The 110842-nt window shown below is 67.0% G+C and carries 120 protein-coding genes and 3 tRNA genes (2 of these 123 only partly in view); 58 read left to right on the top strand and 65 right to left on the bottom strand.

The features are described from left to right. Nucleotides 1-817, bottom strand: the 5' portion of a protein-coding gene (locus EG799_RS11315) for an ABC transporter permease (RefSeq protein WP_234029195.1). The gene continues 29 nt to the left of window position 1, outside the view; only the first 817 of its 846 coding nucleotides appear in the window; the start codon lies at nucleotides 815-817; its stop codon lies off the left edge, out of view. Between the two features lie 136 nt (nucleotides 818-953). Between EG799_RS11315 and EG799_RS11310 the strand changes: the two genes are divergently transcribed. Beyond that, complete coding sequence (locus EG799_RS11310; RefSeq protein ID WP_123881261.1) at nucleotides 954-1661, top strand: GcrA family cell cycle regulator; 708 nt, start codon at nucleotides 954-956, stop codon at nucleotides 1659-1661. Nucleotides 1662-1843: 182 nt separating this feature from the next. Continuing rightward, the gene (locus tag EG799_RS11305) at nucleotides 1844-2362 is read left to right on the top strand and encodes a DUF1993 domain-containing protein (protein ID WP_123881258.1); all 519 of its coding nucleotides are present in this window, start codon (nucleotides 1844-1846) and stop codon (nucleotides 2360-2362) included. Between the two features lie 12 nt (nucleotides 2363-2374). Here the strand turns inward: EG799_RS11305 and EG799_RS11300 are convergent, their stop codons facing one another. Further along, nucleotides 2375-3055, bottom strand: a complete 681-nt coding sequence (locus EG799_RS11300; protein ID WP_123881256.1) for a polyamine aminopropyltransferase — start codon at nucleotides 3053-3055, stop codon at nucleotides 2375-2377. 107 nt (nucleotides 3056-3162) lie between these two features. On the opposite strand from EG799_RS11300, the gene EG799_RS11295 reads away from it, so the two are divergent. After that, nucleotides 3163-4278 (top strand): NAD(P)-dependent alcohol dehydrogenase, encoded by a 1116-nt coding sequence (locus tag EG799_RS11295; RefSeq protein WP_123881255.1) that lies wholly within the window; start codon nucleotides 3163-3165, stop codon nucleotides 4276-4278. 96 nt (nucleotides 4279-4374) lie between these two features. On the opposite strand, the gene pnp is transcribed toward EG799_RS11295, so the two are convergent. The 4 genes from pnp to EG799_RS11275 all read right to left on the bottom strand — a co-directional run bounded on the left by pnp (nucleotide 4375) and on the right by EG799_RS11275 (nucleotide 8842). Continuing rightward, complete coding sequence (gene pnp / locus EG799_RS11290) at nucleotides 4375-6693, bottom strand: polyribonucleotide nucleotidyltransferase (protein WP_123881253.1); 2319 nt, start codon at nucleotides 6691-6693, stop codon at nucleotides 4375-4377. Nucleotides 6694-6876: 183 nt separating this feature from the next. Further along, nucleotides 6877-7146, bottom strand: a complete 270-nt coding sequence (gene rpsO, locus EG799_RS11285) for a 30S ribosomal protein S15 (protein WP_123881251.1) — start codon at nucleotides 7144-7146, stop codon at nucleotides 6877-6879. Nucleotides 7147-7172: 26 nt separating this feature from the next. Beyond that, on the bottom strand, nucleotides 7173-8159 hold the full coding sequence (truB, locus tag EG799_RS11280; protein ID WP_123881249.1) for a tRNA pseudouridine(55) synthase TruB: 987 nt from the start codon (nucleotides 8157-8159) through the stop codon (nucleotides 7173-7175). Further along, complete coding sequence (locus EG799_RS11275; protein WP_123881247.1) at nucleotides 8156-8842, bottom strand: site-2 protease family protein; 687 nt, start codon at nucleotides 8840-8842, stop codon at nucleotides 8156-8158. Before EG799_RS11275 ends, truB begins: the two co-directional genes overlap by 4 nt. A 91-nt stretch (nucleotides 8843-8933) precedes the next feature. On the opposite strand from EG799_RS11275, the gene EG799_RS11270 reads away from it, so the two are divergent. From EG799_RS11270 to EG799_RS11260, 3 genes are all read left to right on the top strand, one after another. Continuing rightward, nucleotides 8934-10556 carry an AbgT family transporter gene (locus EG799_RS11270; protein ID WP_123881245.1) on the top strand — a complete coding sequence of 541 codons (1623 nt, stop codon included), beginning with the start codon at nucleotides 8934-8936 and terminating at the stop codon, nucleotides 10554-10556. Between the two features lie 192 nt (nucleotides 10557-10748). Next, nucleotides 10749-11255: a flavodoxin family protein gene (locus EG799_RS11265; protein ID WP_123881243.1), complete on the top strand. Its 507-nt coding sequence runs from the start codon at nucleotides 10749-10751 to the stop codon at nucleotides 11253-11255. Between the two features lie 384 nt (nucleotides 11256-11639). Then, nucleotides 11640-12032, top strand: coding sequence for a hypothetical protein (locus EG799_RS11260; protein ID WP_123881241.1), 393 nt, complete (start codon nucleotides 11640-11642; stop codon nucleotides 12030-12032). Between the two features lie 168 nt (nucleotides 12033-12200). Here the strand turns inward: EG799_RS11260 and EG799_RS11255 are convergent, their stop codons facing one another. From EG799_RS11255 to pspF, 9 genes are all read right to left on the bottom strand, one after another. Continuing rightward, entirely contained in the window at nucleotides 12201-12782 is a 582-nt protein-coding gene (locus EG799_RS11255; RefSeq protein WP_123881239.1) for a thymidine kinase, read from the bottom strand. A 51-nt stretch (nucleotides 12783-12833) separates the two neighbouring features. Further along, nucleotides 12834-13226: a 30S ribosome-binding factor RbfA gene (gene rbfA / locus EG799_RS11250; RefSeq protein ID WP_123881237.1), complete on the bottom strand. Its 393-nt coding sequence runs from the start codon at nucleotides 13224-13226 to the stop codon at nucleotides 12834-12836. Then, nucleotides 13226-13765 carry a DUF1697 domain-containing protein gene (locus EG799_RS11245; RefSeq protein WP_123881235.1) on the bottom strand — a complete coding sequence of 180 codons (540 nt, stop codon included), beginning with the start codon at nucleotides 13763-13765 and terminating at the stop codon, nucleotides 13226-13228. Before EG799_RS11245 ends, rbfA begins: the two co-directional genes overlap by 1 nt. After that, nucleotides 13762-14202, bottom strand: coding sequence for a PaaI family thioesterase (locus tag EG799_RS11240; RefSeq protein WP_234029136.1), 441 nt, complete (start codon nucleotides 14200-14202; stop codon nucleotides 13762-13764). Before EG799_RS11240 ends, EG799_RS11245 begins: the two co-directional genes overlap by 4 nt. A gap of 38 nt (nucleotides 14203-14240) precedes the next feature. Next, on the bottom strand, nucleotides 14241-16808 hold the full coding sequence (infB, locus tag EG799_RS11235) for a translation initiation factor IF-2 (RefSeq protein WP_123881233.1): 2568 nt from the start codon (nucleotides 16806-16808) through the stop codon (nucleotides 14241-14243). Nucleotides 16809-16866: 58 nt separating this feature from the next. Next, the gene (locus EG799_RS11230) at nucleotides 16867-17601 is read right to left on the bottom strand and encodes a DUF448 domain-containing protein (RefSeq protein WP_123881231.1); all 735 of its coding nucleotides are present in this window, start codon (nucleotides 17599-17601) and stop codon (nucleotides 16867-16869) included. Then, the gene (gene nusA, locus EG799_RS11225) at nucleotides 17582-19255 is read right to left on the bottom strand and encodes a transcription termination factor NusA (protein ID WP_123881229.1); all 1674 of its coding nucleotides are present in this window, start codon (nucleotides 19253-19255) and stop codon (nucleotides 17582-17584) included. The genes EG799_RS11230 and nusA overlap by 20 nt, the downstream gene beginning before the upstream one ends. After that, on the bottom strand, nucleotides 19255-19815 hold the full coding sequence (gene rimP / locus EG799_RS11220; RefSeq protein WP_123881226.1) for a ribosome maturation protein RimP: 561 nt from the start codon (nucleotides 19813-19815) through the stop codon (nucleotides 19255-19257). Before rimP ends, nusA begins: the two co-directional genes overlap by 1 nt. 163 nt (nucleotides 19816-19978) lie before the next feature. Then, complete coding sequence (gene pspF / locus EG799_RS11215; protein ID WP_123881225.1) at nucleotides 19979-21010, bottom strand: phage shock protein operon transcriptional activator; 1032 nt, start codon at nucleotides 21008-21010, stop codon at nucleotides 19979-19981. A 146-nt stretch (nucleotides 21011-21156) separates the two neighbouring features. On the opposite strand from pspF, the gene EG799_RS14030 reads away from it, so the two are divergent. From EG799_RS14030 to EG799_RS11170, 10 genes are all read left to right on the top strand, one after another. Then, the gene (locus tag EG799_RS14030) at nucleotides 21157-21309 is read left to right on the top strand and encodes a hypothetical protein (protein ID WP_158611066.1); all 153 of its coding nucleotides are present in this window, start codon (nucleotides 21157-21159) and stop codon (nucleotides 21307-21309) included. Then, the gene (pspA, locus tag EG799_RS11210; protein ID WP_234029135.1) at nucleotides 21306-22139 is read left to right on the top strand and encodes a phage shock protein PspA; all 834 of its coding nucleotides are present in this window, start codon (nucleotides 21306-21308) and stop codon (nucleotides 22137-22139) included. The genes EG799_RS14030 and pspA overlap by 4 nt, the downstream gene beginning before the upstream one ends. 3 nt (nucleotides 22140-22142) lie before the next feature. Continuing rightward, complete coding sequence (gene pspB, locus EG799_RS11205; protein ID WP_123881223.1) at nucleotides 22143-22436, top strand: envelope stress response membrane protein PspB; 294 nt, start codon at nucleotides 22143-22145, stop codon at nucleotides 22434-22436. After that, nucleotides 22433-22810, top strand: coding sequence for an envelope stress response membrane protein PspC (gene pspC, locus EG799_RS11200; RefSeq protein WP_123881221.1), 378 nt, complete (start codon nucleotides 22433-22435; stop codon nucleotides 22808-22810). Before pspB ends, pspC begins: the two co-directional genes overlap by 4 nt. A gap of 23 nt (nucleotides 22811-22833) precedes the next feature. Then, nucleotides 22834-23142 (top strand): hypothetical protein, encoded by a 309-nt coding sequence (locus tag EG799_RS11195; RefSeq protein ID WP_123881219.1) that lies wholly within the window; start codon nucleotides 22834-22836, stop codon nucleotides 23140-23142. Continuing rightward, a complete protein-coding gene (locus EG799_RS11190; protein ID WP_234029134.1) occupies nucleotides 23142-23438 on the top strand; it encodes a hypothetical protein in 297 nt (98 codons plus the stop codon). The genes EG799_RS11195 and EG799_RS11190 overlap by 1 nt, the downstream gene beginning before the upstream one ends. Further along, nucleotides 23435-23707, top strand: a complete 273-nt coding sequence (locus EG799_RS11185) for a hypothetical protein (RefSeq protein WP_123881217.1) — start codon at nucleotides 23435-23437, stop codon at nucleotides 23705-23707. The genes EG799_RS11190 and EG799_RS11185 overlap by 4 nt, the downstream gene beginning before the upstream one ends. Then, complete coding sequence (locus EG799_RS11180) at nucleotides 23704-23946, top strand: hypothetical protein (RefSeq protein ID WP_407641227.1); 243 nt, start codon at nucleotides 23704-23706, stop codon at nucleotides 23944-23946. The genes EG799_RS11185 and EG799_RS11180 overlap by 4 nt, the downstream gene beginning before the upstream one ends. Nucleotides 23947-23969: 23 nt before the next feature. Next, nucleotides 23970-24392, top strand: a complete 423-nt coding sequence (locus tag EG799_RS11175; RefSeq protein ID WP_123883069.1) for a SufE family protein — start codon at nucleotides 23970-23972, stop codon at nucleotides 24390-24392. Between the two features lie 84 nt (nucleotides 24393-24476). Continuing rightward, complete coding sequence (locus EG799_RS11170; protein ID WP_234029133.1) at nucleotides 24477-24674, top strand: helix-turn-helix domain-containing protein; 198 nt, start codon at nucleotides 24477-24479, stop codon at nucleotides 24672-24674. A 51-nt stretch (nucleotides 24675-24725) separates the two neighbouring features. Here the strand turns inward: EG799_RS11170 and EG799_RS11165 are convergent, their stop codons facing one another. From EG799_RS11165 to EG799_RS11155, 3 genes are read right to left on the bottom strand one after another with little or no spacing between them, the layout of a single operon-like run. Further along, nucleotides 24726-25121, bottom strand: coding sequence for a hypothetical protein (locus EG799_RS11165; RefSeq protein WP_123881211.1), 396 nt, complete (start codon nucleotides 25119-25121; stop codon nucleotides 24726-24728). Between the two features lie 22 nt (nucleotides 25122-25143). Then, nucleotides 25144-25662, bottom strand: a complete 519-nt coding sequence (locus tag EG799_RS11160) for a sterol desaturase family protein (RefSeq protein ID WP_123881209.1) — start codon at nucleotides 25660-25662, stop codon at nucleotides 25144-25146. A 59-nt stretch (nucleotides 25663-25721) separates the two neighbouring features. Beyond that, nucleotides 25722-26132, bottom strand: coding sequence for an acyl-CoA thioesterase (locus EG799_RS11155; protein ID WP_123881207.1), 411 nt, complete (start codon nucleotides 26130-26132; stop codon nucleotides 25722-25724). A 99-nt stretch (nucleotides 26133-26231) separates the two neighbouring features. On the opposite strand from EG799_RS11155, the gene leuC reads away from it, so the two are divergent. The 11 genes from leuC to EG799_RS11100 all read left to right on the top strand — a co-directional run bounded on the left by leuC (nucleotide 26232) and on the right by EG799_RS11100 (nucleotide 33553). Further along, complete coding sequence (leuC, locus tag EG799_RS11150) at nucleotides 26232-27665, top strand: 3-isopropylmalate dehydratase large subunit (RefSeq protein ID WP_123881205.1); 1434 nt, start codon at nucleotides 26232-26234, stop codon at nucleotides 27663-27665. After that, entirely contained in the window at nucleotides 27655-28476 is an 822-nt protein-coding gene (locus EG799_RS11145) for an N-acyl homoserine lactonase family protein (protein ID WP_123881203.1), read from the top strand. The genes leuC and EG799_RS11145 overlap by 11 nt, the downstream gene beginning before the upstream one ends. Continuing rightward, the gene (locus tag EG799_RS11140; protein WP_123881201.1) at nucleotides 28473-28967 is read left to right on the top strand and encodes a DNA-deoxyinosine glycosylase; all 495 of its coding nucleotides are present in this window, start codon (nucleotides 28473-28475) and stop codon (nucleotides 28965-28967) included. Before EG799_RS11145 ends, EG799_RS11140 begins: the two co-directional genes overlap by 4 nt. A gap of 42 nt (nucleotides 28968-29009) precedes the next feature. Then, complete coding sequence (locus tag EG799_RS11135) at nucleotides 29010-29171, top strand: isopropylmalate isomerase (protein ID WP_123881198.1); 162 nt, start codon at nucleotides 29010-29012, stop codon at nucleotides 29169-29171. Further along, nucleotides 29172-29777: a 3-isopropylmalate dehydratase small subunit gene (gene leuD, locus EG799_RS11130; protein WP_123881196.1), complete on the top strand. Its 606-nt coding sequence runs from the start codon at nucleotides 29172-29174 to the stop codon at nucleotides 29775-29777. 53 nt (nucleotides 29778-29830) lie between these two features. Further along, nucleotides 29831-30154 carry a DUF1476 domain-containing protein gene (locus EG799_RS11125; RefSeq protein ID WP_123881194.1) on the top strand — a complete coding sequence of 108 codons (324 nt, stop codon included), beginning with the start codon at nucleotides 29831-29833 and terminating at the stop codon, nucleotides 30152-30154. A gap of 4 nt (nucleotides 30155-30158) precedes the next feature. Then, entirely contained in the window at nucleotides 30159-30392 is a 234-nt protein-coding gene (locus tag EG799_RS11120; RefSeq protein WP_123881192.1) for a BolA/IbaG family iron-sulfur metabolism protein, read from the top strand. Nucleotides 30393-30426: 34 nt separating this feature from the next. Continuing rightward, complete coding sequence (gene grxD / locus EG799_RS11115; RefSeq protein WP_123881190.1) at nucleotides 30427-30762, top strand: Grx4 family monothiol glutaredoxin; 336 nt, start codon at nucleotides 30427-30429, stop codon at nucleotides 30760-30762. Between the two features lie 92 nt (nucleotides 30763-30854). Continuing rightward, nucleotides 30855-31745: a hypothetical protein gene (locus tag EG799_RS11110; protein WP_123881188.1), complete on the top strand. Its 891-nt coding sequence runs from the start codon at nucleotides 30855-30857 to the stop codon at nucleotides 31743-31745. Between the two features lie 12 nt (nucleotides 31746-31757). Continuing rightward, nucleotides 31758-32375, top strand: coding sequence for an SOS response-associated peptidase (locus tag EG799_RS11105; protein WP_123881186.1), 618 nt, complete (start codon nucleotides 31758-31760; stop codon nucleotides 32373-32375). A 236-nt stretch (nucleotides 32376-32611) separates the two neighbouring features. Next, nucleotides 32612-33553, top strand: coding sequence for a cation diffusion facilitator family transporter (locus EG799_RS11100; RefSeq protein WP_123881184.1), 942 nt, complete (start codon nucleotides 32612-32614; stop codon nucleotides 33551-33553). On the opposite strand, the gene EG799_RS11095 is transcribed toward EG799_RS11100, so the two are convergent. From EG799_RS11095 to EG799_RS14285, 4 genes are all read right to left on the bottom strand, one after another. Continuing rightward, nucleotides 33554-33630, bottom strand: a tRNA-Arg gene (locus EG799_RS11095). It lies immediately after the preceding gene. Between the two features lie 82 nt (nucleotides 33631-33712). Continuing rightward, nucleotides 33713-33922: a PspC domain-containing protein gene (locus EG799_RS11090; protein ID WP_123881182.1), complete on the bottom strand. Its 210-nt coding sequence runs from the start codon at nucleotides 33920-33922 to the stop codon at nucleotides 33713-33715. Then, nucleotides 33919-34047 (bottom strand): hypothetical protein, encoded by a 129-nt coding sequence (locus EG799_RS14290; RefSeq protein ID WP_267900636.1) that lies wholly within the window; start codon nucleotides 34045-34047, stop codon nucleotides 33919-33921. Before EG799_RS14290 ends, EG799_RS11090 begins: the two co-directional genes overlap by 4 nt. A 38-nt stretch (nucleotides 34048-34085) precedes the next feature. Continuing rightward, nucleotides 34086-34214 (bottom strand): hypothetical protein, encoded by a 129-nt coding sequence (locus EG799_RS14285; RefSeq protein WP_267900635.1) that lies wholly within the window; start codon nucleotides 34212-34214, stop codon nucleotides 34086-34088. Between the two features lie 226 nt (nucleotides 34215-34440). Between EG799_RS14285 and recF the strand changes: the two genes are divergently transcribed. After that, entirely contained in the window at nucleotides 34441-35526 is a 1086-nt protein-coding gene (recF, locus tag EG799_RS11085; RefSeq protein ID WP_123881179.1) for a DNA replication/repair protein RecF, read from the top strand. 4 nt (nucleotides 35527-35530) lie between these two features. Here the strand turns inward: recF and EG799_RS11080 are convergent, their stop codons facing one another. Then, nucleotides 35531-36247, bottom strand: coding sequence for an arylesterase (locus EG799_RS11080; RefSeq protein WP_123881177.1), 717 nt, complete (start codon nucleotides 36245-36247; stop codon nucleotides 35531-35533). Nucleotides 36248-36274: 27 nt separating this feature from the next. On the opposite strand from EG799_RS11080, the gene EG799_RS11075 reads away from it, so the two are divergent. Both EG799_RS11075 and EG799_RS11070 read left to right on the top strand, forming a co-directional pair. Further along, entirely contained in the window at nucleotides 36275-36967 is a 693-nt protein-coding gene (locus tag EG799_RS11075; protein ID WP_123881175.1) for an ABC transporter ATP-binding protein, read from the top strand. Continuing rightward, nucleotides 36964-39474, top strand: a complete 2511-nt coding sequence (locus EG799_RS11070) for an ABC transporter permease (protein WP_123881173.1) — start codon at nucleotides 36964-36966, stop codon at nucleotides 39472-39474. The genes EG799_RS11075 and EG799_RS11070 overlap by 4 nt, the downstream gene beginning before the upstream one ends. Here EG799_RS11070 and EG799_RS11065 read toward each other — a convergent pair. The 3 genes from EG799_RS11065 to EG799_RS11055 all read right to left on the bottom strand — a co-directional run bounded on the left by EG799_RS11065 (nucleotide 39471) and on the right by EG799_RS11055 (nucleotide 43264). After that, entirely contained in the window at nucleotides 39471-39962 is a 492-nt protein-coding gene (locus EG799_RS11065) for a DUF805 domain-containing protein (RefSeq protein ID WP_123881171.1), read from the bottom strand. The genes EG799_RS11070 and EG799_RS11065 overlap by 4 nt on opposite strands. Nucleotides 39963-39975: 13 nt before the next feature. Further along, the gene (locus EG799_RS11060) at nucleotides 39976-40425 is read right to left on the bottom strand and encodes a DUF805 domain-containing protein (protein WP_123881169.1); all 450 of its coding nucleotides are present in this window, start codon (nucleotides 40423-40425) and stop codon (nucleotides 39976-39978) included. A 118-nt stretch (nucleotides 40426-40543) separates the two neighbouring features. Next, nucleotides 40544-43264, bottom strand: coding sequence for a TonB-dependent receptor (locus tag EG799_RS11055; RefSeq protein ID WP_123881167.1), 2721 nt, complete (start codon nucleotides 43262-43264; stop codon nucleotides 40544-40546). A 346-nt stretch (nucleotides 43265-43610) separates the two neighbouring features. On the opposite strand from EG799_RS11055, the gene typA reads away from it, so the two are divergent. Beyond that, entirely contained in the window at nucleotides 43611-45452 is a 1842-nt protein-coding gene (gene typA / locus EG799_RS11050) for a translational GTPase TypA (RefSeq protein WP_123881165.1), read from the top strand. Nucleotides 45453-45483: 31 nt separating this feature from the next. Here the strand turns inward: typA and EG799_RS11045 are convergent, their stop codons facing one another. Further along, nucleotides 45484-46239: a hypothetical protein gene (locus tag EG799_RS11045; RefSeq protein WP_123881163.1), complete on the bottom strand. Its 756-nt coding sequence runs from the start codon at nucleotides 46237-46239 to the stop codon at nucleotides 45484-45486. A gap of 157 nt (nucleotides 46240-46396) precedes the next feature. Between EG799_RS11045 and EG799_RS11040 the strand changes: the two genes are divergently transcribed. After that, nucleotides 46397-47578, top strand: a complete 1182-nt coding sequence (locus EG799_RS11040) for a glycosyltransferase family 4 protein (RefSeq protein ID WP_123881161.1) — start codon at nucleotides 46397-46399, stop codon at nucleotides 47576-47578. 6 nt (nucleotides 47579-47584) lie between these two features. Here the strand turns inward: EG799_RS11040 and EG799_RS11035 are convergent, their stop codons facing one another. Continuing rightward, a complete protein-coding gene (locus EG799_RS11035; protein WP_123881159.1) occupies nucleotides 47585-48046 on the bottom strand; it encodes a hypothetical protein in 462 nt (153 codons plus the stop codon). 84 nt (nucleotides 48047-48130) lie between these two features. Here EG799_RS11035 and EG799_RS11030 point away from each other — a divergent pair, with 84 nt between their 5' ends. The 4 genes from EG799_RS11030 (at nucleotide 48131) to EG799_RS11015 (ending at nucleotide 51118) form a co-directional block, all read left to right on the top strand. Further along, nucleotides 48131-49447, top strand: coding sequence for a replication-associated recombination protein A (locus EG799_RS11030; RefSeq protein WP_123881157.1), 1317 nt, complete (start codon nucleotides 48131-48133; stop codon nucleotides 49445-49447). Further along, nucleotides 49444-50325, top strand: coding sequence for a hypothetical protein (locus tag EG799_RS11025; protein WP_123881155.1), 882 nt, complete (start codon nucleotides 49444-49446; stop codon nucleotides 50323-50325). Before EG799_RS11030 ends, EG799_RS11025 begins: the two co-directional genes overlap by 4 nt. A gap of 124 nt (nucleotides 50326-50449) precedes the next feature. Beyond that, the gene (locus EG799_RS11020) at nucleotides 50450-50980 is read left to right on the top strand and encodes a DUF4142 domain-containing protein (protein ID WP_123881153.1); all 531 of its coding nucleotides are present in this window, start codon (nucleotides 50450-50452) and stop codon (nucleotides 50978-50980) included. A gap of 62 nt (nucleotides 50981-51042) precedes the next feature. Further along, nucleotides 51043-51118 (top strand) — tRNA-Thr (locus EG799_RS11015). A gap of 21 nt (nucleotides 51119-51139) precedes the next feature. On the opposite strand, the gene EG799_RS11010 is transcribed toward EG799_RS11015, so the two are convergent. Then, nucleotides 51140-52444, bottom strand: a complete 1305-nt coding sequence (locus tag EG799_RS11010) for a UDP-glucose dehydrogenase family protein (protein ID WP_123881151.1) — start codon at nucleotides 52442-52444, stop codon at nucleotides 51140-51142. Between the two features lie 129 nt (nucleotides 52445-52573). Further along, the gene (gene queF, locus EG799_RS11005) at nucleotides 52574-53038 is read right to left on the bottom strand and encodes a preQ(1) synthase (protein ID WP_123881149.1); all 465 of its coding nucleotides are present in this window, start codon (nucleotides 53036-53038) and stop codon (nucleotides 52574-52576) included. 82 nt (nucleotides 53039-53120) lie between these two features. On the opposite strand from queF, the gene EG799_RS11000 reads away from it, so the two are divergent. From EG799_RS11000 to EG799_RS10960, 9 genes are all read left to right on the top strand, one after another. Continuing rightward, a complete protein-coding gene (locus EG799_RS11000) occupies nucleotides 53121-53645 on the top strand; it encodes a hypothetical protein (protein ID WP_123881147.1) in 525 nt (174 codons plus the stop codon). Between the two features lie 47 nt (nucleotides 53646-53692). Continuing rightward, a complete protein-coding gene (locus EG799_RS10995) occupies nucleotides 53693-54562 on the top strand; it encodes a sulfurtransferase (RefSeq protein WP_123881145.1) in 870 nt (289 codons plus the stop codon). Then, nucleotides 54514-55773 carry a cystathionine beta-lyase gene (metC, locus tag EG799_RS10990; protein ID WP_123881143.1) on the top strand — a complete coding sequence of 420 codons (1260 nt, stop codon included), beginning with the start codon at nucleotides 54514-54516 and terminating at the stop codon, nucleotides 55771-55773. Before EG799_RS10995 ends, metC begins: the two co-directional genes overlap by 49 nt. Further along, a complete protein-coding gene (locus EG799_RS10985; protein WP_123881141.1) occupies nucleotides 55770-56927 on the top strand; it encodes a mechanosensitive ion channel family protein in 1158 nt (385 codons plus the stop codon). Before metC ends, EG799_RS10985 begins: the two co-directional genes overlap by 4 nt. A 69-nt stretch (nucleotides 56928-56996) precedes the next feature. After that, a complete protein-coding gene (gene cobA / locus EG799_RS10980) occupies nucleotides 56997-57755 on the top strand; it encodes a uroporphyrinogen-III C-methyltransferase (RefSeq protein WP_123881139.1) in 759 nt (252 codons plus the stop codon). Beyond that, a complete protein-coding gene (locus EG799_RS10975) occupies nucleotides 57752-58048 on the top strand; it encodes a DUF2849 domain-containing protein (RefSeq protein ID WP_123881137.1) in 297 nt (98 codons plus the stop codon). Before cobA ends, EG799_RS10975 begins: the two co-directional genes overlap by 4 nt. After that, nucleotides 58048-59712, top strand: coding sequence for a nitrite/sulfite reductase (locus EG799_RS10970; protein WP_123881135.1), 1665 nt, complete (start codon nucleotides 58048-58050; stop codon nucleotides 59710-59712). The genes EG799_RS10975 and EG799_RS10970 overlap by 1 nt, the downstream gene beginning before the upstream one ends. Beyond that, entirely contained in the window at nucleotides 59705-60196 is a 492-nt protein-coding gene (locus EG799_RS10965; protein ID WP_123881133.1) for a DUF934 domain-containing protein, read from the top strand. Before EG799_RS10970 ends, EG799_RS10965 begins: the two co-directional genes overlap by 8 nt. Next, nucleotides 60189-60995 (top strand): phosphoadenylyl-sulfate reductase, encoded by an 807-nt coding sequence (locus EG799_RS10960; RefSeq protein ID WP_123881131.1) that lies wholly within the window; start codon nucleotides 60189-60191, stop codon nucleotides 60993-60995. Before EG799_RS10965 ends, EG799_RS10960 begins: the two co-directional genes overlap by 8 nt. A gap of 1 nt (nucleotide 60996) precedes the next feature. On the opposite strand, the gene EG799_RS10955 is transcribed toward EG799_RS10960, so the two are convergent. From EG799_RS10955 to EG799_RS10820, 28 genes are all read right to left on the bottom strand, one after another. Continuing rightward, nucleotides 60997-61905, bottom strand: coding sequence for an NAD-dependent epimerase/dehydratase family protein (locus tag EG799_RS10955; RefSeq protein WP_123881129.1), 909 nt, complete (start codon nucleotides 61903-61905; stop codon nucleotides 60997-60999). Then, the gene (gene proB, locus EG799_RS10950; protein WP_123881127.1) at nucleotides 61902-63047 is read right to left on the bottom strand and encodes a glutamate 5-kinase; all 1146 of its coding nucleotides are present in this window, start codon (nucleotides 63045-63047) and stop codon (nucleotides 61902-61904) included. The genes EG799_RS10955 and proB overlap by 4 nt, the downstream gene beginning before the upstream one ends. 18 nt (nucleotides 63048-63065) lie before the next feature. After that, nucleotides 63066-64133, bottom strand: a complete 1068-nt coding sequence (obgE, locus tag EG799_RS10945) for a GTPase ObgE (RefSeq protein WP_123881125.1) — start codon at nucleotides 64131-64133, stop codon at nucleotides 63066-63068. A 237-nt stretch (nucleotides 64134-64370) separates the two neighbouring features. Beyond that, nucleotides 64371-64446: transfer RNA gene (locus tag EG799_RS10940), tRNA-Ala, on the bottom strand. A 141-nt stretch (nucleotides 64447-64587) separates the two neighbouring features. Continuing rightward, nucleotides 64588-65526 (bottom strand): hypothetical protein, encoded by a 939-nt coding sequence (locus tag EG799_RS10935; protein WP_123881123.1) that lies wholly within the window; start codon nucleotides 65524-65526, stop codon nucleotides 64588-64590. A 162-nt stretch (nucleotides 65527-65688) separates the two neighbouring features. Next, nucleotides 65689-66462, bottom strand: a complete 774-nt coding sequence (locus EG799_RS10930) for a Bax inhibitor-1/YccA family protein (RefSeq protein WP_123881121.1) — start codon at nucleotides 66460-66462, stop codon at nucleotides 65689-65691. A 144-nt stretch (nucleotides 66463-66606) separates the two neighbouring features. After that, entirely contained in the window at nucleotides 66607-67110 is a 504-nt protein-coding gene (locus EG799_RS10925) for a type III secretion system chaperone family protein (protein ID WP_123881119.1), read from the bottom strand. A gap of 163 nt (nucleotides 67111-67273) precedes the next feature. Further along, nucleotides 67274-69100 carry a tetratricopeptide repeat protein gene (locus EG799_RS10920; RefSeq protein ID WP_158611065.1) on the bottom strand — a complete coding sequence of 609 codons (1827 nt, stop codon included), beginning with the start codon at nucleotides 69098-69100 and terminating at the stop codon, nucleotides 67274-67276. A 115-nt stretch (nucleotides 69101-69215) separates the two neighbouring features. After that, the gene (gene ftsZ / locus EG799_RS10915) at nucleotides 69216-70922 is read right to left on the bottom strand and encodes a cell division protein FtsZ (protein ID WP_123881115.1); all 1707 of its coding nucleotides are present in this window, start codon (nucleotides 70920-70922) and stop codon (nucleotides 69216-69218) included. 119 nt (nucleotides 70923-71041) lie between these two features. Beyond that, a complete protein-coding gene (ftsA, locus tag EG799_RS10910; RefSeq protein WP_123881113.1) occupies nucleotides 71042-72349 on the bottom strand; it encodes a cell division protein FtsA in 1308 nt (435 codons plus the stop codon). Nucleotides 72350-72353: 4 nt separating this feature from the next. Then, complete coding sequence (locus tag EG799_RS10905; protein ID WP_123881111.1) at nucleotides 72354-73265, bottom strand: cell division protein FtsQ/DivIB; 912 nt, start codon at nucleotides 73263-73265, stop codon at nucleotides 72354-72356. Then, nucleotides 73265-74224, bottom strand: coding sequence for a D-alanine--D-alanine ligase (locus EG799_RS10900; protein ID WP_123881109.1), 960 nt, complete (start codon nucleotides 74222-74224; stop codon nucleotides 73265-73267). The genes EG799_RS10905 and EG799_RS10900 overlap by 1 nt, the downstream gene beginning before the upstream one ends. Then, nucleotides 74221-75177 (bottom strand): UDP-N-acetylmuramate dehydrogenase, encoded by a 957-nt coding sequence (gene murB / locus EG799_RS10895; RefSeq protein ID WP_234029129.1) that lies wholly within the window; start codon nucleotides 75175-75177, stop codon nucleotides 74221-74223. Before murB ends, EG799_RS10900 begins: the two co-directional genes overlap by 4 nt. After that, nucleotides 75174-76613, bottom strand: a complete 1440-nt coding sequence (gene murC, locus EG799_RS10890) for a UDP-N-acetylmuramate--L-alanine ligase (protein ID WP_123881107.1) — start codon at nucleotides 76611-76613, stop codon at nucleotides 75174-75176. The genes murB and murC overlap by 4 nt, the downstream gene beginning before the upstream one ends. Further along, a complete protein-coding gene (gene murG, locus EG799_RS10885; RefSeq protein ID WP_123881105.1) occupies nucleotides 76610-77803 on the bottom strand; it encodes an undecaprenyldiphospho-muramoylpentapeptide beta-N-acetylglucosaminyltransferase in 1194 nt (397 codons plus the stop codon). Before murG ends, murC begins: the two co-directional genes overlap by 4 nt. Further along, nucleotides 77800-79047 carry an FtsW/RodA/SpoVE family cell cycle protein gene (locus EG799_RS10880; RefSeq protein WP_123881103.1) on the bottom strand — a complete coding sequence of 416 codons (1248 nt, stop codon included), beginning with the start codon at nucleotides 79045-79047 and terminating at the stop codon, nucleotides 77800-77802. The genes murG and EG799_RS10880 overlap by 4 nt, the downstream gene beginning before the upstream one ends. After that, entirely contained in the window at nucleotides 79044-80420 is a 1377-nt protein-coding gene (murD, locus tag EG799_RS10875; RefSeq protein WP_123881101.1) for a UDP-N-acetylmuramoyl-L-alanine--D-glutamate ligase, read from the bottom strand. The genes EG799_RS10880 and murD overlap by 4 nt, the downstream gene beginning before the upstream one ends. Beyond that, the gene (mraY, locus tag EG799_RS10870) at nucleotides 80417-81487 is read right to left on the bottom strand and encodes a phospho-N-acetylmuramoyl-pentapeptide-transferase (protein ID WP_123881099.1); all 1071 of its coding nucleotides are present in this window, start codon (nucleotides 81485-81487) and stop codon (nucleotides 80417-80419) included. The genes murD and mraY overlap by 4 nt, the downstream gene beginning before the upstream one ends. A 13-nt stretch (nucleotides 81488-81500) precedes the next feature. Then, nucleotides 81501-82970, bottom strand: a complete 1470-nt coding sequence (locus EG799_RS10865) for a UDP-N-acetylmuramoyl-tripeptide--D-alanyl-D-alanine ligase (RefSeq protein WP_123881097.1) — start codon at nucleotides 82968-82970, stop codon at nucleotides 81501-81503. Continuing rightward, entirely contained in the window at nucleotides 82967-84451 is a 1485-nt protein-coding gene (locus EG799_RS10860; protein WP_123881095.1) for a UDP-N-acetylmuramoyl-L-alanyl-D-glutamate--2,6-diaminopimelate ligase, read from the bottom strand. The genes EG799_RS10865 and EG799_RS10860 overlap by 4 nt, the downstream gene beginning before the upstream one ends. Next, nucleotides 84451-86178, bottom strand: a complete 1728-nt coding sequence (locus tag EG799_RS10855; protein WP_123881093.1) for a peptidoglycan D,D-transpeptidase FtsI family protein — start codon at nucleotides 86176-86178, stop codon at nucleotides 84451-84453. Before EG799_RS10855 ends, EG799_RS10860 begins: the two co-directional genes overlap by 1 nt. Beyond that, a complete protein-coding gene (locus EG799_RS10850; RefSeq protein ID WP_123881091.1) occupies nucleotides 86175-86714 on the bottom strand; it encodes a hypothetical protein in 540 nt (179 codons plus the stop codon). Before EG799_RS10850 ends, EG799_RS10855 begins: the two co-directional genes overlap by 4 nt. Beyond that, nucleotides 86711-87664 (bottom strand): 16S rRNA (cytosine(1402)-N(4))-methyltransferase RsmH, encoded by a 954-nt coding sequence (gene rsmH / locus EG799_RS10845; RefSeq protein ID WP_234029128.1) that lies wholly within the window; start codon nucleotides 87662-87664, stop codon nucleotides 86711-86713. Before rsmH ends, EG799_RS10850 begins: the two co-directional genes overlap by 4 nt. Continuing rightward, on the bottom strand, nucleotides 87661-88167 hold the full coding sequence (locus tag EG799_RS10840; RefSeq protein WP_234029127.1) for a division/cell wall cluster transcriptional repressor MraZ: 507 nt from the start codon (nucleotides 88165-88167) through the stop codon (nucleotides 87661-87663). The genes rsmH and EG799_RS10840 overlap by 4 nt, the downstream gene beginning before the upstream one ends. 209 nt (nucleotides 88168-88376) lie before the next feature. Next, nucleotides 88377-89276, bottom strand: a complete 900-nt coding sequence (locus EG799_RS10835) for a Gldg family protein (RefSeq protein ID WP_123881085.1) — start codon at nucleotides 89274-89276, stop codon at nucleotides 88377-88379. Continuing rightward, the gene (locus EG799_RS10830; protein ID WP_123881082.1) at nucleotides 89227-89625 is read right to left on the bottom strand and encodes a hypothetical protein; all 399 of its coding nucleotides are present in this window, start codon (nucleotides 89623-89625) and stop codon (nucleotides 89227-89229) included. Before EG799_RS10830 ends, EG799_RS10835 begins: the two co-directional genes overlap by 50 nt. 19 nt (nucleotides 89626-89644) lie before the next feature. Next, nucleotides 89645-90658 (bottom strand): cysteine synthase A, encoded by a 1014-nt coding sequence (locus EG799_RS10825; protein ID WP_123881080.1) that lies wholly within the window; start codon nucleotides 90656-90658, stop codon nucleotides 89645-89647. Nucleotides 90659-90695: 37 nt separating this feature from the next. Continuing rightward, the gene (locus EG799_RS10820; protein ID WP_123881078.1) at nucleotides 90696-91013 is read right to left on the bottom strand and encodes a 2Fe-2S iron-sulfur cluster-binding protein; all 318 of its coding nucleotides are present in this window, start codon (nucleotides 91011-91013) and stop codon (nucleotides 90696-90698) included. Nucleotides 91014-91092: 79 nt separating this feature from the next. Between EG799_RS10820 and EG799_RS10815 the strand changes: the two genes are divergently transcribed. The 3 genes from EG799_RS10815 (at nucleotide 91093) to EG799_RS10805 (ending at nucleotide 94606) form a co-directional block, all read left to right on the top strand. Beyond that, nucleotides 91093-91710 carry a DNA-3-methyladenine glycosylase family protein gene (locus EG799_RS10815; RefSeq protein WP_123883065.1) on the top strand — a complete coding sequence of 206 codons (618 nt, stop codon included), beginning with the start codon at nucleotides 91093-91095 and terminating at the stop codon, nucleotides 91708-91710. A 102-nt stretch (nucleotides 91711-91812) separates the two neighbouring features. Continuing rightward, complete coding sequence (locus EG799_RS10810) at nucleotides 91813-93777, top strand: S9 family peptidase (protein WP_123881076.1); 1965 nt, start codon at nucleotides 91813-91815, stop codon at nucleotides 93775-93777. A gap of 28 nt (nucleotides 93778-93805) precedes the next feature. Continuing rightward, a complete protein-coding gene (locus tag EG799_RS10805) occupies nucleotides 93806-94606 on the top strand; it encodes an SDR family oxidoreductase (protein ID WP_123881074.1) in 801 nt (266 codons plus the stop codon). Nucleotides 94607-94609: 3 nt separating this feature from the next. Here EG799_RS10805 and EG799_RS10800 read toward each other — a convergent pair whose 3' ends face one another. Next, nucleotides 94610-94900, bottom strand: coding sequence for a 4a-hydroxytetrahydrobiopterin dehydratase (locus EG799_RS10800; RefSeq protein ID WP_123881072.1), 291 nt, complete (start codon nucleotides 94898-94900; stop codon nucleotides 94610-94612). 53 nt (nucleotides 94901-94953) lie between these two features. Between EG799_RS10800 and ccmA the strand changes: the two genes are divergently transcribed. Further along, a complete protein-coding gene (ccmA, locus tag EG799_RS10795; protein ID WP_123881070.1) occupies nucleotides 94954-95535 on the top strand; it encodes a heme ABC exporter ATP-binding protein CcmA in 582 nt (193 codons plus the stop codon). Then, nucleotides 95532-96191, top strand: coding sequence for a heme exporter protein CcmB (locus EG799_RS10790; RefSeq protein ID WP_123881068.1), 660 nt, complete (start codon nucleotides 95532-95534; stop codon nucleotides 96189-96191). Before ccmA ends, EG799_RS10790 begins: the two co-directional genes overlap by 4 nt. A gap of 25 nt (nucleotides 96192-96216) precedes the next feature. On the opposite strand, the gene map is transcribed toward EG799_RS10790, so the two are convergent. Next, complete coding sequence (map, locus tag EG799_RS10785; RefSeq protein ID WP_123881066.1) at nucleotides 96217-97044, bottom strand: type I methionyl aminopeptidase; 828 nt, start codon at nucleotides 97042-97044, stop codon at nucleotides 96217-96219. 25 nt (nucleotides 97045-97069) lie between these two features. Further along, a complete protein-coding gene (locus EG799_RS10780; protein ID WP_234029193.1) occupies nucleotides 97070-97912 on the bottom strand; it encodes a DUF4163 domain-containing protein in 843 nt (280 codons plus the stop codon). A 50-nt stretch (nucleotides 97913-97962) separates the two neighbouring features. On the opposite strand from EG799_RS10780, the gene EG799_RS10775 reads away from it, so the two are divergent. The 5 genes from EG799_RS10775 (at nucleotide 97963) to glnA (ending at nucleotide 102805) form a co-directional block, all read left to right on the top strand. After that, a complete protein-coding gene (locus EG799_RS10775; RefSeq protein WP_123881063.1) occupies nucleotides 97963-99345 on the top strand; it encodes a leucyl aminopeptidase family protein in 1383 nt (460 codons plus the stop codon). Nucleotides 99346-99430: 85 nt separating this feature from the next. Beyond that, complete coding sequence (locus EG799_RS10770; protein ID WP_234029126.1) at nucleotides 99431-99799, top strand: SH3 domain-containing protein; 369 nt, start codon at nucleotides 99431-99433, stop codon at nucleotides 99797-99799. After that, complete coding sequence (gene argC, locus EG799_RS10765) at nucleotides 99799-100725, top strand: N-acetyl-gamma-glutamyl-phosphate reductase (protein ID WP_123881061.1); 927 nt, start codon at nucleotides 99799-99801, stop codon at nucleotides 100723-100725. The genes EG799_RS10770 and argC overlap by 1 nt, the downstream gene beginning before the upstream one ends. Nucleotides 100726-100971: 246 nt before the next feature. After that, the gene (locus EG799_RS10760; protein ID WP_123881059.1) at nucleotides 100972-101310 is read left to right on the top strand and encodes a P-II family nitrogen regulator; all 339 of its coding nucleotides are present in this window, start codon (nucleotides 100972-100974) and stop codon (nucleotides 101308-101310) included. 82 nt (nucleotides 101311-101392) lie between these two features. Next, nucleotides 101393-102805, top strand: coding sequence for a type I glutamate--ammonia ligase (gene glnA, locus EG799_RS10755; protein WP_123881057.1), 1413 nt, complete (start codon nucleotides 101393-101395; stop codon nucleotides 102803-102805). 75 nt (nucleotides 102806-102880) lie between these two features. On the opposite strand, the gene EG799_RS10750 is transcribed toward glnA, so the two are convergent. Together EG799_RS10750 and EG799_RS10745 are read right to left on the bottom strand one after the other, a co-directional pair. Then, nucleotides 102881-103549: a hypothetical protein gene (locus EG799_RS10750; RefSeq protein ID WP_123881055.1), complete on the bottom strand. Its 669-nt coding sequence runs from the start codon at nucleotides 103547-103549 to the stop codon at nucleotides 102881-102883. Then, nucleotides 103549-103758: a helix-turn-helix transcriptional regulator gene (locus tag EG799_RS10745; protein ID WP_123881053.1), complete on the bottom strand. Its 210-nt coding sequence runs from the start codon at nucleotides 103756-103758 to the stop codon at nucleotides 103549-103551. The genes EG799_RS10750 and EG799_RS10745 overlap by 1 nt, the downstream gene beginning before the upstream one ends. A gap of 146 nt (nucleotides 103759-103904) precedes the next feature. Here EG799_RS10745 and EG799_RS10740 point away from each other — a divergent pair, with 146 nt between their 5' ends. From EG799_RS10740 to EG799_RS10730, 3 genes are all read left to right on the top strand, one after another. Then, the gene (locus EG799_RS10740; protein ID WP_123881052.1) at nucleotides 103905-104546 is read left to right on the top strand and encodes a lysozyme; all 642 of its coding nucleotides are present in this window, start codon (nucleotides 103905-103907) and stop codon (nucleotides 104544-104546) included. A gap of 77 nt (nucleotides 104547-104623) precedes the next feature. Beyond that, the gene (locus EG799_RS10735; protein WP_123881050.1) at nucleotides 104624-105742 is read left to right on the top strand and encodes a hypothetical protein; all 1119 of its coding nucleotides are present in this window, start codon (nucleotides 104624-104626) and stop codon (nucleotides 105740-105742) included. Nucleotides 105743-105759: 17 nt separating this feature from the next. Next, complete coding sequence (locus EG799_RS10730) at nucleotides 105760-106329, top strand: fasciclin domain-containing protein (RefSeq protein WP_158611064.1); 570 nt, start codon at nucleotides 105760-105762, stop codon at nucleotides 106327-106329. A 75-nt stretch (nucleotides 106330-106404) separates the two neighbouring features. Here EG799_RS10730 and EG799_RS10725 read toward each other — a convergent pair whose 3' ends face one another. Together EG799_RS10725 and EG799_RS10720 are read right to left on the bottom strand one after the other, a co-directional pair. Next, nucleotides 106405-110643 (bottom strand): translocation/assembly module TamB domain-containing protein, encoded by a 4239-nt coding sequence (locus EG799_RS10725; RefSeq protein ID WP_123881046.1) that lies wholly within the window; start codon nucleotides 110641-110643, stop codon nucleotides 106405-106407. After that, nucleotides 110643-110842: the 3' end of an autotransporter assembly complex protein TamA gene (locus EG799_RS10720; protein ID WP_234029125.1), read on the bottom strand. The gene runs 2038 nt beyond the window's last position; only the last 200 of its 2238 coding nucleotides appear in the window; its start codon lies off the right edge, out of view; it ends in the stop codon at nucleotides 110643-110645. Before EG799_RS10720 ends, EG799_RS10725 begins: the two co-directional genes overlap by 1 nt.

Below are 110842 nucleotides of genomic sequence, written 5' to 3'. Positions count from 1 at the left end.
GCACGCGGTAAGTGACATATCCCAATACCAGGTTGAGCACGCCCACACCGATCGCGGCGCCGACGACGTGCGCGTTGTCGTTGCCGATGTCGCTCACCCCGAGGAAGCCGTAGCGGAAGCCTGAAATCATGTAGAAGAACGGGTTGGCCCGGCTTATCGTCTGGAACAACGGAGCGAGATTGCTGATAACGTAGAACGTCCCGGACAACAGCGAGAGCGGCGCGACGATGAAGTTGGTGATGGCGGCGTTGTGATCGAACTTCTCCGCCCAGATACTGGCCAGCAAGCCGAATATCGACAGCATCGCCGCACCCATCAGGCCGAACCAGACGATAGCCCAGGGGTGCGCGGCATGGAGGTGGACGTCAGGATAGAGCCACATCGCAAAGGCTACCGCTGCGCCTACCATGACCGCGCGGGTCATCGCGGCACCGACGATGGCGATCATCAACTCGGCTTCCGACAAAGGCGGCATCAGCAGGTCGATGATCGTCCCCTGCAACTTGCCGGCGAGTAGCGAGAAGCTGGAATTGGCGAAGGCGTTCTGCATCATGCCCATCATGATGAGGCCCGGCGCGACGAAGGTGCCGAAATCGTAACCCAGCACCTCGCGCCCCGAACGGCCCAGCGCGACGGTAAAGATGACCAGGAACAGCAACGTCGTCACCGCTGGCGCCCAGACCGTCTGCGTCTGGACCTTGAGAAACCGGCGTATCTCCTTAATATAGAGGCTCCACAGCCCGATCCGGTTGAAGCCGGTAATCTGCGGCTCCCCCTTGGGCGCGAAGCGGCGTCCGGCGTTCGCGCCGTGCCCCATCAGGTCCATGGCGTGGGAATCGGCGTTCGCGCCGGATCCGCGCTGGTCAGTCGGGCTTTGCTCGGGCATGGGGCCGCGACTATCCGCCGACAGGCGGGCTGGCAAGCGAAGACACGACAACTGGACTGAGACATTTATGAGCTGGACCGAAGAACGCATCGCGACGCTGACCAAGATGTGGGAAGGCGGATCGACCGCCAGTCAGATTGCCGACGAACTGGGCGGCGTGTCGCGCAATGCGGTGATCGGCAAGGCGCACCGCCTCGGCCTCAAGGCGCGGCCGAGCCCCGTGAAGGCCAACGAGAAGAAGGCTGACGGCAAGAAGAAGAGCGCGGCCCCCGCGCCCTCGCCCAAGCCCGCCGCTCCCAAGGCGAAGCCGCGCGGTGCCGCGGCGGCCCCTGCGTCGCAACAGGCCGCGGACACGTCCGAGGGCACCGCGGCCAAGCCGGCTGCCGCGAAAACGCAGGACGGCAATGTTCAGCCCAATCCAGAAAAGCGGCCTGACCTGCCCAAGATCGTATCCTACGGCCCCGGCGGTTTCCTGCGACAGGGACCGGGCGATCAGCAGCCGCCGATTCCGCCCGCCCCGCCGCGGCGGCTCGTCCCGGCCAAGCCCAGCCCGGAGATCGCCGACAAGACCAGCCTTCTCGATCTCAACGACCGCGTCTGTCGCTGGCCGATGGGGCACCCGGGTGAACCGGACTTCCATTTCTGCGGGGACAAGGTGAATCCCGGCTTCCCCTATTGCGTCGAACATTGCGGGCGGGCCTACCAGGCGCAGCTGCCCCGCGGCGCGCGCCGTCCCCCTCCGCCCCTGCCCTTTGGCGGGCCGCGCGTGCGCTAGACCTGCGCGATCACGAGGCAATGAAGGTCCGCCCCTTTTCGCAAGGGGCGGGCCTTTTGTGTCGAAACCGGCTGGCCGTGGTCATCCCGACCGGCGCTTGCGCCCGGCCCGCGCAGGTGGCAATTGCGGAACGCAAGGGAGCGCAGGGCGCCCCTGCAACTGACAAGAGGAACCCACTTCCCATGACCTTCTCGCTCTACCAGGCCACCATTCCCTCGATGATCCAGATGCTCGCTGCCGGACAGGGCTGGATCGAGAAGGCGAAGGCCTGCGACCTGTCGGAGGAGGAGATCGCCCAGGCCCGACTGGCGGACGACATGTTGCCATTCGCCTACCAGATCAAGAGCATGGTGGTGCATTCCGTCGGGGCGATCGAGGGTGTCCGCAAGGGCGAATTTCAGCCTGACATGGAAGAGCCTCCGCAGGAGCTGGAAACCATGCGTCTGAAACTTGGTGCGGCAGAGAATACGCTGAAAGCGCTATCGCAGGGAGAAATCGAAAGCTTCATCGGTCAGGAGATGCATTTCAGGATGCCGAGCAAGGGCGTCGACCTTCCCTTCACCGCCGATAACTTTCTGCTCAGTTTCTCTCAGCCGAACCTGTATTTCCACGCCACCGCCGCCTACGCGCTGCTGCGCCATCTGGGACTCAAGATCGGGAAGCAGGACTTTCTCGGCCCGATGCGCGTTCATCGCGGCTGAAACGGACAAGGTTCAGGGCCGGCGCGCAAACCAGATGGTATGGCGCGGCCCCTTGTTGTTCGGGCGGGCGCGCACGATGCGCTCTTCCACTGCGAACCCCGCCTTTTCCAGCCGCCTGGCAAACCGCGGGTCGGGCGCGGCAGACCAGATTGCCATTATGCCTTCCGGCTTCAGGGCAGCCTTGGCCGATCGCAGCCCGGGAAAGGCGTAGAGCCGCGTATTTTCCGGTCGGACGATGGCATCGGGGCCATTATCGACGTCGAGCAGGATCGCATCGTATGGCGCGGCGGTGCCATCCGCCGCATCGTCAATCAATGCGGCAACGTCGCCCAGCTTCACCGTCAAGCGCCTGTCACTAAGGCTATCGCCCGTCAGATGCGCCATCGGCCCTCTCGCCCAGTCGAGGATGTCGGGCACGATCTCCGCGACCACGACCTGCCCCCCATCGCCGAGGCGGGCAAGCGCCGCGCGCAGGGTGAAGCCCATGCCGTAACCGCCAATCAGCACGCGCGCGTTCTCTCGCCCCAATCGGTCCAGCGTCAGGTCGGCCAGTTGTTCTTCGGAATACTGCATCCGGCTGCTCATCAGTTCGTTGCGGCCGAGCATGATGATGAAGTCGCGCCCGTGGCTGACGAGTTCCAGCGTCTCTCCGCCTTCGACGATAGCAGTTGCAAGGGGAACGCGGGGAAGCATCGCTTCTCCCTACGCCATTACCACCCGGCCCCGCCAGCGCCAATCGACGCGGAACCGCCGTGCCGGTTCATCCCTTGTCTAAGCAAGAAAGACAGGAGAATTCCCCCATGCAAGTCATCGGTTTCGGCGCGAAGAAGGCCGGCAAGGATCTGGTCCCCATGATTTTCGACCGCCAGAATCCGCGCGCCGGCGAGGTTGCCATCGACATAACCCACTGCGGTGTATGCCATTCGGATCTGCACCAGGTGAACGACGACTGGGGTAATACGGTCTGGCCATGCATCCCCGGTCACGAGATCGTCGGCACCGTGACGCATGTCGGAGAAGGGGTGTCGAAGTTCTCCGTCGGCGATACCGTAGGTGTCGGCTGCATGGTCAATTCGTGTCAGGAATGCGAGCAGTGCAGAATGGGCGAAGAACAATACTGCACCGGTCCGCGCAGCGTCACGCTGACCTATAACGGTCCGAAGAAGCCCGATGGGACCAATACCTATGGCGGCTATTCCACCGCGATCATCGTGCGCGAGGAATTCGTGCTGGCCATCCCCGACAAGATCGATCCGCGCGACGCGGCCCCGATCCTGTGCGCGGGCATCACCACTTACCAGCCGATGAAATATTTCGGCCTGAAGGAAGGGCAGGTGCTTGGCGTTGCCGGGATCGGCGGCCTGGGACATATGGCGATCCAGATCGGCAAGGCGATGGGGGCAAAGGTCATCGCGCTCACCACCAGCAAGGGCAAGAAGCCCGCCGCTGAGGTGCTCGGCGCCGACGAGGTGATCGTGATGAAGGACAAGGACGCGCTGGAAAAGCACGCCAAGTCCATGGACCTCATCGTCAACACCATACCCTACAAGCACGACCTCAACCCCTATATCGCGCTGGTGAAGGAGAAGGGCACGATCGCGGTGGTCGGCAATTTCCTCGGCTTCGACGATCTCGACACCGCCACGATGGTGTTCAACCACGTTGGCGTCGCCGGATCGCTGATCGGCGGGATCGCCGATACGCGCGAGGTTCTGGAGATGTGCGCCGAACACGATATCCGCCCCGTCACCGAGCTGATCGAGATGCGCGATATCCAGAAGGCGTTCAAGCGCATGAAGAAGGAAGACGTGAAGTTCCGGCACGTCATCGACATGGCAACGCTCAAGAACGACCTGAAGGCGGAGAAGGAAGCGATCAAGGTGGACGATCCGGTGCGCGGCGTCGTCACCGGCTGAGAACCGCAATCGAACACGAAAGGGCCGCGGCTGGCACATGCCGGCCGCGGCCCTTTTCGTGCGAGGCGGGACCGGCGAACCGGCCCCTGCCTGGTCTCAATCGTCCTTCAGGAAGGCGGGCATGTGGTCGTCACCGCCGCCGTCTCCGCCACGGTCGTTGCCGCCATCGCGGTCCCGGCCACGGCCACCGCCGCGTCCGCCGCGATCACCGCCACGACCGCCGCCGCCACGCGGCCCGCGACGATCGCCGCCACCCCGGCCGCCGCGATCACCGCGCGGTTCGCGCGGAGGACGGGTGTCCTCCAGTTCCTCGCCGGTTTCCTGATCGACGACCCGCATCGACAGGCGAACCTTGCCGCGATTGTCGATCTCGAGCACCTTGACCTTCACTTCCTGGCCTTCGGAAACAACGTCGGTCGGCTTCTCGACCCGCTCGTTCTTCATTTCGGAGACGTGGACCAGACCGTCCTTGCCGCCCATGAAGTTCACGAACGCACCGAAATCGACGATGTTGACGACCTTGCCGGTATAGATCTTGCCGACCTCGGCCTCCTCGACGATGCCCTCGATCCACTTCTTCGCGGCCTCGATTTCGTCGGCGTTGGAGGACGAGATCTTGATGACGCCCTCGTCGTCGATGTCGACCTTGGCACCGGTTTCGGCAACGATCTCGCGGATGACCTTGCCGCCGGTGCCGATGACGTCGCGGATCTTCGACTTGTCGATCTGCATGGTCTCAATGCGCGGAGCGTGCTTGGACACCTCGCCGCGCGCCGAACCCAGCGCCTTCTGCATCTCGCCGAGGATGTGCGCACGGCCGGCCTTTGCCTGCTCCAGCGCGGTCTGCATGATCTCCTTGGTGATGCCGGCAACCTTGATGTCCATCTGCAGGCTGGTGATGCCCTGTTCGGAGCCGGCCACCTTGAAGTCCATGTCGCCCAGGTGATCCTCGTCACCCAGGATGTCGGACAGCACGGTGAAGTCGTCACCTTCCAGGATCAGGCCCATCGCGATGCCGCTGACGGGACGGGCCACGGGCACGCCGGCATCCATCATCGACAGGCACCCGCCGCACACCGTCGCCATCGAGGACGAGCCGTTGCTCTCCGTGATGTCGGACAGGATACGGATGGTATAGGGGAAGTCCTCATGGCTCGGCAGCACCGGGTGCAGCGCGCGCCAGGCCAGCTTGCCGTGGCCCGTTTCGCGGCGGCTGGTGAAGCCGAAGCGGCCAACCTCGCCCACCGAGTATGGCGGGAAGTTGTAGTGCAGCATGAAGTGGTTGTAGGACAGGCCTTCCAGCCCGTCGATCATCTGCTCGGCGTCCTTGGTGCCGAGCGTCGTGGTGCAGATCGCCTGCGTCTCGCCGCGGGTGAACAGCGCGGAACCGTGCGTGCGGGGCAGCAGGCCGACCATCGCCTCGATCGGGCGAACCTCGTCGGTCTTGCGACCGTCGATGCGCTGACCGTCCTTCAGGATGGCCTTGCGCACGATGTCGCTCTCCAGCTTCTTCACCAGCTTCAGGCGGCCCATGTACTCGGCCGTATCGCTCTGCTCCAGTTCGGCGTAGTGTTCGCGCGCCCTGGTGCGCGCGGCATTGACCGCATCCTGCCGCTCACCCTTGTCGGTGATCTTGTAGGCGGCGGCGAGGTCGTCGCCGATGACGCCGCGCAGTTCCTCGAGCTTGGCGGACTTGTCCTCCACCTTGTCGAGTTCCCACGGTTCCTTGGCGGCCTGCTCGGCGAGGTCGATGATCGCACCGATGACCTTGCGGCTTTCCTCGTGCGCGAACATCACTGCGCCGAGCATTTCTTCCTCGGTCAGTTCCTTCGCCTCGGACTCCACCATCATCACCGCGTCCTGCGTGGCGGCGACGACCAGGTCGAGGCGGCCTTCCTCATCGAGCGCGCTGGAAAGCGAGGGGTTGAGTTCGTATTCGCCGCCCCGGAAACCGACGCGCGCGGCGCCAATCGGACCCATGAACGGCACGCCGGAAATGGTCAGCGCGGCGGAGGCGGCGATCATCGCGACGATATCGGGCTCGGTCTCGCCGTCATAGGACAGCACCTGCGCGATCACGTTGATCTCGTTGTAGAACCCTTCCGGGAAAAGCGGCCGCACCGGGCGGTCGATCAGGCGGGAGGTCAGCGTTTCCTTCTCCGTGGCGCGGCCTTCGCGCTTGAAGAAGCCGCCCGGGATACGGCCCGCGGCGGAGAATTTTTCCTGGTAATGGACGGTGAGCGGGAAGAAGTCCTGGCCTTCCTTCACACTGCGCGCGGCGGTCACGGCGCACAGCACCACGGTTTCGCCATAGGTTGCCAGCACGGCACCGTCAGCCTGACGGGCGATGCGGCCGGTTTCGAGGGTGAGGGTCTTTCCGCCCCACTCTATCGATACGGTTTTTGTGTCGAACATTGATTTTCCTTCTGAACCCGCGGGGCCACATTGCCGCGCGGGGCCTCTTTGTGCCGGGTAGTCCGTCCCGGTCCGGTGCGGGGCGTTTGCGTATGCCCCAAAGGCCGGCAGCCGGATGCCACCGCGCCCCAGATGCGAGAAAGGCGACCCTTTCGAGAAAGAGCCGCCTTCCTGCGAAACTCGTTATTTGCGAAGACCCAGCTTCTGGATCAGCGCGTTGTAGCGCTGCAGGTCCGTCTTCTTGAGATAGGCCAGCAGGCTGCGACGCTTGTTGACCATCTTGAGCAGGCCACGACGCGAATGGTTGTCCTTGTGGTGGTCCTTGAAATGCTCGGTCAGGTTGCGGATACGCTCGGTCAGGATGGCGACCTGCACCTCGGGGGAGCCGGTATCGCCCTTCGCGGTGGCGTTATCCTTGATGATTTCCTGTTTCTTCTCGGCGGTAACCGACATGCGCATTCACCTTTCGCGGTATCCTTTCAGACGTTGAAGCCCCTGACGATCTTCGTCGCGCCGCCGGTCAGCTGGATGAGCGCCACCGGAACATCGCGTTCCGACGTCGCGAACCAGAGCCCGTCGGCATGGGGCAATCCGGAAACGACACGGCCCTGGCGGACCGCCTGCTCGCTCTCCGGGTCGAGGGTGAGGGCCGGGATACCGTCCAGCCCCGCCTCCAGCGGCAGGATGATGTCTCGAAGTGGCGCGCCCTTGCCGATTTCATTCAGCAAGTCCAGCGAAATCGCCCGTTGCTCGTCGAACGGGCCGGCCTTCGTGCGTCTGAGGTAGGTGACATGGCCCACCGTTCCAAGAGCGTGCGCGATGTCCCGTGCCAGCGATCGGATATAGGTGCCCTTGCTGACGCGGGCGACAAACGTTGCAGTCTCGGCCAGTTCGAGCGGAGCCTGGGGGTCATACGGGTCCGGTCGCCCCAGCGTCGTGGCGAAGGTGGAGGAAACGCGCTCGTCCGCCCCGCCGCCAAGCAGATCGAGCGAATGGACGGTGATCGCCCGCTTTTCCAGATCCACCTCCTCTCCCGACCGGGCAAGGTCGTAGGCGCGCCTGCCATCCACCTTCAGCGCGGAATATCGGGGCGGCACCTGCTCTATCTTGCCGGTGAAATGCTCGCAGACTGCGGCAATGGCGGCGCGCGGCGGGCGATTGTCAGAGCGGGCGACGACTTCACCTTCGGCGTCCAGAGTGTCGGTCTCCTCCCCAAATTGCACGCTGAATTCATATGTCTTGTCGCTGTCCAGCATCCGGCCCGACAGCTTAGTCGCCTCTCCCAGTGCGATCGGCAGCACCCCTTCGGCCAGCGGATCGAGCGTGCCGCCGTGGCCCACCTTGACCTTCGGATAGCCGCCTTCGCGCAGATTGCGCTTCACCGCGCCGACCGCTTGCGTCGAGCCGAGGCCCGGCGGCTTGTCGAGGATCAGCCAGCCGTGGGGTTTGGCGCGATCATCGCTCATCCCGCCACCAGCTGCGCGACCGCGTCGGCGTAGGTGAAATAGAGGTTCTGCATCCACAGGACCGGGGGAAGCACGACGCTCTCCACCACGCCGCTGCCGGGAAAGGCCCAGGTCAACGCGATCAGCACGAAAATGAGCGCCATGCCCATCGCCTGCGCCCGCTGCCAGTGGCGGGCGTAGCGCCGGGGAAGCAGTCCGCCGACGATGTGCGAGCCGTCGAAAGGCGGGATCGGGAGCAGGTTGAACAGCGCCAGGAAGACGTTGATGAGCACGAAATAGCCCATGGCCGTCATCACGATCGCGGGCGGCTCGCCAGGAAAGGCAAACCCGGCGACGAGCCCCGCCAGCGTCGCTCCGGCAAGCGCCAGCGCGAGATTGGTCGCAGGGCCGGCGGCGGCGACCGCCATCATGCCGAAGCGCGGGTTGTCGAGCCGGTCCTGTCGCACCGGTACCGGCTTGGCCCAGCCGAAGATCGGGCCGCCGAACAGCGCCAGCGCGCCCGGCACCACCAGCGTGCCGACCGGATCGACGTGGCGCACCGGGTTCAGTGACAGGCGGCGCTTCTCCTTCGCGGTGGGATCGCCCAGTGCCAGCGCGGCCCAGCCGTGGGCAACCTCGTGAAAGACGATGGCCACCACCAGGCAGGGGACCAGGATCAGGGCGAGCAGCAGCGTTTCGGTCATGGCCGCCCTAGATGGGGTGCGCGCGGGCACTGGTAAAGAGCGATGCTTGCGGCCATGCTGCGGCCTGCGGACAGGCAGCGAGGGGATCGGCATGGCGGCACAAGCAGGGGCGACATCGGCGGCTGGCGGCGTTCCGGAACAGACCGGCTTTCTCGGCTGGGTGGAGCGGACCGGCAACCGCCTGCCCGACCCTGTCTTCCTGTTCCTCTGGTTCATCCTCGCCCTCGTCCTGATCAGCGTGATCGCCGCGGCGAGCGGCTGGTCCGCAGCGCATCCGGTGGAGATCGACCCCGCAACCGGCGCCCACCGGGTGATCGCGGTGGAAAGCCTGCTAAGCGCCGCGAACATCCGCCGCCTGCTGACCGAGGTGCCCGAGACCTTCACCCATTTCCCGCCGCTGGGCTACGTCCTTACCGTGATGCTCGGCGCGGGCGTGGCGGAGCGTTCCGGCCTGTTCGCCACCGCCATGCAGGCGAGCATGGCGCGCGTGCCCCGCCCGCTGCTGACGCCGGCGGTGGCGCTCGTCTCGATGCTGGGCAATCACGCCGCCGATGCCGCCTTCGTGGTGCTGATCCCGCTGGCGGGAATCATCTACCACGCCGCCGGGCGCCATCCGCTGACAGGTATCGTGGCGAGCTTCGCCGGCGTGTCGGGCGGCTTTTCCGCCAACCTCCTGCCCGGGCAGCTCGACGCGCTGCTGCTGGGCATCACCGAGGCGAGCGTCAGGACCGTGTTCGCCGGCTGGACCGCCAACATCGCCGGAAACTGGTATTTCATCGCCGCGATGACCGTCTGCTACATGCCGGTGATCTGGTACGTGACCGACCGCATCGTGGAGCCGAAGCTGGGCCCATACTCGCCCGCCGCCGCGCCCGCCGACGCCGCCGATGCCCTCACCGACGATACGGCGCCCGAACCGCCGGCGGACCGCCAGCGCCGGGGGCTGCGCCGCGCCGGCCTGGCCGTGCTGGCGCTCGTGGCGGTGTGGGCCGCGCTGACCCTGCTCCCCGGTGCGCCGCTGATCGATGCCGCGGCCCCGCCGGAGGGGCGGCTGACCCCCTTCTACCGGAGCCTGCTGCCGTTCTTCCTGCTCGTCTTCCTGCTGCCCGGATGGGCCTACGGCAAGGCGGCGGGCACCATCGCCGATCACCGCGACCTGGTGGAGATGATGGCGGGAGCGATGAAGGACATGGCCTATTACATGGTACTGGTCTTCGTCGCCGCGCATTTCGTGGTGATGTTCGGCTGGTCCAACATGGGGATCGTGCTGGCGGTGGACGGGGCGGACGCGCTGCGCGCCAGCGGCCTGCCCGCCTGGGCGATGCTGGCAGCCGTGCTCATATTCGGCGCGTTGCTCAACATCGTCATCGGTTCGGCGAGCGCCAAGTGGGCGGTGCTGGGGCCGGTCGTGGTGCCGATGCTGATGCTGCTGGGCATCTCGCCGGAAATGACCACCGCGGCCTATCGCGTGGGCGACAGCGCGACCAACATCGTCACGCCGCTCCTGCCCTATTTCCCGCTGGTGCTGGTGTTCTGCCAGCGCTGGGTCAAGGATTACGGCCTCGGCAGCCTGACCGCGACCATGCTGCCGTACTGCGCCGGCATCCTGGTGGCCGGCATGGCGCTGACCGTGGGCTGGGTGGTGCTCGACCTGCTGCCGGGACCGGGCGCGAGCGTGTTCGCAGAGGTTCCCGCCGCAGCGAACGGCGGGTGACGAAGTTGACACCGTGTCAGCCTGGCCGATCGGGCGCATCGCCTTGTTCGGCAAGCATTATTGCGGGCAATCGCGAAGTTGACACCTGCGCGATGGGAAAAATCGGACGGGGGACTGACGGTTTGAAAGAGCCGCCGCGACCATGAGGCGCGCCGACCTTGTAGGAAAGGGCGCAACGCCTAGACTGCGGACATGAGCCCCGCCCTCCTCATCGTCTGGTATTCGCGCACCGGCGGCAGTCGCCAGCTGGCCGAGGCGGCGCGCGCGGCGGCGGCGAAGGCGGCGCAGGACGCCGGCGACCTCGCCATTCGCTGCCTGCCGGCGCAGGAGGCGCGGGCCGAAGACCTGCTGAGGGCGGACGGATACATCTTCGCCTGTCCCGAGAACCTTGCCGCCATAGCGGGCGTGATGAAAGCGTTTTTCGATCGCACCTATTACGAGGTGCTGGGGCAGATCGAGGGCCGCCCCTACGCCGCGATGATCTGCGCCGGATCGGACGGCGCGAACGCGAAGCAGCAACTCGAACGCATCTGCACCGGCTGGCGCCTGAAGCGGGTGGCGGACACGATCATCGTCAACGTCGCGGCGCAGACGAGGGAAGAGATACTGGCGGACAAGACGATTGCGGAAGCGGAACTGTCGCGGGCGCGAGAGATCGGCGCGACGCTGGCGGCGGGACTGGCGATGGGGGTGTTTTGAGGGATGGCGGGACGTCAGGTTCTGGAGACTGGCAATACTGGATCGGACGTCCGGAAACGGGGTGGAAAACGGACTGTCTGCTATGCAGCGACGAAAGCCAATTGCGGACGATCACAACCGATGTAAGCTGGTTCTGTGACTGAACGAGAGATGCTGACTCAAATCGATGGACCGCTTCTCGCTGAGGCATTTCCATCGAGACACCGTCCCAATTCCGTCCGAGGCAGTGAGGCAGCAGCACATCTTCTTACTGCACGTCAATGGACGGAACGGTTTGCAGTGAGGGTTGAGGACCAATCTGTCTTAATCCCCGCGCGCTTGCACTTCGCCTCCGAACTTCCACCACTAGATCGAACAAACGACGCGTGGAGATTTGCGCGGGCTTTGCAAACCCGCAGTAACGATGGGTTCCAGCGCCAGCGCGCTGCCCGTGACCTACTCAATGACTTAGAACCTTGGGGCGCACCCTTCATAGTCGCTCTCATTGGAGAGTATATCGTCCAAATTCTCGATGACATCGCGGCAGCATTAACGCCCGAGAATGCTCAAACGCTGGGGAGTTATATAGCTCAGAATTCAGGCTATTGGCAGACGACGAAGCGCCGCGTGACGAGCTACTGGAATGTCTATTACCGCTCAGAACTAGCTTCTGGTTCGCGCCCAAAATGGGCTCGGGATTTTCGTCCTCTCTTCAAAAAAAACGAATATGTCGGTTTTAGACTTATCGAGCGTCTGGAGGCTGCGGCTTTTGGGCGCGGACAAACCGCTGGCGCATGACCGCAATTAGGGTCGTCAGCGGAACGTCAGGTATCCAGCCCTCTGTCCCAGCAAATCATCTCCGCATTCCGAGCCTCTCGCCGAAATGCGACTGCCGTAAACAAGGGCAATCCTTCGACAAGTTCAGGATGAGCGGGTCGGGGAGAGGCAGAAGGTCGCCTTCACCCATCACCCCCACATCCCCAGCGCCTCGCTGAAATGGCGGCGGCATAGCGCGACGTAGCGTTCGTTGCCGCCGATCTCGGTCTGGGCGCCTTCGCCGACCGCCTTGCCGCTGGCGTCGACGCGCAGGTTCATCGTGGCCTTGCGCCCGCAGTGGCATACCGCCTTCAGCTCGATCAGTGCGTCCGCGATGCCCAGCAGGACGGCGGAGCCGGGGAAGAGGTCGCCGCGAAAATCGGTCCTGAGGCCGTAGCACAGCACGGGAATGTCGGCCTCGTCCGCCAGCCGCGCGCATTGCCAGACCTGCGTGGCGGTGAGGAACTGCGCCTCGTCCACCAGCACGCAGGCGAGCGACTGCGCGCCGTGACGATCCATCACCTGCCGCCACAGGTTCGTACCCGGCGTGTAGCGGTTGGCCTCCGCCTCAAGCCCGATGCGGCTGGCGATGGGCGCTTCGGCGCGCGTGTCGATGGCGGCGGTCCACAGCATCGTTGCCATGCCGCGCTCGCGGTAGTTGAAATCGGCCTGCAGCAGCGTGGTCGATTTGCCCGCATTCATGCTGGCATAGTAGAAATAGAGCTTGGCCATCGGCCCCCACCCTAGCCGCATTCGTCGCGGCGGCAATTTCACGGGCGGCGGTTATTCCCCGTCGAGATCGCGCCGCACCTTCGGATCGTCCAGCAATTGCTCGATCCGGCTCGCCTCGTCGAAGCTCTCGTCGGCGCGGAATTGCAGTTTCGGCGCGTATTTCAGGCCCAGGCGCTGGGCGACCTCGCGCTGGAAGAAGGCGGTGTTGGTCCTGAGCGCCTTCAGCACCGGCCCCTCGTCCTCGCCCAGCAGCGGTTTGACGTAGACTTTGGCGTTCCTGAGGTCGGGCGACATGCGCACCTCGGTCACGGCGATGGTATGCGCGCGCAGCACCTCGTCATGCGCCTCCCCGCGCGCAAGCAGTTCGGAGAGGATATGGCGCACGCGCTCCCCCACCTTCAGCAGGCGGACGGACTGGTCTTCGGGCTGCGAATGGCGGGGCATCAGCGTTCCATGGCCTCCATGATGCGGCGGATCGAGCGGACGTTGCGCGCCGTGCCCCGGCAGCCGAGGCGGCGCTCGATGAAATCCCTGGTGAGTTTCGAACCGGCGACGCCATCCACGTAGTCCATATGCAGCGCGCGGTCGCCGGGGGCGAGCCTTTCCGGGCCGCGGCCGGCGTGGTCGGCCGCCAGCCTTGCGAAAGCGGCGGCGTCGGGCTGGGCTTCGAGGAACATGACATGCACCATGTTGTCCGCCCCGCCGGCGGCGAAGGGACTGTCCGATAGGGCGCGGGCCAGCTCCTCGCGCGTGCGGACGGCGGCGAAGGTGTCGATGCCGGTGTTGTCCTTCACCAGATCGGCGATCCGGCTCGCGAGGGCGGCGTCCGGCTCCTCCCCCGCCTCGAACACGACGTTGCCGCTTGCCGCGACGGTGGCGATGCCGGCGAAGCCGTCAGCGGCGAAGGCGGCCTTCAGATCGGCCATCGCGACGCGGTTGCCGCCGACATTGATGGACCCGAGCAGGGCGACGCGGCGGGTCATGCGCCCCGCCCCTTGTCCCCGGCTCCACCCTGGCTCTCGCCCGGCCACCCCGTCACCAGCGTGGTCGCGGTCGCGCGGGCGGACAGCTTGCCCTCGTGATCGAACAGTTCGGCTTCCACGAACGTCACCTTGCGCCCCGACCGGACCGCGCGCGCCTTCACCGTGAACCGTTCCATCGCGACGGGCCGCAGGAGCGAGAGATTGATGTCGAGGGTCAGTTGCAGCTTGCCCCCGGTGGCGAGGTAGACGGCGGCGCCCATCGCCTCGTCCATCGGACCGGCCAGCAGCCCGCCCTGCACGCTGCCGCGCATGTTGGCGAAGCCGTCTGGCGGGGTGAAGGCCATTTCCACCGTCCCGCTCGCCTCGTCGTGGGAGACGAACTGCGCGCCCATCGTCCGCGCGCTGGGCCAGGATGGCGAGAGGTGCTGTCCGGCCACGCCTCACGCCCCTCCCGCAGGCGGAAGGGGCGCGCTCGTCACAGCGTGCGTTCCTGCTCTGTCACCTCGAACACCTCCAGCTGGTCGCCGGCGCGAATGTCGTTGGTGTCCTCCAGCACGACGCCGCATTCCAGCCCCGCGCGGACCTCGTCCACGTCGTCCTTGAAGCGCCTGAGCGACTGGATGACGGTCGCCGAGACGATGACGTCCTCGCGCGTGAGACGGGCGTGCAGGCCCTTGCGGATGACGCCTTCCTCCACCAGCAGACCGGCGGCCTTGTCGCGCTTGCCGGCGGGGAACACCTGCTTGACCTCGGCGCGGCCGACGACGTTCTCGACCTTGAGCGGGCCGAGTTCGCCGAGCAGTTCCTTCGTGATCTCGTCCGTCAGGTGATAGATCACGTCGTGATACATCATGCGCACGTTGTCGCGCTTCACCAGGTCGCGCGCCTTGGCGTTCGGGCGCACGTTGAAGCCGATGATCGGCGCGTTCGAGGCGGCGGCGAGCTGCACGTCGGTTTCCGTTATGGCGCCGACGCCCGCATGCAGGATGCGCACCTTGATGTCGTCGTTGGAAAGGTTGTGCAGCGCCGAGTTGATCGCCTCGACCGAGCCTTGCACGTCGGCCTTCACCACCACCGGCCATTCGATGACGTTCGACTTGTTGAACATCGTGTCGAAGCTGCTGGGGGCGAGCGCGGTGCGCTTCTCGGTCGCCTTTTCCTGCCGGTATTCGGCCACCTCGCGGGCGCGCTGCTCGTTCTCCACGACGGTCAGCATGTCGCCGGCGGACGGCACGCCGCCAAGGCCGAGCACCTCGACCGGCATGGACGGGCCGGCTTCCTTGATCTGCTTGCCCTGGTCGTCGACGATGGCGCGCACCTTGCCGCTCTCGGTACCCACGACGAAGGTGTCGCCGCGCCGGAGCGTGCCGCGATTGATCAGCACCGTCGCCACCGGGCCGCGGCCCTTGTCGAGCTGCGCTTCCACCACCGTCGCCTCGGCATCGCGGTCGGGCCGCGCCTTGAGTTCGAGCAGTTCGGCCTGGAGCGCGATCTTCTCGATCAGCTCGTCGAGACCGGTGCCCTTGGTCGCGGATACCTCAACGTCGAGCACGTCGCCCGACATTTCCTCCACGATCACCTCGTGCTCCAGCAGGCGCTCGCGCACCTTCTGGGCGTTGGCTTCGGGCCGGTCGATCTTGTTGATCGCCACGATCAGCGGCACCTGCGCCGCCTTGGCGTGGTTGATGGCCTCGATCGTCTGCGGCATGATCCCGTCGTCGGCGGCCACCACGAGCACCACGATATCGGTGACGTTGGCGCCGCGCGCCCGCATCTCGGTAAAGGCGGCGTGGCCGGGCGTGTCGAGGAAGGTGATCTTCGACTTGTCCTTCGTCGTCACCTGATAGGCGCCGATATGCTGGGTGATGCCGCCCGCCTCGCCGCGCGTCACGTTGGTCTTGCGCAGCGCGTCGAGCAGGCTGGTCTTGCCGTGATCGACATGGCCCATGACCGCCACCACCGGCGGCCGCGGCCGCAGCGTGTCCTCGGGATCCTCGTCCTCGGTCGTGTCGATGTCGACATCGGCCTCCGACACCTTCTGGATGTTGTGGCCGAACTGTTCGACGAGCAGTTCCGCGGTATCCTGGTCGATCGTCTGGTTGACGGTCACCATCATGTCGAGATTGAACAGCTCCTTCACCAGGTCGGCGCCCTTCTCGCCCATGCGCTTGGCCAGTTCGCCCACGGTGATGGCCTCGGGCACCACGACGTCGCGCACCTGCTTCTCGCGCGGCTGGTTCGATCCGCCGCCCTGCGCCCGCCGCTCCTTCTCGCGCGCCCGCTTCAGCGCCGCGAGACTGCGGGCACGGCGGCCCTCGTCCTCGTTCAGTGCGCGGTTGACCGTGAGCTTGCCCGAACGGCGCTTGTCGCCGCGATCGGGCGTGGTGGACGCACCCCCGCGCTTGGGCTTTTCTTCCTTCGCCTTGGGCGGACGCTTGGGCTCGGGCCGGGCGACCGGGGTGAACTTGCGTGGCGAGGGCGCGGCAGGCTGGCCGCCCTCGTCGCCGCCTTCCTCGGCCGGGGTGGCCGGTTCCACGCCGCCTTCCGCCTCCAGTTCCGCGGCAGCCTCTTCCTCGGCCCTGCGCTGCTTCTCGGCTTCCTCGTCGGCCTTGCGATTGGCCTCGATCCGGCGCTTCTCTTCCTCGGCGTCCTGCTTGGCCTGCTCCTCCTCGCGCTTGCGAGCCTCCTCGGCCAGCCGCAGCCGCTCTTCCTCGGCCTCGCGCTGAAGCCGCTTCACGCGCTCCTGCGGCGTCTCGTCCGAGGGAGCGGGCGCCTTCCTGGGCGCAGGCTTCTTCGCCGCCGGGGCCGGGGCGGGGGCGGGAGCGGGCGCAGGCGCGGGAGCGGGAGCCGCCTCCGGCTCGGGTGCGGGAGTGGGCGCGGGTTCCTCGCCCGGCTTCACGAGCTTGCGGCGACGCTTGACCTCGACCGCCACCTTGTTGGTGCGGCCGTGGCTGAAGGTCTGCTTGACCTCGCCGGCATCGACAGCGCGCTTCAGGCCCAGGGGCTTGCGGGTGCGCTTCGGTGTCTCGTTGTTATCGCTCATACGCTTCGTTCGGTCCTTCAAATTTCACTTCGTCGCGAAAGCAGCCGGGTCGCGGCCCTTACGCCACCCGGTCTTCGCTCGTATCGGCCGGGGGTCCGGCCGCCAGAAAGGTCTGCAGACGCCCCAGCGGTATCTCGACCCGCTGCGCCGATCTGGTGTCGGCAAGCGCCAGATGGACGACATTGTCGCGGCCCAATGCCACAGACAGGGCGTCCCGGTCCAGTGGCAGCCGCGTTCCGCGCAATCCGCTGCCTTCCGCGTCGCTGCCCATGCGCCAGGCCTGATCCAGCTTGCGCGCCCCGTCCTCGCTCGCATCGGCGGCATGGTAGAGCGCGGCAACCTTGCCCATGCGGGCCTCTTTCGCAATCCGGTCGGAGCCCAAGATAAGACGCCCGGTGCGCATTTCGAGTCCCAGCCGATCCAAAAATGCGCGGGTCAGCGCGGCTTCGATCCGCGCGGGCAGGTCGTCGGGAATGGCCAGCCTGCCGGTCCGGAACGCGCGCGCCAGCGCGCCCCGCAGCCGGCCGTCCGCCATCGCCCTTTCCAGCGCCGGGCGATCGACCCCGATCCATGCGCCCCGCCCCGGCGCCCTGGCGTGGGCATCGGGCAGGATATGGACAGCGCCGTCCGCGTCGGGCGGGGAGCCGGCCAGCCGGATCAGCGCGTCGCGCGCGGCATGGCTGCCGGTCAGCACGCAGCGCCGTTCGCTCCCGCCCCCGTCATCCTGGCCGGGGCGGGCGCTGGCGTCCTGTGGTGCGGGAGAACCTAGCGGATCATTGCGAGGATTCCGCATCGGCGGCCTCCTCTGCTGCGGGCGCGGCTACGGTCGCCTCAGCGGCCTCTTCCTCGTCCTCGAACCAGTGTGCGCGGGCGGCCATGATGATCTCGTTGCCCTGTTCCTCGGTCAGCCCGAACGCGCCCAGCACGCCGCCCTTGTCCTGCTCGCGCTGCGGACGCCGGACGGGCGGGCCGTCGGCGCCGGCGGGCGGCTGGCGGCGGCGCGGCGCCTCGCGCTTCCTGGCGATCAGTTCGTCGGTGGCGAGATCGGCCAGATCGTCGAGATCCTTGATCCCCGCCCTACCGAGCACGACCAGCATTTCCTCGGTCAGGTGCGGCAGGTCGGCAAGGTCGTCCTCCACGCCCAGCTCGCGGCGCGCCTCGCGGTGCGCGGCCTCCTGGCGTTCGAGCGCTTCCTTGGCGCGGCTCTGCAGTTCCTCGGCCAGTTCCTCGTCGAAACCCTCGATCGCGGCGAGCTCGTCCAGCTCGACATAGGCGACCTCCTCCAGCTCCACGAAGCCTTCGGCCACCAGCAGCTGCGACAGCGTCTCGTCGACGTCCAGTTCCTCCTCGAACATGTTGGAACGCTCGGCGAATTCCTTGCTGCGCTTCTCCGAGGCTTCCTCCTCGGTCATGATGTCGATCTGGCTGTCGGTCAGCTGGCTGGCGAGGCGCACGTTCTGGCCGCGCCGGCCGATGGCGAGCGAAAGCTGATCGTCGGGCACGACCACCTCGATGCGGCTTTCCTCCTCGTCCAGCACCACGCGGCTGACGGTGGCGGGCTGGAGAGCGTTGACGACGAAGGTGGCGGTATCTTCCGACCACGGGATGATGTCGATCTTCTCGCCCTGCAATTCCTGCACCACCGCCTGCACGCGGCTGCCCTTCATGCCGACGCAGGCGCCGACCGGATCGATGGAGGAATCGTGGCTGATGACGCCGATCTTGGCCCGGCTGCCCGGATCGCGGGCCGCGGCCTTGATCTCGATGATGCCGTCGTAGATCTCGGGCACTTCCTGCGCGAACAGCTTGCGCATGAAATCGGGCGCGGCGCGGCTCAGGAAGATCTGCGGGCCGCGATTGTTGCGCTCGACCTTGCTGATGAGCGCGCGCACCCGCTCGCCCACGCGGGCAGCCTCGCGCGGGATCTGCTGGTCGCGGCGGATGACGCCCTCGGCCCGGCCGAGATTGACGATGACGTGGCCGAACTCGACCGACTTGATGACGCCGGTGATGATCTCTCCGGCGCGGTCCTTGAATTCCTCGAACTGGCGCTCGCGCTCCGCATCGCGGACCTTCTGGAAGATGACCTGCTTGGCGCTCTGCGCGTCGATGCGGCCGAGATCGTCCATCGCGGGCAGCGGATCGACGATGAAGTCGCCGACCTTGGCGCCCTCTTCCAGCTTCTGCGCCTGGGCCACGTCGACCTGCTTGAAGTAGTCCTCGACCTCCTCGACCACCTCGACCACGCGCCACAGGCGCAGGTCGCCGGTCTGCGGATCGAGCTTGGCGCGGATGTCGTTCTCCTGCCCGAAACGCGCGCGCGCGGCCTTCTGGATCGCCTCTTCCATCGCCTCGACGACGATGTCCTTGTCGATCATCTTCTCCGACGCGACGGCGTTGGCGATCGCGAGCAGCTCTGCCTTGTTGGCGGAAATGGGACTGGCCATCAGTCTTGTGCCTCTTCTTCCTCAGATGTCTCTTCGATGTCTTCCACACCGGAGATGTCCAGCGGGCGGGTGGCGGCGATCAGCTTGTCGGTCAGGATCAGCTGGCCGGAATGAATTGCCCCCAGCGGCACGGCAATCGTGCCGGCGCGGTTATCCTCTATCGTGACGGTATCGCCCTCGATCCCCGCCAGCTGTCCCGTCAGCGTGCGGTGGCCGTGGACCTTCTCGGACAGCGACAGCCTGGCCTCATGGCCGGCCCAGTCGGCGTAGTCCTTCGCCCGGGTGAGCGGACGATCGATGCCGGGGCTGCTGACCTCGAGATTGTAGGCGCCCTCGACCAGCACGGTGCCTTCGGCCTCCAGCGCGTCCAGCTTCTCCGACACGCGGCGGGAAAGGGCGGCGCATTGCTCGACGACGAGCTGGCCGGTTTCCGGATCCTCCGCCATGATCTGCAAGGTGCGCTCGCCCTGCGAACCGGTCATCTTCACACGCACGAGTTCGAAGCCGAGCGCCTCGGCTTCGGGTTCGATCATGTCTTCGAGGCGCGCGATATCGGCCATCGGGTCTCCGTCAGGGATGACAAGGGCGGACAAGGCGGTTCGTGCCGGCCCCTTCCGGCGCCAGCCCCACTTCGTCTGCGACAATGTCGGGATGAAGAGCCATGTAGGCCGCCCGGCCGGCAAAAGCAACACGCGAGTTTTCACAGGGCCGGGAAATTCGGCGCTAGTCCTTGTCTTCCATCAGGCCGTGCTTCTTGATGCAGTGCCGGAGCTGGTCGTAGGTCACGCCAAGCGCCTTGGCCGTCTGCCGCTGGTTCCAGCGGTTCGCGCCGAGCGCGTGCTCGACGATGGCGCGCTCGTGACCGTCCACCGCGGCGCGCAGATCGTCCACCTGGTCGTAGCGCGGGCCGGACGGGGCGGATTGCGGCGCTGGACCGGCGTCGTCGGACCGGCGGCCGCCGCCGCGCTCCTCGATCGGCGTCCACGGCGATTCGAACGGGTCGAACACCACCTCTGCGATGGGCTGCGACCAGTCGCCCCAGCGATAGACGGCGCGCTCCACCACGTTGCGCAGTTCGCGCACGTTGCCGGGCCACGGATGGTTCTCCAGCGCGTCGGACACGTGATCGGCGAAGCCGGGCCATTCCTCCCATCCCAGTTCCGCCGCCATGCGCCGGGCGAAATGCGCGGCCAGCACCTCGATATCGCCCTCGCGCACGCGCAGGGGCGGCAGGGTGATGACCTCGAAGCTCAACCGGTCGAGCAGGTCGGGACGGAAGGTGCCGTCGTGCGCGCGGGCGGGCAGATCCTCGTTGGTGGCGGCGACGATGCGGACATCGACCCGCACCGGGCGCGAGGATCCGATGCGCGTAACCTCGCCGTATTCGACCGCGCGCAGCAGCCGTTCCTGCGCCCCCATGCTGAGCGTGCCCAGCTCGTCGAGAAACAGCGTGCCCTTGTCCGCCTCCTCGAACCGCCCTTCCCTGGCCCTGGTGGCGCCGGTGAACGCGCCCTGTTCGTGCCCGAACAGTTCCGCCTCGATCAGCGTTTCGGGGAGCGCCGCGCAATTCATGGTGACGAGCGGTTCCCCCCAGCGGTTGGACAGGCGGTGAAGTCGTTCGGCGATCAGTTCTTTACCGGTCCCGCGTTCCCCGATTACCAGCACGGGCCTGGACAGCGTCGCCGCACGGCTGGCCCGCTCGACCGCATCGAGAAAGGCACCGGACTGGCCGATGAACTGGGTTTCACGCTCCATTCCCCGGATATTAGCGAGATTTCCCAAGTCTTGGCAACTGGAACCAATTGCCATTCGCGGAAGTGGCGGAAAATGCGCGTCTTTCTCCCGATATTCGCAACTGGCACGCAGTTTGCAACGCTTCGGACAGAAAGGAAAATCCGACAATGTTCGACAGCCGCTTCTTCTCCTCTCCGCTGGGCCATGCCGCCCTGGTGAGCATCGCCGCAATGGTGACCTTCGCCGTGTTTGCCGGTATCCAGCCGGATCAGGCCGGCACGACGGTGCTCGCCGGCGTCGAGATGGTGGAGCTGGCATGACCAACGAACCGCGCAATCCGCTGATGCCGATCGGCGGCGGCAAGGCCAGCGACGGCGCGCGCATCGATCGCGAGATCGAACGGCTGCGCACCAGCCCCACCCCGACCGCCTCTTCCGGCCGCGCGTTCAACCAAGGAGCCCCATTGATGGGAATATTCAACCGCGCCCGCGACATCTTCGCGGCCAATTTCAACGAACTGCTCGATCAGGCCGACGATCCGGCCAAGATGATCCGCATGATCATCATGGAAATGGAGGAAACGCTGGTCGAGGTACGCGCCAGTGCCGCGCGCACGATCGCCGACCAGAAGGAAATGCACCGCCACACGGTGAAGCTCGACCGGCTCCAGGCCGACTGGGGCGAGAAGGCGCAGCTGGCCCTGTCCAAGGATCGCGAAGACCTCGCCCGCGCGGCGCTGGTCGAGAAGCGCAAGGCCGGCGACATGGCCGACCAGCTCAAGCAGGAGATCGAGGTGCTCGACGACGCGCTGCGCGCCTACGAACAGGACATCGCCAAGCTGCAGCACCGCCTGCACGAGGCCCGCAGCCGCCAGAGCCAGATCGCCGCACGGCTGGAAAGCGCAGAAAATCGCGTGAAGCTGCGCAGCCTGATGACCAACGAGCGCGTGGACGAGGCGCTGACCCGCTTCGACCAGCTCGAACGCCGCGTCGATTACGCGGAAGGGCGCGCCGATGCCCTGGGGATGGAATCGAACCGGCAGACCCTGGCCGACGAATTCGCGGCGCTGGAAGGCAACGACAAGGTCGAGGACGAGCTCGAGGAAATGAAGCGCGCGCTCGGCAAGGGCGACGGCGAGAAGGGAGAATAGACGATGGAAGAATTCCTGTTAGCCGCGTGCTTCATCGCCATTCCCTGGATCATCTTCCACTACATCACGAAGTGGAAGACCTCTGCCAGCATCACGACCGACGACGAGGCGTTGCTGGAGGAACTCTACAACCTCGCCAAGCGCCTCGACGAGCGCATGGATACGGTCGAGCGGCTGGTCGGGCAGGACAATCCCGATTTCCGCCCGGCGCGCATCCAGCACGACAAGGCCATCGACAATGCACCGCTGCGCGAGCTCGAGGAACTGCTCGCCGAGAAGAAGGACGCCCGCAAATGAACACGCCCCGCACCACTCTCTATCGCGACAAGCAGAATGCGAAGCTGATGGGCGTGTGCTCGGGCATCGCCGACTATTCCGGCATCAACGCCTTCTGGATACGCATCGCCTTCGTCGTCCTCCTGTTCGCCGGGATGGGCATGGTCCTGCCGGTCTACTTCGTCGCCGGACTGTTGCTGAACAAGAAGCCGCCGCACCTCTACCGCGACGACGACGAGCAGCAGTACTGGCAGGGCGTGCGGCAGAACCCGAAGCGCACCGCCCGCGAGATCCGCGCCCGGATGAAGGACGTCGATCGCCGCCTGGCGGATGTCGAGAACTACTACGTCAGCAGCAATCCGCGCCTGACCGCCGAAATCGAACGGCTGCGCTGAAACCTTAACCGAGGAGAACGACCATGGGGGAAATCGGCGTATTCATACCGATCATCGCCTTGATGATACCGATCGTGGCGATCTGGACGAAGCATCAGCAGAAGCTGGCGGAAATGCATCTGCACTCCACCGCCGAGAACAGCGCCGAGAAGGCCGCGCAATATGCCAGTCGCGTGCAGCAGCTGGAGGACCGGGTGCAGGTGCTCGAACGCATCGTCACCGATCGCGGTTACGACGTCGCCACCCAGATCGAGGCGTTGCGCGACAGCCGCAGGGTCGAGGACGCAGACAGCGGCGTGCCGATGGACTTCGGCAGGAAGGAACGCGCCTGATGGGCCCCGATCCCGACCTGATGCTGATCTTCGGCTTCATCATCGCCATCCTGATGATCGCGCTGCCCTTCGCCTACATCGTGAGCAGGCGGCAGAACGAGCACGAGGAGCGCAAGCTGGAACTGGAAGCGCGGCGGGCCGAGGCGGAGCGCGGCACCGATCCCGCCGGTCGCAAGCTGGAGGAGCGGGTTCGCGTGCTCGAACGCATCGTCACCGATCGCGGACAGGATCTTGCCCGGCAGATAGAGGATCTGCGCAGGATCGAGGGCGCGGTGGACAAGGAGCGCGCGCGATGAGCTTCTGGCCGGCCATCGTGCTCATCGTCCTGATCGCCTCCATCTTCGGCTACCTGAAGGAGCGGAACAAGTTTTCCGGACCCGGCGACAACCGGCTGGCGCAGGAAAACGAGGCGTTGCTGGAGGAACGCCGGCGCGACCGCGAGGAGATCGACGAGCTGCGCGACCGCGTCGCGGTGCTGGAACGCATCGCCACCGACCCGGCCCGCCGCACCGCCGACGAGATCGAGAAACTGCGTGACGACAGTCAATCCGAAAGGAACCGATGATGACGCAAGTGGACCTGTTGATCGCTGCCAGCGGCCTCGTCGCGCTGGTCATCCTGGCGGGCGCGGCCCTGTATGGCTGGACCCAGTGGCTGGCGCTCAAGCGCCGCGAGCTGGACCTGCGCCGCCCCCTCCCCGAATTCGAGAACGGATCGCGCGAGGGCATGGCGAGGATCGAGATAGCCGACCTCAAGGAACGCATCCGCAAGCTGGAGGCCATCGCCAGCGGGGTGGACCTGTAGCGCCGAGCCGCTAGATGGCGGGGATGCGATCACTTGGCGACATTCATGAAGAATACGATTTTCTCGAGGGCGACGAACGCTACCGCCTGCTGATCGAGCTGGGGCGGGAACTGGAACCCATGCCGCCCGAACTCAAGACCGATGCCACGCTGGTGCGCGGCTGTTCCGCACAGGTCTGGGTCTATCCGACCGGAGAGGCCGAGCGGCTGCACTTCCTGGCCGACAGCAATGCCGCGATAACCAAGGGCATAGTCGCGCTGGTGATCGCCGCCGTGCAGGACAGGCCGGCGGGCGAGGTGGCGAAGATGGACGTGGCGGAACGGCTCGAACCCTTCGACCTCAAGAACCAGCTCAGTTCCAACCGCACGCAGGGTGTTCCCAACATGATCGCGCTCGTGCGCGAACACGCGGCCCGGATCGCGGGCGGGCCGGCCGACGACCCCTGAGTAATCCACGCGGACGGCAGTAAATACCAGATGTCACGGTGCGTTGCGGCGGATGACACTGGTGGACGAGGCGATTCTGCGGCAATGGGTGATCAACCCGCGAATGCGACCGGACTGACGCCGGTTCACGTCAACCGGGTGATACAGAACCTGCGCGCCGACGGATTGATCGAACTGAAATCGCGGTCGCTGTTCATTCCGGACGTGGAGGCACTGGCCCATGCCGGCGGGTTCGACGACAGCTACCACTTGCGCAAGGGGGAAGAACGCAGGGGCGAGTAGGCCGGGCCGCAAGCCTTACCGACCATCCTTTCCGGTTTTCCACGGTCCGCACTAGGCCTCGACGCTTGCCTGCCAGGTTTCGCCGGTGGCGGCGCGGCGGCGGCGGGTCATCTCGAACAGGCCGTTCATGTCGCAAAGGCTCCACACGCCCGTAACGGTATCGCCGTCCGGCGAAAGCTGGCCGACGTAATCGACCGGGTTCTCGTAACCCATCGCCGCACGGCGATAGGTCTTGGTGAAATCCACGCTGCCGCCCGAAACCACTCCCACCACCGTCGCCACCGCGCTCCGACCGCGCGCGTACAGGTCCGGTTCGGCGATTTCGCCCGTGAAGCTGCCGCCGCGCTGGACGAGTTCGGCGCGAAAGGGGGTGTCGGGCAGACGCTTTCCCGGATAGGTGAATACCCCGTCCCAGATGCCGGTCAGATCTTCGGGCATGGCCGCCATGCGTAGTGCCCGGCGCGGCCCCTCAGGCGCCCGCGCTGTCCCGCACCACGGCCACGCCCGCCTGCCGCTGACGCCGCAATTCGGCCTTCAGCTTCGCCGGGTCGGCTGCGAACACGAAACCGAAGCTGACGCCGCCCTCCTTGCCCACCGTGGCGTGATGCAGCTTGTGCGCCTGCACCAGCCGCTTGGCGTAGCCGGAACGCGGCACCCAGCGGAAATAGCGCTGGTGCACCAGCCCATCGTGGATCAGCGTGTAGATGATGCCGTAGCACAGCACGCCGACGCCGATCCAGGTCGCCGGCCACCACGCCGCCTCCCCCAGCACCAGCGGACTGCCGAGCGCGAACATGGATATGCTCAGCGCGGCTCCGACCACGGCGTACAGGTCGTTCCTCTCCAGCAGGTTGTCATGCGGTTCGTGATGGTCGCGGTGCCAGGCCCAGCCGAACCCGTGCATGATGTATTTGTGGCTCGCCCAGGCGACCCATTCCATCGCCAGCACGGTGGCGATCACGATCAGGATGGGCGCGAGGACGGTCATGACAGAAAACAATATAGGCCCGCCCGCCGCATCACGCAAAGCCGGACATGCCGCCCGGCTCAGCCGGCCTTGCCGGGAAGCCCGAAATGCCGCTCCGCCACGTCGCGGTCGATGCGCGCGGGGCGGTGCGTCTCGCTGTCGATGCAGCACCACATGGATTGCACCTCGGCCAGCACCTCCTCCCCGCGGCGAATCACCGTGTTGTAGAAGCTGCGCGCCCCCTTGATCTTTTCCAGGACCGTTTCGGCGATCACGTCGTCGTCGAGAAAGGCCGGTCGGCGGTAGGTGATCTCGTGCTTGATCGCGACCCACGCCTTGCTCGCCACCTCTTCCGCCGGGGCGAGCTTGCGCCAGTGTTCGAGCACCACGTCCTGCACCCAGCCCAGATAGCGGGCGTTGTTCACATGGCCCATGAAATCGATATCCGCGGGCACGATGCGGATGGGCATGGCGAAGGCTCTCGTTGACATGGGTGTAAATTAGCGCCGAGCCGTGAACTTTCAATTACAATCGCCCCCCTTGCCCCCGATTGCTTGGCGAGTGTGACATGGCGCGCTATTCGAGGCCGCATGACGGCGCGCACATTGTACGAGAAGATCTGGGCCGAACACGTGATCGAGCGGCGGGAGGATGGCACCTGCCTGGTCTTCATCGACCGCCACCTGGTCCACGAAGTCACCAGCCCGCAGGCGTTCGAGGCGCTGCGGATCGCCGGGCGGGAGGTCCGCCGACCCGAACTCACGCTGGCCGTGCCCGATCACAACGTGCCCACCACGGCGCGGGTCGACGGCGACGGCGTGCGCCTGCCCATCGCCGATCCGCAAAGCGCCCTTCAACTTGCCGCGCTGGAGCGCAACGTCGCCGATTTCGGCATCCGCTATTTCGAGGCGACCGCGCGCGAGCAGGGGATCGTCCATGTCGTCGGTCCCGAACAGGGCTTCTCGCTGCCGGGCACCACCATCGTCTGCGGCGATTCGCATACCGCCGCGCATGGCGGGGTCGGCGCGCTCGCCTTCGGCATCGGGACGAGCGAGGTCGAGCATGTGCTGGCGACGCAGACACTGCTGCTCAAGCCATCGAAGATGATGGAGATACGGGTCGCGGGAGAACTCGGCCCCGGCGTAACCGCCAAGGACCTGATCCTGCACATCATCGGCCGGATCGGCACGGCGGGCGGGACCGGCCACGTCATCGAATATCGCGGCCCCGTGTTCGAGGCGATGAGCGTCGAAGCGCGCCTGACCGTGTGCAACATGAGCATAGAGGCCGGGGCGCGCGCCGGCCTGATCGCGCCCGACGAGACGACCTTCGCCTATCTGAAGGGCCGCCCCTTCGCGCCCGGCGGGGCCGGGTGGGACGCGGCGGTGGATTACTGGCGCACGCTGCACACCGACGAGGGCGCCCGGTTCGACAGGTCGGTCACGATCGATGCCGCCGACGTGGAACCGACCGTAACCTGGGGCACCAGTCCCGAAGATACCGTCGCCATCGGCGGCACCGTCCCCTCTCCCGAAAGCTTCGCCGATCCTGCGAGGCAGGAGGCGGCCCGCGCCAGCCTCGAATACATGGGCCTCGCCCCCGGCACCCCCATGTGCGAGGTGGCGGTCGAGAACGTCTTCATCGGGTCGTGCACCAACAGCCGGATCGAGGATCTGCGCGCTGCGGCCGGCGTGCTGCGCGGGCGGCACAAGGCGGACAGCGTGAAATGGGCGATCGTCGTGCCCGGCTCCGGCCTGGTGAAGGCGCAGGCCGAGGCCGAGGGGCTGGACCGCGTGTTCACGCAGGCGGGTCTCGAATGGCGCGAACCGGGCTGTTCGGCGTGCCTCGGCATGAACCCCGACAAGGTACCGCCGGGCGAACGCTGCGCGTCCACCAGCAACCGCAATTTCGTTGGTCGCCAGGGACCGGGAAGTCGCACCCACCTTGTCAGCCCGGCAATGGCGGCGGCAGCGGCGGTTACGGGACGGCTGACCGATGTGCGCGAGCTGGGCGATGTATCCTAGAATCCTGCCGGCGATAATGTTCGCGGCGCTGTCGCAGCCCGCGATCGCCCAGATGCAGTCGGCCGAGGTCACGCTGACCCGGATCGATTGCGGACGGGCGAGCGAACCGATGCCGCTTGCCGCTTTCGACGATACCGGCGCGTCCGACGCCATGGCACGCGCGCTCGTGGTCAGCTGCTATCTCGTGCGACATGGCGACGATCTGCTGATCTGGGATACCGGCATCGACCCGGCCACAAGCGGAGATCCCGATGGCGGCTTCACCATGACCGCCACGCTGGTGGACGAACTCGCCGCACTCGGCATCGCGCCGGCCGATGTCGATTACGTGGGCATCAGCCACTATCACTACGACCATACCGGGCAGGCGCGCGATTTCCCGCAGGTGACCCTGCTGATCGGCGCGCAGGACTGGGAGGTCATCGAGAACGGCGCACCCTTCATCGACCGGTCGCTGTTCGCCCCGTGGCTGGACGGTGGCGGGTCGGTCCGCAAGATATCCGGCGATCTGGACCTGTTCGGAGATGGAACGGTGCGCCTGCTCGCGATGCCCGGACATACCAATGGCCACCATGCGTTGCTGGTGCGGCTGGCCGGAACGGGGCCGGTCATGCTGACGGGCGACCTGGCGCACTATACCGAGAATTACGAGAAGGAGGGCGTTCCCACCTTCAACGATGACCGCGCCGATACGCTCGCATCCTTCGACAGGTTCAAGCGCATGGCCGCCAATTATCACGCGACGGTGGTGATCCAGCACGAACCTGCCGATGTCGGCCTGCTTCCCGCCTTCCCGGAGGCCGCGCGCTGACCTCCCCGCGCCATTCGTCCTTCCCGCCCGTCATCGGGCCCGATACGCGGGTGCTCATCCTCGGCAGCCTGCCGGGTGCGAAGTCGCTCGAGCGGGGGCGGTACTACGCGCATCCGCAAAACCGGTTCTGGCAGCTGGTCGGGCGCGTCATCGACGAAGACCTGCCGGCAATGGCGTACGAAACCCGGCTCGAAACGCTGCTCGGCCACCGCGTCGGACTGTGGGACACGATCGCCTCGGCCATGCGCGAAGGCTCGCTCGACGCGGCGATCCGCAAGGCCGAACACAACCCGCTCGCGGACCTTGTGGCGACCCTGCCGGACCTGACATGCGTGGCCTTCAACGGCGCGGCAGCGGCGCGGATCGGAGGGAGGTTGCTGGACGCGAGCGACCCGAAGCTGATCGCCCTGCCCTCCTCCAGCCCGGCCTACGCCGCCATGCCGTTGTCCGAGAAACAGGACCGCTGGATGGCGCTGCGCGATTACCTGTGAGTTTTCTTGAAACATGGGCGGGTCCGACGCATTGGACCGGGTATGACACAGCGAATTCCCAGTTCGAAAGCCGCCATCGCGACCGCCGCCATCGGCTCGGCCGTCGCCGCGGCGATGCTCTACACCACGCGGCAGCGCCGGGGTAAGGACCGATCCGCGCAGATCAACCGCGTCCCCAACGGAGAGAACCCGGAGACAGACTGAATGGACGCCATCGCCCGCGTGGAGGGACGCGCCATTCCCTTCGGTCGCAAGAACGTCGATACCGATCTGATCATTCCCGCCCGCTGGCTCAAGACGGTCAGCCGCGAAGGGCTTGGCGAAGGCGCGTTCGAAGCGGTGCGGGCGAAGGATGCCGACAATGTCTTCGACCGCCCCGAATTCGCGGGCGCGCCGATCCTGATCGCGGGCGACAATTTCGGTTGCGGGTCGAGCCGGGAACACGCCGCCTGGGCGCTTCTCGACATGGGCGTACGCGCCGTCATCGCGCCAGGCTTCTCCGACATCTTTGCCGGCAATGCGTTCAAGAACGGCATACTGACGGTGGAACTGCCGCAGGAGCAGGTCGACCGGCTGCTGGAAGTCGCGGCGACCGATCCGCTGACCGTCGATCTGGAAAACCAGACGGTGACGACCCCGTTCCAGGATCGCTTTCGCTTCGCCATCGATGCGTTTCGCAAGCAATGCCTGCTGGAGGGGCTGGACGAGGTCGGCCTGACGCTTTCGCGCGCAGTGGCCATCGCCGATTACGAAGGCCGGCTCGCCGCGGACAGGCCCTGGCTCGCGCGCGGAACGGGGATTGCGGCCTGACCGCCATGTGCCTATTCGCCGTGGGGACGATTTCGCTGGGAGCTGCACGAGACATGACCGACTTCACCGACCGCCGGAAGGGCGAGGAAGCCAAGTACGCGATGGACGAGGATACCGCCTTTCGCGTCGCGGCCCGGCGCAACCGGTTGCTGGGCGAATGGGCGGCGGGGTTGATGAACCTCACGCCCGAGGAAACCGAAGCCTACAAGAAGGCGGTCGTGCAGGCCGATTTCGAGGAGGCGGGTGACGAGGACGTGATCCGCAAGCTGCTGGGCGATCTGACCCAGGCCGATTGCGACGTGGACGAGGCGACCGTGCGTGCCCAGCTTGCCGAAAAGTCCGTCGAGGCGCGCCGGCAACTGATGAGCGAGTCCTGATACGATGCCCATGGCCGCCGCCCGGATCGAAGCGCTCATCAAGGAGGCTTTGCCCGATGCCACCGTCGAGATGGAACCGCTGGTCGACGACAACGATCACTGGCTCGCCCGCGTGACCTCCGCGCAGTTCGCCGGCAAGAGCCGGGTGCAGCAGCACAAGATGGTGTTTGCCGCACTGGGAGAGAGAATGGGCGGCGAACTGCACGCCTTGCAACTCCACACCGCCGTTCCCAACTGACCTGCCAACATAATTCGCAATTCAGGTGGGACCGATGTCCGAGACGAACGAACGCATTTCCAAGATCGTGAACGACGCCGACGTGGTATTGTTCATGAAGGGCACGCCGCTGTTTCCGCAATGCGGCTTTTCCAATCGCGCGGTGTCGATCCTCGACCATTGCGGGGTCGCCTTCGACAGCGTCGACGTGCTTCAGGACATGGAAATCCGCCAGGGGATCAAGGCCTATTCCGACTGGCCGACGATCCCCCAGCTTTACGTCAAGGGCGAATTCGTGGGTGGCAGCGACATCATGATGGAAATGTTCGAGGCCGGCGAATTGCAGACGCTCATGAACGAGAAGCAGGTCGCCAAGGCCGAAAGCGAATAGGTCGGCTTCCACCGCGGCTCGCCTCGGTGGGTCCGTATTCGTTCAGGCTCGTCATGCCAGGGCGCTTGCGTTCAGTCAGTTCAGGATCGCCGATGTCCCGTTCTCTCGCTTGTGCCGCCCTTATCCTTTCCGCCGTGCTGACCGCCCCGTCCGTCGCCACCGCGCAGGAGCCGGCCGTGCAAGGCGACATGGCGGCCCGCACGGCAGGCGCGCGCCATTCCGAAGACATCGGCCGGCAGATGACGGCGGTGCAGGCCGCGACGGCCTCTGCCCTGACCCAGTATCTCGGCATGACGGGGGCGGGCGACGAGGGGTTGATGGGCGCGGTCGCCCTGCCTTCCGATACGCCCGAGGTCTGGACGGTCCATGTCATCGCGGAGCGAGCGGGCGAAATCGTCTCGCTCGCCGATTACGAGACGTCTCACGGCGAAATCCTTGCCGAGACGATCCACCGGGACAACCCGCCGCCGCTGACGGGGCCGGCGCACCAGATGGCTCTCGCGCAGGCGATGGCGGCGCGCAAGGTGTTCGATTCCGATCCGGAAAGCTTTTGCGTCGGTGGGGAGAATGACGCTGGCGATACCGCCGCCCCCTCCATCGCGCTCACGACCATCGTCCTGCCGCCCGATGCGCAAGGGGTGGCAATGGCCTATGTCCTCAACGGACCGTTCGAGGAAGGCAGCATCCCGCTCGGCCAGCACTTCCGCGTTCCCTTCTACGCCGAGGGGGTTTCGGGCGAGGTGGAGCGCATGACGAGCGGCTGCGAAGTAGTGACGTGGAACGCCGCCGATCCCGATCTGGCCATGAGCGTCTATGTCACCGACTATCCCGGGGGCGCATGGCCGAACGAGGTCCACGCCTTCCTTTCCGGCCAGTTGCCCATGAGCCTCGGCGTGGTGACGGGCGAGATAATCTGGCCGATGGCGGGCGGCGCGATCGCCCCGCCCGTCCCCGCCGCCGAAGCCGGTTACGGATCGCAGTAGCAGGCCCCGTCGATGTGCAACCTCTACCGCATGAGCAAGTCGCAGGACGAGGTCGCGCATTTTTTCGATGCCATCGCGCAGGACATGGCCGTTGCCCCCCAGGGCAACGCTCCGGCGGAAATCTATCCCGGATACCCGGGACTGGTGCTTGCCGATGGCAGGCTGGCGCAGATGACCTGGGGCTTCCCGCTGCAACGCAAGGGTGCGAAGGGCCAGCCCCTGAAACCCAAACCGGTCAACAACGCCCGTGCCGACAAGCTTTCCAGCCCGTTCTGGTCGTCCAGCTATCGCGAACGTCGCTGTCTCATTCCGGTAAGTGCCTTCGCCGAGGCAGAGGGACCAAGGGGCGGCAAGACGCGAACCTGGTTCGCCATGTCCGGCGAAGCGCTGTTCGCCGTTGCCGGGCTGTGGCGCGACAGCGCCGAGTGGGGGCCAGCCTATACGATGGTGATGACCGAGGCGTGCCGGCACGTCCGGGGCGTTCACGACCGGATGCCTGTCATCCTGGCGCAGGCCGACTGGGTCGACTGGCTGGACGGCGCGCCCGACGCCGCGAGCCTGCTGTGCCGGCCGTGGCCCGGCGACATGCAGGTGACGCGCACCGACGAACCCTGGGCGGGCGGTCGTTGAATGTCTGTCTGCCGGGAGCAAGTCTTCGGGGAGGCGGAGCCGGGAGACCGGTTAGGGGACCGTTTGGCAGCCCCGCCTCGTTCGAAGAACTTCAGGTACATCCGGAACATTGCAACCGCCATGCCAGTTTGGTCCACGATCGCATTTCCGCGCAACACGATGGTTAGCGAAAGATTGATGAGACAGGGCAGTGTAAACTTTCCCGACAGAACCGCCGCGTGAGCAAGCCCTTTTCGATGTCCTGGCTGACGGAGAACGTCGTCCTGATCGGCGCGCTCACCGCCAATCTGGGCATCGCCATCGCCAAGTTCGTCGCCGCCGGGATCACCGGCTCCTCCTCCATGCTGTCGGAAGGGTTTCACTCGGTCGTCGACAGCATGAACCAGGTGCTCATGCTGCTGGGCGAACACCGCGCCACGCGGCCACCCGACAAGCGCCGCCCGTTCGGTTACGGGCGCGAACTGTATTTCTGGGCGTTTCTCGTCGCGATCCTGATATTCTCGCTCGGCTCGGGCCTCAGCCTCTACGAAGGCTACATCCACATCACCAATCCGGAGGAACTGGGCGATCCGACCATCGCCTACATCGTGCTCGGCGTAGCCATGCTGCTGGAAGGGACATCGTGGACCATCGCCATGCGCGAATTTTCCCGGCAGCGGGGGGACCGCGGCTTCTGGGAAGCCATCCGCCATTCGAAGGATCCTTCCGTATTCATCGTCCTGTTCGAGGACTCAGCAGCGCTTTCCGGCCTCGTCGTCGCGGCGCTCGGCATCTGGTCGAGCCGCTATTTCAACGAACCGCGCCTCGACGGGGCGGCGTCCCTCGTCATCGGCGCGATCCTGGCAACGGTGGCGATATTCCTGGCGCGCGAGACCAAGGGGCTGCTGATCGGCGAGCCTGCCAGCCCCGAACTCATCGCCAGGATCCGCGAAACCGTGGGTAAGCGCGACTGGGTAACGGGGGTCAACCACATCCGCACCATCCATACCTCGCCCTCGCAGGTGTTCACCGCGATCAGCGCGGACTTCGCCGACGATCTGTCGATGGGAGATGCGGAAAGCCTGGTCGAGGATCTGGAGCGGGAACTGAAGGAGGCGCTGCCGGAGATCACCTCGATCTACATCCGTCCGGAAAAGGCGGCGGATGCCAAGACGCTGCCGGAACAGAAAAACGAATGATGGCGCGCCCAGCAGGAGTCGAACCTGCGGCCTCAGGATTAGAAGTCCCGTGCTCTATCCAGCTGAGCTATGGGCGCGTGGGCGTTGCCATAGCGGGGATTGCGCGCGGCGCAAATCGGGTCTGGAGCGTTGGGGTGAAACGATCGGCGGCTGGCGGTATCAGTTCGCCAGCAGCCAGATCGCCAGATAGATGAGCACGAAGCTGCCAAAGCCCAGCAGGGCGCCAAGCACGAAGACGACGCGCACGATCGTAATATCGAAGCCGAAATAATTGGCGAGACCGGCGCAGACCCCGGCGATCTTGCCGTCCTGTTTGTCGAGACGGAATTTCGCCGGGGATTTGCCGGGCTTCCTGTCGAGCTGGCTCATGCCAGAATCCCCACGACGGTGGTCGCATGCGGATTGGCAAAGCTACTGACGATCAGCGTCAGCGTCATGGTGACGGCACCCAGGCCGGCTAGGATGCGGGTGGAAACGGCGTTGAAGTTGGTCATCTTGAAAGTCCTTTCGGTGTTCGGTTGCGGTTCCGGCCTCAGGCCAGGATGGTGGTGAAGACGCTGGCCTGCGGCGTGGAGAAGCTCGCGGCGAACAGGCTGGCGGTCATGGCGACGGCGGCGAGGGCGGCCATCAGGCGGGCGGAGAAGTTCGAAGTGGTGGTCATGATCTGTATCTTTCCCTCAGAATGCGAACCGTGATTGGTTCGTATCCCATGCTTTGCAGGCCCTGTGCCAAACTTGCAGAACCGCGCATTTCTGCGATTCTCGTTCACCAGGCAGTCATGTCGGGCCGAAGGGGAACCCGCCATGTGGGAAAATTTCCCAACCTTTGGCAAGCGCCGTTTCGGCTAGCGCGCAAAGCGTGTGTCGCATAGGCCGGTTGCCACTCGCATGGCGCTCGATCGCATCACCCTCTCGACCTTTCGCAACCATGCCGGCACGCGGCTGGACGACACCCGCGCGCTCAATCTGCTGGTAGGCGAGAACGGCGCCGGCAAGACCAACGTGCTCGAGGCGCTGTCGCTGTTCGCACCGGGGCGCGGCCTCAGGCGCGCGGCGCTCGCCGACATGGGATCGCAGTCGGGCGATGGCGGCTTCGCGGTCAGCGCAAGCCTGCTGACGCGCGACGCGGGAGAGCCGGTACGACTAGGCACCGGGGTGCAGGCGGTGCGACCCGGGCGGCGCATCGTGCAGGTGAACGGCGCGGAAGCGACCGCGATCGGCCTTGGCGAATGGCTTTCGGTCAACTGGCTGACCCCGGCGATGGACCGCCTGTTCGCCGACAGCGCCGGGGCGCGGCGGCGCTATGTCGACCGGCTCGCCGTCGCGCTCGATCCGCTCCACGCGCGCTACGCCTCGCGCTACGAGGCAGCCCTGCGCGAGCGCAACAGGTTGCTGTCCGACGATACGGCACCCGATCCCGCCTGGCTCGAGTCGATAGAGGCGCAGATGGCGGCGGTGGGCGCGGGGCTGGCGCAGGGCCGCGCGCGGCTGGTTGGCGCGCTGGCGGCAGAGCTGGAAGCGGTGCCGGACGAGCCCTTCGCCCGCCCCGCCCTGTCCTACCAGCCGGGCGGCGACCTGACGGAGGACGCGCTGGCGGCCTCGTTCAGGCAATCGCGCCCCCGCGAACGGGCCGCCGGGCGGACCCTCGTCGGTCCGCATCGCGACGAACTGGGCGTCCGGATGGCGGGAAAGGACATGCCGGCGGCGGACTGTTCCACCGGCGAGCAGAAGGCGATGCTGATTGCCATCACCCTCGCCCATGCGGCGCTCGCCGCGCGCGGGCGGCCCGGCCTGTTGCTGCTCGACGAAGTCGCCGCGCATCTCGATCCCGTGCGGCGCGAGGCGCTGTTCGACCGCCTGCGTGGCAGCGGAACGCAGGTCTGGCTGACCGGGACGGAACGCGCGCCCTTCGCGGGGATCATGGCGGAGGCCGCGGTCTGGCAGGTGGCTGGCGGCGCCGTGAGGCGCGACTAGGCGGTCAGGAAGCGGGTTCGCCATCCGGCAGCGCGTCCACCACCTCGCCGAGCGAGTTCCGTACCAGTTCCTCCACCCCTTCGGCAGTGGGATGAACGCGGTCCTGCTGGATCAGCCGGGCGTCGTTCGCCATCGGTTCCATGAAGAACGGCACAAGCCCGGTATCGTACTGGCGCGCGAGTTCGGTGTAGAGGCCATCGAAGTCCTGCTGATACTGTGCGCCGAGGTTCGGCGGCGCGCGCATGCCCATGAGGACCACGGGAATCTCGCGTTGCTGCAATTGCTGGAGGATGCCCTCGAGATTGGCCCGCGTCCGGGCCGGGTCGATGCCGCGCAGCAGGTCGTTGCCGCCCAGTTCGACGAGCGCGAGGTCGGGGCGCGCAGGTGCGTTGTCGAGCACGAAGCCGATGCGCTGGCGTCCGGCCGCGGTGGTGTCTCCCGACACGCCCGCATCGATCACCCTTGCATTGATGCCGCGCGCCCGAAGGGTTCGCTCCAGCACCTCGGGATAGCCTTCCTCCTCGCCGAGATTGTAGCCGGCGAAAAGGCTGTCGCCGAAGGCGAGAATGGTGACAGGGTCGCCCATGACCGGCATCGGCTCCGCCGGCGCGGTCGGCGCAGCGGTTCCGGCGGCTTGCGTAGCCGCCGGGGCATCGCCGTCGCAACCGGTCAGAATGGCGACAGGCAGCAGCGCCACGGCGAGTTTCGCAACCTTGCTCATGCGGTATAGCTATGCCATCGCACGGGCGTGACAAGTCCCCACATCGCAGAACCCGTCATCGCCGCCCGCGACCTTCGCCTGACGCTGGGCGACGGCGCCGCTGCGGTCGAAATCCTGAAGGGCATCGACCTGACCGTGACGGGCGGCGAGACGCTGGCGCTGCTCGGCCCGTCGGGAAGCGGCAAGAGCTCGCTGATGGCGGTGCTCGCGGGACTGGAACGTGCAACGTCGGGATCGCTGAGTGTCGCGGGCAAGGACTTCGCCGCCCTGGGGGAGGACGCGCTGGCCCTTGCGCGCCGGGGCCGCATCGGCATCGTGTTGCAGGCATTTCATCTGCTGCCCACCATGACGGCGCAGGAAAACGTCGCCACCCCGCTCGAACTGGCGGGCGCGGCGGATGCCTGGGATCGCGCGGCGGCGGAACTGGAGGCGGTGGGCCTCGGCCACCGGCTGGCGCACTACCCGGCGCAGCTTTCGGGCGGGGAACAGCAGCGCGTCGCCATCGCCCGCGCCATCGCGCCCGCCCCGCCGCTGATCTTCGCCGACGAACCGACGGGCAACCTCGATGCAGCCACCGGGGAAAGCGTCATCGACGTGCTGTTCCGCAGACGCGAGGAGATGGGCGCAACGCTCGTCATCATCACGCATGACGCAGCGCTCGCGCGGCGTTGCGACCGGGTGGTGACGCTGGCCGACGGACGGGTGGCCGAGGACCGGTGAGCCTGCGCACGGCATGGATCATCGCCAGGCGCGATCTGGCCAGCGGGTTTCGCGGCCTGCGTCTCCTGCTGGTCTGCCTGTTCCTGGGTGTCGGCGCGCTGGCTGCGATCGGAAGCCTGACCTCGGCTATCCGGGGCGAACTCGATACGCAGGGCCGGGTGCTGCTGGGCGGGGATGTCGAGGTCGAGGTGTGGCAGCGCCCGCTGGACACGAAGGAACAGGCATTTCTCTCGCGATACGGCACCCTGTCGCGCGGCTTCCGTTTGCAGGCGATGGCGAGCGACGGCGAGGTCGCCGTGCCAGTCGAACTGAAGGCGGTCGATGACAACTACCCGCTCTACGGCACGTTGAGGCTGGAGGGCGGCCGGGTGGCGCGCGCGCCTGCGGGACATACCGCCTATCTCGCCCCCGGCGCGGCGGAGCGGCTGGGCGTCGAGGTCGGTGACAGCTTCACCGTGGGCACCGCCAGTCTGCGCGTGGGCGGGATCATCGCGGACGAACCCGATCGCCTGTCCGAAGGCTTCGCGCTCGGCCAGACCGTCATCGTGCCGCTCGACTTTCCAGAAAGCGCCGGGCTCATGGCGCCGGGGTCCATGTTCCAGAGCAAGACGCGCCTCGCCTTTGCCGGTCCGCGCGATGCGGGAAAGGTGGCGGAGGCGATCGAGGACGCCTTCCCCGGCGCCGGCTTCGACATCCGCACCCGCGAGCGCGCCTCCCCCGGCGCGGATCGCTTCGTCAGCCGGATGGGCGAGTTCCTGACGCTGGTGGGCCTGGCCACGCTGGTGATCGCCGGGATCGGTATCGGCGGCGGGGTCAACTCCTATCTGGAGACGCGGCGCAACGCCATCGCCACGCTGAAGATCCTCGGGGCGACGTCGCGGGACATCGCCCGCATCTACGCGCTGGAGATCGGCGCGGCGGCGCTTGCCGGATCGCTCGCCGGGCTGCTGGCGGGCTTTCTTGTGACGCCCCTGCTGGCGAACGCCCTTGGCTCGCTCCTGCCGGTCGAGACGGGCCTGGTGTTCGATCCGCTGGCGCTGTTCCGGGCGCTGGCCTTCGGGCTGCTGGTCGCGCTGGTATTCGCCGCGCCGCCGCTTGCCCGCGCGCGCGACTTTCCGGCGATGGCGCTGATGCGGGCGCGGGTTTCGCCGCTGGCGCGGGGCTGGCGCGGCGCCGTCCGGCCCGTGGCGCTTGGCCTGCTGGGCATCGCCGCTCTTGCGATCGCCGGGTCGCCCCATCCGGGCCTGTCGGCGATGTTCCTGGCGGGAGCGGCGGCGATCCTGGGCCTGCTGGCGCTGATCGGCCGGGCAATCCGCACCGGTTCCGCTCGCCTGCCGCGCCCCGCCAATCCGATCACGCGTGCCGCGCTGGCGAACCTGAACCGGCCCGGCGCCGCGACCGGATCGCTGGTGACGGCGCTCGGCTTCGGGCTGTCCGCCTTCGTCCTTCTGGCGGCGGTGCAGACGAGCCTGGACGGCAACATCCGGCGATCCGTTCCCGAACGCGCGCCCGACTATTTCGTGCTGGACCTGCCGCAGGACGGCGTGGCCCGTTTCCGCTCCATCGCGCGGGGCATCAGCCCGCAAGCGCAGATCGAGACGGTGCCGACATTGCGCGGTGCGGTCATCTCCTACGGTCCCCGGAACGATCAGACGGTGGTGGCCGATCTGGACGAACTTCCCGAAGGCGCGTGGGCGCTGCGCGGCGAACGCGGACTGACCTATGCCGATACGGTGCCGGAGGGCAACGTCCTGACGCAGGGCCAATGGTGGCCGGCGAGGTATGATGGCGAACCGCTCGTCTCGGTGGACGAGGATCTGGCACAAGCTGCGAACATCGCCGTCGGCGACTACCTGACGGTCGAACTGCTGGGCGTGCAGCGCACGGCACGGGTCGCGTCGCTGCGACGGATCGACTGGGACAGCCTTGGCTTCAACAACGTCCTCGTCTTTTCGCCCAACGCCCTTCGCGACGCGCCGCACAATCTCGCGGCGACGATCAGCCTGCCGCCCGGCACCGACACCGGCGGACTGCTGCGGCAGCTGGTGCAGGCCTTCCCCTCCGCCAGCGTGATCGAGGTCGGCCCGTTGCTGACCGAGGCGCGCGCCATTCTCGATCAGGTGTCCGTAGCCATTCTCGCCGCCGCGTCGGTCGCGGTGCTGGCGGGCATCGCGGTCCTGCTTGGCGCCATTGCCACGGCGCGGGCGGCGCGGATCTACGACACCGTGATCCTGCGGGTGCTGGGCGCGAGCCGGCGGCAGTTGCTGGCGCTGCAATTTGCCGAGTTCGGCCTGCTGGCCGCGGTGCTGGCCGGGGTGGCTCTCATGCTGGGAACGGGCCTCGCCTGGCTGATCGTCACGCAGATGTTCGAATTCGACTGGCTGCCCGACTGGCCACGCATCCTTGCCGTGCTGGCGGCGGGGCTGGCGATGGTGCTGGGCTTCGCGCTCGCCGCCTCGCTGCCGCTGCTGCGGGCACGCCCGGCGCGCACACTCCGTTCGCTCTAGGCGAAGACCTCGACCTGGTGCGGATCCTTCGGATCCGGGCCATGGCGGTTCGGACCGGCCGTTCCCGGCAGGGCACATACCACGATCAGGGCGAGGAAGCCGAGCCAGGCGACCATGTTCACGAACGGAACGAAGCTGGCGATCAGCAGGCCGCCATACCACCATCCCGACATCTCGCGGTCGTGCAGCCGGCGCACCGTCACCGCCAGGTAGGGCACGAACATGGCGATGTAGAACAGGGCGTAGAGCACGCCGCCGGTTCCCATCAGCCAGAAATTCATGTCCAGCCCCATCGGGGCGAGCGATTGGGGATCGCGGCTGGCGCCAAGCATTTCAACCCAGGGAAAACCGGCGAAGATGATCGCGAAGAGCACCGCGCTCACGCCGTAATAGAACAGCATGAACCACCAGAATTCGGCTCGTTGCGCCCGGCCGCGAAACTGGCCGTAGCGCTTCAGGGGCTGGAGCATCCAGTCGAAGGGGGACATCGGATCGACGCTTTCAGGTAAACGCCTCGACCTGCGAGGGATCCTTCGGATCGGGGCCGTACCTGTTCGGTCCGTCGGTTCCCGGCAGGGCGAAGATCACCAGCATCGCGATACTGGCGATGAAACCGACGAACGGCACGAGACTGAGAACCACGAAGCCGAGATACCACCAGCCCGACATGTTCCGGTCGTGCAGACGGCGAACCGAGACAGCTATGCTGGGAATGAGTATGGCGAGGAAATACAGGCCCAGCAGCAGGCCGACACCGCCGGTGAAGAACCCCAACACCGAAGTCGGATCGCCGTTCGCGACGGTGTTTATGCCCGTTCCCACGATACCGGCAATGAAGCTGAGGACGACGACGACGATGACGTTCAACAGCACGAACATCCAGTATTCCTTGCGCCGCGAGCGCCCGGTGAATTCGGCATACCGCTTGAGCGGCAGAATCATCCAGTTCATGTGGAAACTCCCCTGTTTCGCTCCCTGATCGAAGGGTGAACACAATCGCACGGAAGGCGCAAACGAAAAAGGGGGCCGCGAAGCCCCCTTTTGCGTAGCATGGCGGACCCGGCCGCAATCAGAAGCGGTAACGCGCCGTGATGCCGTAGGTGCGCGGATCGTTCGGGTAGCCCGATACGCTGCGCGGTTGCGCGGGGGTGTCGAACACCGTGCCGAGGTAACGATCGTCGAGCAGGTTGCGGCCCCACAGCGAGATCGCGTAGCCGGCATCGCTTTCGTAGGTGATGGACGCCGTCAGGTCGTTCACCTCCCGGCTGAACGGCGCGGCGGCGTCGAGCGCAGGCTGTGCGTCGACGAAGGAGCCGTCAGGGCCGCGCACGGCAAAGGCGGGCAGACCCTCGACCAGCTGGGTGTCCGATGACCACAGGTAATTGACCCGCGGGATCAGCAAGGCGCCGCCCAGATCGAACTCGTACTGGCCGCCCACGATCACGGTCCACTCGGGAATGCCCGCGGGCCGCGTGCCCGAAATATCACCCTGCGCCGACTGCACGAAGCTGTCGTAGAGCGGATCGAGATAGGTGACCGCGGCATTCAGAGTCAGGTCGGAAGTCGGGAAGACGGTGCTTTCGAACTCGACACCGAACGTGCTCTGGCGCCCGGCATTGGCGAGGACGAAGCCCGACCCGTTGAAGATGTTGGACTGGAACCCGTCGATGGTCTGGTCGAACACGGTCAGCGCCGCCGAGACATAGTCGAAATTGGCTTTCACGCCCGCTTCGAGAACCTCAGAATCCTCCGGCCCGGCGAAACGCGAGCCGTAGGTCTGGTTGGGCTGCGCCAGCCCGGCGGCGATGATCGCCTGCCGGTCCGCCAGTGAGGGGCGCGCATCGCGCGACAGGTTCACGCTGCTCGCCTTGAAGCCGGTGGCGTAGCTTGCGTAGACGTTCACGTCGGGCGTCACGTCATAGGCGAGCCGGATCGTGTAGCTGAAATTGTCGTCGCTGATCTTGCCGTCTTCCACCGCGTTCGGAACATTGAGGAAGGGCGGCAGGAATTGCAGCGCGCGCAGCGGATTGAGCGGGTTGGCCAGCGGATTGTTGACGTTCGCCGCGGCGAATTGCTGCGCCCCTGCCAGGATCGTCGGGAACGCGGCGGCACCCGCGGCGCCCGCCGGGCTCATCCCGGTGGCGAAGGCCTGCACCTCGGCCGCCGTCGCCGGGCGGCCGAGCCCGAGTTGCGCCCCCACCGTCTGCGCGAGAGCGCCCTGCGTGAGCACCTGCCCCCGGAACGGAGCGAGCTGCGCGCTGTCGAAATCGATCGCGGAGAACACGTCGGTCGAATTGGCGTTCTGGGTGAACTGCTTGCTGTCGTCGGTATAGTTGCCGCCAAGCGTCAGCACGAGGCCGGGGACGATCTCGAAATCGACCTGGCCGAAGATCGAGTAGGCTTCCGAATCGAGCGTGTAGGCTTCCGTGAAGCCCTGCCCGTCCTGGAAGAACTGGTTGGTGAAGTCCTGGCCGTAGGCAGCGCTGAACACCTGTTCCAGCGCGGGCACGGTGAACGCCCCGCCCGACGCCTGCGTGACCAGCAGGTTGGCGTAGTTGCGGAAGTCCGAACCGTAGAGAAGCTGGTTCGCCTGCTCCACGTTCTCGTTGATGTAGAACACGCCCAGCAGCGCATCGAGGCCGGGAAACAGCTCTCCGGTCACGCGGAATTCCTGCGTGAAGGTGCCGATGCCCAGATCCTGCGAATTGGGATAGATGAGATCCGCGCTGGAGAAGTCGGAATCCTGCACCGTTACCGCCTCGGTATCGCGATAGGCGGTGATCGAGGTCAGCGTGAACGCGCCGACATCCCAGTCGGCCTGCGCCGACAGGCCCCAGTTGTCGATCTCATTGGTGGAGGGGAAGTTGTTGTAGATGACATCCGCGAACGGATCGTTCGGGTCCGTCACCTGCCCGCCCAGCGCCAGGATGGCGGCGGTCGAGGGGCCGGACTGGACGTTCACGACACCGCAGCACCGCTCGTCGATGGAATCGTAGTCGGCGATGAAACGGACCGAGAGGTTGTCGAAATTGTCGAGCAGGAACTGCCCGCGCGCGAACCAGCGGTTGCGGTTGTTGCTGTCTTCTCCGGTTCCGAGATCCTCGAAGAAGCCGTCGCGCCGGTTGTAGCCGGCGGCCAGGCTCGCGGCCATGTTCTCGCCGAGCGGTCCGGTGATGTAGCCCTTGGTCACGAACTGGTCGTGATTGCCGTAGGTCGCTTCGGCCGATCCGCCGAGATCGAATTGCGGCTCCTGCGTGGTGACCGAGATCACGCCCGCCGACGCGTTCTTGCCGAACAGCGTCGATTGCGGTCCCCGCAGGATCTCGATCCGCTGGACGTTGGGCAGATCGAACAGCTGGCTGGCGGTGCGGCTGCGATAGACGCCATCGACGAAGACGCCGACCGAAGGCTCGATCCCGGCATTGTTCGCACCGTTGCCGAAGCCCCGGATGAAGAAACCGGTATTCGCGCTCGACTGTCGTTGACCGACCGAGAGCGAGGGCACGACGGTCTGCAAGTCCTTCAGATCACGGATCTGGTCGCGTTCCAGCGTCTCGGCCGTGGTCACGGAGACGGCAACCGGTACTTCCTGAAGCGTCTGCTCGCGCTTGGTGGCGGTCACGACGATGGCATTGCCGATCGCCTCTTCCTCTTCCGGCGGATAGATGTCCTGACCGGTTTCCGCCTCGTCCTGGGCGAAGGCGGCGGCGGGCGTCATCAGGGCGAGCGCGGCGACGCCGCACAGGAACTTGCGCGAAAAGCCGGCGCTGCCGGCAGCAAAGCTGGTCATTGAAATCTCCATCTCTCTCCCTCGGACATCATCGCGCCGCCGTTTTCCCGGTCCATGCACAAGGGGCCCGAGCGACCCGAAAAGTCCGCGACCTGATAAGGCGCGGCCCGCCGTGGCACAATCGGCGCGGATTCCCGCGTCGTGAAAGCGGTTTCCGGTGTAACATTCACGCCACAGTCAGCCTCTTCACCTATACGTCACAGGCAGAATGCGGCGGTCCGGCGTCCGATCATGCGATGACGCAGCTTGCTCCTAGCGCGCATTGCAGCTAGGGGCGCGCGCATTCGCAGGTGCAGCATCACCCCCGCCGCATCGCCTAGCGACCCGAGAAACCAGGAAAACCCGCATGTCCTCCGCGCCCCTACGCAACGTGGCGATCATCGCCCACGTCGATCACGGCAAGACCACGCTCGTCGATCAGCTTTTCCGTCAGTCCGGCACGTTCCGCGAGAACGAGCGGGTGGAAGAACGCGCGATGGATTCCAACGAGCTGGAAAAGGAACGCGGGATCACGATTCTCGCCAAGCCGACCAGTATCGAGTGGAAGCCCGAGGGCGGCCAGCAATCCTATCGCATCAACATCGTCGATACGCCGGGCCACGCCGATTTCGGGGCGGAAGTGGAACGCATCCTGTCCATGGTCGACGGCGTCATCCTGCTCGTCGACGCCGCCGAAGGGCCGATGCCGCAGACCAAGTTCGTGACCGGCAAGGCGCTGGGTCTCGGCCTCAGGCCCATCGTCGTCGTCAACAAGATCGACCGCTCGGATGCGCGCGCGAGCGAGGTGCTGGACGAGGTATTCGACCTGTTCGTCAATCTCGATGCCAATGACGAACAGCTCGACTTTCCGGTCCTGTACGCCAGCGGCCGCTCCGGCTATGCCAGCGAGGATCCCGAAGCGCGCGAAGGCGACCTTGCTGCCCTGTTCGAGCTGATCGTGAACCACGTTCCCGCGCCCGATCTCGATCCCGACGGCGATTTCGCCATGCTGGCGACGCTGCTGGACCGCGACGCCTTCCTGGGCCGTATCCTGACCGGCCGGATAGAGAGCGGCAGGCTGGAAACCGGCATGCCGATCCGCGCGCTCGACGTGAACGGCAATGTCGTCGAAACCGGCCGCGCCACCAAGGTCTTCGCCTATAACGGGCTCGAGCGCGAGCCGGTGCTGCATGCCAAGGCGGGCGATATCGTCGCCATCGCCGGCCTGACCGACGCGACCGTGTCCAACACGCTCGCCGCGCCGCACGTCACCGCGCCGATCCATGCCCAGCCGATCGACCCGCCCACGCTGTCCATGACCTTTGCCGTCAACGACAGCCCCTATGCCGGACGCGAGGGCGACAAGGTGCAGAGCCGTGTCATCCGCGAGCGGCTGGAGCGCGAGGCCGAGGGCAACGTCGCCATCCGCATCACCGAAGCCGCGGGCAAGGACGCCTTCGAGGTTGCCGGCCGCGGAGAATTGCAGCTCGGCGTGCTGATCGAGACGATGCGGCGCGAGGGCTTCGAACTGTCGATCAGCCGTCCGCGCGTTCTCTATCGCGAGGAAGACGGGCAGCGCATGGAACCCTACGAAACCGTGGTGGTCGACGTGGACGAGGAGTTTTCCGGCACGGTCGTCGAGAAGATGGCGCAGCGCAAGGCGGAGATGACCGACATGCGCCCGAGCGGCGGCGGCAAGACGCGCCTGACCTTCCTGGCGCCCAGCCGCGGCCTTATCGGCTATCACGGCGAATTCCTGTCCGACACGCGCGGCACGGGGATCATGAACCGACTGTTCGACAGCTACGGCCCCTACAAGGGCAAGATCGAGGGGCGGCAGAACGGCGTGCTGATCTCCATGGAAATGGGTGAGGCGCAGGCCTACGCGCTCAACGCGCTGGAAGATCGCGGCGAGCTGTTCGTGAAGCCGGGGGAGAAGCTCTACGAGGGCATGATCATCGGCGAGAACGCGAAGCCCGACGATCTGGAGGTCAATCCCCTCAAGTCCAAGCAGCTCACCAATTTCCGCGCCAGCGGGAAGGACGAGGGCATTCGCCTGACCCCGCCGCGCCGGATGACGCTGGAACAGGCCATCGCCTATATCGGCGACGACGAGATCGTGGAGGTGACGCCGCAGAACATCCGTCTGCGCAAGCTGCATCTCGATCCGCACGAGCGCAAGCGCGCCAAGCGCAAGGCCGACGCCTGATCGGCCGCCCGAAGAAGTTGGGGGGGGGTGGCTACACCAGATGCCGCTCCGCCAGCACCAGCCCGGCATAGATCACGAGTCCGAGCGCGAAGGGGCGGAAGTAGCTTTCCCGCTCCTCGGGCAGTTCCTCCTTCAGCACGGTCAGCACGATGCTGCCCGCCAGCAGCGCGAACAGGCAGCCGATCAGGACGCCCGACAGCTGCGTCGCAAGGCCCAGCCCCCAGCCGGCGATCACGGCGGCGGCGATGACCCAGCGGCCGATCCTGTCGTAAGCCGCGCTGTGATCGTTGCGCATGCCGAAATCGGCGGTGACGAAGTGCAGCGCGAGGGCGACGAAATACAGCGCCAGCGCACCCGCACCGCCCTCCTCCCGGTGGACCAGCAGATATCCCACGAGCATGTTGAACGCGCCGTATGTGGCAAGGTGCAGGTAGAGCACGCGGCGTTCCAGCCGGTCGCCCGCCCCCTTTGCGCGCGAGCGTGCCCGGCTGACCTTTACCGCCCTCTCCAGCCCGTAAAAGACAGCGAGCCCGGCGAGCGCGAGCGAATAGACCGTGCTTTCCGCCACCAGCGCCGGCACACCCATTTCGGCAGCGAAGGTACGCTGGTGCGCGCCGATCTCGGGCAGGACGTGCAGGAAGACGTAGGAAACCGCCACGCCGCCGGCGAATGACAGCCACTTGCTTCGCGGAGTCGAATCGAGGAAGCGCAAGCGCTTCGTGAACAGGTGGATGGCCGCGAAAACCAGCACCATCGCTCCGGTAACGAGCGTTTCTGCGGTCGACATTGTCCCCCCTCGCGATGGCGAAGCGCGCGCCTAGCAGAGCCGGCCGGCGGTGTCTTCACCCGCGGGCGGTCGCAAATCCGTCACACGGCCGCGAATTGCCGGCACAGGCTCCCGCTGCCCCTCGCCAAGCCATCCGCGCTTCCCTAGAGACAAGGAAATGACACCGGCCGATCTTCGCGTCGCGCTGTTCAGCGGCAACTACAACTATGTCCGCGATGGCGCGAACCAGGCGCTCAACCGCCTGGTCGACTACCTGCTGCGACAGGGCGCGACGGTCCGCGTCTATTCGCCCAAGGTCGACAACCCCGCCTTCGAGCCGGCGGGCGATCTCGTGGGACTGCCCAACATGCCCATCCCCGGTCGCAGCGAATACCGCATGTCGCTCGCCCTGGGTGCGGCGGCGAAACGCGACCTGGAAGGTTTTGCGCCCAACGTCCTGCATGTTTCCAGCCCGGACATCGCCGGTCACCGCGCGGTCGGCTGGGCGCGAGAGCGCAACATTCCGGTGCTAGGATCGGTCCATACCCGGTTCGAAACCTATCCGCGCTATTACAGGATGGGTTTTCTCGAACCGCTGATGGTGCGGATGCTGCGCCGCTTCTACCGTCGGTGCGACGCGCTGGTCGTTCCGTCCGAGAGCATGGCAGCGGTGCTGCGCGAGCAGGGCATGAACGACGACATCGCCATCTGGGCGCGCGGGGTGGATCGCGACATCTTCTCGCCCGCAAGCCGTGACGAAGACTGGCGCCGCCGGCACAACATCGACGGAGACGACGTCGCCGTCGGCTTCCTCGGTCGGCTGGTTCTGGAGAAGGGACTGGACGTCTTCGCCGAAACGGTCGGCCTGCTGAAGCAGCGCGGCGTACCGCACAAGGTGCTCGTGGTCGGGGAAGGGCCGGCGCGCGATTTCTTCGCGCAGGCCGTACCCGATGCGATCTTTACCGGCTTCAAGGGCGGAGCGGACCTGGGCCGTGCGGTGGCGAGCATGGACATGCTGCTCAACCCGTCGGTTACCGAGACCTTCGGCAACGTCACTCTGGAGGCGATGGCCTGCGGCATTCCCGTTGTCGCGGCCCGCGCAACGGGCAGCACCAGCCTGGTAGAGGACCGCGTCACCGGGCGCCTGGTCGAACCCGGCGACACCGAAGCCTTCGCCGATGCCGTTGCCGCCTACATCCGCGATCCCGCCACGCGGGAGGCGCATGGCGCAGCGGGAGAGCGGCGTGCGCGCGACTTTTCGTGGGACGCCATCAACAAGGCGGTGGCCGACGCCTATCTGCGCCTCGTCTCCCGGCACGCGCCTCGCTCGGTCGACGAATCAGCGCGGATATCGGCCTAGCCCAGCCTAGCGCAGCACGCCGCGATCGCGCATCCTCCTTGCATACCAGATCAGCGCGATCTGGCTGATGAAGATGACGATCGTGATGACGAGACCGGCCCCGTCCATGACGCCCGGGGGTGCCGGATTGGTAAGGTGATAGACGCTGGCGCCAATCAGTCCGACGACTCCCAGCACGAAGGCCGTCAGGGCAAAGCGACTGCGCGCCAGTAACAGCACTGCGCCGGCGGTCGCGCTCCAGACCCCGAGCGCCCAGAACGCGATCATCCAGGCGGGAAAGCCGTAGAAATAGTCGAGCTGCGCGGGGGTAAACGCCGCCATGTAGCTGGCGTTCTGCGTCTGCGTCATCAGATAGTCGTAAGCGGAAAAGCCATTCCAGATCAGCGCCAGCACGCCGACGACCCACAGGTGCCAGGGTGCCCGCGAAAAGCGTCCGCGCGTGACGCGATCGGCGAAACGAGTAGCCATCGTTCCCTCTCCTCTCGATGAAAGATATGCCCCGCCCCCGCGCGATTGGCAAATCCGGCTTGCTCTACCTATCTCGCGCACAGCATGGCCGACCTGTTTTCCGACGATCCCCCCACCCCTCTCGCTCCGCACGGACCGGCGGAGGATGCGCCGCTAGCCGACCGGCTACGGCCCCGCTCGCTGGACGAGGTGATCGGGCAGGAGCACATCACCGGCCCGGAAGGGGCGATCGGAAGGATGGTGTCCGCGGGCAAATTGTCGAGCACGATCCTGTGGGGTCCGCCCGGCACGGGCAAGACCAGCATCGCCCGCCTGCTCGCCGCCGCCGTGGGGATGCGCTACGAGGCGGTAAGCGCGGTGTTTTCGGGGGTCGCGGATCTCAAGAAGGCCTTTGCCGCCGCCGAACAGGCGAAGAAGGCGGGTCAGCGCACACTGTTGTTCGTGGACGAGATCCATCGCTTCAACCGCGCCCAGCAGGACGGTTTTCTTCCGTTCGTGGAGCGGGGCGTGGTGACGCTGGTCGGCGCCACGACCGAAAATCCCAGCTTCGAACTAAACGCCGCGCTTCTCAGCCGCGCACAGGTGCTGATCCTGCATCGGCTGGACGCGGCGGCGCTCGGCAGGTTGCTATGCCGTGCAGAAGAGCTCGAAGGCGCCTTGCCCCTGACCGATGCCGCGCGCGATGCCCTGATCGCCAGTGCCGACGGCGACGGGCGTTTCCTCCTCAACCAGGCGGAAACGCTGTATAATGCGGGGATCGACGAGGCGTTGGGACCGGGGGAACTCGGTGCCTTCCTGCAACGCCGCGTTGCCGTTTACGACAAGGACCGGGAGGGGCATTACAATCTCATTTCCGCCCTTCACAAATCGGTGCGCGGGTCCGATCCGCAGGCCTCTCTCTATTATCTGGCGCGAATGCTGACGGCGGGGGAAGAGCCGCTCTATCTGGCACGGCGGCTGGTGCGCATGGCGGTCGAGGATATCGGACTGGCCGATCCGCAGGCGTTGCAGCAATGCCTGGCGGCGAAGGATGCCTACCAGTTCCTCGGCAGCCCGGAAGGCGAGCTGGCGCTGGCGCAGGCGTGCCTCTACCTCGCTACCGCGCCCAAGTCGAACGCCGCCTACAAGGCGCAGAAGGCCGCCTGGCGCAGCGCCAGGGAAACCGGCAGCCTGATGCCGCCGATGAACATCGTCAACGCGCCGACCAAGCTCATGAAGGATGCCGGCTACGGCAAGGGCTACACCTACGACCACGATGCCGTTGAGGGCTTTTCGGGGGACAGCTGCTGGCCCGAAGAGATGGAGCCGCAGACCTACTACACTCCGGTCGAGCGTGGTTTCGAGCGCAAGATCGCCGAGCGCCTCGCCTATTGGGACAAGCTGCGTCGCGAACGCGGGTGAGCCGATTTTCCCACTTCATCGCCATCGACTGGTCGGGTGCGGCCGGCGAGCGGCACACCGGGATCGCTGTCGCCTGCGCCGATGCGGACGGCGGCGCGCCCGCCTTGCTGCACAGCGAGGGGGGATGGTCGCGGGTCAGTGTCCTCGCGCTGCTGCGCGATGATCTGCCGGACGATACGCTCGTTGGTCTCGACCTTGGTATCGCCCTGCCATTTGCCGATTGCGGCGCGTATTTCCCCGGTCATCCGGACTCGCCGCCCGACGCCCGGGCGCTGTGGGCGATGGTCGACCGGCTGTGCGCCGACGATCCCCATCTGGGCGCACGCGGTTTCGTCGATCATCCCGATCTCGCACCCTATTTCCGCCGCCACGGCGGACGCGAGGGCGCCCTGTTCCGCTGCGACGACGCAGCCCACGGGCGCGGTCGCTTCAGGGTGACGGAGCGCGCGCAGGAGCGTGAAGGGTGCCGCCCCACGTCGAACTTCAACCTCGTCGGCGCAGCGCAGGTGGGCAAGTCCAGCCTGACCGGAATGCGGATGCTGAACCGCCTGGCCGGCAGGCTGCCGGTCTGGCCCGTCGACCCGTTGCCCCCGCGCGGATCGGTTGTGGTCGAGATCTACACCACGCTTGCCGCGATTGCCGCTGGCAGGCGGGCGGGGCGCAGCAAGATCCGCACCCGGGAAGGCCTGGACAATGCGCTGCGGGCGCTCGCAAGTCCGCCGATCGGGGGCGCGGGACCGATAGACGATCACGCGACCGACGCCCTCGTATCCGCCGCCTGGCTGCGCCGCGTTGCGGATCGCCGCGAGCTCTGGACGCCGGGCTCCATGACGCGGGAAATCGCCCGAACCGAGGGCTGGACCTTCGGTGTCATGTAAAAAATGTTAGATATCAGGGGATTGATCGGAGGTCATTCGATGAATCGAGGCAGGTTTGCGACATTGCGGGGCAATTCGCCGGGTTTCGCGTGTTGAGAAGGTAACACCCGACAGGAGACACCTCATGAGCACCGAGAACGAAAGTGATTTCAAGCACGCCGTCGACAAGACCATGGATGCCGCGGGTGGAATGGTCGGCAAGGCGAGCGCGTCGATGACCAGCAGCGCCGACAGTTTCGTCGAAAGCGCCGCGATCAGCGATCAGTACGAGATCGAGGCCGGCCGTATCGCCCAGCAGCGCGCGACCTCGCCCCAGGTCAAGGAAGTCGCCGCCAAGATGGTGGAAGATCATACGGACAGCACCACCAAGCTGAAGCGTGCGGTCGAACAGTCCGGCAAGGTGTCCGCGGACGATATGCCTTCGAAGATGGACAGCCGCCGGCAGAAGATGATCGAACATCTGCGCGACGCACCGGCGGACAAGTTCGACGAGACCTATCTCGACCAGCAGGTTTCCGCGCACGAGGAAGCGGTCAAGCTGATGCACCACTTCCGGGACGAGGGCGATTGTCCGCAGCTGCGCAGTTTCGCAAGCGAGGTCAGCCCGATCATCGAAGGCCATCTCGAACGGATGAAGACCCTCTCTCGAACGTGAACCGACAGTTCAATTCACCACTGGACCTTTCTCACCGCCTGCCGCAATAGCGCGCAGGCGGTGCCGGTTTAGCTCAGCTGGTAGAGCAGCGGTTTTGTAAACCGAAGGTCGCGGGTTCGATTCCTGCAACCGGCACCATTTCCCGCGGAGAAAAGGGCGTCAGCGACCGACGCCGATATAGGTGAAGCCCTGCCGCTCCACATCGCTGCGACTGTAAAGATTGCGCAGATCGACCAGCAGGGGCTGTTTGAGAAGCGATTTCGCCCGCGTCAGGTCCAGCGCGCGGAAAGCGTCCCATTCGGTCACGATGACTGCCGCGTCGGCGCCCTCGAGCGTTTCGTAGGGACCGGTGCAATAATCGACGTTGTCGAGAACCTTCTTCGCCTGATCCATGCCTTCGGGATCGTAGGCGCGCACGGCAATGCCGGCATCCTGCAAGGTCTGAATGACCGCGATCGCCGGACTGTCGCGCATGTCGTCGGTATTGGCCTTGAAGGTAAGGCCCAGCACCGCCACTGTCTTGCCGTGCTGGTCCCCGCCGCCCAGCGCGTTCACCACCTTGCGACCCATGGCGCGCTTGCGCGTGTCGTTGCTGGCGACGACCGATTCGACGATCCGCAGGGGCGCCTCGTAATCCTGCCCGGTCTTGAGCAGGGCCAGCGTATCCTTCGGAAAGCACGATCCGCCATAGCCGGGGCCGGGCTGGAGGAAACGATTGCCGATGCGCGAATCGAGCCCGATGCCCTTCGCCACGTCGCGCACGTCGGCGCCGACCTTCTCGCACAGATTCGCGATCTCGTTGATGAAACTGATCTTCGTCGCCAGGAAGGCGTTGGCAGCGTATTTCGTCAGTTCCGCGCCGCGACGGCTCATGATCAGCAGCGGGGAATCGTTGCGGGTCAGCGGGCGATAAATCTCCTGCAGCACCTGCTCCGCATGATCGTCATTGACGCCGACCACGACGCGATCGGGATGCTTGAAATCGTCGATCGCCGCGCCCTCGCGCAGGAATTCCGGGTTGGAGGCGACGGAGAAATCGAGATCCGGACATGCCTCGGCAATGATGCGCTGGACCTCGTCGCCGGTACCGACCGGCACCGTCGACTTGGTGACGACCACCGCGCCGTCGCGCAGCATCGGCGCCATCTCGCGCGCGGCGCCATAAACGTAGGACAGGTCCGCATGCCCATCGCCCCGCCGCGACGGCGTTCCCACGGCGATGAACACCGCGTCCGCGTCGGGCAGCACCTCTGCAATGTCGAGGGTAAAGGACAAGCGCCCGTTGGCGACGTTCTTGGCGACGAGCTCGTCCAGCCCCGGCTCGAAGATCGGGATCTTGCCGTCGAGCAAGGCCTTCACCTTGCCTTCGTCCTTGTCGACGCAGGTGACGGTATGGCCGAAATCGGAAAAGCAGGCTCCGGAAACAAGCCCGACATAGCCGGTGCCGATCATCACGATACGCATTTGCGACAGATCCTCATGCAGCGGCGGCGTCGCGCGTTTCGCGTCCGCCCACCGTGGTCTTGCTGGCGCGCTCCTAGTCGAAGCGTGTCGCCGATGGCAAGCTGGGGACCGATCCCGTCCCGCCCCGGGTCAGCCACGCCCGCGGTAGGACGCGACGCCCTGATCGGGCAGCCACAGCCCGGCGGGCGGTTCCCCGCTCTGCCAGAACACGTCGATGGGAATGCCGCCCCGCGGATACCAGTAGCCGCCGATCCTGAGCCAGCGCGGGCGCATTTCCGCAAACAGCCGCTGGCCGATGCCCACGGTCACGTCCTCGTGAAATCCGCAATGGTTGCGAAACGAGCCCAGAAACAGCTTCAGGCTTTTCGATTCGACGATCTTTCCGCCGGGCGCGTAATCGATCACGAGATGGGCGAAATCGGGCTGACCGGTCACCGGACACAGGCTGGTGAACTCGGGTGCGGCGAAGCGGATGCAGTAGAGCGTCCCCTCGCGCGGGTTGGGCACGTAATCGAGTGTCGCTTCTTCCGGAGAAGAAGGCAGGGCACTTTGCCGTCCGAGATGTTTCGGGGCGCCGGGATCGCTGTCGCTCATGGGCGCCCAGATGGCCCACCGATACGCGGGATACAAGCCGCGCTTCCCCCGCACCCGCCTTTGGCCTAATCCGGCAGGCGCGATGCCGACCGAAGCCCCCGCCCGCCGTTCCTACGATGCGCCCGCCGGGGTGCTCGATCTGACGCTCGAACCCGAACGGCTGAGCGTGGGCATGGTCAACGCCATCTGCAACTGGCGACTATTGCTGCGCAATGCGGGAGACACGCATGTCGTAGGGCTGCGCGTGGCCAGCGATCTTGCCGCGGCCCACGCTACGCTGGGTGAACGCGAACAGCTGGGCGGCCCCGGGGCGGGCGCGCGCATCGATACGGTTTCGCTGCTGGCGCCGGGCCAGGAAGTCTCGCTCAAGGGAGAATGGACGCTGCCGCTGTCGGAAGCGCGGGTGGTATTCGTGGCCGAACGCGCCACCATCCTTCCCCTCGCCCGGTTGCGCATCGTCGGGGCGGGCATCGCGCCGCAGCGCATCGCCATCCTGATCGGCGTGCCGGCGGAGGAAGGCGGGCGCGTCCATCCCATCGACCTCGAATCGACCCGCACCGTGTTCCGCAAACTCGCCGCTCGCCGGATCGAGCGCGCGCTCGACTGAAACCGAGGCGTTTACGCGGGGCCACGCGCGGTCTAACCTTAGGCTCCATGTCCGAACAGCAGCAAACCTTGATCCCTCCCCTTGTCGATGCGCAGTGGCTGGCCGAGCGCCTGGGAACGCCCGATATCGCAATTCTCGACGCCTCGGCCCACCTGCCCGACGCCAACCGCGATGCGCGCGCCGAGTTCGAGGCGGCGCATATCCCCGGTGCCCGCTACCTCGATCTCAAGACACTCGTCGACGAAAGCAGTGCGGTCCCGTCCGCCTTTCCCACACGGATCCAGTTCGACAGGCGCATGGGTCTGCTGGGCGTAGGCGGCGATGCCGCCATCGTGCTCTACGACGACAGCGATCTGCGCTCGGCGGCGCGGGCCTGGGCCATCTGCCGGTTCTACGGACTCGAGAACGTCGCCATTCTGGATGGCGGGCTGGCCGGATGGAGGGCGGCGGGCCATGCAACCCAAAGCGGTGGGGCCGCGATCGAGCCGACCGCCTTCGCATCCGCAGGCGGCGCGGGCGCGGTCCGCGACAAGCAGGAAATGCTCGCGAACATCGATAGCGGGCGCGAACAGGTTCTCGACGCCCGCGACGCACCGCGCTTTCGCGGCGAGGCGCCCGACATTCGCCCGGGCGTACCCGCGGGCCACATACCCCGCTCCCGAAACCTGTTCTTCCGCAAGGTGCTCAATGACGATGGCACTTTCCGGGATCCGGAGGCCATCAGGGGCGAACTCGCGGCCGCCGGCGTCGAGGATGACCGGCCCGTAGTCACCACATGCGGCAGCGGGATGACCGCATCGGTACTGCTGTTCGCACTACACCTGACAGGACGCGACGATACCGCTCTCTACGATGGCAGCTGGGCGGAATGGGGCGCCGACCCGGACACGCCCAAGGCGATCGGCGCGCCCTCTTGAACAGAAGCGATCGCAGGCCCGCCACCCGGCTCGTCGAACTCGGTCGTCGGCGCGAGTGGACGGGCGTTCCGGGGCAGCCAGGCGGGGTCGTCAGCCCGCCCGTCTGGCGTGCAAGCACCCATCTCTACGACGATTGTGCCGATCTTGCGGGCGGCCGCCCGAACGAGGACGGACATTTCTATTACGGGCGCCGCGGCGGCCCGACGCAGTGGGCACTTGCCGATGCGCTCACCTCCCTCTCGCCCGCCGCCGAGGGGACCGAACTGTTTCCCAGCGGGGTTGCCGCCCTCGCCTGCACGATGCTCGCCCTGCTGCGCCCGGGGGACGAGGTGCTGGTCACGGACAACGCCTACGAACCCACGCGCAACATCGCGATGGGGATGCTGGCGCGAATGGACATCGCCGCGCGACCCTTCGACCCGCTCGACCCCGCCGGCTTCGCCGCGATGATCGGCGAAAACACGAAGCTGGCGATGCTCGAGAGTCCGGGCAGTTTGACGATGGAGGTGTGCGACGTCCCCGCGCTCGCCGCCGAGGCACGCAAACGGGGCGTCGTCACCGTCATCGACAATACCTGGGCCAGTCCGCTGGGCTTTCCCGCGCTCGAGCATGGCTGCGACATTGACCTCATGAGTCTGACCAAGCATGTCGGCGGCCATTCGGACGTGATGATGGGGAGCGTCACCGCCGCCCGGCCCCTGATCGACCGTATTCGCCGGCAGGCTCAGTTCATGGGTCAGGTCGTCTCGCCCGACGACGCGGCGCTCGCCCTCAGGGGCTTGCGAACGATGGGCGTGCGACTGGAACGCAGTACGGCGACCGCGCTCGAACTGGCGCGCTGGCTTGACGAGCGTCCCGAGGTCGCCGCAACGCTGTCTCCGATGCTTCCGGGGGCGCCCGGTCACGATCTGTGGCAGCGCGACTTCACGGGCGGCTGCGGGCTGTTCAGCATCGTGCTGAAACACGCCGACGTGGCCGCCCGCGCGCGGTTGATCGATGCGCTCGACCTGTTCGGTATCGGTTTTTCCTGGGGCGGCTTCGAAAGTCTCGCCATCCCGTTCGACCCCGCCCCCGTCCACACGCTGCGCGCCTGGCCACCGGGAATCGATACCGGCAGCGGCCTCGGCATCCGTTTTTCGACCGGGTTGGAAGATGCCGGCGATTTGATAGAAGACCTCGCCCGCGGGTTCGCCGCGATGGGGGATCCATGAGCTTTACCGATCCGCTTGCCGGTACCGAAAGCACCGCCGCGCCCGAACCCGCGGGAGTCGCCGATGCGGGGCAGGCGGCGGCGGGCGGCATCGCGCGCGTCGCGGGCGATACGCGCGACGCGGTGGGGCAGGTGGTCGACATCTCCAGCAGCAGCGCGGCGCCTCCACCCGAAATCGGGGGCGACACGGTCGGCGGCGCCGATGCGCTGAAGGACGCGGTCGCCGACGCAACCCCGGGCTTCGCCGACTTCGTGGAGAAGCTCGACAGGATCGGCTTCTCCATCGCCGACACCCGGTTCTCGTTGTGGACGGTGCTGGTCGTCATCATGGTGGTGCTCGGCGTCATCCTCATCGCCCGCATCGGCACCGCCCTCGCCCGCCGGGCGCTGCGCAAGTTCACCAAGCTCAATTCGACCCAGCGCCTGCTGGGCGAGAAGCTCGTCACCATCCTGATCTGGGCGGCGGCGATCCTCCTGGGTCTCGATCTGCTGGAGATCGACCTTACCGCGTTGACGGTGTTTTCCGGGGCCTTCGGCCTCGCCATCGGCTTCGGCCTGCAAAAGACCTTCGGCAACCTGATCGCCGGGATAATCTTGCTGATGGACCGCTCCATCAAGCCGGGCGACGTCATCAACATCGCCGACCAGGCGGGGAACGAGACCTTCGGGCAGATCCGCAAGATCGGCATTCGCGCCGTCTCCATCACCACGCGGGACGAGCGCGAATATCTGATCCCGAACGAGAACCTGATGGTCAATCAGGTGGAGAACTGGTCCTATTCGTCCAAGAAGGTGCGGATGCAGGTCAATGTCGGCGTCTCCTACGGGTGCGACATGAAGATCGCGCAGGAACTCATGCTCAAGGCCGCCGCCGACTGCGACCGCGTCCTGAAGAACCCGCCGCCGACGGTGTGGATGTCCGAATACGGCGATTCCTCGGTCAATTTCACCATCCATTGCTGGATCGACGATCCGGAAATGGGCGTCGGCAACGTCCGCTCCGCCGTGCTGAACCGGCTGTGGAATCTGTTCCAGGAAAGCGATATCGAGATTCCCTTCCCGCAGCGCGACCTGAACCTGCGCGACAATGCGCAATTCCAGCAGCTTGTCGCCGCGATCTCGCAACGGGTCGAGGCCAAGCGGGACGACGGGTAAAGCTTACCTAAGGCCGGCCCAACCCATTCTCGCTGGCATGTCGCCGCCGATCACCGCACCTTCGTTGTCATGGAAAACGGTACGATCTATCTGGTGGGCGCCGGTCCGGGCGACCCGGACCTGCTCACGTTGCGCGCCGCGCGGCTTATCGAACGGGCGGAGCTGATCGTCCATGACGGGCTGGTCGACCGCGCAATTCTCGCCACGGCCCGCCCCGAAGCGCGGCTGGTCTCGGTCGCCAAGAGCCGCTCGAAGCACACCTTGCCGCAGGATGACATCAATGCCCTGCTGGTACGCGAGGCGCGCCGCGGCGTCGACGTGGTGCGTCTGAAGGGCGGCGATCCGTTCGTGTTCGGTCGCGGCGGCGAAGAAGCCGAGGCAGCCCGCGCCGCCGGGATCCGCGTGGAGATCGTGCCCGGCATTTCCGCCGCCAACGGGGCCGCCGCGGCCGCGCAGATCGCCCTCACCCACCGCGATGATGCCAGCATCGTCAGCTTCGTCGCTGGCCAGTGCAAGGGCCTGTCGGAACAGGACTGGGCCGGGCTCGCCGGCAGGGGCCGAACGCTGGTGATTTACATGGGCGTCAAGACCGCGCCGCAGATCGCCGAAAAGCTGATGGCCGACGGTCTTGCCCCGGACATGCCGATCGCCGTCATCGAGAATGCCTGCCGCCCCGCGATGCGCGTATTGCGCGGTCCGCTGGCCGGCCTGCCCGATCTCATCGCGGACGAGGCGGTTCGCAGCCCCGCACTCATCATCATCGGCGATGTCACCGCGCGTGAGGACGCCGCCCTTGCCACCCTGCTGGAAGAGGCCCGCGCGTCATGAAGATCCTCACCGGAAACGACCTCAAATCAGGCGCAGTCGTCTGGTGGGATGGCGAAGGCTGGTCGGTCCATCTCGCCGACGCGGTGGACGCGGGCGACGAGGGTGAAGCGATCATGGCCCGCGAGGAAGCCGCGCGCCGCGTGAATGTACCCTACGCCATCGCCGCCGAGTTGACCGCGGACGGCCCCCGGCCGGCCCATATCAAGGACCGCGTCCGTGCGCTCGGGCCGACCGTAAGGCCCGACCTTACGCTGAAACCGAAAGACCCCGCGGCGCTGGATTGGGTGATCTGATGTATAGATACGACCAGTACGACCAGGCGATGGTGGACGCGCGCGTGGAGGAGTTCCGCGATCAATGCGCGCGCCGTCTCGACGGCAGCCTGAGCGAGGACCAGTTCAAGCCGCTGCGGCTGATGAACGGCCTCTACCTGCAGCTGCATGCCTACATGCTGCGGGTGGCGATCCCCTATGGCACGCTTTCGGGCGCCCAGATGCACGCGCTGGCCGATATCGCCGACAGGTACGATCGCGGATACGGGCATTTCACGACGCGGCAGAACATCCAGTACAACTGGATCCGGCTGGAGGATGCGGGGGACATCCTGGCGGACCTCGCGAAGGTCGAGATGCACGCGATCCAGACCAGCGGGAACTGCATCCGCAACATCAGTTCCGACCACTTCGCCGGCGCCGCCGCCGACGAGGTGACCGATCCGCGACCCTACGCCGAATTGCTGCGGCAGTGGTCGAGCTTCCATCCGGAATTCATGTACCTGCCGCGCAAGTTCAAGATCGCCGTGATCGCTTCCCCGAAGGACCGCGCGGCCATGCGGCTGCACGATATCGGCATCTCTATCATCCGCGACGAGTCCGGTGAGCTCGGCGCGGCGTTCTACGTCGGCGGCGGCATGGGCCGCACCCCGATGATTGCCCCGTGCATTCGGGACTTCGTGCCGCTCGATCAGCTCGTTACCTATGCCGAGGCGTGCCTGCGGGTGTACAACCGCCACGGTCGCCGCGACAACAAGTACAAGGCGCGCATCAAGATCCTCGTTCACGAACTGGGCGCGGAAGAATACGCGCGGCAGGTAGAGGAGGAATTCGCTCACCTTCTCGAACAGGGCATCGAACCGCCGTTCGCCGAACTCGAACGCATCCGCGGCTTCTTCGCCGATCCCGCTTTCGTCGACAACGATGGCGAAACGCCCGACGCGCAAGACCTGTCGGGCGCGATCGAGGCGAGCGGGGATGATGGCTTCGCCCGCTGGGTTCGTCGCAACACCCACCCGCACAAGGCGCGCGGCTACGTTTCGGCGGTCATCAGCCTGAAGCCCGTGGGCGGCATTCCCGGCGACGCCAGCGCCGCCCAGATGCGCCTGATGGGCGATCTCGCAAGCGAATACAGTTTCGACGAATGCCGCGTGATGCACACGCAGAATATCGTTCTGCCGCATGTGGAGATCGCGCGCCTGCACGCGCTTTACGCGACGCTTGCAGAGGCCGGCCTGGGCACACCCAATCTCGATCAGGTGGACGACATCATCGCCTGCCCCGGGCTCGATTATTGCAGCCTCGCCAATGCGCGATCCATCCCGGTGGCGCAGAAGCTGTCCGAACGCTTCGCCGCCACTGGCAAGGGCGATGCGCTGGGCGAACTGAAGCTGAAGATCTCGGGCTGCATCAACGCCTGCGGGCATCACCACGCCGGCCATATCGGTATCCTCGGCGTCGATCGCAAAGGTACAGAGAACTACCAGCTTCTGCTCGGCGGCAGCGAGGCGGAGGACGTATCGCTCGGCAAGATCACCGGCCCCGGCTTCGACGAGGCGGGCATCGTCGACGCCGTCGAGACCGTGGCCGACCTCTATCTCGACCGGCGCGAGGAGGGCGAGCGTTTCCTCGACACCTATCGCCGTCTCGGCATGGAACCGTTCAAGGAGGCGCTTTATGGCTGAGCCCACCCAGTCGCCTGCGGGCGGCGGCCTTGGCACGGGCCGCGACGAGGTGCAGTTCCGGTTTCGCGAAGACGATATGGTCGACCACGCCGCGGTGACGGTCGATTCCTTCCTCGCCCAGTCCAATGCCAGCGCGGTTCGCATCGAGCCGGGCGACGACGTTCAGGACCTTGTCCCCCATCTGGACCGCATCCAGCTGGTCGAGGTCAACTTTCCCGGCTTCGGCGACGGGCGCGGCTATTCCGCCGCCCGGACACTGCGAGAGAATGGCTACGCCGGCGAATTGCGCGCGGTGGGCGACGTTCTGGTCGATCAGTTGCCCAACATGCGTCGCTGCGGCTTCGATTCCTTCGCACCCGATCGCGCGCTGGACGAGGGTGACGCACGGGCCGCTTTCGAGCGCTGGCCGCATGTCTACCAGCCCGCTGCCGACGCCCGTACGCCGATCTGGTCGCTGCGCCACGGGGGCAGGCGCGATGGGTGAGCTCGCCCGCCGCATCGACCGGATCGACACCGCTCCTGCCTTCGCGCAGGTGGACGCCGACAGGCTGAACGCGCGGTTCGCTGGCGTCGACGCAGGACGGATGCTGCGGACGCTGTTTGCCGAGGGAACGCCCGGGCGCGTCGCCGTCGTCTCCAGCTTCGGCACCGAAAGCGCCGTCCTGCTGCATCTGGTAGCCGAGGCAGACCGGGACGTTCCGGTCATCTTCGTCGATACGCTCAAGATGTTCGACGAGACGCTGGCCTATCGCGACACGCTGATCGAAACGCTCGGCATCCGCCACGCGGAGGTCGTTCGGCCCGATCCGGTCGCGCTCGCGCAGAAGGACGAAAGCGGGCTTCGCTGGTCCTACGATCCCGACGGTTGCTGCGCCATTCGAAAGGTCGAGCCGCTGGCGCGGGCCAAGCGGGGGCTCGACAGCTGGATTTCGGGACGCAAGGCGTTCCAGTCCGTCACCCGGCAGGACATTCCGCGCTTCGAGGTCGAGGATGGACGGCTCAAGATCAACCCGCTCGGCGACTGGACGAAAGCCGACCTGGAAACCTATTTCGCGGCCCACGACCTGCCGCGGCACCCGCTGGAGGCGCAAGGCTATCTCTCGGTAGGCTGTGCGCCGTGCACCAGCAAGGTCGCGCCGGGAGAGGATCCGCGCGCCGGGCGCTGGCGCGGCTGGGACAAGACCGAATGCGGTATCCATTCGCCGAGCAATCCGCAGGCCGACCAGACCGACCAGGCCGAGCGGGACGGCGATCTGCCGGCTGGATACGAACCTTTTCTGTAGGCTAGAGCCAGCCTTTCTCGCGATACCAGGCAACCGTCGCGGCGAGGCCTGCCGGTGTCCCGATGGCGGGTTGCCAGACATCGCCGGGCACGCGCCTGTCCGGATCGCTCACCCAGTCGGGATGACACATATAGCCGGCACGGTCGGGGGTGAGTTTCGCGTCCTCGCCGCGAAGCCGCCTGTCGATCCGCGCCGCCGCCATCAGCCATGATGCTGGCATGTTCGGCGACCAGACCGTTCTCCCCACCGCGTGGCCAATTGCGCGGGCAAGCTCGCGGTGTGACCAGCCCCCTGCGCGGCCATCGTCGGGTTCGAAAATCCGCTCCGCCGCCAGATCGCCGGCGCGGACGAGGTCGAGCAGAAGGCGGGCCAGATCCTCGGAATGCAGCATGGAAGCGCGCCCGGGCGGGGGCATCGGCACCACCCGCCAGCGCGCCGCGCGGTAAAGGTCGAGCATCTCGGTGTCGCGCGGGCCGTAGATCGCCGGGGGGCGCACGATCGTCCAGTCGAGACCGCTGACCTGCACGACCTCCTCCGCGAGCCGCTTCGAATGGCCGTATTCGGACAGGCCCGGTTCGCGCGCGGCGAGGCTCGAGACATGGACGAAGCGGCTGACGCCGGCTTCGCGCGCGGCCTGCACGATGGCCTGCGTACCCTCGACATTGCCGGTGTGGAAGCCCACCCGATCGGGCGCATTGACCACTCCGGCGATATGAAGGACGGCGGTTGACCCTCGCGCCAGCCGGACCAGCGCGTCGGCATCGGCCAGATCGCCGCGGATCCAGGTGACACCTTCACGCAAAGGCTGATCCCGCCGGGTCAGGGCGCGCACGGAAACGCCGCGTCGCGCCGCTTCATCGAGCACTGCCTGGCCCACAAAGCCCGTTCCTCCCGTGACCGCTACGCTCACAACAGCACCAGATGATCGCGGTGGATGACGGCGGAACGCGGCGCGTGGCCGAGCAGCGCAGCATGGTCCTCGTTCCGCCGCCCCATGATCGCGCGCACCTGCCCGGACGAATATTCCGTCAGACCTTGGCCCAGGATACGCCCGCGCGTGTCCGCCACGGCGACCGGCGCTCCGCGTTCGAAGGCTCCCTCGAGGCCGACGATACCTGTCGCCAGCAGGCTGCCCCTGTCTTTCAGGGCCACCACACAGCCATCGTCGACCGTCAGCGTGCCCATCATGCGCTGGCGTCCTCCGAGCCAGACCTTGCGCGCCCGGTCGTGCCGGCGGGGCAGGAACAGCGTGCCGATTTCCTGCCCGATGGCGCGGGTCAGCGCCCGGTCATGCGTCCCGTTGACGATGGCGAGCGCGATTCCGGCTCGTTCGGCGATCTCGGCCGCCTGCAACTTGCTCGCCATTCCGCCCGACCCCATGCCCGAACCAGATGCGCCGCTGGCCATCGCACGCACAGTGTCGCTGACGCCGTCCACCAGTGGTAGCAATACCGCGTCCGGATCGCGCGGATCGCGGTCGTAAAGCCCGTCCACGTCGGACAGCAGCAGCACCGCGTCGGCTCCGGCGGCCTGCGCGACGCGTGCCGCCAGCCGGTCGTTGTCGCCGAACCGGATTTCCTCGGTGGCGACCGAATCGTTCTCGTTGATGACAGGCACCGCGCCGGCACCGAGCAATTCGCCGATCGTGGCGGCGGCGTTCAGGTAGCGGCGGCGATCATCGAGATCGTCCAGCGTCAGCAGCAACTGCGCCGCCGCGATCCCGGCCTGGCCGAGCAGTTCCGCCCACAGTCCGCCGAGCGCGATCTGCCCGACGGCGGCGGCGGCCTGCGCCTGCGCGAGGGTGGCGCGCCCGCCTCTGGCGAAGCCCAGTCGACGTGCGCCGAGCGCGATCGCGCCCGAACTGACGACGACCACACGCTGCCCCCGCCCGCGCGCCTCGGCGATTTCAGCGACGAATCCGGTCAGCCATTCGCGTCGCGGCGCACCGTCGCCTTCCACCAGAAGGGCCGAGCCGACCTTCAGTACGACCAGCGGCGCCAGCGCCGGATCGGCGAGGTCGGACAGTCCGGTTATCGAACCTGTTGCGGTCATCGCGACCCGACTAGCGCGTCAATCGAGCGGCGACCACGGCTTCTCGACCATTTCGGGCGATCCGGCCTCTTCCGGGGTTGCCGGCTGTTCGGTCGCGGTGCGTTCGGGCAGGTAGGCGAGAACGGCGTCCAGCAAGTCCTCGATCCCCTGCCCGGTCGCTCCGGAAATGGGGAAGACCCGCTCGGCCCCTGCGTCGATCAATTCGGCGCCGAAACCCTCGGCCAGTTCGGCATCCGCCAGATCGACCTTGTTCAGCGCCACCAGACGCGGCTTTTGCGACAGGTCGACTTCGTAGGCGGCGAGCTCCGTCTCGATCACGCGCATCGCCTCGACCGGATCCTCGCCGTTGATGTCGATGAGATGGATCAGCACCCGGCAGCGTTCGATATGGCCCAGGAACCGGTCGCCGATACCGGCCCCTTCCGCCGCGCCCTCGATCAGGCCGGGTATGTCGGCAAGCACGAATTCGCGGCCCTTGTGGTGAACGACCCCGAGTTTCGGGATGAGCGTGGTGAAGGCGTAGTCGCCGACCTTGGCCCGTGCGTTCGAGACGGCGTTGATGAAGGTCGACTTGCCGGCATTGGGCAGGCCGACCAGTCCGGCATCGGCGAGCAGCTTCAACCGCAACCATACCCACATCTCCTGCCCCGGTTCGCCCGGCTGATGCTGCCGCGGGGCGCGGTTGGTGCTGGTCTTGTAGCTGGCGTTGCCGCGTCCGCCCATGCCGCCTTCGAGCAGCACCAGCCGCTGCCCCTCGGTCGTGAAGTCAGCGAGCACGGTTTCCCGGTCCTCGTCCAGCACCTGCGTACCGACCGGCACTTCGATGACGAGATCGTCCGCGCTGGCGCCGGTGCGGTCCTTGCCCATGCCGTGCCCGCCGCGCTTGGCCTTGAAATGCTGCGCGTAGCGAAAGTCGATCAGCGTGTTGAGACCGGGCACCGCCTCGAGCACGACATCACCGCCCCGCCCGCCATTGCCGCCGTCCGGGCCGCCGAACTCGATATATTTCTCACGCCGGAAACTGACCGCACCCGGTCCGCCCGCGCCGGACTTGAGGAATATCTTGGCCTGATCGAGGAAATGCATGGAAAGAGTCCCTAGAGGATTTGGGGGCGCAGGGGTGATTTTTGTTTTGCCGCGAGCGCCGCGTCATCCCGGTCGCCGAGCGGTTCGGCACGAACTGTCCAGGATAGGACGTGTCGGCGCGCGCCGGCCGCACTGCCAACGCAGGCGGGATCCCTCGGCGATCCGGGCAGAGCGGCCACGGGAAAGGCTAAGGGGGCGGTCGGCTGGCCGGCACCCGGGGAAACACGGAAAGACAACTGGTGGAGCCGAGCGGGATCGAACCGCTGACCTCGTCATTGCGAACGACGCGCTCTCCCAACTGAGCTACGGCCCCGTTCCAGTTTCATCCCCGCGAAGAAGCGCCAGAACCGGCAATCCCCGCGAGAGGCGGGGGCTTTAGCGGGCAATGCACGCGCTTGCAAAGGGGAATTTTACCGCCCCCTCGCAAGGCAAGGACTTTTCGGCTCCGGGCGGCCTATTCCCCCGATGCCGCCTCGTCGCCCTCCCCGCTCGGGACAGGCTGGACGACCGGCTGGCTGCTGGCGTCCTCGCGCACCGGGACGACGGGGATGGCCGCGCCCGTATCGGGATCGCGAACCTCGCCGACCATCTCCGGCTCCGGCGCGGCGAGCATACCGGCGGCGATCTTCTGCGCCTCCGTGCCGTAAAGCGCCACCCAGCCGGGTTGCGACGCGCCGTAACGGGCGCCGTATTGCCGATCCCAGGCGTCCGAGGCGGTCTTGTACTCCTCGTATCTGGACCAGAACTGGTCGAACGCCATCTCGTAGCGCTGAAGTCCGGCCATCGCGAAGGTGCCGAAATCCTCCGGCGGCGTTGCAAGGTAATCGTTCGCGACAGCCAGGGCAGCCTCGCAGAACGCGGTGCGCGCGCCGGGGGTGGCGAAATAGTTGTACATCTCCGTCGAATGAGCCTCGCGCAGACGGATCGCGGCACGCCGCGCCTCGTTCGCGCTGCGCGCCAGGCCAGCCTCGCGCCGGTCCTCTTCCGCCTGGCTGCGGAAACGCGCTTCGAGCGCGCTGTTCGCCTCGCTCAGCCGGCTGGCATGGTCCTGCAGCATCTGGCCGTAGGCGTCGAGGATCGGTTGGTCCTGCGGACGGGTGCAGTTGAGGGCGGCCACGTTCCAGCCCGAGCGGAAATGCCACACCGCCTCGTCGGTTTCGAGCGCGGTGTTGATGGTCGTCCGGTTGCCGAGCGCGTCCTTGGCGGGCAGCGCCATGTCATAGGCCGCCTGGGGCGGCGGCAGCGGACGATAGGGAACAGCCTCCACCACCGGCGCGGGCGGCGGGGGCGGCGGGGGCGGCGGGGGCGGCGGTTCGGGGGTCGCGCAGGCGGCCAGCGCGGCACAGACGCCGACAGTGGCGATCGTGCGTATGGTAAGCGGGGCACGGGTCATGTCGGGCAGGCTTCCTCTCTTCCGGACAACAGGGCGCGATGCGCGTCGAATTGCGCGTAACCGATTGTTACGCGGCGCTTCCTACATGCCACGTGAACATAAGAAAATGCCCGGGATGCGAAATCCGCGTCCCGGGCATCTTTTCTCGAATCCGTCGTGCGATCAGTCGCGGGCGACGCCCATGAACCGCAGCAGGAACAGGAACATGTTGATGAAATCGAGGTAGAGCGACAGCGCGCCCATCACGACCATCTTGCCGGCAGGATAGGCCGCGGCGACGGAGGGGTTGGTCATCCGCGCCTGCTGGACGGCGAGATATTCCTGCTTCAGTCGCTGCGTATCGTAGGCGGTGAGGCCCGCGAAGATCAGCACGCCGATGAAGCTGACCACCAGATCGAGTGTCTGCGAGCCGATGAACATGTTGACAACCATCGCCACCAGAAGGCCGATGACGCCCATGATGAGGAAGCTTCCCCAGGCCGAGATATCCTTCTTGGTCGTGTAACCCCAAAGGCTGAGGCCGGCAAAGGCGCCCGCGGTGGCGAAGAACGTCGCCGCGATCGATCCACCGGTGTAGACGAGGAAGAGCGTCGACAGCGACAGCCCCATCAGGACGGCGAAGCCCCAGAACATCGCCTGCAAAGTCGTGGTTGAAAACTTGTTGCGACCGAAGCTCATCGCGAACACGATGGCGAGCGGCGAAAGCGCGACGATCCACATCAGCGGACCCTGCGCGAACTGCACCGCCAGCCCCGACCGCGCAGTCAGCAGCGCGACGATACCGGTCAGCAGCACGCCCGATGCCATGTAATTGTAGATGGAGAGCATATGCTCCCTCAGGCCCGCATCGAATGTCGTGCGGCCAGCGACATCACCCGTCTGGCTCGGCGACACGCCGAAACCCTGGCGGGCGCGGTTGTCGTTCCAGTTTGCCATCGTAATCCAAACTCCTATGTCCGGCCTCACTCGCGGGCCGGGTCAGCCAGCAATATCGCCATTCCGCCTGCGTTTTTCAAGGAAAACCGGGCCTGCGCGACAGCTTGCGACATTAACCTTCGAACCCCGCCAGCATGGCCGATGTCACGCTTCTCCGGCGGCATCCACGAGTGCTGCGTCCAGTGCGCTGCGCGGGGATTTGTCGCCCCACAGGACGAACTGGAAGGCGGGATAGAACCGGTCGCATTCGGCCACGGCGCTTTCGATCGCCAGCTGTGCCATGTCCACCGACAGCAGCCCCTCGTCTCCCAGCATGAGGCCGTGGCGATAGAGCAGCATGCCGCCCTGCGACCAGATATCGAAATGGCCGAGCCACAACTGTTCGTTGACCAGGGCCAGCAATTCCACCGCGTCGCGGCGTTTGCCGTCGGGCACGCGGGTATCGGGCATGCACAGAATTTGCAGCACATTGTCCTCGGTGCGCCAGATCGCGCGCACCTGATAGGTCGTCCAGCTGCCGGGAATTTCGCCGGAGATCTCGTCCTCGCCGACCTGTTCGTGCGCCCATCCGCGCGCGGCGAAGAGGGCGGACAGCATCTCGACCGGGGCGGCATCCTCGACCACCTCCTCGATTCGTTCGCGTTCCATGGTCATGCGTCTGCTACCCGTCGTCCTGTCATGCGATGCTTAATGCGTCGGCAGGCATGATACGCGCAATCGCGGGCCGGCATTGTGTCGGGCAAAACTTGTTTCGGCTGTTGGAGACTTGTGAACAAGCTTCCGGGGATAACGCGCGGCGCCCTCTAACCGCCTAATCCAGCGGCGATATTTCCTCACCCGCCGAGCTTGAAAAGCGGAACGCGTCGACACCCGCCTCACCCAGTTCGCGCACGAAGGCATTTGCGTCGGCGGCGCTGGCGAAGGGACCGGTGAGCAGCCGATTGGTCTGCCCCCAGGGCGCGGTGAAGGCGTCGTAATTGTCGAGCAGGCCGTCGCTGGCGCGCACGATACGCCGCCAATCGAAACGGAAAGCGTCGACGTCCTGCCCGGTTGCGACCTGCACCCAGTGCCGCGCCGGGCTGACCGGCGGAGCGGGAGCGGCTGCGGAAGGCGGCGCCTCGCGGCGCGGCTGGATCGCGGTGATATCGACCGCCCCCGCTCGCGCCGAGGAGGATGCGGGCGAGGCCGCCAGATCGAAATCGGCGAACGCACTGGCGAGATCGACGCGTTCGGCTTCTTCGGCGGAGTCTTCGCCGCGTTCGGAAATCGAGAAGGACGGACGTGCATCGCGACGCTCGTTCCGCGTGGCCGGTTCGTCAGCGAGGCTCGCGACGACCGTAGCTTCGCGGCTTGCCGCAGACGGGTCGATCGCCGGCAATTCGCCGCTGGAATCGACTGCCGTAGCCGGGTCAGAGGCGGAAAGAGCCGGGCTGGGAGCGGGAGACGCCGATGGCGTCGGAAGCGCCAGTCCGGCTGGGGCGGGGTCTTCTTCGGCCGGCTGGACCGTTACCGTGCCGCGAACGCTTTCGCGTATTCCCGGCAATTCACGGGCCTGCTGCACCGGCCGTGACTGGAACCCGCGCGTCCGCGTATCGCTCGCAGGTTGCGAGCGCGCATCGGACGCGTCCGCAAGCCGCCGCTGCGCGGGAGCGGCGGCGGTTGCGGGCGGCGGAGCGACCGGTTGCACCGCAGCCTGGCGCGCCGGTAGTTCGCCGCTCGCGGGTGCGGAGGGCGTGGCGGACCTCGCAGCCGGTCCCAGCGGTTCGCCGCCGGGCACGAGGCGGTCGGCGGCACGCGCCTGCGAACGCGGCGGAGCGTTCTGTGAAGCGACGCGGGACAACGCCGCGATCTCCGGGGTATCGCGACCGATCTGCGCGGGCGTGGGGAAACGCCCGAGATTGGCCGCCGCCGCCTGCTGCGCCGCCGTCAGCCGGTCCATGTCGCGCAGGAACGGTTCCATCTGGTTTGCGAGCCGTTGCGGCAGCATGGTGGACGCGATCGACACCGCCTCCTCCCCCTGGCCCAGGATTGCGAGAACGAAGGCGCGCGTGCGGAAGGCCGCGCGATCCTGCCGCTGCAACAGCGGGAGCAGGGTCGTCTCGGACGCGTCGGCGTCACCGGCAATGGCGTAGCTGAGAGCCAGCCGGCGCACCGTCTCCGCCGTCTCGCCGCGCGACAGGGCTTCACGGTAATACCGCTGCGCCTGTGCGTTCTGGCCGGTCAGATCGTAGGCCAGGCCTCGATCGGCGGCATAGGGAGCAAGCGATTCGCCGGCAGCCTCGGCGTCGTCGAACAGGCGCACCGCGGTTACGGCGTCGCCCTGTCGCACGGCGATCAGGGCAAGTCCGGACAGCACCCGGCCATCCTCGGGCGCGATCGAGAGCGCGCGGTTGAAGAATCCCTGCGCCGCGTCGGCGTCGCCCAGTTCGAGCGAGGCCCGTCCCGCGGCGACCAGGGCGGGCACCGATTCCGGGTTGCTACCCAGCCGACGCATGGCGTCCGCCAGATCTTCCTGCGCCGGGTTGGGAAGCTGCTGCACCACCTCCTGCGCCTGCGTTGCGGATAGCGGCACGCTGGTCGCGGCCAGCAGCGCGGCAAGCGCGAAGGCGGAGCGTGGCGGGCGGGGGGTTCGGGTCATCGGGCGCGGTGGCGTCATGCGTGCCGTCTACACGCGAAGGACTGAATACGGCTAGAACGACATTCGGCGTTGCGACCGGCCTGCCGCGCGAACGCGTCCGCCGGTCGCGAAATGCCTACTGGTTGCTCTGCCGGCCGAGAAAGCGCGGAATGCGCATGGCCGAGCCCTCGTCGTCATCCTCGTCGTCATCTTCGTCCGCGGAATTGCCGGGCGACTGGCGGGAAAGGTTGGCCATGCGCTCGAACAGGGTGCTGCCGCCCGAAGATGGCGCCGGCGTCGGCGCGGTCGGCGTACCCGCCCCCACATTGCCTGCGCCGTCACCCGGCCCGGTATCGCCCGCTCCGCCGCCCCCCAGCATCCGCGCGCGGCGTCCGCCGGCGGGTTGCACGTCGCCACCGCCCTGCGCCAGCCGGCTGGCGTCGAGCAGCAATTCGTCCTGCCCCGGCGTTCCGGCGGCCTCGTCCGCCTCGTCGGTCAGGTCGAAGGCGGTGTCATCGGCATCCTGGTCGTCGTCCTGCGCGTCGGCGTATCCGCTGCCGCGATCGCTTCCGTATGCGTCGTCGTCCGCAGGGGAAGCGAGGTAGGCGTCCTCGCCCTCGCCCGCTTCGCCTTCGGACGAAGCGGCGCCATCCGGAGTTCGCGGAGCGCCTTCGTCATCGCTCGCCGATACCGCTTCGGAATGGCTCTCGCCCGGAACGTCCTCGTCCCCTGCACCCAGTTCCAGCGTATCGTCGTCGAAGTCGTCAGCCTCGTCGATCGCGGCAAAGTTGTCCTCCGCCGCCGGGATGCTCGGCTTGCGCGGACCGCGTGCTGCCGACAGGTCGAGCGGGCGCGAGGCGGTTTCCGCCTGCTGCGCGGTCTGCTCGATACCGGTGGCGACAACCGATACGCGGATCTTGCCGTCGAGTTCGGGATTGAACGCGCTGCCCCAGATGATGTTCGCTTCGGGATCGACCAGTTCGCGGATGTGGTTGGCGGCTTCGTCCACCTCCAGCAGCTTCATGTCCTCGCCGCCGATGATGGAGATGATGACGCCCTTGGCGCCCTGCATGCTCACGCCGTCGAGCAGCGGGTTGGCAATGGCGCGCTCGGCGGCCTCCAGGGCGCGGTTGTCGCCCTCGCCTTCGCCGGTACCCATCATCGCCTTGCCCATCTCGCCCATCACTGAGCGCACGTCGGCGAAGTCGAGATTGATGAGGCCAGGCATCACCATCAGGTCGGTGATGGACCGCACGCCCTGCTGCAACACCTCGTCCGCCAGCGCGAAGGCTTCCTTGAAGGTGGTGTCCGCCTTGGCCACCAGGAACAGGTTCTGGTTGGGGATGACGATCAGCGTATCGACGCACTTCTGCAGTTCCTCGATACCCGATTCCGCCTCCCGCATGCGGCGCGTCCCCTCGAACAGGAACGGCTTGGTCACGACGCCCACGGTCAGGATACCCTTGTCGCGGGCGATCTTGGCCATGACGGGCGCCGCGCCGGTGCCGGTGCCGCCACCCATGCCAGCGGCGATGAAGACCATGTTCACGCCTTCCAGGGCGCGTTCGATCTCCTCCACCGTCTCTTCGGCTGCTGCGCGCCCGACCTCGGGCCGGGAGCCTGCGCCGAGGCCTTGCGTGATGTCCGGTCCCAGCTGGATGCGATGCTCGGCGGTCGAGGAATTGAGCGCCTGCGCATCGGTGTTGGCGACGATGAAATCGACCCCCTCGATATCGCCATCGATCATGTTCGCGATGGCGTTGCCGCCCGCGCCGCCGACGCCGATCACGGTGATGCGGGGACGCAGTTCCTCGACCGAGGGCGGACCGATATTGATGCTCATACCATTCTACTCCTGGGGAGCCCGAAGACTTCGTGTCGGACCCTACCTTGCCATAAAGCCTGTTCCGGCGTGAACCGTGGCGATAGCGTATCCACAGCTACGCGTTAAACGAAAACCGGTCAGAAATACTCCTTCATCGCGCCCCACACCCGAACCAGCGTGGCTACGGGTCCGTATGACGAGGTGCGGGTGAACCGCGAGCCTGCGGCGCGAATGTCCACCGGATCCTCGGCGGCGTAGAGGACGAGACCGGCCAGCGTGGCGAAACCGGGGGCGGAATGCGCCTCGGGCAGTCCCTTGAGCGCCACCGGACGACCGATCCGCACCGGCACGCCGAGCACGCTTTGCGCGTAGTCCGCCAGCCCCGAAAGTTCGGCCCCGCCGCCGGTGATGACCACCTGCCGCGCGCGCGATCCGGGTTTGCCGCCGGTAAAGCCCATGCGGTCTAGCGACTTGGCGACCTCGCTCATCAGCGTGTCGAGTTCGCCGGTGATGACCGCGATCAGTTCGGCGCGCGGCACCTGGTTGCGATCGTCGGCGCCGCGCGCGACGGGACCGCGCTTGTCCTCTCCCGGCGCGGTGACGGGAATCAGCTCCCGGTGATCGGTGGGACTGGCGATGGCCGAGCCGGACACGCATTTCAGCCGTTCCGCCTGGAACCGGCGGATGGAGAAGGCGGACGCGATGGCATCGGTTATGTCTGCCGAACCCTTGGCAATCGAATGCAGGCCGACCAGCATGCCGCCCGCATAGACGGACACGTTGGTGACCTCGCCCCCCAGTTCGACCATCGCGACGCCGAGGTCGCGCTCTTCCGCCGTCAGGCAGGCGAGACCGGTGGCGAGCGGGGAGGCGACGATGCCTTCCACGTCGAGATGTGCGCTCTGCACCGCCTCGGTGACGTTGCGCACCGGTGCGCCGTCGGCGAGCATGACGTGGATGTCGACACCCAGCCGGTCGGCATGCAGGCCCTTGGGATTGGCGACGCCGTGCGCACCGTCGAGAAAATAGCAGGCCGGTTGTGCATGCAGCACCGTGCGCCCGTCGGGCTCCAGGCTGCCCCGCGCCGCGACTAGCAGCGCCTCGATATCCTCTTCCTCGATCCGGCGACCGCCAATGGCGATTTCCACGGGGCGGATCTGGCTTGCCAGCCCTGCCCCCGAACAGCCGATCCAGACCTGGTCGACACTCGTGCCCGCGAGCTTCTCCGCCCGCTCCAGCGCATCGCGCACGGCATAGGTCGCCGCTGCCATGTCGATGACGTAGCCCCGCTTGATGCCCTGCGCGGCGCGGTGGCCGCTGCCTAGCACCTGCATCTCGCCGTTTTCGGTCAGTCCGGCGATCATCGCCGAGATCCGGAAGGATCCGATATTGATCGCCCCGATCACCCGCGCGATGCGCGGCCCTGTCGGTCTGGGTGTGCTCATCGTTCTAGCTGCTCTGCCCCACTGCCAGTTCCTGGCTTTCCGCCCGCCCCGGAACGCGCATGTACATGCGCGGCGGGTTGCGCATGTCGAACGCCACGGCCTTGCCGCCGATCAGGCGGTGGACGCCGTCGGCCTGCGCGAAACTGATGAGCGCCGCCGCGCTCGCCTCGTCGCCTTCCGGCAAAGCGAGCTGCTGGTCGGTATCGAAAGTGAGGTTCCAGCGACGATTGCCGACCCATTCGGCCCCCGTCACCTTCGGACGCAGCGCGGGCGCGGCATCGAGCAACCCGTCGAGCGCCGCGACCTGCGATTGGGCGCCCGGCCCCTCGATCAGCATGTAGTCGCTCGCCTCACGCGCCCCGATGGGTTCGAGCTCGTTGCCTTCAGGGTCGATCAGCACCAGCCGGTCGGGCTTGCGCAGGACCGCGTGCGGCGTGCGCTCGACGATGTCGATCACCAGCGCATCGGGCAACTGCCGCGAGACGCGCGCATCCTTGACCCACGGCAGCGTCAGCAGATCGTCGCGCAGCCCGGCGAGATCGACCCGCGTCATCGCCAGATCGTTCTGCCCGAGCGCCTTCTCGTAGACGGTCTGCACGTTCATCCGCTCGACCCCGTGCGGTTCGATATGGCGGACCTTGAACCCGGCATTGGACGCGATGTGCGCCATCCGGTCCGCCGCCAGCGCCGTCGCGCCGGAAACCTGGGCTATGAACAGCGCCAGCGCGGCCGCGCCGGCGATGATGAGGATGGTGAACGCCCTTTGCAGCTGCTCTTCGGTGAAGGGCAGCAGCGCCAGCGCCTTGCCGAGCGCCGACTGGCCGTGCCTGCGCGCCTTGCGCACGCGGGTGCGGTTGCCCTCCGCCCGCGCCTGCCGCCGAACGCCCCTGGTCTTGCGGGTCGCGGTGCGCGCCATCAGGACAGTTTTCCGGCGCGGCGAAGCGCGTCCTCGACGATCAGTTCGCACAGTTCGGGATAGCCGATGCCCGAATGCCTGGCCTGTTCGGGCACCAGGCTGAGCGGGGTCATGCCCGGCTGGGTGTTCGTTTCGAGCACGAACAGGCCGTCCTCCCCGCGCTCGTCGTCCCACCGGAAATCGGTGCGGCTGGTGCCGTGGCAGCCGAGAACCCGGTGCGCGCGTACCGCGTAATCGCTGCACAACCGGGCGATGTGGTGCGGGATTTCGGCGGGAAAGACGTGGGTCGTGCGACCCTCCGTGTACTTGTGCTCGAAATCGTAGAAACCGCTGTCGATGACGAGTTCGGTCACGCCCAGCGCGCGCGGTCCGTCTCCGGTATCGATGACCGCGGTGGTCAGTTCGCGCCCGCGGATGAACGGCTCGCACAGCAGGCGCTCGAAATCCTGCCACGGCCCCTTCGCGTCGCGCGCGATGGGATTGCCGCAATTGCTCTCGTCGGTGACGATCGCCACGCCGACGCTGCTGCCTTCGTTGACGGGTTTGAGGACGTAGGGCCTGGCGATGGGATCGGCATCGAACAGCTCCGCCGATTTCACGATCCGCCCACCCGGCATCGGAATGCCATGAGGCACGAGCGCCTGCTTGGTCAGCTCCTTGTCGATGGCGACGACGGACGTGGCCAGCCCCGAATGCGTGTAGGGCACCTGCATCAGATCGAGCATCCCCTGCACCGTGCCGTCCTCTCCCGGCACCCCGTGCAGCGCATTGAACACCACGTCGGGCGCCGCCTCGGCGATGCGCGCCGCAACGTCGCGCCCCATGTCGAGCCGCGTGACCCGGTGGCCGGCACCTTCCAGCGCATCGGCAACGCCGTTGCCGGACATGAGCGAAACCTCGCGCTCATTGGCCCAGCCACCCATCAGCACGAGGATGTGAAGATCGGCGGGAATCGTCACGGGCGCCCTACCCTGCGGATTTCCCACTCGAGGTTGTAGCCGGTCCTTTCCGCCACGCGGCGGCGGATTTCCTCACCCAGCCCCTCGATATCGGCGCTGGTCGCCTCACCGGTATTGATGAGGAAGTTGGCGTGTTTCTCGCTTACCCTGGCCCCGCCCTTGGCGAGTCCGCGGCAGCCGGCTTCGTCGACAAGCTTCCAGGCCTTCGCGCCCTCGGGATTCTTGAACGTGGAGCCGCCGGTCTTGGTGCGCAAAGGCTGCGAGTTCTCGCGTTCGTCGGCAATCCGGTCCATCTCCGCGCCGATGACCTCGGGATCGCCCTTCGCACCGCGAAAGCGGGCTGCGACGACGATGGCATCGTCGGTCAGGCGCGAATGGCGATAGGTGTAATCGAGGTCTTCGACCGGCAGGGTCACGAGGTTGCCATCGGAGATGACGACGTCGCAATCGACGAGGATATCCGCGACCTCGCGCCCGTAGGCCCCGCCGTTCATCCGCACGAACCCGCCGACCGTGCCGGGTATGCCGCGCAGGAATTCCAGCCCGGCGATACCGGCATCGCGCGCCTTCGAGGCGACAAGAATGCCCGGTGCGCCGCCACCGCATTCGAGCATGTTGTCGCGCAGCACCTCTACGCTCGAAAACGGTTTGCCCAGTCGCACCACGACGCCGGGAATGCCGCCGTCGCGCACGATCAGATTGCTGCCCAGCCCCAGCGCCATGACCGGTGTGCCCGGCTCCAGCCCGGACAGGAAATGGATCAGGTCTTCGGTATCGGCCGGTTCGAACAGCCAGTCCGCCGCGCCGCCGCTCTTGAACCAGACCAGCTTGGCAAGCGGCGCGTCGGGCGTCAGGTCGCCGCGCGTACCCTTGGGTACGTCGACCCCGAAGCCGGGATGTTCGTGCGCGTCGGGCGCGGTTTCGGCCCAGTCGTCTTCGCCGATCTGCATCATTGCTCGATCCCCTCGCGAACGCGGAACGTGGCGACGTCCTTCGCCAGGCCCGCCGCCCATTTCGTGATGTCTCCCGCCCCCAGGCACACGACCATGTCGCCCGGCTCGAGAACATGCGCCAGCCGCTCGGCGAGATCGGAGGGGCCGGCCACCGCCTCGGCCAGGCGGTGCCCCCGCGCCTTCAGGCCGGATACCAGTTCGTGCTCGTCGACGCCTTCGATGGGTTCCTCCCCCGCCGGATATACGGGCGTTGCATAGACCAGGTCCGCGTCGGCGAAGGCCCCCTGGAAATCCTCCATCAGGTCGCGCAGGCGGGTATAGCGATGGGGCTGCATGACGGCGACGACCCGCCCCCCGGCGGCGTCGCGCGCGGCGGACAGGACGGCGCGGATCTCGACCGGGTGATGCGCGTAGTCGTCGATCACCTTGACCCCGATCTCGCCCCCCAGGTCGATATCGCCGACATGGCTGAAGCGCCGCCGCACGCCGCCGAAGCGGGCGAAGCCGTCGCGGATCGCTTCGGCCCGGCACCCCATTTCCAGAGCCACGGCAATCGCCGCGCAGGCATTCTGCACGTTGTGGCGTCCCGGCATGGGAAGCTCGATCGCATCGATCCGCATGACCGCCCCGTCGCGCGCGGTCTGCACCGCATCGAACCGGGTGACGGCGCCATCGGGCGTCACGTTTTCCGCCCTCACGTCGGCGTGTGGCGAGAAGCCGTAGGTGATGACGCGGCGATCCTGCACGCGGGCGATGACGTTCTGAACCTCGGCGTGGTCGATGCACAGCACCGCCGCGCCGTAGAAGGGCACGTTCTCGATGAACTGCGCGAAGGCCGCCTTGACCGCGTCGAAATCGCCGTAATGATCGAGGTGTTCCGGATCGATATTGGTAACGACCGCGATGGTGCCGTCGAGCCGCAGGAAGCTGCCGTCGCTCTCGTCCGCCTCGACCACCATCCACTCGCTGTCGCCCAGTCGCGCGTTCGACCCGTAGCTTTCGATGATACCGCCATTGATGACAGTCGGATCCACCCCGCCGGCGTCGAGCAGCGCGGCGATCATGCTGGTTGTCGTGGTCTTGCCGTGCGTACCGGCGACCGCGACCGTGCTCTTCAGCCGCATCAGCTCGGCCAGCATTTCGGCCCGGCGCACCACCGGGATACGCGCATTGAGGGCGGCGGCAACCTCGGGATTGGTGCGCCTGACCGCGGTGGAGGTAACGACCACCGCGGCATCGCCGAGATTACCCTCGTCGTGTCCGATGCTGACCGGAATACCGGCATCGCGCAGCGCATCGACGCGGGCGCTGTCGGCAAGGTCGCTGCCCTGAACCCGGTAGCCGAGATTGTGCATGACCTCGGCAATGCCCGACATGCCGATGCCGCCGATGCCGACGAAATGGATCGTGCCGATCTCCGTGCCGACACCCTTCATGCCGCACCCTGCCCGGCGACCTGGCCCTGCGTCGCTCCGCGCGCATTGTTGCCACCGACGCGAATGACGTCCTGCAAGGTATCGCCGCCCAGGCTTTCCACCAGGTCGGCGAGATCCGATGCGGCGTCGGGCCGTCCGCAATTCCACGAAGCATGGGCGGCGTTGGCGAGCGTTTCGGGATGCTGCGCCATCGCGTTGATCTGCTTGGCAAGCTCGGAGGCGGTGAATCTCGCCTGTCTGATCGACCGCGCCCCGCCGGACCTTGCAACCTCCCGCGCATTGGCGGCCTGATGATCGTCGGTCGCGATCGGCAACGGGACAAGAATGGCGGGCCGCCCCACCGCCGTCAGTTCGGCGATGGTCGAGGCCCCGGCCCTGCCGATGAAGAGATGTGCGTCGGCGAGCCGGCTCGCCATGTCCTCGAAATAGGTCGCCAGCTCGGCCGGAATGTCGTGACTGGCATAGCGCGCACGCACCGCCTCCAGATCTTCCGGCCGGCATTGCTGCGTAACCTGCAGCCGTGAACGCAGGGCCGGGGCGAGCATGGAAAGCCCGTCCGGCACCACCTCGGACAGCACGCGCGCGCCCTGGCTGCCGCCCGTTACCAGCACCCGGAACAGGCTGTCCTGCGTGAAGGCGGGAAACGGCTCTTCGCGCAGGGACAGCACGCCCGGTCGTACCGGGTTGCCGACGACATGGACCTTCTCGCGATGCTTGCCGTCGAGCCGGTCGACCTCCTCGTAGGATGTCGCTATCGCGTCCACCCGGCCCGCCAGAAGCCGGTTGACGCGGCCCAGCACCGCGTTCTGTTCGTGAATGACGCTCGGCACCCGGTCCGCATTCGCGGCCAGCAGGGCAGGCAGCGCGGGATAGCCGCCGAAACCGATGACCGCGGCGGGCTGGAACGTTTCGAACAGGCGCCGCGCCATGCCCCGCCCCTTCATCACCGCGGCCGCGCCCTTGACCCAGCCGAGCGGGTTCTTGCCGAACCGACCGGCCGGCAGGACATGGGCGGGCAGGAAATCGGGCTTGCCGGGAATGGCAGCGCCGCGCTCGTCGGTGATGAGTGCGACGTGATGCCCGCGCCGCTCCAGCTCGTGCGCGAGCGCGAAGGCCGGCGTCAGATGCCCGCCGGTGCCGCCTGCCGCGAGCACGAAATGGCGCGAGATGCCGGGCGTGTTGCCGCTCATCGGCGATCCTCCCTGTCGCTATCGCGGCCCGCGTCCCTGTCCAGCGCACCGCGGAAATCCAGCGGCTCGCGAGCCAGGAACGGGTTGCGCCGCATGATCGCCAGCAGCAGCCCGATGGTAAAGCACAGCGCGATCGTCGACGATCCGCCATAGCTCACCAGCGGCAGCGTCATGCCCTTGCTGGGGAACAGTTGCAGGTTGACGAGGATGTTGATGAACGCCTGCCCGCCGAACAGCGCCACCAGACCGCTCGCGGCGAGGATGATGAACAGCCGGTCCTCCTCCACCAGGCGGATCAGCACACGCAGGATTATGGCGAGGTAGAGCAGCACGACGACCACGCACACGATAAGGCCCAGCTCCTCTCCGATCACGGAAAAGATGTAGTCGGTATGCGCTTCGGGCAGGCGCATCTTGTTGGTACCGAGCCAGAAGCCGCTGCCGGTCCAGCCACCGGCGGTCAGCGTGCGGTTGGCAAGGTCGACATGATCGTAGGCGCTGGGACCGCCGAGGAAGCTGTCGATCCGGTTGCGGGCGTTGTCGTAGAACAGGTAGGCGCCCAGCATCAGCGCCGCCCCCGCGCCCCCCAGCATTCCGATACGCTGGAGCGGCAGGCCGGCCAGCATGACCATCACGAACCATACGGCGATGAACAGGATCGCCGCACCCAGGTTCGGCTGGGCAAGCAGCAGCAAGGTCACGAACCCGACCACCGCGCCCGATATGGCGATGACGGGCAGCTCCGGGTCGCGGACCTTCCACGACAGCACCCAGGCGAGCGACACGATGCAGACAGGCTTCAGGAACTCGCTCGGCTGGAACTGGATGCCCACGGTAAGCCACCGCTTGGCCCCGTTCACCTCGGTCCCGACGAAGGGCACCAGCAGCAGCGCGAACAGCATGATGCCGGCCAGCACGATGCACATCCGGCGCACCGGCTCGCGCGGCAGCATGGACGTTCCCAGCATGACCATCAGGCCGAGCATCTGCCAGCGGATATGCGCCCAGAAGAAATAGAGGTCGGGCAGCTGCACCGCCTCGGTCGACAGCCGCCGCGCGCTGGCCGGAGAGGCTGCGGCAACCGACAGCGTACCGACCGCCATCAGCATGAGGATGAAGGCGAGCAACCAGCGATCGATCTCCCGCCACCAGATGCGCAGTTCCCGCTTGCGGTCGCGTGGCAGCCGTGGAGACCGGACTGGTCCTTCTTCGCCGCTGCGGGGAATGTAGATCTCCGCACTCATGCTATCGACCTCGCCGTCATCGTCCCGCCGGGGGAACGTTCGTCGGTACAACCCATCTCCACCGCGAGTTCGCGAAAGGCCTGTCCGCGCGCCTCGTAATCGCGGAACTGATCGAAGCTGGCGCAGGCCGGGCTGAGCATGACCACGTCCCCGTCCTGCGCCATTTCCTTGGCGCGGCGCACCGCCTCGCTGAGCATTTCGCAGCGTTCGACCGGAACGTGACCGTCCAGCAGCTGCGCGAAGAGCGGCCCGGCATCGCCGATCGTGTAGGCGCGGGCGACGTTCGGATAATAGGGCGCACAATCGCGCAGATTGTCTTCCTTGGGCAGACCGCCGCAAATCCAGTGGATGCGGGGCCGCCCGCCCTCGGGCGCGAAGGCCGCCAGGGCAGGGGCGGTGGAGGCGGGGTTGGTCGCCTTGCTGTCGTTCACGAACAGGACGCCCTTGCATGTCCCGATCCGTTCCATCCGGTGCGGCAGTCCGGCGAAGCTGGCCAGCCCGTCCATGATCTGCGCGCGCGTCACGCCCATTTCGCGCACCAGCGCGGCGGCAATCGCGGCGTTCTGGAGGTTGTGCGGACCCTGCAGGCTCGGCCAGTCCTTCTGATAGGCCGACCACGCCCAGGCGTCGACGCAATCGGCGCGCCCCTCGGCCCGGCGCGCCGCCTCCGCCTGCTGCACCGCGCTGGTCGGCGCGTCCTCGCAGCCGAAGACGGCGAACTGTCCCGCGCCCTGCATCGCCAGCAGCCGCCCCTTGGCGAAGGCGTAGGCGGCGAAATCGTCGTAGCGATCCAGGTGGTCCGGGGTGATGTTGATGAGCGCCGCCGCCTCGCAGGCGAGCGATCGGGTGAGGTCGATCTGGAAGCTGGACAGTTCCAGCACATAGACGCCCGGCACGTCACCGGCCGGCTCGAGCGGATCCTCCGCCAGTATGGGCACGCCGATATTGCCGCCGAGCCGCGCGGGGATGCCGGCTGCCTGCAACAGGTGGTGGACCAGCGCGACGGTGGTCGACTTGCCGTTGGTGCCGGTAACGCCGATCACCTTGTGCGGGGGAAGCTCGGCGCGCGCCTGCGCGAACAGTTCGATATCCCCGATCACCGGCACGCCCGCGCGCGCCGCCTTGTCGCGCAGGGGATGGGTGTTGAGCGGAACGCCGGGCGAAGCGACGATGCCGTCGAACCCGCGAAGATCGATTTCCAGCGGATCGGCGATGGTCGCGCGCCCGCGAAGCCGCTCCTTCGGCTCGTTCCGGCGATCCCAGGCGGTTACCTGCGCCCCGCTCGCCAGCAGTGCTTCCGCCGACGCCATGCCCGACCGGGCGAGCCCCAGCACGCAGTAGCGCCGACCGGCAAAGGCACGCGCGGTAATCACCGCAGCTTCAACGTCGCGAGACCCATCACCGCGAGCACGATGGCGATGATCCAGAAGCGGATCACCACCGTCGATTCCTTCCAGCCGAGCTGCTCGAAATGGTGATGGATGGGGGCCATGCGGAAGATGCGCCGGCCCGTTCGCTTGAACCAGAACACCTGGATGATGACCGAAAGCGCTTCCAGCACGAACAGGCCGCCGATCACGCCCAGCACGATCTCGTGATGGCTGGCGACGGCGATGGCGCCCAGCGCGCCGCCCAGGGCGAGGCTGCCGGTATCGCCCATGAAGACGGCGGCGGGCGGCGCGTTGAACCACAGGAAGGCGAGGCCCGCCCCCATGATGGCCGCGCACATGATCGCCAGCTCGCCCGCCAGCGGAACGTGCGGGATACCCAGATAGTCGGAAAAGTCGACACGGCCGACGAGATAGCAGATGACGAGGAAGGCACCCGCCGCGATGACGACGGGCATCGTGGCGAGGCCGTCCAGCCCGTCGGTCAGATTGACGGCATTGCCCGCACCCACGATCACGAAGGCCGCGAAGACGTAGTAGAACCAGCCGAGCTGCACGCCCGTTTCCACCATGAACGGCACGTAGAGGACGGTGTTGATCTCGCCCACGATCAGCCAGCTGGCGATGCCCGCCACGAGGAATTCCAGAAGCAGGCGGACCTTGCCCGGCACCCCCTTGTGGCTGCTTTTCGTGACCTTGTCGTAATCGTCCATGAAGCCGATGATGCCAAAGCCCATCGTGACCGCGAGGCACGCCCATACGAAGGGGCTGGCAAGGTCCATCCACAACAGCATGGCGACGGAAAGCGAGGTCAGGATCATCAGCCCGCCCATCGTCGGCGTGCCGACCTTCGCCTGGTGCGATTGCGGGCCATCCTCGCGGATCGGCTGCCCCTTGCCCTGCCGCACGCGCAGCAGGCGGATGAAGCGCGGACCGATGACCAGACCGATCAGCAGCGCCGTCATCATGGCGGAGCCGGCACGAAAGGTCTGGTAGCGGACGAGGTTCAGGATCCCGTCGAAATCAAGCAGCTGGGCAAGAAAGTAGAACATGATCCGTTGCGCGTCAGCCTTCCCGGGCGGCGAAGTGATCCACGACGCGGGCGAGGCCGACCGAGTTGGAACCCTTGACCAGCACGGCGTCTCCGCCGGCAAGGCCGAATTCCTGCAACGCGGCTATGGCTTCGCCCGCATTCTCGCAATGCGCAAACGGAATCGGATTGCCAAGCTGTGCGGACCGGTCTTTCCCCATCTCGCGCGCAAGAGGGGCCATTTCCTCGCCCACCAGCACGGCGAAGTCGATATGTGCCTTCGCCACGGGTTCGGCGAGCTGGGCATGGAAGGAGGGGCCGAAATCGCCCAGTTCCTTCATCGCGCCGAGCACCGCGACGCGGCGGGTGGCGGGGGTGTGGCCGAGTTGCGCCAGAGTGGCGCGCATCGAGGCCGGATTGGCGTTGTAGCTCTCGTCGATCAGCAGCGCGTGGCCGCCCGGCACCTTGACCCGTACCCGCGCTCCGCGACCCTTGAGCCCGCCCATCTCCGCGAGCGCCAGTCCCGCCGCGCCCAGATCGCCCCCGGCGGCGTGGACGGCGGCCATGACGCACAGCGAATTGTCGATCCAGTGCTCGCCCGGCTCGGCCACGCAATAGCAGATGCGGATCGGCCCCATCGCCGCCGTGACCAGCGCCCCGCCGCTGGCATCGGGCACGGCGTCGAGCAGGCGCATGTCCGCCCTCTCCCCGCGCCCGAAGGCGATGATCCGCGCCCCGGCCCTGATCGCGGCGTCGCGCAACCGGTCGAAATGGGGGCTGTCGGCGGGGATGACGGCGGTGCCGCCCTTTTCCAGTCCCGCGAAGATTTCCGCCTTGGCATCGGCGATGGCCTCCTCGCTGCCCAGGTTCTCGATATGTGCGGGCGCGATGGTGGTGATCACGGCGACGTGCGGGCGAACGTGGTCGGTCAGACGGGCGATTTCGCCAGCATGGTTCATCCCCATCTCGAACACGCCGAAACGGCTGGGCGCCGGCATCCGCGCCAGCGAGAGTGGCACGCCCACATGGTTGTTGTAGCTTCGCACCGAGCGATGCGCAGGCCCGCGCCCGGATCGTTCGAGCGCGGTGAAGATCGCCTCCTTCACGCCGGTCTTGCCGACCGATCCGGTGACGCCGACGATCTTCGCCTCGACCCGCTCGCGCGCGGCGGCGGCGAGCGCCTTCAGCGCCACGGTCGTATCGCCGACCAGCACGTGCGGATAATCCACCGGCCGGTCGACCAGCGCGGCGGCGGCGCCGTTGCGGAAGGCGGCGTCGATGAAGCGATGGCCGTCCATCGCCTCTCCCTTCAGCGCCACGAACAGGTCGCCGCGCTGCACGTCGCGCGAGTCCATCTCGACGCCGCTAACCTCAAATTCACCATAAGCGGATCCGCCTGTGGCGGTCGCGATCCCGGCCGCATTCCACAGGGAGAGCGGCGCGCGCGTGGGGACGTTTCGCGGCCATGCGCGCAGGGCGGGATGGCGTTTCAGCGCTGCACTCATCTGTCCGTATCCCGGTCGTTGGCGTTGATCTTCGCGGCGCATTCGCGCGCGACTTCGACATCATCGAAAGGCAGGGTACGCGCATCGTCGCCGCTGCCGACGACCTGCCCGGTCTCGTGCCCCTTGCCCGCGATCAGCACGATATCGTCGCATCCCGCCATCTGGATCGCGTGGCCTATCGCGGCGCGGCGGTCACCCATGTCCTGCGCGTTGTCCCCGGCTCCCTCCATCACGGCGGCGCGGATGGCGGCGGGGTCCTCCCCGCGCGGGTTGTCGTCCGTCACAACGACCGCATCGGACAGGCGCGAGGCGACTTCGCCCATCGGCGCACGCTTGCCCTTGTCGCGGTCCCCGCCGGCACCGAACACGGTGACGAGCCGCCCCGCCACATGCGGCCGCAGGGCCTTGATCGCCGCGGCGAGCGCGTCGGGCGTATGGGCGTAATCGACATAGACCGGCGCGCCCGAAGGCGCGATCACCGCCCGTTCGAGCCGGCCGCGCACGGGTTGCATCCGCGCCAGTGCGTCGAACACCTGCGCCGCGTCGCTGCCGCTCGCCAATGCGAGACCCGCGGCGGTGAGGGCGTTGGCGACCTGGTACGCACCGATCAGCGGCAGCCGGATCGTATGGGTATCGCCGCGATGCTCGACGCGCAGTTCCTGTCCCAGCTGCGTCGCCTCCCGCGCGGCGATGCGGATGTCCTCGCCCTGCTCCCCCACAGTGAACAGCGTCAGCCCGCGCTCGCGCGCCACGTCCATGACGCGCTGCGACCAGTCATCGTCCGCCCAGATCACCGCCGTGCCGCCATCATCCAGCACCTCTGCGAACAGGCGCATCTTGGCGGCGAAATAATCTTCCATGTCGGCGTGATAGTCGAGATGATCGCGCGACAGATTGGTGAACGCGCCCGCCTTCACCGGGAGTCCCTCGTTGCGGAACTGGCTGAGGCCGTGGCTGCTCGCTTCGTAGGCGACGTGGGTCACGCCCTCGCGCGCCAGCCCGGTCATGTTGGACAGGAAGGTGACGATGTCGGGCGTCGTCAGCCCGGTGGATACGCTTTCGTCGGGCGTGGTGACGCCGAGCGTGCCGATGCTCGCCGCGCGCAGCCCGCACATGTGCCAGAGCTGGCGCGTCATCTCGACCGTCGAGGTCTTTCCGTTGGTCCCCGTAACCGCCACCACCGTTTCCGGGGTCGGGCGAAAGAAGCGGCTGGCCAGTTCGGCGAAGGCGCGGCGCGGACGTTCGCTGGCGAGATGCAGCGCGCCCGGCACCTGCGCCTGCGGCCGGGCGACGACCGCCACCGCGCCGTTGGCGACGGCGGCCTGGATGAAATCCTCGCCATTCACCTTCGTCCCGGGAAAGGCTCCGAAGACGTTGCCGGGGGCGACCTTGCGATGGTCGATCGCGAAACCGGTCACGTGCGTATCCCCGGCGGAAACCGCATCGAGGTTCAACAGACGGGCGAGATCGGCGAGCCGCATCAGTCGTGCCCGACCAGCGGTTCGAGATCGCTGAGGTCGATGTCGCGATCGGCGTCGGGCAACACGCCCAGTTGCGGGCCGATACGCGGCACCAGGCGGCCCACGATGGGCGCGGCGTTCCACGCGGCGGTGCGCTGAAAGCTGCTGGCGACGGTGCCCTGCGGTTCATCCAGCATGGCGATCACGACGTAGCGCGGGCGGTCCATCGGGAAGGCGGCGGCAAAGGTCGATACCAGCGTGGAGCGGCGATAGCCGCCGGCTCCGGGCTTTTCCGCGCTCCCGGTCTTGCCGCCGACGCGAAAACCGGGCGCATCCGCGTTGCGGCCGGTGCCATAGACCGCGATCATGCGCAGCAACTGGTTCATCCGCGCGCTGGTGCTGGCCTTGAACACGCGCCGGCCTCGCGGTGCCTGGCCGGGTGCGAGCTTGCGCAGGGTCGCGGGGCGCCATACGCCGCCATTGACCATTGCCGCATAGGCCGAAGCTAGGTGGAGCGGCGTCACCGCGATCCCGTGCCCGTAGCCCACCGTCATCGCCCGCAGTCGCGGCCAGTCGCCGCTCGGCCAGATGGGAAAGCCGCGAGCGGGCAGTTCGATGTAGGGCCGCTCGTTCATGCCCAGATCTTCCATGTAGCGCTTGAGCGTGCCGGCGCCGACCTCGTCGACGATCTGCGCGGTCACGATGTTCGACGAATGAATCAGCATCTCGGGCACGTTCAGGCTTGCCCCGATCGTGTGGCTGTCGCGAATGTGGAAGCCGCCGATGGCGATCGGCCGGTTGGCCGGATAGCGGCGCGCCAGATTGGTCACCTTGCCGCTGTCGATGGCGGCGGCGACCGTCAGCGGCTTGAAGGTGCTTCCCAGTTCGTAGACCTGGTTGGTCACGCGGTTGAACATGCGTGACTGGCCTTCTGCGTCGATATGATTGGGGTCGAATTCGGGGAGGGAGGCGAGCGCCATCACTTCACCGGTGTCGACATCCAGCACCACGCCCGCCGCGCCCACCGCGTTCACGGCCAGCATCCCGCGCCGCAATTCGTCTTCCAGCGCGCCCTGCACCCGCGTGTCAATCGACAACGCCACGGGCGTCGCGCGCCGCGCCGGGTCCGTCAATTGCTCGTCCAGCACCGCTTCCATCCCGACACGGCCGTGACCGTCGGCCGCGACGTAGCCCATGACATGCGCCGCCATCGCGCCCTGGGGATAGTGGCGATCCTCCTCTCGCGGCAGTTCCAGAGCCAGTTCGCCGATGGCCATGACCTTGTTGGCATCGCGCGGCAGCACGCGGCGGCGCAGATAGCCCGCGCGGCCCGAGGACAGCTTCTCGCGCACTTCGTATTCGTCCAGGTCGGGGAAGATCGCCTTCAGTTCACGGGCCACCTCGCCCGCACTCTTCACGAGCGGCGGCCCGCCATCGCCGCCCAGTTCCATCGCGCGCGGATTGAACCACAGCGCATAGGCGGGGAAGGCCCGCGCGAGCGGCACGCCGTTGCGATCGACGATCTCCCCGCGCGGAGGCAGCAGCTGGTCGGCCATCGAATGCCGGGCGGGGCCGGGTTCCACCGTGCCGATCCAGGCGATACGCGCGAAGGCGGCCAAGCCAAGGAACACGAAAACCGCGGCGACCAGCAGCAGTCGCAGCCGTGCGACCAGCAACGCATGCCGGCGATAGTCGATGCGGCCCGCCGGTGTGGCGGCGAAGCCGTGCGGGACGGCGAAGGCGGTCATCGACCGGCAGAAGCGGCGATGCCGCCGATCGCGACGCGCACCGGTCCGCCCGCGAGGCTGACCGCGAGGTGATTGGCGGGCGCGTGGCCGCCGCCGGCCGCGTGATTTTCGCCGCCCTCGCCCAGCACGTCCGCTTCCACCGGCTTCCCGGTCAACGGCGACACAAGGCGCGGGAACGCCGGCATTTCGCCGTCATCGCTCATGCCCGCGAGTCGAATGGGCGCAGGCGCGTCAGCCTCGCGCGGGGAGCCGAAGCGCGCCAGCTGGCGCGGGCTTTCGATGAATTGCTGCGCGGTCGGCGCCTCGAAGCCGAAATCGACCCGGTTCCATGCCGCCAGCTGCACCTGGTTCGACCGGGTGAGGAATTCGGTTTCCAGCAGCATGTTCTCGTTTTCCAGCGAAACGATCTCGCGTTCCGCCCGCACGACCTCGGAATGGAGCGCGTTCACCTTGAGGTGCAGCATCGCGTAAAGGACGAGACAGACCCCCAGCGCGGCCAGCCAGCCTATGCGACGAATGCGATAATGCGGTGTCATGCGGCATGCTCCCTTGCCGGCGCTGCGGTGCGTGTCGCGGCGCGCAGCGTGGAAGAGCGCGCACGCGGGTTGCGGTCGATCTCGGCGGCGGAGGGCCGGATCGCCTTGGTAAGATGCCCGAAGCGGGGGGACGGGGTATCCTTCGCTTCGGGCAGGTGCCGGGAACCGCGAGGGGAAACGTTCGCGGCATCCCGGAGAAAGGTCTTCACGATGCGGTCTTCCAGGCTGTGAAAGCTGACGACGGCCAGCCGGCCACCTTCCTTCAGCAACCTTTCGGCCGCAGCCAGGCCGCGGCGCAGTTCGTCCAGTTCGCCGTTCACGTGGATGCGGATTGCCTGGAAGCTGCGCGTCGCCGGGTCTTTCGGCTGGCCGGGGCGATGGCCGAGCGCCTTTCGCACCACCGCGGCCAGTTCGCCCGTGGTGGTCAGCGGACGCGCGGCGACGATGGCGCGCGCGACGCGGCGCGACTGCCGCTCCTCGCCAAAGGTGTACAGCACGTCGGCGATCGCGGCCTCGTCGGCGTCGTTGACGAAGTCCGCTGCGTTGGGCCGGGTGCGATCCATTGTCATGTCGAGCGGGCCGTCGCTGGAAAAGGCGAAGCCGCGTTCGGCGCGGTCGAGCTGCATGGAGGATACGCCGATGTCCATCGCGATGCCGTCGACCTGCGCGATGCCGGCCTCCTCCATGGCCTCGACCATCTCGGAAAAGCGGCGCGCATGCAGCACGAGTCGCGGGGGAACCTCCCGCGTTTCGGGCCACTGGGCGCCCGCGGCGATCGCGTCCGGGTCGCGGTCGAAGGCGTGCACGGTGGCCCCGGCGTCGAGGATGGCGCGGGTGTAGCCCCCTGCCCCGAAGGTCGCATCGATGATGACATCGCCGGGCCGCGGATCGAGTTCGCGGATCACCTCGTCCAGCAGGACGGGAACGTGGGGCGCCGGCGCGGGGGTCACTTGCGCTTTCCCCTTGCGCCCTTGGCGTCTGCATCGGCGGCCATCGTGCGGCATGCGGCCTGCGCGTTCTCGAACCCTGCGCCCATCGCCTGCAGGCGCCGGGGATCCCAGAGCGTGATGAACTGCCCGCCGCCCTGGAAGTAGATGGCATCGGCGAGCCCGCCCAGATCGGACAGATGATCGGGCAATATGAAGCGACCCGAGGAATCGAACGGAACCTCGGTAAACCCCCACAGCTGCATGGAGCGCAGATCGCGGTCGAAGTCCACGCCGCGGCGAATCGCGCTTTCCTCTTCCTTGTCGAGCTGGTCCTCGAACCCGTCGGTGCGCGACAGGCCGAACGCGGTCAGGCATGGATATTTCTCGTGCTTGGCGAGGCACAGGACGCGTTCGTCGTTATTGTCGGCGAACACCTTGCGGAAGCTGGGTGGCAGGACATAGCGACCCTTCTCGCCGCGAAGCGAAAAGCCCTGTCCCCTGTAGCCTGAAGGCCGATCCGCCACGAACCCCGTCCCCGGTTTTGCAAACACCCCCGGACACATCTTCCCCGCGACGAACCGCGCGCCGGCGCGGCCGCCTCACCCCGGATACGGGATGCGGCACGGGAAACTTGTCCGATGACCAAGGTAAATAACCCGGTAGCGAACGGGATGGAAGGGGAAAATGCGGGATTTTTGGGGATCGTCCAGTAAGATACTGAATAGTATAATCTTTATGGACTTTCCGCTCGTCTGACCTGCGCCATCGAATGCGGGTCGCGAGGGCGGTTCCGCGCGCCTTTCGCGCCCGCCGTAGCGGACCCGTCGCCATTGTCCCGCGAAATCCCCAACCCTTCTGCCAACAGCCGCCGGAGCGCGGCTGGCGCGCCGTCGTGCGGCCCGTCCAGATCGAGCAGCGCCGCGTCCGCCACGATCAGCGCTTCCCCCGCGCCCACCGTGCAGCGCGCCACCATATCGGCCGCGAAAAGCGCACATCGCGCGAAATCGCTGCCATGCACCGCGAACGTGCCGGATAGCGCCACGGGGATGTTCGTTCCCGCAAATTCCCGCATGGCCATTTCGCCGTCCTGTTCCGGGTCGAACAGCAGTTCGAGCCCCCAGTGACGGAGGATGGGAGAAAGCAACGCCACGTCCTGCGGGCGTCGCCTGTCACCGATCGCAAAACGCGATTCGCCGGTCATCATCGGATCGGCGAACAGCAGCAGGCGCCCCCCGCCGCGCACCCAGGCATCGAGCGCCACGTTCTCTTCCGCGGTCAGGCCGCGCGGCTGGGCCAGCAGCAGGCGGTCGAAGCCGGCAAGCGCTTGCCCGGACAGGTAATCGACCGGTTGCAGGGTAAAGTCGCGCGCGATCACCGGACGCGCCCAGTGCGGCCGCGCAGTGCCGGCAAGCATCTCCTCCAGCCCCGCCGCCTCGCCCCAGTAGATCGGTATCGTCCCCATCAATCCAAGCGACGGCGGCGCGACCTCGGCCTCTTCGACCGGAGCGCCGATGACGACATCCTGCGCAGCGGCGCTTCCCCCGCCAAAGGCGAGCAGCGCGGCGGCGACAAGCCCCGCAAGATCAGGGACGCAGCGGCTCTGCACGATCAGCATCGGGATCGACGACTTCACCACCACGGGCGGGCGGCTGCGCGGCGGGGGCATCGGTTTCCGCCGGCAGTTCGGGCGCAACGCCTGCGTCGGCCAGCGGATCGCGCGGCGACGCAGTCTCGGTGGCCACGACCGTCGGTGCCGCTTCGGGCACGGCGCTGGCGGAGGTCTGCTGCGCGCGGGTTATGACGATGTCGGCCAGCCCCACCAGCAATACCATGGCACCGATGCCGAACAGCCCGACCTGGAGGCGCTGGATGCGCTGCGCCCGCGTGCCCGACAGGGGCGCGAGGACCGGGGCGGCTTCGCTATCGCTCGCGCGTTCTTCGGCGGCGCGACCGCGAAACAGATCCCTCGGATCGATTACCATGCCGGCCCGCCTACCCCGGTCAATCTGAACGCAGCCAGTCGAACACCGGCAGCCCCTTCGATTCCAGCCACTCGGCATTGTAGAGCGTGGAGAGATAGCGGAAACCCGTATCGCACAGGATCGTCGCGACGCGCGCGTCCTCGCGCCCGTCGGCGACCAGCTGGCGGCCGAGCGCCACCGCGCCGGCCACGTTGATCCCGCTCGACAGGCCGAGGCACAGCCCCTCCTCGCGCAGCATCCGGGCAACCCATTCCAGGCCTTCCTCGTCCGCGATGCGGAACTGGGTATCGACCGGCGCCCCTTCGAGGTTCGCGGTGATGCGCCCCTGCCCGATCCCCTCGGCCACGGAAGAGCCTTCCGATGCCAGCTCTCCGTTGGCGTAGTAGTTGTATAGCGCCGCGCCGTGCGGATCGGTCAGCGCTATGCGGATGGCATCGTCCCTCGCCTTGAGGCCCAGCCCCACGCCCGCCAGCGTGCCGCCGGTCCCCACCGCGCAGGTGAAGCCATCCACCCGGCCCCCCAGCTGTTCCCAGATTTCGGGGGCGGTGCCCTCGATATGCGCGCGGCGATTGGCGACGTTGTCGAACTGGTTGGCCCAGATCGCGTTCTCGGTCTCCTCCGCGATGCGGCGGCTGGTGTGGACGAAGTGATTGGGATCGGCGAACTTGGTCGGCGGTACCGTGATCAGCTTCGCACCCAGCGCGCGCAAGGTGGCCATCTTTTCCTGGCTCTGGTTGTCGGGCATCACGATGACCGTCGCGTAGCCCAGTGCATTGGCGACGAGCGCGATGCCGATGCCGGTATTGCCCGCCGTGCCCTCGACCACGGTGCCGCCAGGCTTCAATTCGCCGCGCGCTTCGGCGTCGCGGATGATCCACAGCGCCGCGCGATCCTTCACCGAAGCGCCCGGATTGGTGAATTCGCACTTTCCCCAGATCTCGCATCCCGCCGCCTCGCTCGGCCCTTCGAGCAGGACGAGCGGCGTGTTGCCGATAAGGTCAAGCGTGTCGGTGCGAACAGGTGCGGTATTCATGTCGCCGGAGGTAAGGCCGCGCAGGGATGCGCGCAACTCAATCCTCCTCGGCGATCCGTACCTTCAGACCGTCAAGGGCGGGCGTGAACGGTATCTGGCAGCCGAGCCGCGAATTCTCGTTCCGGTGATCGCTCGAATCGAGCAGGTCGTCCTCGTCCTCGCTCATGTCCGGCAGCCGATCCTTGAAGGCCGGGTCCACGTGGACGTGGCACGTCGCGCAGGAACAGCACCCGCCGCACAGTGCCAGCAATTCATCGAACCCGTTGTCGCGGATCGCTTCCATCACGGTCAAACCGTCTTCGACCTCGACGCTGGTTTCCTCGCCCGAGCGGGTGACGACGGTGAGTGTGGGCATGGGCTTGCAATTCCTCTGGTAACACGCGAACGCGGGGGATCGCTAGGCAATCGGCCCGGCAATGGCAAGCGGAGCGATAATGGGTCTGGCGGCGCAGGACTTACGCGGCGATCTCGATGCGGTCGCCGCGATCGAACCCCGGATCGCGACCGCGCTGGAGCGTGCCGGCTATCCCGAGGAACGCATCCGCCCGAAAGGATATCGCACGCTCTTGCGCACCATCGTGGGGCAGCAGGTTAGCGTCGCCGCCGCCGCCAGCGTCTGGGCGAAGCTGGAAGCGGAACTGGGGGAGGACATGCCGCCCCGCGACCTTCTGGCCCGCGATTTCGACACCCTGCGCGGCTGCGGCCTGTCCCGGCAGAAGCAGGGCTACGCCCGGTCGCTGTGCGAACTGGTGACGACGGGACAGATCGACCTCGCCAACCTGCCCGCCGATGACGAGGACGCCATCGCCGCCCTCACCGCGATCAAGGGGATCGGGCGCTGGTCGGCGGAGATATACCTGCTGTTCGCGGAAGGTCGCCGCGACATCTGGCCGGCGGGCGATCTTGCCGTAATGGCCGGGATCGGTTGCATCATGGGCCTGGAGGAACGCCCGGATGAGAAGGCCACCCGCGCACTGGCCGAACCCTGGCGGCCGCACCGCAGCGCGGTCGCGATCTTCACCTGGCACTGCTACAACAATCCGGCACTGTAGCGGCGCGGTATGCGCAGCGGGGCTGGCATCGAGATCCCGCCCCCGCCGCTTCACAACCCCTGCCACAGCGCCTACCTCCCTCCCTAACAACCGGGAGAAACCATGACCGCCACCGATACCGCCGCCGCCCGCGTTTCCGACGTCGAGCTGATCCTGCGCGATCACCTGTTCGGCAATCCCACGCGCTCGGGCGGGAAGATCAGTCCGGACGGCAAGTGGGTCAGCTGGATGGCGCCGTGGGAAGGCGTGATGAACGTGTTCATGGCCCCGTTCGACGATCACGGCGACGCGCGCCGGATGACGAGCGCGACGGACCGCCCGATACCGATGTATCTGTGGGCGCCCGACAGCCGCTCCATCCTGTACATCCGCGACAAGGCGGGAGACGAGAACTTCCTGCTCTACCAGGTCGGTCTGGACGGCAAAGAGGAGAAGTGCCTGACCCCGTTCGAGGGCGCGCGGGTCGGCCTGGTGGGCGGGTCCGAAACGATCAAGGACCGTCTGCTCGTCGGCATCAACGACCGCGATCCGCGCTTCCACGATGTCTTCATGCTCAACCTGACGACCGGCGAACTCGACCTCGTGTTCCAGAACGACGAATGGGCCGGGTTCGAGGCAGATGACAGCCTCACCCTGCGCTGGGCGATGCGCCAGAATGCGTCGGGCGGCACCGACATGCACGAGATCACCGATGGCGAAGTGGCCGAGGAGCCGACCGAGAGCACCGGTCTCGACGATGCGCTGACCACGGCGATGGCGGGCTACACCACCGATGGCAACACGCTCTACTGGCTCGACAGCCGGGGCCGCGATACCGCCGCCCTGTTCGCGCAGGATACGCGGACCGGGGAGCGCCGGTTGATCGCCGAGCATCCCAAGGCCGATATCGGAAGCACGCTTCGCCATTCGCAGACGGGGGAGGTGCAGGCGTGGAGCGCCACCTATCTGCGCACCGAGCATCATGCCATCGACCCCGGGATCGGCAAGGCGCTGGACTGGCTGCGCGAGCGGCTCGACGGCGATTTCGGCGTGCAGTCGCGCACCGATGACGATCGCCGCTGGCTGGTCTGGAACGATCCGCTGACCACGCCCATCAAGTCCTACCTGTTCGACCGCGACGCCCGGACGCTGACCGAATTCTACACCACGCGGCCCGAACTCGACGGCGCGCCGCTCCAGCCGATGCACGCGACCGAGATCCGCTCGCGCGACGGGCTGGCCCTGCCGAGCTACCTGACACTGCCGCCCGGCAGCGATCCCGATGGCGACGGTGTTCCGGAAGAGCCGGTACCGCTCGTTCTCGACGTGCACGGCGGGCCGTGGGCGCGCGACACCTACGGCTTCGACCGCAACCACCAGTGGCTCGCCAATCGCGGCTATGGCGTGCTCAACGTCAATTTCCGCGGATCGACCGGTTTCGGCAAGAGCTTCATCAACGCCGGCAATCGCGAATGGGCGGCGAAGATGCACGACGACCTGATCGACGCGGTGGAGTGGGCCGTCGGCCACGGTATCGCCGACCGCGAGAAGATCGCCATCATGGGCGGTTCCTACGGCGGTTACGCGACGCTGGTCGGTCTGACCTTCACGCCCGAGGTCTTCGCCTGCGGCGTCGATATCGTGGGGCCTTCCAACCTCGAGACGCTGCTGGAAACGATTCCCCCCTACTGGGAGCCGCTGGTGAAGCAGTTTCACGAACGCATGGGCGATCCGACCACCGAGGAGGGGCGCGAGTTCCTCAGGAGCATCAGCCCGCTCTACCGCGCCGGGGAGATCGTGAAACCGCTGCTGATCGGCCAGGGGGCCAACGATCCCCGGGTCAAGCAGGCCGAGAGCGATCAGATCGTATCGGCGATGGAGCGCGACGGCGTACCCGTCACCTACGTCCTCTTCCCGGACGAGGGCCACGGCTTCGCCAGGCCCGAAAACAACATCGCCTTCAACGCCATAACCGAGAATTTCCTGGCCCAGTATCTCGGCGGCCGGGCCGAACCGGTGGGCGATACGCTGTCGGCCTCGACGGCAGAGATACGCGCGGGCAGGGAAATCGTGGGGATGGCCGACTGATGCCGCCGGCGAACAGGGGGAGCAAGACATGAGCAAGTCGATTTTCGTTACCGGCGGCGCATCGGGCATCGGCCGCGCCATCGCGCGTCGCTTCGCCGAAGAAGGCTGGACGGTCGGGCTGGGCGACGTGGACGAAGGCGGCATGGCCGAAACCTGCGCCATGCTGCCCGAGGGGCGCTGCCACGCCTTCAGGCTCGATGTCACCGATCCGCAGCAATGGGACCGTACACTCGCGGCCTTCGCGGACAGGACCGGCGGCGCGATCACGGTGCTCGCCAACAATGCCGGCGTGCCGCTCGGGGGATCGCTGATGACGAACGGCACCGCGGAAATCGAGCGCTGCATCGCCATCAACCTGACCGGCGTGATCCACGGCGCGCGCGCTGCCCACGATCTGCTGGCGCGCGCCGGCGAGGGCGCGTGCCTGCTCAACACCGCCAGCGCGGCGGGTATCTACGGCACGCCCGGCACGTCGGTCTACGCGGCCACCAAGGCGGGCGTGCGCTCGCTGACCGAAACGCTCGACGGGGAATGGGCGGGCGACGGGATCGCGGTGCGCTCGCTGTGCCCGGGTTTCATCGACACGCCGCTCCTCGATCATAACGCCAGCGCCTCCTCCAACGAGCAGATTCGCCAGCGGGTCCGCGCCGCCGGGCTGGAGATCACCCCGGTCGGGGACGTCGCGGAAGCGGCGTGGCGGGCGGTTCACGGCAAGCGGCTGCACACGCTGGTCGGGAAGACCGCCAGGCGCATGAACTTCGCCCGCCGTTTCACGCCGGGGCGGCTGCGCAGGATGGTCGGCGCGGCGGGGCGGCCGATGGGGCGATAGCGGTCAGAGCAGCGCGTCGATCGCCTTGGCCAGCTTCATGTCGCGCAGGGAAAGCCCGTCCGCATCGTGCGTCGTCAGCGTAATGTCGACCCTGTTGTAGACGTTGAACCACTCGGGGTGGTGGCCGTGCGCGTCGGCCAGCAGCGCCACGCGCGCCATGAAGCCCCACGCCTCGCTGAAATCGGCGAACTCGAATTCCCGGCGGATGGCATCGCCGTTCCGGTCGAACCTCCAGCCGTTCAGCCCTTCCATCCAGTTTTCCGCATCCTCGCGGCCGAGCTTCTCGGGTGCCATGGCGCTTTCCCTCGCTTGCGTGTGTGACGATTGCTGGCCTAACGCGCGAGGCGATGGATACGTGCCGACTTTCCGCGAGCGACCTGGCCTGCCGGCGGGGCGAGCGGCTGCTGTTCCGGCGGCTCGACCTGGCCCTGTCGCCGGGCGAGGCGCTGCACGTGACAGGCCCGAACGGCACCGGCAAATCCAGCCTGATCCGTATTCTCGCCGGCCTGCTGCGTCCGCTGGCGGGCGACGTGAGACGTGCGGGGCGGCTGGCGCTGCTCGACGGCAACCTCGCCCTCGACGAACACCTGCCGCTCGGCCGCGCGCTGGCCTTCTGGCACCGGCTCGACCGGCGCACGGGCCATGCGGCGATGAGGCCGCTGGGTCTGACCAATCTGCTCGACGTGCCGGTGCGCTTCCTTTCCACCGGCCAGCGCAAACGCGCCGCGCTTGCCCGCCTGCTGGAACAGGAAGCGCCGATCTGGCTGCTGGACGAACCGCTCAACGGGCTGGACGCGGATGCGGCGGCGCTGGCAGAGACACTGGTGGGCACGCATTGCGAGGCGGGCGGCATCGCGCTCGTCGCCAGCCACCAGCCGTTGGCCCTGCCCGGTCTTTCCACCCTGCACCTGCCCGACTACGCGGCATGAGCGCACTCGCCGCCCTCCTGCGCCGCGATCTCGCCCTCCTCCTGCCCGGCGCGCGGCGCGGCAATACGCTGCTGCCGCTGCTGTTCTTCCTTGCCGTCGCCATGCTCTATCCCTTCGCGGTCGGGCCGGATGCGGCGCTGCTCGCACGGACAGGCGGAGGGGTGATCTGGGTTGCCGCGCTGCTTGCCGCGATCCTGCCGCTGGACCGCCTGCTTGCGCCCGATCTGGACGCGGGCTTCTTCGATCAATGGGCCTTGCGCGGCGTCAGCGAGGAAGCCGTCATCGCCGTGCGCCTTGTCGCCCACTGGCTCAGTTTCGGGCCGTTCCTGATGCTGGCCGCCCTGCCCGCGAGCGCGCTGCTCGGCCTCGATGCCACCACGCTGCGTACGGTCGAACTGGGCCTGCTTGCCGGAACGCCGGGCCTTGCCGCCATCGGCCTGATGATCGCCGCCGTCACCGTCGGGCTGAGGACAGGGGCGGCGCTCGCCGGACTGCTGGTGATCCCGCTCGCCGTCCCGCTGCTGATCTTCGGTGCCGGCTCGCTTTCGGCGGGCGGCGAAGGCGGCATCGCGCTGACCGCGGCCATCAGCTTGGTGCTGGTGGCGATAGCGCCCTTCGCCGGCGGCGCGGCGATCCGGGCCGCGCGGGAAGGATGACGGGACGCGGGCGCGGCGCGAAGGATCAGCCGTAGGGCGGCTGGTCCAGCCCGGTCGGGCTCTTGGTGAAGATCTCGCACCCCTCCTCGGTAATCCCGATCGAATGCTCGAACTGCGCGGACAGGCTCTTGTCGCGCGTCACCGCGGTCCATCCGTCGTTGAGCAGCTTGACCGGCGCGCGTCCGAGATTGATCATCGGCTCGATCGTCATGAACATGCCGGGGCGCAATTCGGGGCCGGTCCCGGCGCGCGCGGCGTGGACCACCTCGGGCGCGTCGTGAAACAGGCGGCCGACCCCGTGGCCGCAGAATTCGCGCACCACGCCGTAGCGGTGACGCTCGGCATGCTTCTGGATCGCGGCGCCGATATCGCCCAGCCGGGCGCCGGGCCGCGCCTCGGCGATACCGATCATCAGGCACTCATACGTCACCTCGACCAGCTTGCGCGCCTTCAACGCAACGTCGCCGACCAGGAACATGCGGCTGGTATCGCCGTGCCACCCGTCCAGCAGCGGGGTCACGTCGATATTGACGATGTCGCCTTCCTTCAGCCGCTTGTCCGACGGGATGCCGTGGCACACCACATGGTTGATGGAGATGCAGCAGCTATGCGTGTAGCCACGATAGCCAAGCGTTGCGGGCACGGCGCCGCCGTCCAGCGTCATCTCGCGGACCCGCGCGTCCAGCTGCGCCGTGGTGACGCCCGGCGCCACCATCGTCGCCATCTCGTCGAGGATCTCGGCAGCCAGCCGGCCCGCCTTGCGCATGCCCTCGTAGCCTTCCGGCCCGTGCAGCTTGATGGTGCCGTCGCGGTAGACGGTCATGTCGTCGGTTACGTGCTGGTAGTCTGTCATGCCCGCAACATAGCGAGCGCGCCGCCTAATTGCGAGCGGTGAACGCCTCGCGGAATTCGGGCCGCACCTTGTCCAGCAGTTCGGGTGTCATGTCGAAGGTGAACTCGTATGTCCCCTCGGCATAGGGGCCGGCGAGATAGGGGGCGATCTGGATGCCGATGCGGTCGAAGGTACGACCGTTCGAACTGCCGAGCAGCAGGTTCGTCTCGTCCGCCTTCACGCAGGCGCTGAAGGCATCGTCATACGGGCTGTCGTTCGCCGCCGGATCGTACTGCTCGCCGCGCCGCTCCTTGCGCTCGGCATCGAGGGCATCGCACAGCCTGTCGCCCAGCGCGTCGTCGAGCGCTTCGGCCGACGTGAAGAAGGACATCGGCTCGCGCGGGCGGTTTTCCCGCTTGTCCCAGATTATCGAATCGAACCCGTAATTGGGGTGCGCGCCCCCCGAATAGCTGTCGATCTGGGCGGACAGGCTGAGCCAGTCGGGCAGGTCGGCGATGACCTTCCATTCCGCTCCGCTCGAATACTTGTTGAAGGGAAAGCCGTTGTCCCGCGCCTCGCGCTGGCCGCGCGCCGCCTGTTGCGCCAGCCGGTTCCGTTCCCGCTCCAGCCGGCTATCGAGCCATCGCGCCAGCCCGGGAATGTCGCCCGCCTCCTTGGGGTAGGAGTAATCGAAGACGAAGGTGTCGGTAACCTCGTTAACCTGCCGCGCGCCGCCCTGCGCTTCGGCGGGGGTCGTGCCGGTCGGCGTGGGGGTCGCCGTCATCGCGGGGGTGGCGGTGGCGGTGGCGACGGGATCGGGGTCGCCGGCCACCATGTCGCAACCCGCCAGCATGGCGGGGACCGCGATCCAGGCGATTCCTCTTCTCATCACGCCACAAGCCTTTTCAAACCGCGACGAAAACGGCAAGCGCAAATCCCATGAGCATCGACAAAGACCTGATCCAGCCGGATCGCGGGCAGGACGCCATCGCGATCCACCTCGTCAATTCCGACGGTTTCGGAAGCTTCGCCAAGGGGCTGAACGCATCGCAGCGCGCGGCGCTCGCGGCGCAGAAATTCACCGGCGCGGGCTATCAGGTGGGGATCGTGCCCGATGGCGAAGGCTGGTTCGCGGTCGGCGGCGTGGCCGATCCGGACGAACTGTCCAGCTGGTGCATGGCCGCCCTTGCGGAAAAGCTGCCGGCGGGCACCTATCGCCGCGCGAACGGCGATCCCGGCCCCGCCCTGCACGGCTGGCAGACCGCGCAGTACCGGTTCACCCGCTACACCGGCGACGAGGACGCGGAGGGGCCGCGCATCCTCCTGACCGGGCAGGTCGGCAAGATCGACCTCGCCGTGGCCGAGGCGCAGGCGGTCGCCATGGTGCGCGATCTCGTCAACACCCCGGCCGAGGACATGGGGCCGGCGGCGATAGAGGAGCGGGCCGAGCGTATCGCCGGGGCGCACGGGGCCGATTTCGACGTGACCCGTGGCGATGCCCTGGAAAAGGACTTTCCGATGGTTCACGCGGTGGGCCGCGCGGCGGAGCGCAAGCACGCCCCGCGCCTCGTGCAGATCGAATGGGGCGACGAAAGCCACCCCCGGATCGCCATCGTCGGCAAGGGCGTGACGTTCGATTCGGGCGGGCTCGATATCAAGTCGTCCACCGGCATGGCGCTGATGAAGAAGGACATGGGCGGCGCGGCCCACGCTCTCGCGCTGGCCGACCTCATCATGACCGCCGGGCTGAAGGTACGGCTGCACTGCGTCGTGCCCACGGTCGAGAACGCGATAGCGGGCAATGCCTTCCGCCCCGGCGACGTGCTGCAAAGCCGCAAGGGAATCACGGTGGAAATCGGCAATACCGACGCCGAGGGGCGCCTGATCCTGGGCGACGCGCTGACGCTGGCGAGCGAGCGGAAACCGGCCCTGCTGATCGACTTCGCCACGCTGACCGGCGCCGCGCGCGTGGCTCTGGGCCCCGATCTGCCGGCGTTGTTCACCCGCCGCGACCAGACGGCCGAGCAGCTTATCCAGGCCGGCCGTGCGCACGACGATGCGCCCTGGCGCATGCCGCTCGAACAGACCTATGCCGAATGGCTCGCCTCGGACATCGCCGACACCAACAACGCGCATGGCAATTCCTTCGCCGGATCGACGGTCGCGGCGCTGTTTCTCGACAAGTTCGTGGGCGAGGACATCGACTGGGCGCATTTCGACACCTTCGCCTGGCGTCCCGCGGCCAAGCCCGGTCGGCCCAAGGGCGGGGAGGCGCTGGGCCTGCGCGCGGCGTTCCACATGCTGCGCGGTCGATATGGCTGAGCGCCCGCCTTGCGGGCCGCCGGCGCGCGGTCTAAGCGGGCGGTTTCACACATGTGTCACGGCGATTTGACGGGTAGAGCGACGCTTGAGCGAGGGCGATCACAACAGGGGCGCGAGGCATTCGGGCAGTAGCGCACACGGGCCTTACGCGCTGACCGGGCCGGTCGCGCGGCCCGATCCGCGCGCCGTCCCCATTCGCGGCGATTTGGCCCATGTCGCCCTCGCGGGAACGCATTTCGTGCCGCATTATGCCGTGCCCCAGCCGCGCGGCGTGATGCCGGGCGGCGCCACGCTGATGAGCGAGCCGGGTGAGCGCGGCGAGGAGATCTGCGCCCTGCTGGAAGGCGACAGTTTCGAAGTGCTCGACGTGATCGGCGGCTGGGCGTGGGGTTGCCTGTCGCTGGAGGGGCCGGTGGGCTACATCCGCACGGACCGGCTGGAGAGCCTGGGCTGATGGCCCATTGCGTCTTCATCGACGGCGCGGCCGGGACGACCGGGATAGAGATTGCCGAGCGGCTGGAGGGCCGGGAGGAATTCGACATCGTCCGCCTGAACGAGGCGGAACGCAAGGATCGAGACTGCCGCCGGACCGCGCTCAATTTCGCCGATTTCGTCATTCTATGTCTGCCCGACGACGCCGCGCGCGACGCGGTCTCCATGATCGAGGCGAACAGCAAGACCCGCATCATCGATGCATCGAGCGCGCACCGCACCGGATCGGGCTGGATCTACGGCTTTCCCGAACTCGTCGGCACGAAGGCCGTGGAAAGCGCGCGCAAGGTGTCCAATCCGGGTTGCTACCCCACCGGCTTCCTCGCGCTCGTCGCGCCGCTGGTGCGCGCCGGATTGCTGCCCCGCTCCTGGCCCTATTCGGTCCACGCCGTCTCCGGCTATTCGGGCGGGGGCAAGGCCCTGATCGAGCGCTTCGGGGAGGAGCGCGACATCGCTTTTCGCAGCTACGGCCTGTCGCTCGATCACAAGCACCTGCCAGAGATGCAGTCGAAGGCCGGGCTCGATCACGCGCCGGTCTTCTCGCCCGCCGTGGTGCCGGCCATGCGCGGCATGATCGTGGAGGTGCCGGTGCCCGTCGCCGCCATGCGCAACGCCGCCTCCCCCGCGGTGCTGCGCGAAGAACTCTCGCGCTATTACGCGGACGCACCGCTGGTGCGGGTGCACCGCGACAACCCCGACGAACTGCTGCTGCGCGAAGGGGCGGAGGCGACCGACCGCCTCGACCTGTTCGTGTTCGGCGGACCGGACGAGAAGGCCGCGCGGCTCGTCGCCATGCTCGACAATCTGGGAAAGGGCGCCAGCGGCGCCGCGGTGCAGTCGCTCAACCTGATGGCGGGGTGCGATCCGCTGGCGGGATTGCGCATCTGATGGCTGACCGTCCTGCCCGCGATTTGGGCAGCGCTGCCCAAAATGCCGCCACCAACTGTCCCGCCCCCGCGCCGTCCACCGCGCGACTCGCGGGTCTTCCGACGGAGGGGACAGGCCCGCGTCTGGCACGAAACTTGAATCGCACGCGGGCGAATGGTCTTCCCCCCAAAAGGGCGGGAGCAAGCGGGCCTTCGCTGCGTTGCCATACCGGACCACGCGACGCGGAAGCTGCATGACGGGGAACACGTGAAGAAGATCGAAGCCATCATCAAACCGTTCAAGCTGGACGAGGTGAAGGACGCCCTGCACGAGGTCGGCGTGTCCGGCATCACCGTGACCGAGGCCAAGGGCTTCGGTCGGCAGAAGGGCCATACCGAGCTTTACCGCGGCGCCGAATACGTGGTCGATTTCCTGCCCAAGGTGAAGCTGGAAGTGATCGTGCCCGCCACGCTGGCGGATCAGGTCGTGGAAGCCATCGCCGGCGCCGCCAAGACCGGTCGCATCGGCGACGGCAAGATCTTCGTCTCCGACATCGGCTCCGCCATCCGCATCCGCACCGGGGAGCAGGACGAGGCGGCGCTCTGACACCTGCCGCGGCGATACGCGGCGCGTCAGCGAACCCGACTACCGAACGAACACCAAGCAACCCAGGAAGGGAAACAGCCACATGGCCACCAGCGCATCCGACATCATCAAGCGTATCAAGGACGAGGAGATCGAGTATGTCGACCTTCGCTTCACCGATCCCAAGGGCAAGTGGCAGCACCTGTCGATGGTCGCGGGCGCGCTCGACGAGGATCAGCTCGAAGAAGGGCTGATGTTCGATGGCTCTTCCATCGCCGGGTGGAAGGTCATCAACGAATCCGACATGATCCTGAAGCCCGATCTCGACGCGGCCTATATCGACCCCTTCAGCGCCACGCCGATGATGGTGCTGTGCTGCGACATCGTGGAGCCCTCCACCGGGGAAGGCTACAACCGCGATCCGCGCTCCACCGCCAAGCGGGCCGAGGCCTATCTCAAGAGCACCGGCATCGGCGACACCGTATATGTCGGTCCGGAAGCCGAGTTCTTCATGTTCGACGACGTGCGCTTCGAGGACGGCTATGCCGGATCGGGCTACCAGATCGACGACGTGGAGCTGCCGACCAACTCGGCGACCGAGATGGAAATGGGCAATATGGGCCACCGCCCGCGCGCCAAGGGCGGCTACTTCCCCGTCGCGCCCGTCGACAGCGCTGTCGACATTCGCGGTGAGATGGTCTCGACCATGCTCGAAATGGGTCTGCCGTGCGACAAGCATCACCACGAGGTGGCCGCCGCGCAGCACGAACTGGGCCTGACCTTCGGCACGCTGGTGGAAACCGCCGACCGGATGCAGGTCTACAAGTACGTCGTGCACCAGGTCGCCCACGCCTACGGCAAGACGGCGACCTTCATGCCCAAGCCGATCAAGGACGACAACGGTTCCGGGATGCACACCCATATGTCGATCTGGGACGGCGGCAAGCCGACCTTCGCCGGAAACGGCTATGCCGGCCTGTCGGACACCTGCCTCTATTACATCGGCGGCGTCATCAAGCACGCCAAGGCGCTGAACGCCTTCACCAATCCCACGACCAACAGCTACAAGCGACTGGTCCCCGGGTTCGAGGCGCCGGTGCTGCTCGCCTATTCGGCGCGGAACCGCTCGGCCTCGTGCCGCATCCCCTACGGATCGGGCGAGAAGGCGAAGCGCGTGGAGTTCCGCTTCCCCGATGCGATGGCCAACCCCTATCTCGCCTATTCGGCGCTGCTGATGGCGGGCCTCGACGGCATCCAGAACAAGATCCATCCCGGCGAGGCGATGGACAAGAACCTCTACGACCTGCCACCGGCCGAACTGGCCGATGTCCCCACGGTCTGCGCGTCCCTGCGCGAGGCGCTGACGGAGCTGGAAAACGATCACGACTTCCTGCTCGCCGGCGACGTCTTCACCAAGGACCAGATCGACGCCTATTGCGAACTGAAATGGGAAGAGGTGATGCGCGTGGAAACCACGCCGACGGCGGTTGAATTCGATCTGTACTACAGCGCCTGACGCGCCGCGATCAGCAGATCACCAAGGGGGCCGCTCGGGAAACCGGGCGGCCCTATCGCGTGCAGCCCGGCCCGATCACCGCATGGCCAGCAGCCCGCGCTTGCCGCCGGCGATGAAGGCGGCGAGCAGCAGCAGGCCGGCGAACATGGTCAGCCAGTCGAGCGGTGCCGGAGCCGGGGCGTAGCCGACATGGGCGAGCAGCGCCCAGCCGCCGCCGATCAGAAACAGCAGGTAGAAGCCGATCGAGGTCGCCTCGCGCGAGACGCTGTTCATCAGTTCGTCGGTATGGCGGCGCTGGCGCGCACCGGCCCACCAGGCGAACGCCACCAGAAGGACGACGGCGACCAGCGCCACCGTCTCCGGGACCGGCCCGACCGGCGCGGCGAGCGCGGCCAGGATCAGCGCGACGCCGAGTGCGACCATGCCGGCGCTGCTGTAGCCGAGCATCCGGCGCTGCTCGCGCAGTTCCTCCGCGTCCTCGACATTCAGGAACCGCGCACCGAAGCCGGGGCTGGCAAGGCCGATGCCAACCGCGAGCGCGGTCACGAGGTAGATCATCGCCACCAGCGCCGCGATTTCCTGCGACGGCCCGAAGTCGCCCAGCATCCCGCTTTCGGCCAGTTCGGTCACGGCCATCGCGCCGAGAAAGCCGGTCAGCCCCCCGCCCGCCGTCGCGATGACGGTCTTCTTCGTCTTGCGACGGGGCTTGCCTCGCGAATTGTCCGTCTCGAATGCCATGGCCATCACTCCGCCTCCGGTGTCCAGTCGTCGATGAAAATCTGCGGTACGCCGACGGCGAAAAGCTTCGCCATGCGCAGCGCCAGCGGCAGGCTGGGATCGTACTTGTCGGTTTCCACCGCGTTGATCGTCTGCCGCGAGACGCCGAGCCGGCGGGCGAGTTCGCCCTGGCTCCAGCCGGCGGTTTCGCGAAAATGTTTCACGCGGTTTTCCACCGGCCCCCTTCGAATCGCTGCCTCTTGTAAAGAGCTCTTTACTGACAAGAGCTCTTTACAGTCAAGAGCTCTTTACAGCTTTCCTACACGTTCCCGTGCGTCCTAGCCCCGCCGCCCCCATTCCTGATAACGAAGGCCGCACCGCCATGTCCGATACCCGCCGACCCCTGTTCGACCTCATCCGGCACCTGATCGGACGGCCCTTTCGCCAGTCCGAGGTTGACGCCCTCGACGACCTTCTCGACTCCGCGAACCCGGGCCGGGGCGCTTTGGCCCAGGACACTGTCACACCTGTCACACCTTCGCGCACGGCCCGCGAAATCGGGCCTGCGGGGATCGCGCTCGTCAAGGCCTACGAAGGCTGCGCGAAGCGGCGCGGCGACGGGACGCTCGAAGCCTATCCCGACCCCGGCACGGGGGGCGAACCGTGGACCATCGGATGGGGTGCGACGGGGCGGGACCACGTCCACGGCGGACGCATCGGACGCGGCACGGTCTGGACCCAGGGGCAATGCGACGCGCGGCTGGAAAGCGACCTCGCCCGCTACGCCGCGGACGTTGCCGATGCGATCGGCAACGCATCCACCCGCCAGACGCAGTTCGACGCGCTGGTCAGCTTTCACTACAACACCGGCGCCATTCGCTCCGCCACGCTGACGAAGCTGCACCGGGCCGGCGACCACGAGGCTGCCGCCCGCGAATTCGCTCGCTGGCGCTTCGCCGGGGGGCGCGAAATGCGCGGTCTCGCGCGGCGCCGCGCCGCCGAAGCTGCCCTCTACCGCAGCTGAACGGCGCACAACGACCTGGTCAACGGAACCCGCCGCCGCGCGCCGGCGTTTCATACGGCAAGATCAGGAGATACACGATGAAGTGGATGATAGCAGGCGTCTCGGCGCTGGCGCTCGCCGCAACCCCCGCGCTGGCCCAGGGCAACGGCAAGGGTCACGGCAATGGCAATGGCAATGGCCACGGCCCCGGTGCCGACCGGGCCGGTCCCTCCAGCCTCGGCAACGGTAACGGACGAGGCAACGGAAACGGCAACGCCAACAGAGGCAACGGCAACGCCGATCGCGGCAACGGCGGGAACGGCACTGCGCGCCGCGACGCGCGCCCGTCCGACCGGGGCAACGGTAATGGCAATGCGGCCCGGGTTCAGCGCGATGTTCAGGGCAACGCAAATGGCAATGCGCGGCGCGACAATCGCGGCGTCGGCAACGCGAACAGCCAGGCCCAGCGCCGGGAGACAACCGTGCGCCGGGGCGACAACCGCGATTCCGTTCGCCGGGAGTACGATCGCCGGGTCGGCGACTACCGCGAAGGCTCGTACCGGGAGCGCGACTATCGCGACCGCGATTACGGCGGCGCCGACCGCTATCTCGACCGGAGCTTCTACCAGCGAACCGGCATCATCGACGGCTGCCCTCCCGGCCTCGCCAAGAAGCGCAACGGGTGCAATCCGCCGGGCCAGGTGAAGAACCGAACCGGCGACTATCGCTATCGCTATTCGAACTACCAACCGGACTGGTGGGGCTATGGCGGCTATGACGGACGCTACTATTACGACGACGGCTATCTGCTGCGCTACAACGGCGATGCCGTTTCCGGCTTCATTCCGCTGCTCGGCGGCGCATTGTCGGTCGGCAATCAGTGGCCGGGGGATTACGGCTATCGCAGGATGCCCGCCTACTACCAGGACTATTACGGTCTCGGCTCGCCCGGTTCGTATCGGTACGCCGACAACGTCGTCTATCGCGTGAACCCGCAAACGAGCGCCATCACGTCGATCGCCGCCCTGCTGACGGGTGACCAGTTCTCCGTCGGGCAGCGCATGCCGGCGGGATACGATGTCTACAACGTCCCCTACAGCTATCGCGATCGCTATTACGACACGCCCGACGCGCATTATCGCTACAATGACGGTTACGTCTATCGGGTCGATCCGACCACGCAGCTGATCCAGGCCGCCATCGAGCTCATCGCATGAGCGGCGGATGGACACGGATGAAGCCTGCCCTGGCGGGCGTCGGGCTCGCGGCGCTGCTGGCGCTTTCGGCTTGCGAATACGATCCGCAGGCTGACGAAACAGATGCTGCTGCCCGGACCGAGGCCAGTACGCAGACCGTCGCGGCCATACTCGGAGACGAGGCCGACCTGTCGCAGCTGGCCGACGCGCTGAACGAGGCGGGGCTTGCCGGCGTGCTCGACGGCAATGCGCCCTACACCGTCTTCGCACCGACCAACGAGGCTTTCGGCAAACTCGGCGATGCGGCCGGCGAACTGGGGAGCGAGGACAATCGCGCCGCGCTCGTCGCCGTTCTGCGTGGCCATATCGTCCCCGGTACGCTCACCAGGCAAGACATCGCCGACGCGCTTTCCGGCGCCGATGGAGAGGCGGTCACGATGGAGACGATGGGCGAAGGCCCTCTTACCTTCGGCGGTTCCGGCGATGCCATCACGGTGACGGCCGCCGACGGTACGAGCGCGCGGCTCGCCGGCGCGGGAACGCGGGGATCGAACGGAGCGGTCATTCCCATCGACGCGGTGCTGAAGGATTTCAGCTCCGGCGAATGAGCGGGTAAATCCGGTACCGGGAAAAGGGGCGGCGACCGACCGTCCCTTTCGCTGCCTCGACCCGGCCTGGCCGGATCAGTAGTCCCGCCGGTATTCCGCCGCGACGCTTTGCCGCCCGATGGTGCTGACCGTGGCCAGCAGGTTGAGCCAGCTCGTTACCCGGAACTCGAGCGAGGTCGCGTTGTAGCCGGCACCGTCGGTAATGACTTCGCCATACAGCTTGCGACCGAAATTCTTGCCAAGAGCCACCGACGTTCCGCGATCGAGCGCCGGATCGGCCGGCACGATCCGCAGCCGGTCCAGCCCGATGGCATCGCGCAACTGGTTGATCGGTCCCGCGCCTCCCCCGCCACGCAGCGACGCCACGGCCGAGCCGAGTTGCAGGGCATCGGTAGCCGACAGGTTGGCGATCGAACCGCCGAACAGCAATTGCGCGAGCAGTTCCTCCTCGGGGAGCGCCGGTACGCTGGAGAACGTGATTTCCGGCTGGCTGGCATTGCCGCGCACATTCACCGTGACGGACAGGTTCTGCGTATCGGTTTCGGCGATGAGGTCGATGCGCGGGTCGATCGGCACGTTGCGGTCGAAATAGATCTCGCCGCGGGTGATCTCGAACCGCACGCCCGCAAATTCGTAGAACCCCTGACGCGGCACGATGCTGACCGACCCGTCGACCCGGGGATCGTCGGTCGTGCCGCGCACCTGGAGGTTCTCGGTCCGCCATTCGCTGTCGAGGCCCATGCCATCGACCTTGATCCCGCCCGGAGCGCGAATGTCGAGCAGATAGCGCCACGGCGCCGTGTTCTCGTTCACCGGCGCGATGTCGGCGGGCAGGTTGACCTCGGTGATCTCGACGCTGGGAAGCTGGGCGATGGCCTCGGATCCGCCCAGGCTCCAGCGCGCTTCGTTGACGGTCAGCCGTCCGGCGATGGTGCCGCCCACGCCGTTGCTCACGATCCGCATCGGTCCGGTCACGGTCGCGCCCATGTTCTCCAGATTCAGGATGCGGGCATTGCGGGCCGCCATCCGCAAATCGATCCTCGGCCCCCTGCCCGCGCCCATATTGGCGAGGTCGACGAAGCCGCTGCCGTTGATACGTCCGCCGCCCGGCGCGTCGCCCGCGAAACTCGTGAGGTTGAGGCGGGATCCGTTGAAGCGGCCGCGCGCCGCGACATTCGTTATGTCGGTTCCGGTCAGCGTCGAACGCACGCGCAGATTGTCACCCGAAAGCGATCCGCGGACCTGCGGATTGCCGAGCGTGCCGCGTATGTCCGCCGCCACCGCCACCGGACCGGTCAGATCGATGAGGTCGATGGCCGCCAGTCGCCATAGCGCCGCCGCCGATCCGCTGAAGCGCATCTGCGCGAAGAGATCACCGGCGTAGAGCCGCTCGGCCAGCCCGCCGCCTTGCGGCAGGTTGGCGATACGCGCCTGCACGCGGCCTTGCGCACCCCGGCCATCGGCCATAACGGCGCGCGCCTGCAACAGCGAGGGCGACAGGTCTGCGACCAGCGCGATATCCATCGGGGATGACGTCAGCAGCGCGCTCGACCGGGTAAGATCGTCGATCTTGATGCGCGCCTCTCCGGTAGGCAAGCCGCCGGGCCCGGTGGCGAGGTCGACCACGCCCGAAATGGTGCCCCCCAGCCCCAGCCCCGAACCGGCGACATCGGCGAGGTCGAGCGGCAGGTCGGAGAAGGCGAGCCGGCCCTGCGTCGGTTCGCTGCCCCCGAAACGGCCGCTGGCGATGACGAAGCCGTCGCCATAGGTAAACTGGCTGCGCTGCAATTCCCAGCCTCCACCGGGCGCGCGCGTCAGCACCGCGCGGCGCGGCATGGAGATGTCGCGTCCGGCGTAGGAGCCGTCCACCGCGACCGCGATCCGGTCCGATGCGACGTCGCCATTGACCAGAAGTTCGAACCGTCCGCCACGCCGCCCGTTCAGCGCCGCGTCGAAATGGCCCGCGCCGTTCACGACCTGCGCCTGCGCCGCAAGGCGACCGACGAAGAAGCTGCCGTAATTGAGACCCTGGATGCGCGCATTGCCGGTAATCGTCGTGTTGCCAGGAGCGATCAGGCCGGTGGCGTCCACGCGGCCCTGCGCGATGGTGAGCGGCGTCGCCCCGCCGAAGCGGGCGTTATCCATGGTCAGATCGACGTCGAAACCCTGCCCGCCATCGCGCACCGCCAGGGCCACCGTGCCGTCCACGCCGCCACGGCTGATGCCCAGATCGCCGGCGATGCCTCCCTCGACCAGTTGCAGCGTGCCTTCCACCCGCGTGTCGGCGACGTCTAGGCGCGAGATGTCGATGCTCGTCGTGCCGTCATTCGCGATGTTGAGGAACACCAGCCCGTCGAACGCACCGAGGGACGATCCGCCGTTCGTCTCGATCTGGAAGCCGTCGGGCGTAGGCGCGAGCGTCACGCGCACATCGGTCAGTCCGGCAGCCGGGAACGGATCGGCGAAGACAAGGGTGGCTCGCGGTCCATCCTCGGCGATGGTCGCCTCGACGGTGAAGGGTCCGTATTCGACATGCCGCCCGCGGCCGGCCAGCGTCGTCGTCCCGTCGTCCACCCGCCCGTCCAGATGCGCGGTGAGCTTGGTCGCGTCGATGTTGAAGTCGCTGAACACCAGCGGCGCGGCGCCCCCTATGGCGATGCCGCCGTCGAAGCGCACGTTTGCGCCGGCGAGGTTCACCAGCGTCTCGTTCGTGACGTCGTCCAGACGGCCCTGCAATTGCGCCGCCAGCTGCCACGGGGCGCCTCCGCCGATGCGGAAATCGATCCGCGCGCCGGCATCCACCGTGCCGATGTTTTCCAGCATGAGGTCGGCGATGTTGACCGGCCCGGTCAATTGCGTGACGCCGGTGGCGAAGTCGGAGTTCAGGCCGAGCCTCGCCTGAAGGCCGGGAAACTGGATATCGAGGTTATCCGACAGGAGGCGCGAGCCGGAATAGACCAGCGTGCCCATGATCCGGCCGTTGTTAAGGCGAGGATCCACGAGTTCGTTGCCGCTCACGACCCGCCCGATCCGCGCGTCCAGCGGCAGGGTGAAGCGCGTCCCGTCGTAGGTCAGCGTGCCTTTCTGCACCAGATCGCGCACGATCGTGCCGCCTGCGTCGATCTCGCCCACCCGGATGGTGTGGGGGACGTCGAGCTCGCGGAAGGCACCGTCCAGCACCGCGTCGACCCGGGCATCGGTCAGCGTCAGGTCGGGTCCGAACAGCGCGGGATCGAGAAGCTGCGCATTCAGTCGCAGATTGTCGAAGGCGTTGTTCGCGAGGTCGATCGCGCCCACGCCCGCCGCCGCGACGCCGCTCCCTTCCAGTTCGAACCGCCCGTCGAGCACGCTGTTCTCCAGCGTCCCCTCCGCGACGAGCTGCACCGTCTCGCCCAGTGCCTGCGCCGGTAGCCCCTCGAGATAGGGGCCGGGGCGGGCTGCGCCGGCGATGCGATAGCGCCCGTCGCGATTGGTAATGTCGAGATCGGCGAGACGGATGTCGCCCTGCTGCGCCACGAACTGCCCGTTCCACTGCGTCCAGGTGCCGGTACCGTCGAGGTCGATGACGAGCGTATCGGTTGCACCGACCATTTCCGCGAGGAACCCGCCCCGGGGCGCACGCCAGTCGAGATCGAGATCGAACCGGTTGCCGTCGGGTTCGGCGTAAACAAGCGCGCTGAACACGTCCCCGCCGCCGAAGCTGCCTTCGCTGTCGAGAGAGACCAGCCCGTCGCGAATGTCTGCCTTCGCCTGGAAACTGACTGTGCGCTCGTCGCCGATCAGCCCCTCTGCGATGGTCAGGTCCTGGATCGCGAACCGGTCCACGCGAATATCGAAATCGGGCAGGATCGGCGCGTCGGGATCGCCCGGATTGAGTTCTGGCAGGGCATAAAGCGTGCCCCCGTTCACCACCAGACCGCGCACGTCCAGCCCGCTCCACAGGAACTTGTAGGGGCGCCAATTGAGGTCGATCGACGGCACTTCCAGGAACAGCGTACCGTTCGCATCATAGACCTTCACGTCGTTGAGCGTGCTGCTCCACAGGACCGAGCCGTCTATGCTGCCCACGTCGACGGACAGGCCCGATGCGGGCGCGAAGCTGGAAATCTGCTCCACGATGAAGTCGCGTCCGGGCTTGGTATGGAGGAAGCCGATCAACAGGACGATCAGCGCCAGCAGGGCGATGACGATCCAACCCAGGATCCTTAGCGCCTTCCACGCAAGCGCCCGCTTGTGCCCGCCGTCGGGCGCTTCTTCCGGCGGCCGCTCCTCCAGGTCCGGGCCGTCGCCGTCGATGGTGATCCCGTCCGCCATCAGAACGCCTGGCCCAGCGCGACATAGACCGCGATCCAGCCGTCATTGGGACCGGGATTGAGCGGGAACGCGACGTCGAGGCGGAGCGGACCGAAGCCCGAATGGTAGCGGACGCCCACGCCCGCGCCCACGCGCACGGTATCGAAATCGGGCGTGTCCTCCAGCCCGACCGTTCCTGCATCGACGAAGGGAACCACGC

This window comes from Aurantiacibacter spongiae, assembly GCF_003815535.1.
Taxonomy (GTDB): Bacteria; Pseudomonadota; Alphaproteobacteria; order Sphingomonadales; family Sphingomonadaceae; genus Alteraurantiacibacter; species Alteraurantiacibacter spongiae.
Note: the sequence above shows the minus strand (reverse complement) of the source record. Positions and strands in the feature narration are given on the sequence as shown.

Coding starts and splice junctions, on each gene's coding strand:
- EG799_RS11310 (WP_123881261.1), top strand. CDS start 954: ATGAGCTGGACCGAAGAACGCATCGCGACGCTGACCAAGATGTGGGAA.
- EG799_RS11305 (WP_123881258.1), top strand. CDS start 1,844: ATGACCTTCTCGCTCTACCAGGCCACCATTCCCTCGATGATCCAGATG.
- EG799_RS11300 (WP_123881256.1), bottom strand. CDS start 3,055: ATGCTTCCCCGCGTTCCCCTTGCAACTGCTATCGTCGAAGGCGGAGAG.
- EG799_RS11295 (WP_123881255.1), top strand. CDS start 3,163: ATGCAAGTCATCGGTTTCGGCGCGAAGAAGGCCGGCAAGGATCTGGTC.
- pnp (WP_123881253.1), bottom strand. CDS start 6,693: ATGTTCGACACAAAAACCGTATCGATAGAGTGGGGCGGAAAGACCCTC.
- rpsO (WP_123881251.1), bottom strand. CDS start 7,146: ATGTCGGTTACCGCCGAGAAGAAACAGGAAATCATCAAGGATAACGCC.
- truB (WP_123881249.1), bottom strand. CDS start 8,159: ATGAGCGATGATCGCGCCAAACCCCACGGCTGGCTGATCCTCGACAAG.
- EG799_RS11275 (WP_123881247.1), bottom strand. CDS start 8,842: ATGACCGAAACGCTGCTGCTCGCCCTGATCCTGGTCCCCTGCCTGGTG.
- EG799_RS11270 (WP_123881245.1), top strand. CDS start 8,934: ATGGCGGCACAAGCAGGGGCGACATCGGCGGCTGGCGGCGTTCCGGAA.
- EG799_RS11265 (WP_123881243.1), top strand. CDS start 10,749: ATGAGCCCCGCCCTCCTCATCGTCTGGTATTCGCGCACCGGCGGCAGT.
- EG799_RS11255 (WP_123881239.1), bottom strand. CDS start 12,782: ATGGCCAAGCTCTATTTCTACTATGCCAGCATGAATGCGGGCAAATCG.
- rbfA (WP_123881237.1), bottom strand. CDS start 13,226: ATGCCCCGCCATTCGCAGCCCGAAGACCAGTCCGTCCGCCTGCTGAAG.
- EG799_RS11245 (WP_123881235.1), bottom strand. CDS start 13,765: ATGACCCGCCGCGTCGCCCTGCTCGGGTCCATCAATGTCGGCGGCAAC.
- infB (WP_123881233.1), bottom strand. CDS start 16,808: ATGAGCGATAACAACGAGACACCGAAGCGCACCCGCAAGCCCCTGGGC.
- EG799_RS11230 (WP_123881231.1), bottom strand. CDS start 17,601: ATGCGGAATCCTCGCAATGATCCGCTAGGTTCTCCCGCACCACAGGAC.
- nusA (WP_123881229.1), bottom strand. CDS start 19,255: ATGGCCAGTCCCATTTCCGCCAACAAGGCAGAGCTGCTCGCGATCGCC.
- rimP (WP_123881226.1), bottom strand. CDS start 19,815: ATGGCCGATATCGCGCGCCTCGAAGACATGATCGAACCCGAAGCCGAG.
- pspF (WP_123881225.1), bottom strand. CDS start 21,010: ATGGAGCGTGAAACCCAGTTCATCGGCCAGTCCGGTGCCTTTCTCGAT.
- EG799_RS14030 (WP_158611066.1), top strand. CDS start 21,157: ATGTTCGACAGCCGCTTCTTCTCCTCTCCGCTGGGCCATGCCGCCCTG.
- pspA (WP_234029135.1), top strand. CDS start 21,306: ATGACCAACGAACCGCGCAATCCGCTGATGCCGATCGGCGGCGGCAAG.
- pspB (WP_123881223.1), top strand. CDS start 22,143: ATGGAAGAATTCCTGTTAGCCGCGTGCTTCATCGCCATTCCCTGGATC.
- pspC (WP_123881221.1), top strand. CDS start 22,433: ATGAACACGCCCCGCACCACTCTCTATCGCGACAAGCAGAATGCGAAG.
- EG799_RS11195 (WP_123881219.1), top strand. CDS start 22,834: ATGGGGGAAATCGGCGTATTCATACCGATCATCGCCTTGATGATACCG.
- EG799_RS11190 (WP_234029134.1), top strand. CDS start 23,142: ATGGGCCCCGATCCCGACCTGATGCTGATCTTCGGCTTCATCATCGCC.
- EG799_RS11185 (WP_123881217.1), top strand. CDS start 23,435: ATGAGCTTCTGGCCGGCCATCGTGCTCATCGTCCTGATCGCCTCCATC.
- EG799_RS11180 (WP_407641227.1), top strand. CDS start 23,704: ATGATGACGCAAGTGGACCTGTTGATCGCTGCCAGCGGCCTCGTCGCG.
- EG799_RS11175 (WP_123883069.1), top strand. CDS start 23,970: ATGCGATCACTTGGCGACATTCATGAAGAATACGATTTTCTCGAGGGC.
- EG799_RS11170 (WP_234029133.1), top strand. CDS start 24,477: ATGGGTGATCAACCCGCGAATGCGACCGGACTGACGCCGGTTCACGTC.
- EG799_RS11165 (WP_123881211.1), bottom strand. CDS start 25,121: ATGGCGGCCATGCCCGAAGATCTGACCGGCATCTGGGACGGGGTATTC.
- EG799_RS11160 (WP_123881209.1), bottom strand. CDS start 25,662: ATGACCGTCCTCGCGCCCATCCTGATCGTGATCGCCACCGTGCTGGCG.
- EG799_RS11155 (WP_123881207.1), bottom strand. CDS start 26,132: ATGTCAACGAGAGCCTTCGCCATGCCCATCCGCATCGTGCCCGCGGAT.
- leuC (WP_123881205.1), top strand. CDS start 26,232: ATGACGGCGCGCACATTGTACGAGAAGATCTGGGCCGAACACGTGATC.
- EG799_RS11145 (WP_123881203.1), top strand. CDS start 27,655: ATGTATCCTAGAATCCTGCCGGCGATAATGTTCGCGGCGCTGTCGCAG.
- EG799_RS11135 (WP_123881198.1), top strand. CDS start 29,010: ATGACACAGCGAATTCCCAGTTCGAAAGCCGCCATCGCGACCGCCGCC.
- leuD (WP_123881196.1), top strand. CDS start 29,172: ATGGACGCCATCGCCCGCGTGGAGGGACGCGCCATTCCCTTCGGTCGC.
- EG799_RS11125 (WP_123881194.1), top strand. CDS start 29,831: ATGACCGACTTCACCGACCGCCGGAAGGGCGAGGAAGCCAAGTACGCG.
- EG799_RS11120 (WP_123881192.1), top strand. CDS start 30,159: ATGCCCATGGCCGCCGCCCGGATCGAAGCGCTCATCAAGGAGGCTTTG.
- grxD (WP_123881190.1), top strand. CDS start 30,427: ATGTCCGAGACGAACGAACGCATTTCCAAGATCGTGAACGACGCCGAC.
- EG799_RS11110 (WP_123881188.1), top strand. CDS start 30,855: ATGTCCCGTTCTCTCGCTTGTGCCGCCCTTATCCTTTCCGCCGTGCTG.
- EG799_RS11105 (WP_123881186.1), top strand. CDS start 31,758: ATGTGCAACCTCTACCGCATGAGCAAGTCGCAGGACGAGGTCGCGCAT.
- EG799_RS11100 (WP_123881184.1), top strand. CDS start 32,612: ATGTCCTGGCTGACGGAGAACGTCGTCCTGATCGGCGCGCTCACCGCC.
- EG799_RS11090 (WP_123881182.1), bottom strand. CDS start 33,922: ATGAGCCAGCTCGACAGGAAGCCCGGCAAATCCCCGGCGAAATTCCGT.
- EG799_RS14290 (WP_267900636.1), bottom strand. CDS start 34,047: ATGACCAACTTCAACGCCGTTTCCACCCGCATCCTAGCCGGCCTGGGT.
- EG799_RS14285 (WP_267900635.1), bottom strand. CDS start 34,214: ATGACCACCACTTCGAACTTCTCCGCCCGCCTGATGGCCGCCCTCGCC.
- recF (WP_123881179.1), top strand. CDS start 34,441: ATGGCGCTCGATCGCATCACCCTCTCGACCTTTCGCAACCATGCCGGC.
- EG799_RS11080 (WP_123881177.1), bottom strand. CDS start 36,247: ATGAGCAAGGTTGCGAAACTCGCCGTGGCGCTGCTGCCTGTCGCCATT.
- EG799_RS11065 (WP_123881171.1), bottom strand. CDS start 39,962: ATGTCCCCCTTCGACTGGATGCTCCAGCCCCTGAAGCGCTACGGCCAG.
- EG799_RS11060 (WP_123881169.1), bottom strand. CDS start 40,425: ATGAACTGGATGATTCTGCCGCTCAAGCGGTATGCCGAATTCACCGGG.
- EG799_RS11055 (WP_123881167.1), bottom strand. CDS start 43,264: ATGACCAGCTTTGCTGCCGGCAGCGCCGGCTTTTCGCGCAAGTTCCTG.
- typA (WP_123881165.1), top strand. CDS start 43,611: ATGTCCTCCGCGCCCCTACGCAACGTGGCGATCATCGCCCACGTCGAT.
- EG799_RS11045 (WP_123881163.1), bottom strand. CDS start 46,239: ATGTCGACCGCAGAAACGCTCGTTACCGGAGCGATGGTGCTGGTTTTC.
- EG799_RS11040 (WP_123881161.1), top strand. CDS start 46,397: ATGACACCGGCCGATCTTCGCGTCGCGCTGTTCAGCGGCAACTACAAC.
- EG799_RS11035 (WP_123881159.1), bottom strand. CDS start 48,046: ATGGCTACTCGTTTCGCCGATCGCGTCACGCGCGGACGCTTTTCGCGG.
- EG799_RS11030 (WP_123881157.1), top strand. CDS start 48,131: ATGGCCGACCTGTTTTCCGACGATCCCCCCACCCCTCTCGCTCCGCAC.
- EG799_RS11020 (WP_123881153.1), top strand. CDS start 50,450: ATGAGCACCGAGAACGAAAGTGATTTCAAGCACGCCGTCGACAAGACC.
- EG799_RS11010 (WP_123881151.1), bottom strand. CDS start 52,444: ATGCGTATCGTGATGATCGGCACCGGCTATGTCGGGCTTGTTTCCGGA.
- queF (WP_123881149.1), bottom strand. CDS start 53,038: ATGAGCGACAGCGATCCCGGCGCCCCGAAACATCTCGGACGGCAAAGT.
- EG799_RS11000 (WP_123881147.1), top strand. CDS start 53,121: ATGCCGACCGAAGCCCCCGCCCGCCGTTCCTACGATGCGCCCGCCGGG.
- EG799_RS10995 (WP_123881145.1), top strand. CDS start 53,693: ATGTCCGAACAGCAGCAAACCTTGATCCCTCCCCTTGTCGATGCGCAG.
- metC (WP_123881143.1), top strand. CDS start 54,514: ATGGGGCGCCGACCCGGACACGCCCAAGGCGATCGGCGCGCCCTCTTG.
- EG799_RS10985 (WP_123881141.1), top strand. CDS start 55,770: ATGAGCTTTACCGATCCGCTTGCCGGTACCGAAAGCACCGCCGCGCCC.
- cobA (WP_123881139.1), top strand. CDS start 56,997: ATGGAAAACGGTACGATCTATCTGGTGGGCGCCGGTCCGGGCGACCCG.
- EG799_RS10975 (WP_123881137.1), top strand. CDS start 57,752: ATGAAGATCCTCACCGGAAACGACCTCAAATCAGGCGCAGTCGTCTGG.
- EG799_RS10970 (WP_123881135.1), top strand. CDS start 58,048: ATGTATAGATACGACCAGTACGACCAGGCGATGGTGGACGCGCGCGTG.
- EG799_RS10965 (WP_123881133.1), top strand. CDS start 59,705: ATGGCTGAGCCCACCCAGTCGCCTGCGGGCGGCGGCCTTGGCACGGGC.
- EG799_RS10960 (WP_123881131.1), top strand. CDS start 60,189: ATGGGTGAGCTCGCCCGCCGCATCGACCGGATCGACACCGCTCCTGCC.
- proB (WP_123881127.1), bottom strand. CDS start 63,047: ATGACCGCAACAGGTTCGATAACCGGACTGTCCGACCTCGCCGATCCG.
- obgE (WP_123881125.1), bottom strand. CDS start 64,133: ATGCATTTCCTCGATCAGGCCAAGATATTCCTCAAGTCCGGCGCGGGC.
- EG799_RS10935 (WP_123881123.1), bottom strand. CDS start 65,526: ATGACCCGTGCCCCGCTTACCATACGCACGATCGCCACTGTCGGCGTC.
- EG799_RS10930 (WP_123881121.1), bottom strand. CDS start 66,462: ATGGCAAACTGGAACGACAACCGCGCCCGCCAGGGTTTCGGCGTGTCG.
- EG799_RS10925 (WP_123881119.1), bottom strand. CDS start 67,110: ATGGAACGCGAACGAATCGAGGAGGTGGTCGAGGATGCCGCCCCGGTC.
- EG799_RS10920 (WP_158611065.1), bottom strand. CDS start 69,100: ATGACCCGAACCCCCCGCCCGCCACGCTCCGCCTTCGCGCTTGCCGCG.
- ftsZ (WP_123881115.1), bottom strand. CDS start 70,922: ATGAGCATCAATATCGGTCCGCCCTCGGTCGAGGAACTGCGTCCCCGC.
- ftsA (WP_123881113.1), bottom strand. CDS start 72,349: ATGAGCACACCCAGACCGACAGGGCCGCGCATCGCGCGGGTGATCGGG.
- EG799_RS10905 (WP_123881111.1), bottom strand. CDS start 73,265: ATGGCGCGCACCGCGACCCGCAAGACCAGGGGCGTTCGGCGGCAGGCG.
- murB (WP_234029129.1), bottom strand. CDS start 75,177: ATGATGCAGATCGGCGAAGACGACTGGGCCGAAACCGCGCCCGACGCG.
- murC (WP_123881107.1), bottom strand. CDS start 76,613: ATGAAGGGTGTCGGCACGGAGATCGGCACGATCCATTTCGTCGGCATC.
- murG (WP_123881105.1), bottom strand. CDS start 77,803: ATGAGCGGCAACACGCCCGGCATCTCGCGCCATTTCGTGCTCGCGGCA.
- EG799_RS10880 (WP_123881103.1), bottom strand. CDS start 79,047: ATGAGTGCGGAGATCTACATTCCCCGCAGCGGCGAAGAAGGACCAGTC.
- mraY (WP_123881099.1), bottom strand. CDS start 81,487: ATGTTCTACTTTCTTGCCCAGCTGCTTGATTTCGACGGGATCCTGAAC.
- EG799_RS10865 (WP_123881097.1), bottom strand. CDS start 82,970: ATGAGTGCAGCGCTGAAACGCCATCCCGCCCTGCGCGCATGGCCGCGA.
- EG799_RS10860 (WP_123881095.1), bottom strand. CDS start 84,451: ATGCGGCTCGCCGATCTCGCCCGTCTGTTGAACCTCGATGCGGTTTCC.
- EG799_RS10855 (WP_123881093.1), bottom strand. CDS start 86,178: ATGACCGCCTTCGCCGTCCCGCACGGCTTCGCCGCCACACCGGCGGGC.
- EG799_RS10850 (WP_123881091.1), bottom strand. CDS start 86,714: ATGACACCGCATTATCGCATTCGTCGCATAGGCTGGCTGGCCGCGCTG.
- EG799_RS10830 (WP_123881082.1), bottom strand. CDS start 89,625: ATGGTAATCGATCCGAGGGATCTGTTTCGCGGTCGCGCCGCCGAAGAA.
- EG799_RS10825 (WP_123881080.1), bottom strand. CDS start 90,658: ATGAATACCGCACCTGTTCGCACCGACACGCTTGACCTTATCGGCAAC.
- EG799_RS10820 (WP_123881078.1), bottom strand. CDS start 91,013: ATGCCCACACTCACCGTCGTCACCCGCTCGGGCGAGGAAACCAGCGTC.
- EG799_RS10815 (WP_123883065.1), top strand. CDS start 91,093: ATGGGTCTGGCGGCGCAGGACTTACGCGGCGATCTCGATGCGGTCGCC.
- EG799_RS10810 (WP_123881076.1), top strand. CDS start 91,813: ATGACCGCCACCGATACCGCCGCCGCCCGCGTTTCCGACGTCGAGCTG.
- EG799_RS10805 (WP_123881074.1), top strand. CDS start 93,806: ATGAGCAAGTCGATTTTCGTTACCGGCGGCGCATCGGGCATCGGCCGC.
- EG799_RS10800 (WP_123881072.1), bottom strand. CDS start 94,900: ATGGCACCCGAGAAGCTCGGCCGCGAGGATGCGGAAAACTGGATGGAA.
- ccmA (WP_123881070.1), top strand. CDS start 94,954: ATGGATACGTGCCGACTTTCCGCGAGCGACCTGGCCTGCCGGCGGGGC.
- EG799_RS10790 (WP_123881068.1), top strand. CDS start 95,532: ATGAGCGCACTCGCCGCCCTCCTGCGCCGCGATCTCGCCCTCCTCCTG.
- map (WP_123881066.1), bottom strand. CDS start 97,044: ATGACAGACTACCAGCACGTAACCGACGACATGACCGTCTACCGCGAC.
- EG799_RS10780 (WP_234029193.1), bottom strand. CDS start 97,912: ATGAGAAGAGGAATCGCCTGGATCGCGGTCCCCGCCATGCTGGCGGGT.
- EG799_RS10775 (WP_123881063.1), top strand. CDS start 97,963: ATGAGCATCGACAAAGACCTGATCCAGCCGGATCGCGGGCAGGACGCC.
- argC (WP_123881061.1), top strand. CDS start 99,799: ATGGCCCATTGCGTCTTCATCGACGGCGCGGCCGGGACGACCGGGATA.
- glnA (WP_123881057.1), top strand. CDS start 101,393: ATGGCCACCAGCGCATCCGACATCATCAAGCGTATCAAGGACGAGGAG.
- EG799_RS10750 (WP_123881055.1), bottom strand. CDS start 103,549: ATGGCCATGGCATTCGAGACGGACAATTCGCGAGGCAAGCCCCGTCGC.
- EG799_RS10740 (WP_123881052.1), top strand. CDS start 103,905: ATGTCCGATACCCGCCGACCCCTGTTCGACCTCATCCGGCACCTGATC.
- EG799_RS10735 (WP_123881050.1), top strand. CDS start 104,624: ATGAAGTGGATGATAGCAGGCGTCTCGGCGCTGGCGCTCGCCGCAACC.
- EG799_RS10730 (WP_158611064.1), top strand. CDS start 105,760: ATGAAGCCTGCCCTGGCGGGCGTCGGGCTCGCGGCGCTGCTGGCGCTT.
- EG799_RS10725 (WP_123881046.1), bottom strand. CDS start 110,643: ATGGCGGACGGGATCACCATCGACGGCGACGGCCCGGACCTGGAGGAG.